Consider the following 115,092-nt stretch of genomic DNA (forward strand, 5'->3'; position numbering starts at 1 on the left):
GGTCGGCCTTGCCGGTGACGGTCAGATCCGCACCTGTCGAACTCCTCAGCGAGACGGCGCCGCCAGCAACGGTCGAGGCGGTCTGGCCGACGCTCGTGGCGATCGTCGCAGCACCGGAACTGATCGCAACTGTCTTGACGCCGCTGGCGAGATCGATTGCGGTGAACAGATCGTCGACGGTCGCAAGCGTTGCCGGCGTGCCGGTGCTACCGAGATAGACGGTGGTGTTGCCGCTGCCGTCGGTGACGAGATGGCCGCTGACGCCAGAACCGGAGGGAACGCCNGTTGACGCCGGCGCGAGGCCGGCACGGAAGGTGATGGTCTTGCCGTTCACGGTCAGGGTGTCGCCGTCGGCGGGCTGGGCGTTGCCGGCCAGGCCGCTGGCGCTCGTGCCGTTGGTGGCGATCAGGGTGATGGTGCCTTCCAGGGTCGTGGTACCGCCGGCGCCGGTCGTTGCGCCAGTGCTCGCGAAGACGCCGATGCTGGCGCCGAGCGTCGTGGTGCCGGTCGCCGCCGTCGTGCCGCCCGCCGCGCCGCTATAGAGCACGTTGCTGGATGCGGTCGCGCTGGCGAAGCTGGTCGTGCCGCGCAGGTCGGCCGCCGTCGCACCGGAGATCGTGGCGGAGACGTTGGACTTGGTGGAATAACCGACGGTGGTCTGCAGCGCCTGGTTGGCGATCGACTTGGCGCTGTCGATCAGCTTCTGCAGCGAGGTGATGCCGGTGTTGGCAGCCTGCAGCACCTGCACGCCGTTGGCGATGCCGTCGAGCAGATTGTTGATGTCGCTGGCGCGGTTGTCGAGCGACTGTGCGGTGAAGAAGTTGGTGGGATTGTCCAGGGCCGAATTGACGCTCTTGCCGGTCGACAGACGGTTCTGCGTGGTGGCGAGAAGATCAGCGGTGGACTGGAGGGAGAGGAGGTTCTGGCGAACCGACGCGGAGAGGACGATGCCTGACATAACTCTGTTACCTTTCTGGTAAACGACGCAACTGTTACTCGTCTGCTCGGATCGAGAGTGACCCAGCGACCGCCGGACCGTGGCGCCGAGACCTCTAACGAAACATGAAATGAAACCCGCGCCTTTGCCGGGTCTCGCGTGATTCGGCCTGGGACGCCGCGCAGATCGTCGCGCAGCCGGCATGGATACAACCTTGAAAATATTGCGGTTTCTCGCGTGAACGGCGGGAATTTACAGGTCGTTAACTAATTCCGAGCGAGAATCACGTCTTCATAGGCCGCAACGAGCGCTCGGTTACGAAAGCGTTGATGGAGAACAGGCATGGCTCTCAAAGTCGAGCTCAGACCGCACGAACGCATCATCGTCGGTAACTGCGTGATTACCAACACGGACCAGCGCGCCCGCCTCCTGATCGACGGCGACAACGTGCCGATCCTGCGCGAGCGCGACATCCTCACGCCCGAGACCGCGGATTCGCCGGCGAAGCTCGTCTATCTGGCGGTCCAGCTCATGTACATCTCGCCGGATCCGCAGAGCCAGCACGGCACCTATTTCAACCTGGTGCGGGATATCGTCACCGCGGTGCCGAGCGCCTGGCCGATCATCGAAGGCATCAACAACAACATCCTGAACGGCGACCTCTACCGGGCGCTGAAGGATGCCCGCAAGCTGATCGCCTATGAAGAGAAGCTGCGGAGCCAATTCGAGGCCACCCATCCCTCGACGGAAGCGGCCAAGGACGTGAGCTCCGCCGCCTGACCATCGACGTTCACCTCCGCAAACGACAACGGCCCCGGATCATCTCCGGGGCCGTTGTCGTTTCAGCCATGCACCAGTGCTATTGCGCTGCGAGCGGCGGTGCCTCGACCTCGATCATTCCGTCGCCGCACCGCCGGCCGCCGAACTCCAGCACGGCTCCGACCAGCGCATCGATGTCCGCCTCCTCGGTGCGGTGATTGACGATCGCGGCGCGGATCGCAAATCTGCCGCCCAGCGTCGTGCTCGAGGGCGCTGCGACCCCGGACTCCTGGATGTCGGCGACAATCTCGCGATTGACCGCATCATCGGCACGATAGCGGAAGCAGACGATGTTGAGGTTGACCGGCGCCAGCAATTCCAGCCGCGGTTCGGCCATTACGCGGGCCTCGAGATATTTCGCCAGCGCGCAGCTTCTCGTGATCGTCGCACCCAGCCGATCGGTGCCGAATGTCTTCAGCGTGAACCACGTCTTCAGCGCACGGAAACCGCGCGACAGATCGGGGCCGAGATCGCATGGCCAGACCGCGCCCGCCGCAAGCCCCCTCGCCTCGCGGCGCAGATAGGCCGCGGGCTGCGCGAAGGCCTGTCGATGCTGCTCGCCATCGCGCACCAGCAGGAAGCCGGCATCGTAGGGTACCTGTCCCCATTTGTGGAAGTCGAGCGCAATGGAATCTGCGAGCTCGATGCCGCCGAGCAGCGGCGCGAGCTCGGGCGAGAAGATCGCGAGCGCGCCGAAGGCACCGTCGACGTGAAACCAGATTCCCTCCTCGCGGCACAGCTCCGCGATCGCCTTGAGGTCGTCGATCGCACCAATGTCCACCGTGCCGGCAGACGCGACGACCAGGAACGGCTTGAAGCCGACCTCGCGATCGACAGTGATTTGCGCACGCAGAGCGGCTACGTCGATGCGATGATCGGCATCGACGCCGACCTTGCGCAACGCATCGGTGCCGAGCCCGGCGATGTCCATCGCCCTTGAGACGCAGCCATGCGCGGCCTGCGACGTATAGGCCGTCAGCACCGCACCGTCATTGCCGATGCCGTATTGCCGCGCCAGCGTGCCGAGCGCAGCGTTACGCGCCACCAGCACCGCCATCAGATTGGCCATCGACGTCCCCGTGACGAAGATGCCGCTCGCACTGTCCGGAAACGCGAACAGGCGGCGCATCCAGTCGACGATCTGGCGTTCGACCTCGATCGGCATGTGGTCGCGTCCGCCGAGATTGGCGTTGAGGCCGGCGGCGAGCATGTCCGCGACCATGCCGACCGCGGTGCCCCCGCCATGCACCCAGCCCATGAAGCCTGGATGGACGTTGCCGGTGGCATACGGCGCGACGTGCTCGGCGAATTCGCTATAGACCTCGGCAAGGTCGCTCGCCTCTCGTGGCACATCGGCCCTGAAGGCCGCGCGGGTCGCATCGGGAATCGGCTGCCAGACGGGGCGCGCCCGAACGTTGGCGATGCCGTCGATCGCATCGTCGAGCATGCGATGGGCGAGCGCGCGAAATTCGCTCCAGTCCTGCGGATCGAGCGAGGCGTGCGCGACGGAGGTTTGCGCGCTGCGGATGATCTCGTTCATGCTGCACTCCCCTCGCCTGCTCTTGCATGCCGCGACAGCATCGCCGAGAACGCCGCAAAGATCTTGCGCATCTGCGGCGGCTTGTAAGGAAACACGACCGGCGAATCCATGTTGTGCACGACGGCGGTGTTGTCGGCCTCGAACACCAGCAGCTCGCCGTCCTGGTTCTCGGCGCAATCGACGATGAAATAATCGAGGCCGACGCGCCTGCTCATCTCGCCGAGCGCGTGTTCGTGGCGCGCGGCGAAGGCGTGGTCGAAGTCGCGCATGAAGATCGCTTCTTCTGCCCGCTTCTCCTCGCTGAACGCCATGTAGGCGTTGAGATACCAGATGTCCCAGCGGTCGGCGATCGCCATGTGGCAGGCGTAGGGCTTGCCGTCGACCATCGCGAGACGATATTTGCGGTAGAGCCCGTCGGGGTTCACATAGTCGACGAAACGCGCGACGAAGAAATCCTGCTCATCACGCTCGGCAAGATAGGCTGCGAGCGCGGCCGCATCGTCGAGCCTCGCGAGTCCGACGCCGGCATGCGAGCCGCGCGGCCGCGCGATCATCGGAAAGCGCAATTCAGCCGCGATGTCCCGGCACGTGATCTGCCCTCGCGAAAGATCTGACAATTGCGCGCGCGTCGCGTGGATCGTCGCGGGAATATCGAGACCCGGCACGCCGGCCAGCAGCCGATGCAGCTTGTCGCGATCGAGGTTGCCGATGCGATCGGGACGATTGAGCAGCGGCCGCGGCCAGTGCGGCGCGACCTGTTCGATCAAGGCGAGCGCCTCGCGGCATTCCTCGGAATCGGAGGCGACCACGATGGCAACGTCGTGCTCGGGCAAATTCTCAGGCAGACCGACGCCCTTGACAACGTAGAGCGTCAACAGCTCGATGTCGGAGCCTTCGAGCAGAAAATCGATCGGCGTGTTGCCGCCCATGTCGATGTCGGCTGCTAGCGCGAGCACGCGCAGGCCCGGCTTCGGAGCAGCGCTCGGCGTGCGAAACAATTGGTGGAAGCTCAGCACCTCCGACTGGATCGCAAGTCCGCGATCCTTGTCGCCGAGAAGCTGGGTGATCAACGACAGATCCAGCCCTTCGCCCGCCAGTGCGGTCCCCGCCGCGATCCGCGCCAGCAGCTGGTCGCGCAACGGATGCAGGTCGACACCTTCGAAGGCCTGGCGCGTCAGCTGCGCAAAGCCGATGCGATCGGCGTAGTTCGCCGCGGTCATGCGAAGCGGTGCGGAAACCGGATGCTGCATCTCACACCTCGAACGCGGAGTTTACCGGCGCGGCCGCGACCGCGCCACGGTCAAGCAGCAGCTCGATCTTTACCAGGACATGGGCGATGCGATCGAGAATTTGCTGCACGTTGCGTTGCGCCTGCGCCGTGTCGGGCGACCAGGCTTCGGTCACGAGCCGTGCGCCGACACAGAGGCGCAGCACCGCCTGCGGCGCCTCGTCCTGCCGCTCCAGCCGGACCGGCTGGCCGATCAGGCAGCGCTGCACGGCGACCTGCCGGTCCGCCGCACTGCCGCCGATCGCCTCGTTCATGTCGCGCGCCAATGCCCGATGAACGGCGGCGGTCTCGGCGATCGAGACCGGCTTGCCGTCGCGCAGCAGGATGAACGGAAAGATCGTGGTTTGTGCAAATTCCTCATCATCCGCGCCGGCAGTCCCGATCGCGGATGGAACGGGGCGAAGCGACGGCGACAGCGCGATCATGCTGTCGATGCCGGCGGCGAGCTCAGCGAGCATCTCGGCGCGGAAAGCCCCTGATACGGCGTAGTAGCGGCCGATCTCGGCCAGCGCCGCTTCCCAGCGCAGCCATTGACCGAAATTCGGACGGCGCTCGAAGCGCGAACGCAGCGCCGTCCAGGCCACCGGCCAATCGCAACGGCCGGCATAGTCGAAGATACCAGGCGCGATCCCCTCGACCCGGTCGAGCGACCGCGAAAGGCCCTTCGGCACCAGCACCGCGCCGCTGAAGGCAGGTCCACCGAAGAATTTCGAGCCCGTCATCAGCACCATATAGCCGCGGTCGAGATAGGAGCGCAGCCGGCGGCGGCCGAGCCGGGCCTGGCAGGCATCGACGACGATCTGGACCTTGCGCGGCCAGCGCCGCGCGATCTCGTCGAGACAGGCCGCGCTCGGTGCGCGCCAGCCGAGCTTGGATGCATCCATGATCTGGAGCAGCACGGGCGCGCCTTGCGCGATCGTGGCCTCGACCGCACGCAGCACCGCGGCATCCGTGTCCGCGCGCATCGCAATCCCGGGCGCAGTCGCGAGCAGCGGCAATGCGAGACCGGCGCCGGCGAGCCCGGCAACCGCACCGTCCTTGCGAACCGCAAGGCCGCTCGCCGTCATGGAGCTGAAATGGTGCCCGCGGGCGGTATGGATCGTCCCGCTTCCGGTCTGGTCGGCGCCGACCACGATCGTCACCGGCGGCGCCCCGAGCACCGCGCGCGCCAGGAACAGGGCGTGGAGCTGGGAGTCGGTGCCGGAGGGCGAGAACACGACGTCGACGCGCGGCGAGAGCTGGAGATGGCCGCGCAGCTCGTCCCGCATGTCCTCGCAGCGCGCATCGAAGGCGATCTCGACCTCGTCGAACAGGCACTTGCGCATCAGCTCTTCGCGCGCCAGCGCGGCACGGTCGTAAGCCACTTGCGAGATCGTCGATGCGGTCGAGGAGGCGAAATTCCAGATCTCCGGCTCCGGCGAAGCCGCGCAGCCATAGCCGTTGACGCGATCCCTGGCGTCGAGCGCCAGCCGCGGATCGCCGCCGGAGACCAGCAGCGTGTCCAGTGGCGTGAAGAGATCGCGCAGGCGATAACGCGAGCCGCCGTCGGGGGCGCGCTCCTGACCTGACAGACGGGATGCGCCGGCGCTCATCCCGGAAGGCTCACGCCGCATCGGCCGCAGCCGCCGGCGCGAATTGCGAGGCAATATCGCCGTGGAACACCGACGGCCCGACGTGATCGAGCGAGCTCTGGATGTCGGCCCAGATCTCGCCGCCGATATCGGTCCAGCGCTTGCAGAAGGCGAAGTCCTCGGACAGATACGTGCCGGTCGCCGGATCGATCATGCATTCGAACAGCGCAAACCGGTTCTGGCTCGCCGCCAGCGTGTCGTGCGAATGCTCACGGAAGAACTGCAACGCCGCATAGTCGGGATGGCGGCACATCGCCTCCAGCGCCTGGCGCCGGATCATCAGGAAGCCGGTGCCGGCATAGCGCACCCGGGTGAAACCGTTGACCACGACGATGCGGTCTGGATCCTCGATCTCGAGCACGTAGTCGAGCGAGGCGGCCGGCACGTCGGTGCGGCCCGACTGGATCGCCCGCGCGGCCTTGTCCCAATTGACCCGCTTGATCGGATAGCAGCCGGCGACGACATCCGCGCCGCATTCGATCAGCCGAAACACCTGCTCCGGCTTGAAGCCGATATCGGCGTCGATGAACAGGAAATGCGTCGCCCTGGGATCGTCCAGGAACATCGCGACCAGATTGGCCCGCGCGCGGGTGATCAGCGCATCGCCGTCGCGCAGCAGCACCTTGAGCTCGAGATTGGACATGCCGTGCACGGCCCGCTGCAGCGCGAAGATCGAGCTCGCATAGATGCTCGACACCTGCCCGCCGAAGCACGGCGTAGCCACCACCAGTTGCATCCTGTCCGACATCGGCAGCTCCGCCCCGCTCCAATCCTCACCAAGAGGTAAAGAGGCATGGTTAACGGCGCCTTAACGCATCCTTACAGGAACTTGACGAGCGAGAGCTGCGCCAGGTTCGAGGTCACCTGATAGGACGCCTGGAGCGCGTTCTGCAGCGCCAGCAGCTGGCTCGCGACCTCGTCCGGCGAGGCCGATTCCGCCTGGTCGATGATGGTCTGGAGCTGCGCCTTGGCCTGGGTCTGGCGCGTGCTCGCGTCCTTCATCGTGTTCTGGGCCATCGCGATGTCGGTCTGGATGTCCTCGATGCGCTGCTGGCCGGGCTGCTGGGTCAGCGCCTGGGTCGTGCGCAGGCTCAGCGCAGCGACCTGCCCGCCCGAATACTGCCCGGTCGGCGAGGTCGAGAAGGTCCCGAACACCGCGATCGCCTGCAACTGCCGGCGGATCGCGTCCTCGTTCGCCTGGGCGCCGTACTGCACCGTGACGGAATCGTCAACGCGCGCCATCGCGGTCGAGCGCGCCGAGCCGGGCCCGTCATTGCCAAGATACCATTCCACGGTGGTGGCCGAGCCGTTGACCAGCGTCGTCGCCGAGCTCGCGGGCGAGGATCCGACCCGCAGCGGCGGCTGGGTGGCGGTCACCGGCGTCGCGCTGAAACCGAGCGAGCCCAGCGCGCCGGTATTCGAGCTCGTGATGTTCAGGCTCGCCGCATCGTCGGTGTTGATCGTGATCGAACCGCCATGGACCGTCGAGGGCTTCGACGTCCCCGTGATCTGGTCGATCTTGCCGAGCAGATTCTGGATGCTGTCGGTGAGGTTGAGCTGGTTGCCGGTCGCGCCCGAACTGACGAAGGTCAGCGTGGTGCCGTTGACGGTGATGGTGTCGCCGGCGACGAAGCCCGGCGAGATCGAATCCGAGGGGCTCGCCCCGGACAGCGCGGTCGCGCCGGTCACGGGCGCCGGCGGCGCCGCCTGGTTGCTGACGGGCGTGCCGATCGCCGAGCTTGCGGTGTTGAAGAAATTGTCGCCGGCGACGATCGCGGATGCCGCCACCAGCGAGGTGTTGGCGAGCTTCGTGATCGCGGTGTTCAGCGCGGCGTTGAGGTTGTTCGCGGTGTTGGTCGGGTTGACGGGGGTGCTGGCGTCGATCGCGAAGCTGCCGAGCGGCGTTGGCGTCGCCGTCGACGCGGTCAGATCGATCTGCTCGGTCGAGCCGTCCGGCAGCGTGAACTGCACGCTCAGCTTGTCGCCATTGTTCGGGTTGACGCCGTTGAGATCGACCGCGAACGACACCGGCGAGCCACTCGGGCCGGTGATGGTCGCGCCCGTCAGGGTCGAGGATACCGCCTTGAGCTTCAGCCCGAACGGCGATCCGGCGGCGTCTTCCGACACCTGGATCGAGCTCGGCGTCGGCTGCGTCTGCACCAGGCGGCCCATGCCGTTGGCGCCGAGGTCGGCGGCCTGGCGCTCCGCCATCACGGTCTTGAACCCCGCCTGCGTGGTGGTGCCGTTGATGATGTCGCCGGCATTCGCAACCGACGGCGCGCTGATGGCGGTTCCGGAGAACAGATAGCGGTTGCCCGTCTGCGTGTTGAGCACGCCGACCATCGAGCCGAACTGGGCGGCGGCGGTGTTCTGCGCAATGGTCTGGCCGTTGACGTTGAGATCCTGCGCGGTGTTGGCAGCGCCCGTCTGCACCGTGCTGCGGATCTTGGTCAGCGACTGCAGCGCCGTGTTGGCGAGGTTGATGCTGACATTGACGTTGGTGATCGTGTCGGTATAGGCGGCGATGTTGGAGAGCTGCGCGCGCCCGGCGATCGCAAAGCCCTCGTTGGTGCCCATCCCGGAATAGTTCTGCGACAGCTTGCCGGTCGAGAGCTGCGTCGACAGGTCGGTGAGCTGCTGATTAATGTTGCGGATCTGCGAGCCGAGAATCGACGAAGAGTAGTTGATGCTGCTGATCGACATGTTTCAGAGCCCTGTTACTTGTTACACTTGAGCCTGGAGCAACGTATTCATCATGCTCTGCACCACCGACATGACGTGGGCGTTGGCGGCATAGGCATTCTGGAGCTGGATCAGGTTCGACATCTCCGAGTCCAGATTGACCTTGGAGGTCGAGTCGAACTTGGCCTGCAGCGTCGAGACCACGACACTCTGGCCCTGCTGCAGCTGGGTGGCCTGGGTCGCGGAATTGGCCTGGACGCTCAGGAACTGCTGCAGATAATTCGAAACGCTGCCGGTGAAGGGCTGGCTCGCCGAGCCGAGACCGCTCGCTGGCGAATAGGAGAACACCGCCGAGGTGAGCTGCGAGTAGAGATAGTCCGAACGCGCGGTGTCACCCGAAGGCGTCACCGGCGAGGTGTTGTACACCGACATCCGGGTCGGGTCGGAGACCAGCTGCGTGTTCACGGCGATGCGTCCGGCAAGGCCGGTCATCTGCGAGCCCGAGGCGGTGATCGCGCCGGTGTAGAGCGCCTGTCCGCCGTCGGTGAACAGCGGCAGTTGCGGATTGCCCGAGGTCAGCGACGAGATCGTCTTGGTGATCGAGGATGAATTGACCTTGGCGAGGCCGCTGTTGTCGTCCGTGATCCGCAGCGTCGTGGCGGTCGCCGGCGACGGCGCGGCCGAGAACGTCAAATGCGAGGTGGAAAGCGCCGTGTTGAGTGCCGAAGCGATCGCGCCCATGCCGCCGGAGAAGTTCACGCCGATCTGCATCGGGTTGGCGTTGGCCGCGTTCTGCAGCGGCAGCGCCGCCGGGTCGGTGACGTTGACAAGGGTGACCTGGCGCTTCGTGTTGGTCGCCGTGTCGGTGTAGGTGAAGGTGGCGGTGTTGCCCGGCAGCGCACCGGCAAGGTCGATGTCGAAGCCGGCCGGCGGGCCCGACACCGTGGTGCCTGCGGTGGTCTTGTCCGACAGCGCGCTCGACATCGTGGCGGCGAGCTGGTCGATCTGGTTCTGCGCCTGCACCAGCGTCTCGTCGCGCAGCTTCAGATCGGCCGCGATCTGGCCCGAGGAGACCACGTTGTTGGCGACGACGTCGACCTTCGAGCCGTTCGGCAGCACGATGTTGAGCGCGCCGACGCCGGACTTGGCCGGATCGATGTTGTAGAGCGAGGTCGCCGACAGCGCGCCGGCGGAAGCAAAGGTGAATTGCGAGGCGAGCCCGGCGCCGACGAGCTGGATGCCCGTCGTGGTGTAGATGTTGGCCTGGTTCGAACCGTCGGTGGTGACGCGCACGTCGACATATTTCGACAGCGTGTTGATGGCCTGGTCGCGCTGGTCCATCAGCGTCGCGGCCGAGGGGTCGTTGGCCGACAGGCCCTGCAGCTTGGTGTTGATGTCGGCGATCTGCTGCATTGCGACGTTGGCCGCTTGCGCCGAATTGCCGAGATCCTGCTCGACGTTGGAGCGCAGCGACTGGATGCCCTTGGTGGTGACGTTGAGCTGCGTGGCCAGCGCCTGCGCCGCGCCGAGCGCAACGGTTTGCGCCGATGAGGCGCCCGAGCTGGTCGACAGCGCTTGCAGCGCCGTGGTGAACTTGTTCAGCGCGGTTTCGAGCGTGCCGCTGTTGCCGGGCGTGCCATAGACATTCTGAAGCTGCTTCAGGATGTTGGCCATCTGATTGGCGTAGCCGCTGCCGCCGGTCTCGGTGCGCAGCTGATTCAGCACATAGGTGTCGAGCTCCCGGCTGACGCCGGTGGTCATCGCCGTCGAGCCGAAATCGCCGGTGGTGACCTCGATCTGGTTCGGGGTCTGGACGACGTAACCCGGCGTCTGCGCATTGGCGACGTTCGAGGAGACGATCGAGAGCGCGGCCTGGTTGGCACGCAGACCGCTCATCGCACTGGCGAGGGCTGAACTCAAACCCATGTTACTTGCCGCCTTTGGTTACGTTACGCGCCGATCAGCGCAACACGTTCAAGAGGTCCTGCACCATCGAATTCGCGGTCGTGATCACCTTGGTGTTGGCCGAATAGGCCTGCTGGGTCACGATCAGCTTGGTGAATTCGTCGGCGATGTCGGTGTTGGATCCCTCCAGCGAGGAGCCGCTGATGGTGCCTGAAGCGCCGTCGATCGCATCACCCGACTGCTCGGTCGCGGCATAGGCGCCGCCGTCCATCGCCTTCAGATAATTGGTGCCGTTGAAGTGCGACAGCTGAACCTGAGCGAGGTTGAGGTTCTGGCCGTTGGAGAAGGTGCCGACCACGATGCCGTTGTTGTTGACGGCAACCGAGCGAAGCTGACCGGCGGCATAGCCGTTCTGCGTGATGGTGTTGATGGTCACCGCGCCGCTGGTGCTGGCATATTGCGTCAGTCCGCCCGAGGAGATGTTGAAGGCGACCGAGCCGAGCGACTGACCGCTGACGCTGACGTTGTTGATGGTGATGCCCGAGCCGCTCGGCGAGGTCAGCGAGCCGTCGCTGGCAAAGGTGAAAGTCTGGCCGGTATTGACCCAGCCGACGGTCGTGCCGGTCGCGTTCGGATCGGTCTGGTAGAACAGGTTCCAGCTATCCGAATGACCCGCACCCAGCGAGGCGCTGTCGGTCTTGGCCCAACGCAATTGCAGGTTCACCGGCGTGCCGGCGGCGTTGTAGGCGGTCACCGCGCCGCCGCTGATCGATTCCTTGGTGAAGGTCGCGATGTCGTTGCCGATCACGCCACCGGTGCCGGCGGTGCCGCCGCCGTCGCGATTCTTGGTGATGGTCGAGGTGAAGCCGAGCGCCGAGAAGGCAGCGCTGTTGGAGCTGGACACCGAGAGGTTGGAGACGGTGCCGGTGTTCAGCGTGATGACGCCGCCGCTGCTGACCGTCGATCCCGAGGCGCCGGAGAGCGCGTCGATCTTGCCGAGCAGAGTCGTGACGTTGTCGGTGGTGAGGATCTGAGAGGCGCTGGGAACCGTAGGCGGCGAGACGAAGGTCAGTGTCTGGCCGTTGACGGTGATGGTATCGCCGGCGGCGAAGCCGGACGAGAGCACCTGGGCGCCACCGGCGGTCGCGCTGCCGCTCAGCACCGTTGCCCCCGAGATCGCGGGCGAGGACAGTACGTTGCCGCCGCGGGTCACGCTGCTGATGCCGAGGGCGGTGGCGGCGGTGCCGCTGCCGACCGCCACATCGGTGCCGGTGCCGGTGGAGATCACGATGTTGCCGCTCGCGGAGAGCGAGGCCGTGACGCCGGCGCCGCCCGCGGTCTGGATTCCGTTCAGGATGTCCGCGACCGTCGCCGTCGTGCCCGCGCCGAGACCGATGGTGGTGTTGTTGCCGACGGTCGAGACCGTCGTGCCGCCGTTGAACGTGATGGTGTTGCCATTGATCGTCAGCGTCTGGCCGCTCAAGGCGGTGAGGATGCTGGAGGCGAGATGCGTGCCGACCGTGTTGTCGAGCGATGTGGTGGTCGAGGCCACCGCCGCCGAATTGTTCTGGAGTGCGACCGTGCCCGTGCCCGTCGTCGACGAATAGGCCGAACGGATGTTGCCGGTTGCAGCCGCGCCGGACACCATTGCGTTGGCGTAGGGCGCGGGAGGTGTGCCGACCGGCAGCGGGTTGGCGGCGAAATCGGACGGGTTCAGGCCGCCCGCCGCCAGCAGCGTGCCGCTCGACGCGGTCGTTTTCGCCACCGTGTTCGGCTGGGTCGGCAGGTTCGCAGCGTACTGGATCGAGGTGGTCGCCTGCGCCGGAATGAAGTTGTTCTGGAATTGCAGCACGTTGGCCACGCTGCCGGTCGGGTTACCGGTCTTCGGATCGACCGTGACGCCCATCAGGTAATAACCGGCGCCGTTGACCAGATTGCCGTTGGCATTGAGCTGGAAGTCGCCGCGCCGCGTGTAGTACGTGACCCCGGTGAAGACAGGCACGTTGTCGACGACGCCGCTCGCCTTCTGGATCGAGAAGAAGCCGTCGCCGGTGATCGCCATGTTGGTGGCGACGGTGGAGCCCGAGATCGTGCCCTGCGTGGTGATGGTGGCCTTGGCGTTGGCCGTCACGCCGCCCGCGACCTGCTTGCTCGGGACCGAGGAGTCGGGGATGAGATCGACGAAGCTGGTGCCGATGCCCTTGTAACCGGTGGTGGATGAGTTCGCGATGTTGCCGGAGATGTTCTGCAGCGCGTAGGACTGCGCCTGCAGGCCACCCACCGAGGTGTTCATTGCATCGAAGATACCCATAACTTTGTCTCCAAATCCGATCTCGGCGGCGGGTCGACATGGCCGCAGTCGGAGGAGACAGTCGCAAGGGCTATGCCAATGCGGGTATTCTCAGGAAATCAATGATTTAATGAAAAAGCCCCGGCCTGACGACCGGGGCACATTTGCCGGGACCGGCAACAATTGCCGGGACACATCGTCGTTCCGGGGGGGATGCGAAGCATCGAGCCCTGGTGCGCATTGCGCACCTGAGAACCTCGAGATTCCGGACTCGATGCTCACGCATCGCTCCGGAATGATCCCCGCGAAACCTACGTCGCCGAGGCCGCCGCCGGATGGAACACCAGCCCGAAACCGTCGATGCAATAGCGCAATCCGGTCGGCTTCGGACCGTCGTCGAAGACGTGGCCGAGATGGCCGCCGCAGCGCCGGCAATGCACCTCGGTGCGCACCATGCCGTAGGCGCGGTCCTCGGTCTTGCCGACATTGCCCTCGATCGGCTGGTAGAAGCTCGGCCAACCGGTGCCGCTCTCGAACTTGGTCTCGGAGGCGAACAGCGGCAGGTCGCAGCCGGCGCAGGCGAAGATGCCTTTGCGGTGCTCCTTCAGCAGCGGGCTGGAGCCGGGCCGCTCGGTGCCATGGTTGCGCAGGATCTCATATTGCTGCGGCGTGAGCTGGGCGCGCCATTCAGCCTCCGTCTTCGTGATCTCGAACTTTTCCACGGCTTTCTCGCCAGCCTTGGCGGGCGTTCCTCTCAGCCAGCGGAAGGCCCCGAGGCCGAACAGGCCGGCGGCAGTCGTTAACAGGATGCGGCGATCAAACATCTCATTCTCCGTGCGCGGGCAATCCACGCCCTGAGATACGGGCTTCTGTCGGCCAAAGTTACACGTCCGGGCGGAATTTCTCTCAACTTATTGGGAGGCGGCGCCATCATGCGAGACCGGTTCCACGGCATGCTCTGCCTCCCGGACCGCGCGTATCGGCGGCGGGGCCGGTCGCGGCCTGACGCCGGGCGGTGGGCGGCGCGGGCCAGTGCCGGCGGCCCGATTGGCTTCGGCAAGGCGCGCCTCGCGCTCCCTGTCCTTGACCCTGGCGCGTTCGCGGTAGCGGGCGAGCGAGCCCGCGGCGGCAGAACTCGCCCTGCCCCAGATCCCGACCAGCTGGCCCGCGACCCGCCCCGTGGCGCCGCCCGCCCAGACCAGCTCGAACGGCGAGAACAGCTTCCACCGCTCATCGCCCCACAGGATGCTGCGCGCGATCATCTGCCCGGCCATGGCCGAAATGTTCATGCCCTGGCGGCCGAACCCGCTCGCCACCCAGAGGCCTTTGCGCAACTGGCCGATCTGCGGCATGCCGTGCACGGTCTGGCCGGTGGCGCCGCCGAACATTTCGCTGATCTCGACATTGCCGAGCTCCGGAAAGATCGTGCGGATCCGCCGCCTGACGCTGCCTGCAAAGCGCTGCGGACGCGCGGCCCAGGTGGTCTCCGGGCTCTCCCACATCAGCCGGTCGCCATCGACGATGCGGAAATGGTCGACCCCGTCGGAATCCATCACCGCTCCCTTGAAGGCGATGATCTCGTGCACGCGCTCGCCGAGCGGCGCGGTGATGCCGGCGTAGCGCCAGACCGGCAGCAGCGTCTCCGACAGCCGCCGCAGGGGCGCGCCGAGATGGATGTTGCCCGCGAGCACGATGTGGGTGGCGCGCAGCCGCGCCGACGGCGTGACGATGCGCTTGCGGATGCCGGAATGATCGATGCTGACGACCGGCGTGTCCTCGAAGATGCGGGCGCCGGCTCGCCGCGCCAGCGCCGCAAGGCCGTGCACATATTTGCGGCCGTCGACCTGGAATGCTTTGGGATAATACACGCCGTGGAAATAGCGATCGGTCTTGAGCACCTCGCGGACGCGATCGACCTGCCAACCCTCGGCCTCGGTGTCGAAATCCTCGTTCAGCATCTGCAACCGGCTAATCAGACGGTCGCCGGCATCGACGTTGGAGACCTCGAGCACGCCGTTGCTCGGGGCAATCCCCGGCATGTTCTCTTCCGTGGCGTTGGCCCGGACGAACTCGGCCCCCTCCTTCGACAGCGTCCACAATTCACGCGCGTCCTCAAAGCCGATGCGCTCGATCAGGTCGGTGAGCGGCAGCGCAAAGCCCGGCATCACGGTGCCGAGCTGGTTGCCGGAGGCGTTCCAGCCGATATGACGGCCCTCGAGCACCGCGACACTGGCCCCGAGCCGGGCTGCCTCCAGCGCGATGGAGAGCCCGGCAAGCCCGGCACCGATGACGCAGATGTCGGCGTCGAGATCGAACGACAGCCGCACACGGTCGCGAAAGCCGGCTTCTTCCTGGGACACGCTTGTGAAAGTCTCGCTCATGTCGTTTTCTTAGAGCATGATCCGGAAAACTGTGCAGCGGTTTTCCGAACAGATCATGCTCGAAATAACAACCTTAAGCACGATGACGATTCGTTCTAGTCTCATCGCGCTTTACACCTGCCAGGCGCTTGTCACCTTGTCCCCGCCCGCGTCTGTACATTATCCGCGACCGTAACGATTCGAGAATGCCATGCGCCGTTTGATGCTGCTGCGTCACGCCAAGACCGAGACCGACGCGCCGAGCGGCCGTGACCAGGACCGACGGCTCGACGATCGCGGCCACAAGGATGCCGCCCGGATGGGCGATTGGATCGCCGCCCATCCGCCCTTCCCCGAGACCGTGCTGGTGTCGCACGCCGTCCGGGCCCGGCAGACCTGGGACATCGCCTGGGAGGCGATGAAGCACCGCGTCCCGACGCCGCAGGTCGAGATCCTGCCGGAACTCTACGGCGCCGATCCCGCGCAGATCCTGGACTCCATTCGCACCGCAACCGCCCCGGCCAACCCGAAGCAATTGCTGCTGGTCGCCCACAATCCCGGCATGCACGAGGCCGCCTTGATGCTGATGGGCGGCGGCGATCATGATGGCGCCAGGGCGCTCAGCCACAATCTGCCCACCGCGGGACTTGCGATCTTTGACTTTGACGTCAAGGATTGGGGTGACGTGGCCTACCGCCGCGGCAAGCTGGTGCTTTTCACCAGCCCCAAGCTGCTTCGATCGGGATGATCGCGACGGCCGGGAAAACGTGCTGACTGGAAGATTTGGAGGCGCAGATGTTCAAGTCCATCCTCGTGCCCATCGACCTCGCCGACACCGACCTCGCCAAGCCGGCGATCGCGACCGCCGCAACGCTGTCGCAGACCTGGAGCGGCCAGGTGCGCCTGCTCAACGTGCTGCCGATGACGCCGGTGATGCTGGCCGAATACGTGCCGGCCGACTTCGACGAGCAGCAGCGCCAGACCTCGGAAGAAGCCCTCGCCATCGTCGCGCGCGAATCCGGCATCGAGGCTTCCCGCATCTCCAGCGTGGTACGCCAGGGCGGCATCTATCACGAGATCCTCGAAGAAGCCGTGCACATGAAGGCCGATCTGATCGTGATGACCTCGCACCGGCCGGCGATGCGCACCTATTTCCTCGGCTCCAACGCGGGGCATGTGGTGCGCTACGCGAAGTGCTCGGTGCTGGTGGTGAGGCATTAAGGATCGTCATAGCCCGGTCTCGTAGGGTGGGTTAGCCGTGCGGACTGCGCGAAGCGCTGACCGCTCGGCGTAACCCACCACTTTAATATCCGCGGCGGCAGAGAGGTGGGTTACGCCTGGGGACTGCGCTTCGCGCAGCCCGGGGCTAACCCACCCTACTCGTCTACAATCCCTTGCGTTTCTACAATCCCTTGCGTTGCCCGACGGGCAAAACACCCAATTGGTCGGTCAATCCGCGCCGTCGAAAATATTCCACTTTACCGAAATTCGGAAATCGCGTATGTGTCGCCTCAACCCGGCCCAAGGAAGAGGGGCGTATCGCGATCGTCACGAACGCGGGCCGGGCGGCGGTGGACGCAGGTGACATCGGCGCGAAGGGTTTTGCCGGGCGGGCAACCGTGAGCGAAGACCTCGCGCATACGACCGGTGTGATTCTAGCGTACGGCAAAATCGTGTGGTCCTGACGCCCGGGGTCTGTGCGTCAAGTGTTGCGGTGATGGGTGTCGTCCAACCGGACGCATCCGCCAGCCATCCGCAAGGCGACGGGGGCAATAGTGCAACGCTCCCCGGGGAGAGCACGACATAAGCCGTAAAACCACTGCGCAGGGAGTGGTCCAGGACGAAATCGTCAATGAAATCAATGCGATTTGGTGATTGTGTTCACCGTTGTGTCGCGATCCGCGATCCGGAAAAATTTTGCATCCATAGGACCTCACCGCACGATCCGGTACCGCTTCGCCGGATTCCGCCTCGGCCCCGCTGCGGCCTTCCCGGCATTCAGTGCCCGCATGATCCCGATCCGCGCGAACATGACCGGCCCGCCGCGCTCGGCCACAGCAGGCGGGCATGGAGGCCGAGGGCGGTTTTTAACATGCTCCCGGAACGGTGCACTCTTGTCCTCATTTAACGGTTGAAAACGCCAGCCGCCGCCCCCGAGCACCTAGGTAGCAGCCTCGAATCATGCCTATTCCCGGTAGTGAATGGGAATGGGGCTAACTGACGTGGAACAGAAGCACGCTACTATCCGCATAAAACTCGGCGCGCTTGAGGTCGAGTATGAAGGCGAATCCTCATTCTTGCAGGATCATTTGGTTCAAACGATTAGGGAATTGCTTGAGCTTCAGAAGGAAATTCCTGCGCCAGCCGAATCAGGAAGCTCAACGCCCGCCGCCGCTGCGGTAACGAATCCAAACGATGTCATCGATCTCTCCACAAGTACAATCGCCTCGCTGCTTAAGGTGGACAGCGGACCAGCCTTGGTCGTGTCCGCTGCTGCCCACATGCACTTTGCAAAAGCCAGTTCAACGTTTACGCGCAAAGAACTCATCATCGCCATGCGCGCAGCGCCGTCATACTTCAAGGAATCGTATGTCAGTAATTTAAGCGTGAGCTTGAAGCGACTCGTGGTCGACGAGACTTTGCGCGAAATAGGAACTGACACATTCGCCCTGTCCGCAAAAACGATCAGCGATCTAGAGCCCAAGCTGCGTGCTGCTTAAACCCTCAGAGCTAAAGAACTGGCTGCACCGCGACCTGTCGAGAATCGACAAGGTGCTCTTGGCGCTCGCCGCAAATGAGACGACGTCGCAGGTTGCGATGATCAAGACTTGCGCAGAAGATGCAGGACTCAGGGAAATTAAGAAGTGGAACGTCTCGCAAATTTTGTTAGGTGCCAAAGCGAAGGGGTTGGCTATTCCAACACCGACAGGCTGGGAGCTTACTGAGACGGGCAAACAGCATTTAAAGGCCCTAGGGCTCACAAAAATTAGTCCGGCGGCCGTGAACGTCGCCACCGACCTGCGCAATTTGCTGGTGACGGTCAAAGATAGCGATACGCGAGCTTTCGTTGAAGAGGCGGTGGCATGTTACGAGCTTGAATTCTTTCGATCCGCAGTAGTCATGTCGTGGCTAGCCGCTGTCCACGTGCTGAGGCGGGAAGTGATTCAGCATCACCTGAAAGCGTTTAATGTGGAAGCTGCGCGCGTGGACAACAAATGGAAGCCAGCCAAGACGGCAGACGATCTCGGTCGAATGCAGGAAGCGGACTTCTTGGACAGGCTGGCTGCCATTTCCGCGATCGGGAAGAACGTCAAAGAAGAGCTGCAGAAGTGCCTTAAACTCCGAAACGGCTGCGGTCATCCCAACACATTGAAGATCGCGACCAACACGGTAGCGAGCCACATCGAGATTCTATTGCTCAACGTCTTTCAGCCATTTGCAAAGTAAATGTAACGGTAGTCTCACGTCGCGTTAGGAAACTGCGTATTCAATTCCGGACAGCGGATCACTTCACCGTCACCCTTTCAGCACATCTCGCAGCCGCTCACTGGTCGCGCTCCACACCGTTAACGCGTCAACCTGCAACCGATGCTCCGGCGTGTACACACTATTCCACTCAATGCAGCCGCTGGTGACGAGGATGAACCTCACTCATCTGCTCCAATCGCAGCTCCAGCCGCTCATTCAGCATCAGCGCTCTGAGCGCACTGCGCCAATCACCGTTAGGCGCATCCGTTCGACGATCCTTTCTGGTTGTGGACGGTCACTCTGTCGCTGCCCGGTCCACCGTCCGGTGCGGCTGCGAGCCTCGAAGACGCCAAGGCGGCGTTCAAGGCAGCTTGGACGACTTGGAAAGCGAAGCAGGCACCGGAGCGGTTGGCGAAGGCCTATGAGCAAATCGGAGACGGTTAGGGCGGTGATCGGACTGAGCGGATTGCTCAGCCTCCCTGGTCCCAAACGATTATACAGGCGCGGCGCTATTGCCCTCCGGCGCTTTGCGAATGCGCGGCCACTACCTTCTGCGCCTCTTGCTCGATAATTTTCACCGCAGCATCAACGGCCCGCTCGTGATCATCGTCGAGAGATTTGTCCCTCATCCAAGAATATAAGTAGACCGTCAACGCATCCTGCAGTGTCATGGCAGGCTCCTCCAACAACAGCGTTCTGTACCCCCGCTCGGAATGATCCTACTTTCCGGACACCGTCGCAATCGGATGATGTCTTTAAGTCAAGGTTAAGCTTGATAGCTGCAATGCAGTTCAAATCTGCGCGGCTGGCGTGGCGCGGACGTGCGGCCGAAATTCTGAGGGCAATCCCTGATATCCACAGGCGGCTCCGTAGTCCTCCGGCTCCTTACTACCCTGCATTGTGCCATCGTCGTGTCTCCCGATTCGTCAGCAGAGGACACGCGCATGGCACTGAACGACGGTGAGATCGCAATTGTTAAGGGCATGCTGCTTCGCGGAGACCGGCAGCACGATATCGCGGCATACTTCGGCATCAATGGTGGTCGCATTGCCGAGATCAGCACAGGACAAACCGGCAGCAGCATCGCTGCTGCATCAGCAGAAGACCTGCCGCCAGCAGGCCCGTACATGGCTGGTCGCTCAGCACTCCGTGCTCGCGATACGCTGACTGCGCTACGCGATCTCATTCAAGACGCAATCACCGACATCGACCTGTACGAGAAGCCAAGAGACTGACGAGCATTTGCTGATGGCAGATACTTCACTGTGGCCAGTTATTGTTGGCGGCTTGCTGACAATGTGCGGTGTCGCCGTTTCCGGCGGCGTAACTATTGCACTCAATCGAGCTCAGGCCCGCGACGAGCAAAAGAAAAGGCGCGCTGAAAAGTTCGAGCAACTTGTGAGCGCGGTATACGAATTTGACCTCTGGCTCGACATGAAGGAAGACGTGCTTGCGCGACTCGAAAAGATAAAGCTGGAGATTTCGCCGCTCGCAAAGCTCGAAGCCATATCGGCCGTGCACTTTCCGCAATTCCTGCCAAAGATTGACGAGCTGCACCGAGCGTCCTTGGGGTACATAGGCTGGATGACACAAGCCGGAGCCAAACGAGCTAGCGGCGACTTCGCGCTGCACGACGGCTTGAACGAACTGTACGGCAATTATGCGCAGAAACGCCGCGAGCTGTTGGATCAATTGAAGCAATACGCGGTGGATCACTTCAAGTAGCAGCCGCTCTCTGTTGATGGCACCTCGCCGCTCTCCGTCGGCTGGCTGCTCTCACGCTTGTTGGCATCGATCAATGATCGTCGGCTTGACCCACTCTCATTCCGACGGAGACGTTCAGGCGCTCGCCCGCCTCTTGCACGATAATGGATGGTTGGAGGAAGGATACACCGGCGGGATTGCCCAAATATCTCCTCGAGGATTCATGCACGCGAGCGACTCCCGTGTTTCTGAATCCGTCACCGGCTTCATTGCCATGTGGTTCGACAAATCCATGGACGTGGCCCGCGACCAAGGGCTCGACCCAGCAATTCGGGCGGCCGGTTACACGCCAGTCATCGTGAGCGGCGTTGAGCATATCAACAAGATTGACGATGAAATCGTCTCGCAAATCCGCAAGTCAAAATTTTTGGTGGCGGACTTTACCGGCCATCGCGGAGGCGTCTATTTCGAGGCAGGCTTTGCGATGGGGCTCGGCTTGCCGGTCTTTTGGACGTGTCGAAGAGACGATTTAGCCAACCTCCATTTCGATATTCGTCAGTACAACTGCATTGATTGGGTTGATACTACCGACCTTGCAGCGCGGCTCACACGACACATTGAGGCCATCATCGGCCCAGGTCCTGTAAAGTCCAAGTAGATCAATTCACTCCCAGCTCACACGCAGTCACGGTTGACGCTGATCCAAATGCACCGTTGCCCCAGCGGATCGTCATGGCTATGGACGGCATCAGTTATCACCGCGCGCCAACTTCGCGACAGCTCGACGGAGCTTGATCTCGATGCACCGAGTGCAGATCAGCTCGCCGTCCCCGGCCGGTGGCGCAAGAACGGTCAACTCTTCTGGGGCGAACTCTTCTTCGCAGTGATCGCAGCGGGGGATTTCGTGCATCCGCGTATTTGCTCACGCTCTTGTGGCGGAATTCGGCAAAGGCGCCGGAATGAACCAAGAACCGCTGGTCAGTTGGTGTCTGGTTAACACAAAAAGTCGCGCCGACAGGGATGGGCGCGACTTTTCTCGAATAGCCAAAGACGATCAGAAATGATGCCCTCGACTATTTCTCCTTGATGACAGTCGTGCTGCTACTGCTACCAACTGTCCCTTCCTCGCAGACTTTGGTCTGCTTGATGCGATCTTCGGCTTCCACGCGGCTCTTGAAAGCCAGCGGACCGATCTGCGTTATGACCTCCTTGTCCGCCGGACGTGTCGTGGTAACGGTGCATTGGCGGTTCGGACCCTGCACGACATAGTACTCATCGGCCAGTGCCGGGGCGGCGCATCCGATGATTAATGCGCCAGCAAGCAGAAGTGGTGCTTTCATTGTCGCCTCTCCTTTCAAGTGCTGCCGAACAAAGGACAAGCGCGATCAAGAGAGATGCCGCGTGCTACTGCGCACACGCTTATCCTTCAATCCTCTCGGCGGCTCTGTAACTCGCCCGAGACTTCAGAGTTCCCCGATTTTCAGTGCATGCAAAGCTGCATCAAAACCTGCTGAGAGGTTGGTTGCGGCAGCACCCGCCGTGGGACGAGGCGAAGGCGCTGCAACGGTGAGGCGCTTAAGGCCGTAGTGCGTGGGAGAAGGAACACAAAGCCGCTGCATAGGGCGCGCGCTCTCGCCGGAGGCGCAAACAAACGGCGAGTGCTAATCTCTGCTTATGAGCGAACTCACTTCTTCATGGCGTCTGCTGCGTCCCTCGCCGCATCCTTAAACATCACCAGCGGCGTTGTGCACGGCGCCCTTGGCATCAGCCTTGCCTTCCCTTTGCAGGTCCTTATCGCCAAATCGTGCCCCTGGCCTTGTCAGCGACACCCTTCACGTGCTCGCGATCCATAGCTCGCTCCTTTAGTCTTGGTTGACGAACAGCGCATGAGACCGCTCCAGTGAGCACTTGTGCCGGTGTGCTTCGGCCCCATATTCGACGTATGCAACTCACCGATATCCACGACCAAGCAATCCAAGCCCGCATGGCGCTCGTCGTCGGCGCAAGGACGTTTGACCGGCTGTTCGCAGGCGTACGGTTCGATGAAGTCGATGGGGATATCCTGTTCGTCTACGCCAAGGATGAGGACACCGCCGCGAAGATCGAGGATGAATTCGCGGTGCACATATCTTCTATTGCCTCAAAGATATTGGAGCGGGAGATCAACATCGTGATGGTGTTGCCCAGACAGCTCGTCAGTCGAGCTTACGAGAGGCCGGGGATCGGCGGTGGTCAATGTCCGGTCTTCTGCGGACAGCCGACATGGAATTCGGCTGGTGCATGTTCGGCTCGGGGCCAGGAACGGACCAGCACTCAGTGTTTTACGAGGGCCACCTGCGAGACAACCTGCCGAACTGCAGTCATTGCGCGGGCGCAGGTATCGGCAGGATGCTCGACACTTTCCAGCCGCTTGGCGTCTTCACTAACAGCTGATTCATCAGGAATCTCGTCTGTTGCGGCGATTGGCCGGTGGCTCCGATCGTGAATATGATCGGGACATAGATTTGGGCAACGCTGTCTCCGGTCATGATGACCTTCAGGTTCGCCACGTCAGGCTCGAGTTTCCAGGTTCCCTCGTACAGCGCGGTAAAACGTTTGAGCGCAGCATCGGCGCCCCACACGGGGGTGCCGCGAGTGATCCAGAGAAAATCGGGTGAGGCTAGCAACAGGGACTCGACCGCCTTGACGTCGTGCGCATTTTGAGCGGCCACGAAGCGATCGAACGTCGTCCGCACCTCATCTTCAGGCGCCGCAACGGCGGGCTCTATCATCACGACAACAAAAATGAGCAGCACGCGCGCGATCAAACGACGCGTGACGCGACTGCGGTACAGATCGACGATCTTCATGTTCCGCACTCCTTCTACGGTTTCGCTCACTTGGCTTCCGGTCGGCGGTGACCACCCAATTGGCCATCCGAGTAGCGGGTGGCGGCGGCGTCCACATGGCGCCTCCGGAAGAAGCGCATCAGCCAACCCCTCAAATCTAGCACTTTGCGAACGGGTCGTCAGTGAGCGCGTAGCTTCGCCCGGCTCAGGTTAGTTCTGCTCTGGGTCACAAGCGGCGGTCGCGGCAAGCGCAGCCCTACGCCCGGTTTACGGCCGATAGCCGACAATCACAATGACGGCTGACAAGCTGACGTTGGTGGGGGCCGAACCATAAAGGCGCTACAGCCCAAAGGCACCTTGCTCGTATCGAAATTGCCGTTCAACGGCGGGCCGGCCTCAGACAGGAAGCCCATCCGTAAATTTCCCAAGTGTCGTGAAAACACCGAAGCCAAAGCAATGGGCCGACCAAGAGGTCCGACGATTGATCACGCTAGCCCGGCAGGGAGCTGGTACATCGAGGATAGCCGTCGAACTGGGCCGCCACGCCGGATCGGTTAGGCGAATGGCGCGAACGATGGGAATATTGTTGAAGAAGTAGCCATCGTCCGAAGGCGCGCAACGGTCTGCCTGATGCCCCACACCTTCCGAGGCCGCCATAAGATGGTACCCGGCATCCGTGCTGCACTGCGAACTTCGTTGCGGCTACGTGGCGCCCGTAATTTTACGGCCGTTGCACATCCGCGATCTTTGGCATCTACTTCAGATAGATTTTATGACGATCCATTTTCCAATGAGGACGCATGAGCGTCAAAGCCGTGATGGCCGCTATCCTCAAAGACCAGATGATAGCGCGCGGCGTGAACTCCCTATCGCCCTCCGACTATGAACAGATCGTAGAACTGCTGATCGAACAGCTCAGAGAGCTGGAGCTTAGCTTGGCTGTGCGAGAGATAACTGAGAAGCACGAGCCGCAATAGATGATCAGCAATCGAAGGTGACGCTTGAGAGATGACCAAAACGCATAATCGCCCAGCGTCGCGACGAGATAGCAAAGCTTGCCTACCCTTATTCCGGCTGCTGCCAATTCAAACGGAGGTCAACCATGCGTAACACTCTGCTCGGCGCCCTTGTCGTTGCCGTTCTTTCCATCGCATCAGCACAGGCTCAGCCGCCTGAAGAGCTGAACATCGACCACACCATCACCATGCAGGCCGGTGAAACCCGCATCTATCAATTCGAACAAGCCGTCAACCAAGTCGATCTTGTCCAGCCGATTGCGGAGGTCAAGCCGCAGACTGATCGCACCTTCACCATTCGCGCAATCGGCGCGGGGTCAACCATCTTGACTGCTTACAACGGCGAAGCAAAAGGTCAGACCGTGGTCTTTCGCGCGCGCCTCGTTGTTGAAGGCCATCTCGTCAAGATTTACGGCCAAGGGGGACAGCGAGAGGTCGGCGGCTATACGCCGTATCTCTGCACGTCCACCGGATGTGGACGCGCAAACCCGGATGTCGTGCGCGGGCCTGATCGCGTGACGATCACCGAAGACGCGAAGGGCAATGTGCAAGCAGTCGAGAAGGAATACCGGTGATACCAGCCATCGAACGCACAGGTCATCTCACCGAGCTGATCTTGGGCGGTGACGACCTCCGCATGCTTCCGCTGTCGATGCGGAAGACGAACTTGGAACGCCTGCTGTCGCGGCGTCCTGAAGGCGTCTTTATCAATCCCTTCGAACGTGGCGAGCTTGGACCTGATCTGTTTCGCGCTGCCTGCAAGCTAGGACTTGAAGGGCTGGTGTCGAAACGGCGAGACCGGCCCTATCAGGCGGGGCGGTCCAAGCACTGGGTGAAGGTGAAGAACCGGAAGCACCCAGCGATGGATCGGGGTGGCATGTTTTGACGCCTCTTACCCTAGCACTTCCCTCGGGAGGGGAAGATCGCAGAGGTTTTACATCGACGCAAAATCACCTCGTAGGACTGCGACGTTGAGCCGCGTAGTGGATAGGTCTCGTCGGCTTATGCTCGAAATTCTGGGAGAGCTGCCTATCCCCGGGTGTTAGCCCGACATAATCGGCCCGTGTGCCGCAATTTACACCTATGGGCAGTGTTGTGCCTTCAGCGAGCACGCTTTTGGTGCCCGCATCAATGACCCTTCCTTGCAGAGAGCTAAGGCAGGCTTTTGCGGATGCGTCCGAGCTGACAAAGGACCGCCAACACGAACTGGCGTTGCCCCCGCTCAACTGCACTCGAAGTCCCCTTGGTGTAACTGAAACTGAGACATTTCGGATTTTCGCGGAGAGCGACGAATGAAGGAAACTCCTGCCCGGCTATTTTCGGGCTGACAGAAGGAGGAACTACGAATGACGAGCTATTCGTATAGCACCCTCAACGATCCCGACGCAGCAGGCGACAGCGTCGCCGCTGGGATCAACGACAATGGCCAGATCGTCGGGTACTATGTTGACGCCAATGGCAACCAACAGGGTTTTCTCTATAGTGGCGGCAACTACACCACGCTCGACGAGCCCTCGTCCCCGTACAGCACCTACGCCGAGGAGATCAACGACGATGGGCAGATTGTCGGTTTTTACACTGACCAAATCGGTGCCCACGGCTTCCTCTATAGCGACGGTATGTACACCACGCTCGAAGACCCCTCGACCACACCTGGCAACACTCTTGCCATGGGGATCAACGACAATGGCCAGATTGTCGGTTATTATGGCGACGGTAATGGCGTCCACGGCTTCGTTTATAGCGCCGGCACCTACATTACGCTTGACGATCCCTCTGCCGGTCCCATCGGCACGGTCGCGACGGGGATCAACGACAATGGGCAGATCGTCGGTTACTACTACGACGCCAACAACTTGGGTCACGGGTTCCTTTATAGCGGCGGCACCTACACCACGCTCGACTATCCTTTTGCCACAAGTGACACAATTCTCGAGGGGATCAACGACGATGGGCAGATCGTCGGATACTATAGCGACGCCAGCGGTTTGCATGGGTTCCTTTATAGTGGCAGCTACACGACGATAGACGACCCCTTGGGCAGTCAAAGTCAAGCATTGGGCATCAACAGCACAGGTCAGATCGTCGGCGCTTATTGGGATAACACCGGCGGCCACGGCTTTCTGGCGACGCCCGTGCCCGGTTCGCCCCCGGTGGCGAAAGACGACATCGCCGGAGTAACAAAGGGGAAGGTAGTGACCGCCAGTGCCGCTCAAGGCGTGCTGGCCAACGACACCGATCCGGACGCCGACACCTTGCAAGTTAGCGCGGTCAACGGCGCTTCGTCGAATGTCGGCCACGCACTTGTCGGTGCTTACGGCACGCTTACCTTGAACGCGAACGGCAGCTACAGCTACGCCGCGGCAAAGGGCGGCAGCGCATCTCAGACACTGCCGCAGGACACGTTCACGTATACAGTCGATGACGGTCACGGCGGCACCAGCACGGCCACGCTAACCGTATCGGTCGTGGGAACCGGCCAGACTTATGTGAAGGGAACCGACAGCAACGACACGCTGAAGGCAGGCGCGAGCCGAACCGTGCTTGATGGAGGAAACGGCAACGACACCCTCATCGGCGGCAACAGCGCCGATGCGCTAATCGGCGGACGAGACAATGATACCCTTACCGGTGGCAAGGACGCTGACACGTTCGTGTTCAATCCTAGTTTCGACAAGGACGTTATCACCGACTTCAAGCCAAATGCGGATCACATCCAGATAGATGACACGCTGTTCGCAAATTTTGCCGAAGTGCAGGCTCATGCAGCCAATGACGGACACGGCAACACCGTGATCACGTATGACGCGAACGACACGATCACGCTGACGGGCGTGGCTCTCTCGCAACTACATGCGAATGATTTCTTGTTCGTGTGACGGCTCAGCGACAGCACCGACCAGAACAGTGGCCCCGACGATATCTCACGTCGGGGCCGTTCAGATCATCGGGCCGGTTACATCCGCCGTGCCTTACGATCCTTAATGTCGTCGACTACCGCACATGATCTGGTGCAGAACGTGGTACGGCTGAGGCATAAAGGGCTCGGCCGCCAGCTCGCCCGTGTGAGGCTCGTAACAGCAGACTAACGGCGCTCCGAACTCCTCGATGCGCTTAGAGCCATGATCGGCCAGTTAGTGGAGCGTCGCGGATGGCCGCTCCGTCATCGCCTCGACAAATTGCCGCAAGCGATCCATAGCTTTGCGGCGCCACGCCTCCAGCTCGCCGGCGTATTTCGCCAGGTCCGCACGAAACTGTTCGCCGTGAATGTCGGCACCGCGCGCAAGGAGTTGCTGCGCATAGGCCGTGAGCGCAAGATCGCGATGGCGGCACAACTCGGCGTTTGCCTCGTCCAATACTTTCATTTTGAACCCCGCTTCACAGCCAATTTCCAAATACTTCCGCCTTCACCCGGCCGGACGCCGGTGTTTTCCGTCTCGGCATGCCAAACTGAACCCCCATGCGTGATGAAGGACCCCCGCGGATACGTCCGCGATGCATCCCAAATGCCCAAGTAGCGCAGTGTCGGACGGGATTCGAGTTCCTTGATCCGCTCTTTCAGCGGCGTGATTGCGGCCAGCACGAAATCGCCGATCACCGGTGCCAGCGATTTGACGAGGCCTTCGATCTCGGCTCGCTGCTGTGGCGAAACCTTAGCTTCGATCGCACGGCGCTCTTCCGGAGTTGGGACGTTCATGGCATGTGCCTCGTGTCTGCTGGCCGGCCATGCCGCGCTTCGTAGGCAAGCTGCAACCGCGCCTGTTCTCGAACCAGTGTGCGCGCAGCCAAAACGTTCTCGGCCTTGTCGCGATGCCACAACAGTTCGCGGATGCGCTTTTCCAGCCGAGCAATCGGAATCAGATCGTCGATTTCGGGCGAAAGCCGAACCACCCGGCACCCTGCCTTTATTGCGGCGATCCGCCGCCCATATTCCAAATCGCTCGCTTTCAACCTGACCACCATGTGTGTCTGCCCTCAACTTTGAAGTTGATCTCTACAATAGCAGATCGGCCAACCCCCCTCCTAGGAATTTAATCCCATTGCGTACGGACCAGCCGGTGCGGTAATCGGGGCTTTGCAAGCCGGTTCGAGTGCACCCCCCCGGAGGTCAAAGAACCTAGCGATGACTGCGGGCAGTGAAGGAAGTGAAGGAAGTGGTTTTCCATTGTACCTCTCTTCCTTTTCCTCCTTCGTTCTTCTCAGAGCCGCAAAAAGAAGAAGGGAAGAATGGAGAGGGAGTACAATGGAAAACCACTTCCTTCACTTCCTTCACTGCCCGACCGAGCAATTGGCTCGGTCGACGCCTCGCGGTCTTCGTCTCCACTTCAGTCATCACGGGTGATCCAGACCAGCCCGTCGAGGCAGGCGATCCAGTTCGCCGTCTGCAAGCCGTCCTTGGCCTGCCAGAACAATCGATCTCGCTCCTCCTTCACCGGCACCGACGACAAATGACCGCGCTCGCACATGGAGCGCCACTCCTCCAGCGCGACAACTCGAATGAGCGGTGGGAACTCGCTGGCCTTGGAAGTCGGCGGAGACCGGCCGTGATCATTGACGCACCGGGTCAGCAGCTCCAGGGCGCGGCGTTGAACGTCGCTTAGCGCTCGCTTGGCCTCGGCGTTGGCCCGCGCTCGCGCCTTGATCTTGATCTCGGTCCGCAGGCGCGCCTTGGCTTCCTCCTCGGCCTCGGCCTGCCGCCGCGCGTTGGTCTCCTTCTGCGCTCGCGAGGTGGCCTCCGCCTCCGACTTGGCCTTCGCGTCGGCATCGGCCTTCTTGATCAGATCGCCGACCGCCTTGATCTGGTCGTGGACGGACAGCTCTTTCTGCGCGTAGACGACCTGCTTGGCGCCCAGAATCTTCCAGAGGCCGGTCTTATCGCCGGCATTGCGGACCGGCAGATACCCGGCCTGGGCCATCCGGTGCGGAATGGCGCGCCGGCTCTTGCGGTCGATGATCCAGCCAGCCAGGTCCTGCAGGTGCGGCACCGCGTCGGCTTCATCGGCGAGCTGCTTGATGGTGATCGCTTTCGGATTGCCGAGCCGATCCAGCGTCTCGACCAACTCAACCTCTTCCGGCGCCGCGTTTGCATTGGCGATGCTGAAGAAGGCTTCGGTTTTCTTCGGCGACGCCTTGGCGTTGAAGCCCGACAGGTCGTGCCCGGCAAGATAAGCGGCGACGTGGCGGTCGCCTCCGTCCTCGTACCAAGCCCAGAGCTGGTCGAAGTAGCCGTCCTTGAAGTCGCCCTGGGTACAGTCGCTCCACGCGACATAATGCCGGCGATCGTCCGGCGGCAGATAGACGCCGTTGGTGAGATAGTTCGAGGTGATGATGATGCCGTTGACGTTCGGGATGTAGTATTCCGGGCGATGCTTCTCGTTGATGCGATGCACGTCGGGCGGCGCCGCAATGATCGTCTTCATCATCTCATAGAATGCAAAGCGATCGAAGTCGCCGAGGTCGCGGCACTCGCTGATGCGCAGCACCGTTGACTTCAGATAGTCGGTGAAATTCGACTTGATGATATGCTGCGGAGACACCTCGACGAAATTCCACGGCCCGACCGCGCGCTTCACCGGTTCGAGCAGGCTGTCCTTGCCGACGCCCGGCCCGCCGCCGAGAAACAGCGCGTGATTGATCTTGGCCTCCGGGTGCTGCACCTTGTACGCACACCAGCGGATGATGTGGTCGGCATCGTTCGGATAGACCTTGCGGACGTGATCGATCCACAGGGTCGCCATGCTGGCATCGCCCGGAATGATCGCCGGCGGCCGGAAGAGGTTGAGCATGCTGGCGCCGGGGTGCTCAAACCATCCACCCAGCGCCACCAACCGATTCTTGATCATCATCGGCTCGCCGGGCGCCCACGTCACCGCCTCGATGGGACGGTTCTTGTCCAGCCATTCGCTGGCCGGCATCTTCTTGGGCTTCTTCTTGCTGTCCAGCACCGGACGGCCGTCCACGTCCAGCACCGCGACCGGGCGGATGCGCGCGTTGACGCTCGGAGACGGCCACGGCTTCCGCGTTGGCAAGTAGATATAACTGTGCGTTTCCATATCGGCGACGAAGTGATCGAGCGTCACCGGCAAGGTCTCGGTGAACTTCTTGATTGCGGACTGGATGATGCCGTTGAGATACTTGTCGCCCTTGTAACGCTTGATGCTCTCCACCCGCTCGGGCGCGTCCTTCTTTGGCGCGTTATCGATGGCGTCGCGCAGGAGCTTCTTCAGCTTCTTATCATCAAGACATTCGAAGTAAACGGCGACGTAGCTCGCAGCCGCGCGCGTCAGCGGACCGTTGAAGCCGTGCCGGCCGTCGCCGTCACCGATCTCGCCGAGAATGGCATCGAAGCCTTGGGCGCCACCATCGCCCTGTGCGCTGCCGGGAGTGGTTTTGCTGGTTGCGGCCTTGTCGGCGCCTTCGACTTTTGCGCCGGCAGCTTCGTACTGGGTGAGATCGTTGCGATGGTCGATGAAGCTGCCGTAGGTGACCTCGGCGCGATGGTCGAGACCCGGCTTGTTCATGACATAGCCGTAGTAGTAGGCTTGAGAGAGCGTGAAGCTCTCTCTTGCGGCAACCTGATCGACGCCAAGCTCGGCCTTCATGAAGCCGTCGAGCCGCGCGACCAGTTTGGCGCGCATCTCGGGCGGGAGCGGCTGCGAGGTCGGTGCCAGAATACGCCAGCGCGGCGCGCCAGGTGTATGCGAGGGCGACGTGTAGCCCAGCGCGTAGATGCCCATTGCCGTGAGGGCCTTCACGGCGTCATCGAAGGCGATCTTCCTGCCGTCGTAGTCAATCTCGATGCCGCTGATCTGCGTCACGTTGACGTCGTGGCGCAAGCTACCCTTGTCGGTGCGCTTGTCGCCAAACTTCGCCAGCTTCAGCCAGGGCAGGACCTCTTTCTTGCGCCTCGCTGTCGACAGCACAAGTTCCTGCATTTCGACCAGGGTGAGTTTGTCGGTCGTGTGGGTCTTGGCCGCGAAATCCTTGAAGAACGTGACATGGATTTTTGCAAGTCGCGGCGGCGGCTCCTCGCACGGCTCGAAGAGCGGCGCGCGTTCGATGGTCTCGGCGAAATCATCATAGAATTTTGCAAAGGCATCGAATTGTGTGCTATCAAACATAGGTGGATTTCCCAAAAGTTCACATGAAGATGAACCAAGCGCTCACTTGGTTTTACGGAAACTAAAGGCCCCGCCGCTGAACGCGGCGGGCCTTCGCGTTTTCGGATCAGGCCGCCCGCTCGCGCTTGTGGCGCCACGCGGCCGCCGCTTCCTTGCTGATCAGGACGCGCGTGCCGACATTGATCGTGCGCGGCATCTGCTTGCGGTTCTTGTAGAAGAGCTGCACGGAGATGCGGTGGCGCGCGCAGAATTCCTTCACTGTAAACGCATCTGCGTCGTCCGCGACGTCGCGCGGTGCGGTCTTCCGGCCGGTGACTTCAGGGCGGGCCATAGGTTTGTCTGCTCCTACTCGTGTGGTGGCGTGTAGGAGGCAATAGAGCGCAGTCTATCTGCTTCGTAGAGTGCTACGATGGATGTTAGTTCAGGATTGATAGGGGAAGTCGCCAATAGCGCAGCGGCTCCAGGCTCTTGTCGCACGATGCGACGCTCGCCCTCGGCCCCCGTCGCGGCAGACTCCGCCAGCCATCAGGATTTCTCGGTGATTCGCACATGCATCGCGTACATGAGCCAGGGATTATATCCCTGGCGTTGTCCTCGATGGCGGACGATCATTTTAGCAACGCCAGATGGCGTGAACTCCTTACCGAGGATGGCCTTGAGCGTGAGCGTTAGAAAATCGACAACAGGAGCATAGGGCGTGCCGGCATCGTCCTTCTTCCTCGACCAGCGCAGCGTCCCGCCAGACTTCTTCCACAGGTCCATCAATCGCGTTTCCAGTTCTGCCTTGATAGGGTCATTCTTGCCGGCGAACGGCTGAACCCACAAATCGTAATCGGAAAGCCACGCATCAAGTCGGTTCTCCGGCGTCTCGAAATCGGGGTGGACAAAGTCATCATCCAGCAGGCCGTCCGCCAGCACTCCCGCCAACGCCTTCTGGGACTGGCGCACTGACATCAATGCCTTATAGATTTTTTCCCGCTGCTTTGCCGGTTTTTTCCCGTGCAATTTTTTAATCCACATCTCCCTGGTGGCCCGCGCCGCCCAAAAAGCTTGACCGATCTTGTCGATCTCTCTGCGCAAATCGATGCCCTGGGACGTATGAGTGCAAGTCGAACGAATTGCCCGCCATTCTGCTTCGGAGAGAGCAGTAAATGGCACGACGCTTTTCGCGCGAGTGGGACGGTGGCGTCCTGAAGCAAGCTTCGATGCTCCGTGTCGTGGCCGGCGACCGGCCGATGCGTTGTCACTCTTAGGCATAACTGGCGCTGACGCTTCCGAATTTGCTGGCTCAATAACGCAGAGAGCCGCAGCGCGTTGCCACGCGGCTCATGAAACTTCGGTGATCAAATTGGCGCAAGTCGACCCACAGTCCGGCGTCGCCGGCTAGAGGCGCCAACAACTATTGTTTGGTACCAGCCGACGTTAGTGGGTAGCTGTTGGAGGGCAACCGTTGGAGAACACGTTCGAGGACAACGTTATTCATCAACCGACGAAAAAGCTCGCCCGTCAACTCGCCAGCGCAACGATATTGTTGCTGCTTGCCGGCTCACTTTGGAGCAGCGCCTTGCGAGAGATGTCATCGCCGTGCTCGGTGATGAACTTCGAGTAGGTTCGCTCGATCATCGCGACGCTGGTGTTATGCAGCGATGCGACCAGTCTGATCGGAATGTTCTGCAAGAGCATTCGCACGATGCTCGAATGTCTCAGGGCGTAGATCGTCACAACGGCAGGGTCGAGTCCGATCGCTGTGACGATCTTGTCGATCTGGCGGTGATAGGTCTGGCCAGGATTATCGCCCCAGGGGCTTCCGTCGCTCTGTAACAGCAGCGGCGCATCGCCATCGCGACCTTTCGCCGTCTCTTTCAGCTTGGTCGCGAGCTGCGCCGTGATGGGCACGCTGTAGCGCTCGACTTTCTTCTTGGCACGATTGCGTCCGCCGCCCTTGGCTGATTTCGGCATCGACAGTTTCGGCCGCACTGGATGGGCGTGCAGATCGGCAACGCGCAGGCGCACAGCTTGGCTTGGCCGCGCGCCTGTGATCGCCAACATATCAGTCAGCAGCCCCAACTTGTCATCCAGCCCATAGGCGGTGACGACGAATTCCCGCACTTTCTGATCAGAGAGGACGACGTTGCGGGCTTCCTGTGCATCCGGCAGGCCGGCGAGACCAACGTCCCACGCGCGCTTATTCTGAATGCGCTGGTCGTGCTGTGCAGCCACCTCCAGCGCCGCGCACAGGCAGCCGCAGAGCCGATTGATTGTCGAAGGCGCGATCTTGGTCAGCAGGCCGTCGCGCCATTTCTGCAACTCGTTCGAAGTGAGCAGTGCGACAGGCTTGGCGAGCAGGACGGATGTGAGGTGCACTCGTGGCCATTGTGCGTTGTAGGGGTTGGCGCTGCGCGCTTTGAGATCGGCTTCATAGGCCGTCAGAGCGCCGTCCACGGTGACGGGTGCATTATCGCCGGTCCCATGATCGCCGCACGCCAAACGTTTCGCGGCGTCCTGCGCCTGGAAGAACGTCATGACGTCTTTGCCGTCAGAGTCAGCGAAGTCGTCGGCATCGGCGATGCGCTTGGTCCAGTAGGCACCATGACCGTTGCTCGATTTCACCACCCATGCGCCATTGGTGCGATTACGCCGATAGAGCAGCGAGACGCCTCGGGCAAGCGATGGGCCGGGATACGGCTTGCGACGAACCTGCATTTTCAAACGAGCGCTGCGGCTTTCGAGGGCGCTGTTGCGGACCTTGCGTGCCATGTGTGTCCCCGGTTTTGTCCCAATGGTGTGTGGTAATGCGGAGGGAAGCCTATGGCACAATATGGCAGGAAGTTTTGTCGGATCAACGGGTTGGCTATTCCACACCGGTCTCTACGATTCCATACGGAGATTTATTTTCCTCTGCGCAGGGAAGGCCGGGATGTCCTGGCTACACCTGTATGCCGCTGTGCAGCTTCTTGTTACGCAGATTTCGCACAGTGGACCGCGGGTGCCAGCCGGCGCCCGGTCTTCCCTGCGCCCTCTTTCAATTGAGGGCGAAGCGATGAAGCACAGCTCGGGCGAAATGAGCCGCGAGGATGCGAAGCTGTGTCTGTTGTTCGAAAATGAATCGATACATGCCGCGACTACCAAGCCATCCCCGTCACCCCCGCGCAACGGCGAAGCCGTTGTCGCTGGAGGTGCGCGCACTGCGGCGCGACAGCGTCGCAGTGCAAGCCTCGAAGGGCGACGGCCCGGCTGCATCTCGGCCACTCATCCTTCGAGGCTCAGCATGCGATGCGTTCGCATCGCATGCCTCGCACCTCAGGATGACGGGACAGATAGTGTCGATGCGGAAAGAGTCGGGATGGCTTGAGTTAGAACTGTTCGCCAAACACCGCTCTCGTGCCCCGGACGCAGCGCAGCGCAGCTTCGACGGTGCGCTGCAGAGCCGGGGCCCATGTATCAGCGACTGCGCGGCTTCCTGGGTCCCGGCTCCGCGCAGCAACGCTTGCGCGTTGCGGCCCGTCCGGGACACGAGAGGCTTACAGATACCGCGTCAGCTCGGCCTTGACCTGCCCGTAGACGGCGTCCTCGATCTGGCTGCGCGTGATCCCGATGTCGCGCAGGGCACGGTCATCGAGCTCGTTCAAGGTCTTGACCGCGGAGCGGCGCTCGAGGCGGTTGAACAGCGCATAGGCGCCTTGGGCGAGCGTTGCAAAAAATCCGCCCGTCGAGGATGGGCGTAAACTCCGCCCTGCAGTTTGCGAGATCGTGGTCATGTTTCTTCTCCGGCCTGGTGTCCCGCGCGGCGAAGCAGGTGCCGTTGGCGCCGACGCATTCAGCGCCTGCACCTCATTTGCCGTCGGATTGCTCTCGCTCTCCTCGGCTCAATCGTGGAACTTGATGGAACTTAAATGCTCCAGTACACTGCTCGGAGCAAGTAAAACATTGCTCTCGGTGCAATAATGTCCAAGTTCGAGTACGTGAAGCTTGCCGATGCCATTGCCTCGGATATCTCTAACGGCACGTTAAGGCCCGGCGATCGGCTGCCGCCCCAGCGCAATTTTGCCTATGACCGCGGCATTGCGGTCTCGACCGCGAGCCGGGTTTATACGGAGTTGCTCCGCCGCGGGCTCGTCGTCGGCGAGGTCGGCCGCGGCACCTTCATCTCCGGCGACATCAGGCGCGAGGTCGAGGCGTTGAGCGAGCCGCGCGATGCGCGGATCGATTTCGAGGTCAATTATCCGCTATTGCCGCAGCAATGGGCGATGATCGCCAAGAGCCTCGCAGGGCTGGAGCGCGTCGACGCGCTCGAATCCGCGCTGCGCGTCTCGACGAGCACCGGCACCAAGAGCGCGCGCAACGCGGCCGCCGCCTATCTCGCGCGCAAGGATTTCGCGCCGCAGGCCGAGCAGATCGTCTTCACCGCCAACGGCAAGCAATCGCTCGCAGCCGCGCTCGCGGCGCTGGTGCCCACCGGCGGCCGCTGCGGTGTCGAGGCGCTGACCTACCCTTACGTCAAGAGCATCGCGGCGCGGCTCGGCATCACGCTGGTCCCGATTCCCATGGACGAATTCGGCGTACGTCCCGATGCGATCCAGAAGGCGCATCGCGAAGCGCACCTGTCGGCGCTGTATCTGCAGCCCATCATCCAGAACCCGCTCGGCGTCACCATGAACGCGACGCGCCGCGCCGACATCATGCGCGTCGCCGAAAAGCTCGACCTCACCATCATCGAGGACGCCGTCTACGGCTTCCTCGCCGACGACACGCCGCTCGCCGCGCTCGGGCCGGACCGCTGCATCGTGCTCGACAGTCTGTCCAAGAAGGTCGCGCCGGGCCTTGCGCTCGGCATCCTCGTGGCACCGCCGCACTTGCGCGAAAGCGTGATGAGCGCGGTGCGCACCGGCGGCTGGATCGCATCGGGCCATGCGCTGGCGGCCGGGCAACGGCTGATGGCCGACGGCACCGTCGCGGAATTGACGCGGCTGAAACGCATCGATGCGGCGCGCCGGCAGCAGACCGCGGCAAGGCTGCTCGCGGGCTACCAGCACGCCGCCGATCCGCGCTCCTACCATCTCTGGCTGACGCTGCCGCCACACTGGCGCTCGCAGACCTTCGTCGCGGCCGCGGCCCGGCGCGGCATCGCGCTGACGCCGTCCTCCACCTTCGCGATCGCCCACGGCCATGCACCGAACGCGGTGCGCCTCGCGCTCGCGCCGCCCACCTTCGAGCAGCTCGATTCCGGCCTGCGCACGATCGTCTCGCTGCTCGGCACCAAGGAAGAGGATTTCGACTCGACTGAGTAGCGATTGGTCGTAGCCCTCGGTCTAGGGCAGCAAGGCCTTCGGCACCTGATCGAAGCTGTATCGCTGCGGCTGGTTGCGCCGGACGAAGCCGCCGACCTGCCAGGCGAACAGCGCGGCAAAGCCGAGGATGAAAAGCGCGCCGGCGAACTCGCCGCTCACGAGGGCGCGGATCAACAGGCCCGCCATCGCCACCGTCAGCACCGCCAGGAATGCCAGCACCGCGGCATAGGCGGTGCGGCCGAGCCCTGCCGTCAGCACCGCGCGGCTGCCCGCCTTCGCCATCCGCGCGTGCAGCGCGAGGATGAACGCGCGAAAGCCGTTGTCCTGCGGCGCCATCAGCGCCGCGGTCTGCCAGCTCGTCGACAGGATCGCGATGCGGCGGCCGCTGTTGTGAGTGACATCGGCGCGAAAGCGGTGCTGCTGCATCGACACCGGGCGGAATGACAGCCGGATCGCGCTGATCTCGTCGTAAGGCCAGAGCGAGGTGCGGCCGCCGATGTGCCAGGACAGCCCCTGCTCCGTCAGCTCGAAGCGATGCGCCGAGCCGATCAGCGACGCCTTGTAAGCATAGCTCGTGACCGGCGTGGCCTCAGCTTCCGACCCCTGCATCCCCTCAATCAATCCTGTCCGCCCCATCCCGGCCGCGATCCGCTTGCGCGATCGCCCTCGCCCATCCTACAAGCGAGGCATGGCTGAGACGACCTTTTTTCCGCGCCGCCTGATTCTCGGCGCCGCCGTGATATCAGGCGTGCTGCTCGCGCTCGCGGTGCACATGCTGGGGGCGCGCTATGGGCTCGACCTCGGCGGTCTCTGGCGCTCCGATACGCATGAGTTCATCCCGGCAGGCGCGGCGATCGCGTGGTGGCTGATCGCGACCGTCGGCTTCTCCGGCGGCTATTTCACGGCAACGTTGATGCAGAGCGCGGTCTCCGGCCAGATCCCGCAACGGATGCGGCAGTTCCTGATCGCGGTCGGCGTGCTGCTGCTCGCGGGTGCCGGCCAGGTGGCCTCGGCGCCGAGCCCGATCCCGACCGTCGCGGGCGTGCTGGCCGGGCTCGCCGCGCTGTGCCTCGGCGCCGTCATGGCATTTTGCGGCGCGCATTTCGCATTGCGCCGAGGCTAGAGCATGATCCAGAAAAGTGCGAAGCGGTTTTCCGAATAGATCATGCTCAAACAATAGTCTCCCTCAAGCCGAGGCCAGCAGCCGCGGGCGGTTGAGCATCGCCGCCACGTCGGAGGCGGGCCGCGGCTTGCTGAACAGATAGCCCTGCGCCTGGGTGCAGCCCTCGCCTGAGCAGCTCGAGCTGCGTGTCGTTCTCGACGCCTTCCGCGGTGGTGACGATGCCGAGGCTGCGGCCGAGCCCGGTCACGGCGCGGATGATCGCCATGGAATCCTCGCGCGTCGCCAGCTCAGACACGAAGGAGCGGTCGATCTTGATCTTGTCGAACGGAAAGCTGCGCAGATAGCTCAGCGACGAATAGCCGGTGCCGAAATCGTCGAGCGAGATGCGCACGCCCATGGCGCGCAGTTCGTGCAACGTGGTCAGCGTCGCCTCGCTGTTCTGCAGCAGCACGGATTCGGTGATCTCGAGCTCGAGACGGCGCGCGTCGAGTCCCGAGGCAGCCAGGGCCGCGATCACGGATGCGATCAGGTTCGGATTCTTGAACTGCACCGGCGACAGGTTGACGGCGAGGTCGACATCATCAGGCCAGCTCGCCGCATCGATGCAGGCCGAGCGCAGCACGAATTCGCCGAGCTGGACGATCAGTCCGGTCTCCTCGGCCAGCGGGATGAAGTCGATGGGTGCGATCAGGCCACGCTGCGGATGGTTCCAGCGCAGCAGCGCCTCGAAGGCGACGACGCGGCCGCTGGCGACGTCGCGGATCGGCTGGTAATACACCTCGAACTCGTCGCGCTGTACCGCCGCGCGCAGGTCCATTTCCAGGAGGCGCCGCGCCTGCGCGCGCGCATCCATGCCGGTCTCGAAGAAGCGATAGGTGCCGCGGCCATCCGCCTTGGCGCGGTAGAGCGCGAGGTCGGCGTTCTTCAACAATTCGCTCGGATCGCTGCCGTCCTGCGGCGACAGCGAGATGCCGATCGAGACGCCGATCACGATCTGATGGTCGTCGATCTCGTAGGGCGCCGAGATGACCTCGACGAGGCGGCCGGCAAGCGATCTCGCAGCGGTTTCCTCGGAACGACCGATCTGGACCACGGCGAACTCGTCGCCGCCCAGTCGCGCCACCGTGTCGCTCTCGCCGACGGCGGCCGTCAGCCTGCGGCCGACCTCCCTCAGCAACGCATCGCCGATGGGATGACCGAGCGAGTCGTTGATGTCCTTGAAGTGATCGAGATCGAGACAAAGCACCGCGAGCTGATCGCCCGACCTGGTGCGCCGCAGTCCCTGCTCGAGCTGCTCGTGGAACAGCACGCGGTTCGGCAGGCTGGTCAGCGCGTCATGGCGCGCCATGTGCGAGATCTTGGCCTGCGCCTCGAGCCATTCGGTGATGTCCTCGAAGGTCGCGACCCAGCCGCCGCCCTGCATCGGCTGGTTGACCACCCGGATGGAGCGGCCGAACCGGCCGACGATGTCGGTCGTGGTGCGCCCCTCGCGCGCGTCGGCGACGAGGCGGGCGAAGAATTGATCCGCATCGCCCTGCCACTGGCCCTTGGCCTGCTCCTCCCTGAGCACGTCGACCAGCAGGCGGCCGGTCAGCGCGATGTCGGTGCGACGGAGCATGGCGGCATAGCGCTCGTTGAACAGCATGATCTTGCCGTCTGCATCGAACATGCACAGACCCTGCGACATGTTCTCGAGCGCCGTATCCAGCACCATTTGCTGGGCGCCCAGTTCGCCCTTGGCGCGGCGGTCGAGCAGCGCAGCCACCAGCGCGATCGCGATGATCGCGACCGCGGCGCTGGCCGTGAGGAAGGACAGCGAGGCCGGCGGGATCGACAGGCCGCCGATCGCGAGCGTCGGATCAGGCGTCAGCAGCACCGCACCCATGGCGGTGAAATGATGCGCGACGATGGCGACGGTCAGCAGGACCGTCGCGGTCAGCGCATGGAACAGGTCGTCGCGCCGCGCGGCCACGAACAGTGCAAGTGCCGCAAAGACGATTCCTGACAGCACCGAAACGGCGACCGTGCTTCCGATCCAGTCCACGCGCGCCGGTAGCTCCAGCGCCGCCATGCCGGTGTAATGCATCGCCGCGACCCCGGTGCCGACGATGGCACCGCCGAGGACGATCCACACCGCCCGCGAGGACGATACGGCGATGCTCAGCCCCACGAAGGTCACGGAGATCGCAAAGATCAACGACAGGATCGTCACCGGGATGTTGTAGGCGCCGGCGCCGCCCGGCCCGTAGGCGAGCATCGCGATGAAATGCGTCGCCCAGATGCCGCAGCCGCTGACGGCGGCGTCGAGGCCGAGCCAGGCCAGGCGTCCGACACCGTTGGTCGCGCGCGCCCGGTGGAACAGGCTGATCGCCGCCGCGCTGGCGAGCAGACACACCGCGCCGCCTAGCGCGACGAGCCGCCAATCGTGCTCTTCGGTGAGACAGTAGAGAACTTGATACATCGCGGGCCCCTATGGACCCGCAGTTGAACCAACAGAGGTGGACAGGTGGTAACTGGCTACGAGCCTGTTGCGGCAATGGTGAACGGAAGATGTGCCCATTCACTCGGATTGTTCATCCTCGCGCCGGCGCACCCAGGCCGATCGCGATGGCAGCGAGCAGCAGGACGGATGCGGACACGACCAGCGACAGATGCAGCCCCGCCATGAACGCCCCCTCGGCGGCCACCAGCGAGCCGAACAGCGCGACGCCGAGGACGCTGCCGGTTTGCCGCGTCGCGTTCAGGACGCCGGCCGCGATGCCGGAGCGCGCCTTGTCGACACCGCCCAGCAAGGTCGAGGTCAGCGGCGGAACCAGCAGCCCAAGTCCGCCGCTGATCGCGATCATCTGCGCGCAGATCATCCAATAGCTCGTATCAGCCGCGATCCACAGCAAACCGAGACAGCCGAGCGCCGACACGCTGGCACCGACCACGATGGTCGGGCACGGGCCGATGCGCTCGGCGAGGTGCGGCGCCAGCAGATTGACCGGCAGCACCGCCGCCATCATCGGCACGAAGGCGAGCCCGGTCCACCACGCCGACAGCCCATTGATCCGCTGGAAGTACAGGCTGAGCACGAAGATGAGGCCGTAGATCGCGATATTGACGAGCAGGCCGACGAGCGAGGTCAGCGCGAACAGCCTCTGGCCGAACAGCGACAGCGGCAGCATCGGCTGCGCCGCGCGGCTCTCGCGCCAGATGAAGAGCGCGGCGAGACCTGCGCCACCGACAAAGGCTGCAATCACCGCCGGATGATCCCACCCGAGCGCACCGCCTTCGATGATCGCGCCGGCCAGCGCCCCCAATGCGCCGATCGCTGCAAGCTGGCCGGGCAGATCGATCTCGCGCGAGCGGGCCTGCGTGGTTTCGCTGGCGTAGCGCCAGCTCAGCCACAGGCCGGCGAGCCCAATCGGCAGATTGACCAGGAAGATCGCACGCCAGCCGACCAGCGTGATCAGCGCGCCGCCGACAAAGGGGCCCGCGGTGAGCGCAAGGCTCGCGCCGGCAGCCCAGACCGCGACGGCACGGCCGCGCGCTCGCTCGTCCGGATAGGCATGATTGAGCAGCGCGAGGGAATTCGGCACCAGGATCGCCGCCGCCAGCCCCTGCACCAGCCGCGCTGCGATCAGCACGGCGGCATTGGGCGACAGCGCGCAGGCGAGCGAAGCCGCGGTGAAGATGGCGAACCCCGCCATGAAGACGCGCTTGGCGCCGATGCGGTCGCCCAGCGCGCCTGCCGTCAGGATGAAGGCGGCAAACGCGATGGTGTAGGCGCTGACCACCCATTGCAGTTCGGCGACACCGCCGCCGAGCGTCCGGCCCATCGCATCGAGCGCGGTGTTGACGATGGTGACGTCGAGCTGCACCACGCCGTAGCCAAGGCTCATCGCGGCCAGCGTGAGCGAGGTCGCAAGAGGCGAACCGGCGCGCGACGCGCCGGTCCTGTCCTGAAAGATTTCATGCTTGATGGCGGTGGCTCGCATGCTGCACCTCGATTGCAGCCCCATGCGAAATATATGCTCTCATTGCGCAGGCATGTTTCGATAATGGACGAAGGATGGATGCTGCGGGCACTCGCCTTACAAGCGGTGTCGTGCCCGGCGCATGCGGGGATTCCAGTACGCCGCGTCTTCTCCGTATCCCATTATTGTCCTGGAATACTGGATCGCCCGCCCCTGTGCGCAATCGCGCACTAGGCGGGCGATGACAGAGCATATGTGGCGAGAGCGCCGCACGGATAGCCGCGCGGCGCGCCCGTCGCTTTACCTTCATCAGCTCGCCGCGCGCAGATTGACCTTGCTCTCGGCGAGCGTGGTCAGCTTTTTGTCGGTCGCCTTCTCCTCCTCAAGTGTCTTGGCGAGCACGGTCGCGCAGTCATTGCGGCCGAGCTGCTTGGCCCAGGCGATCAGGCTGCCGTAGCGTACGATCTCGTAATGTTCGGCGGCCTGCGCCGCGTTGATCAGGGCGGCATCGAGCACCGCCTTGTCGGCGACCTCGCTGGCGGTCTCGTCGGCCTCCTCGATGATGCCGTCGATCGCCGGACAATCGACCGCCTTCACGGGGACGCCGTGCATCTTGAACACTTCTTCGAGCCGCGCGACGTGCTGCTTGGTTTCTTCAAGGTGCGTCAAAAAGCCCTGCTTCAGCTGCGGATCGGTGGCCTTACTGGCCATCTTCGGCAGCGCCTTGGTCAGCTGCTGCTCGGCGTAATAGATGTCCTGGAGCTGGTGCACGAACAGGTCGTTCATGGTCTTGATGTCTTTTGTGAACAGTCCCATCGTTCCGTCCTCTTCGGTTTTGTGGAACACGAAGGCAGCGGCTTGCACGAAAAGCCGCTTATTCCGCCATGTTCGGTTGCTGATGGGGCCCAACGGACACGCGGCATCGACGTTCCAAAAAGACCAAGATGGCTTGCGCTGGAACAATGCGGACGGCACCGGCATCTGAAATGGTGTCGGCATACGAAACGCGCGGGGCCGAACCGGTTTCACGACTCATATGCTTAACGCGCCGCCGATGTGAACCGCGTATGACAAAAGTGACCGGTCCGACGCAGAACCAATTGTTGTCAAGGGCTGCACAAGCCGGTGTTTTTGCCTTAAATGAGCTGGATCATGCCCCGCGATCGATGCCTGCTTTTGGCCGTGATCGTACCCGACTGGCCAATGTCTGGCCTGGTCGGTCTTGCCCCCCGCCGGGAGGATGAATGCACGGACTGCTGCCCGCGCTGCAACGCGGCTTCAAGAGATGGATCGGCTGGCGACGGCTCGGAGTAGCCGCGAGCGTCTTCATCATCGCCTTCGCGATCACCTCGCTGGTGCGAACCCTCAAGGGCATCGATACCGGGGTCATCCTGACCGCGTTAACCGAGATTCCCCGCGGGAGCATCGGGCTGGCGGCGATCTGCGTGTTCTTTGCGTTCTGTACGCTGACCTTCTACGATTTTTTTGCACTGCGAACGATCGGCAAGAAGCACGTGCCGTACCGCATTGCGGCGCTCTCCAGCTTCACGTCCTATTCGATCGGCCACAACATCGGCGCCACGGTCTTCACCGGCGGCGCGATCCGCTTCCGGATCTATTCGGACTACGGGCTGAACGCGATCGACGTCGCCAAGATCTGCTTCCTGTCGGGCCTGACCTTCTGGCTCGGTAACATCTTCGTGCTCTCGATCGGCATGGCGATCCATCCGGATGCGGCGTCCTCGATGGATCAGCTCCCCTCCTCGATCAATCGGCTGATCGCGCTCGGCGGCCTCGCCTCGATCGGTGCCTATCTGGTCTGGCTCTGCATGGGCGAGAAGCGGCGCGAGCTCGGCCAGAAGGGCTGGAAGGTGGTGCTGCCGTCGGCGCCGCTGACGCTGGTCCAGATCCTGATCGGGGTGGTCGATCTCGGCTTCTGCGCCACAGCGATGTACCTGCTGATGCCGGCCAATCCGCCGATCGACTTCATGTCGCTGGCGGTGGTGTTCATCCTGGCGACGCTGCTCGGCTTCGCCAGCCATGCCCCCGGCTCGATCGGCGTGTTCGATGCCGCCATGCTGCTGGCGCTGCCCGAATTCGGCCGCGAGCAACTTCTGGCGACGCTGCTGGTGTTCCGCCTTCTCTATTTCGTGATCCCGTTCGGCCTTGCCATCTCGATCATGGGCACGCGCGAGCTCTGGATGAACGTGGTCGAGCCCTGGCAGGAGCGGCGGCGGCTGGCGGAGGCCTGCGCGCAGGCCAATCTGCCCAAGCAGGTGACGCCGATGGAGCGCGAGCGGATACTGCGCCAGGCCAACAAGCGGTAGGCCACGATCTGGACCCGGCGGGGTTGCGGGCGGCGGAGCAATGCTCTCTTATTTCCGCCTCAACTTTGCCGTTGAAGACGCGGGCCATGATCCCTGTATTCCTTCGTACCCTTTCCGCAGGCGCCCTGTTGCTTGCCGGGATTCTGACGGCCATGCCGCCCGAGCGCGCTAGCGCTCAGGACACCGGCGCCCTGCAGATCAATTGGGAGGTGCGTAACCGCTTCCGGCTGTTCCGCGAGGAGCGCGACTTCCTGCTCCATGTCGAGAACGCCCGCAACCGCAGCATCCTAGCCGCCGAGCAATCGCTGGAGCTCCAGAGCGAAGGCCGCGGCTGGGCCCGCAACATGGTCAACCGGCTCTGCATCGACCTCCAGGGCCGGGTCAACCAGCCCTGCACCCGCGACAACACCAAGGAAAACTACCTCACCCCGATCGATCACCCCGTCACCGTCCGCCTCGTTGGCGCGGTGCCGGTCGGCGCCACCTGCGCCTGGTCGTTCGACGACGGCGACGGGCCGCAACAATCGACCTTCGACTGCGCCGAGCCGATCAATTTGCGCGTCCGCTACGGCAAGCAGACGGTCGCGACCGTCGACGTCTCCTCCGGCTCCGATCCCACCCAGCGCGTCCAGACCGAGATCCAGGTCCGCGACATCTTCGTCGCCGGCCTCGGGGACAGCATCGCCTCCGGCGAAGGCAATCCGGACCGGCCGCTGGCGCTGTCGGACGAAGGGTTTTGCTTCCGCTCCTATCTGGGCACCGCCGGCGCGCAGTACTACCGGCCGAGCCGCCACGGCTTCAAAGGCGGCCGCGCCTGCGAGGCGCCGGACACGCTGGCCAACTGGCAGCGCTACAGCGCGCTCTGGTTCAACTCGCCCTGCCACCGCTCGCTCTACAGCTACCAGACGCGCACCGCCCTCGCACTCGCGGTGCGCTACACCCACATCGCAGTGACCTACCTGCCGCTCGCCTGCACCGGTGCCAGCATCGGCGACGGCCTGCTCGGCTCGCAGCGCGCCCGCGAATGCCCGCCCGGCAAGACCGGTGTCTGCAACACCAGCGTGAACGCGCAAGTCGCCGAGTTGCGCGAGGCGCTCACCGCGGCGAAGAAACGCCAGCCCGACCGCACGCTCGACCTCGTGCTGCTCTCTGTCGGCGCCAACGACGTCTATTTCTCCGGTCTCGTTGCCGACGTGATCGTCGAGACCGCGACCGAGCGCGCGCTGTTCCGCCGCTCCGGCGTGATGGCGAGCGTCGACGATTCCCGCGATGCGCTGGCGCGCGAACTGCCGCAGAACTTCGTCAAGCTGCGCGAGGCGCTCAAGCCGCTGGTCGGCGGCGACCTCTCGCATGTCGTCTATGTCTCCTACGCCAACCCCGCGCTCGCCGACGGCGGCGTGCCCTGCCGCGGCGGCCGGGCCGGCTTCGACATCCATCCGGCCTTCAACGCCGATCCGCAGCGTCTTGCCCGCGTCTCGACCTTCGTCGACACCGAGTTCTTGCCGCAGCTGAAGGGGCTCGCCACCTGCACCCGCGGCGCGCTGTGCCGCGATCCCGAAGCCGACCGCATGACCTTCGTCGATGCGCATCAGGCGGCGTTCGCCGATCACGGCTTCTGCGCCCATTCCGGCAACGACCCCGAATTCGACCGCAGCTGCTTTGCCGAGAACGGCCAGAGCTTCAATCCAGACATCGTGAGCGCGGCGAGCCAGCCGATGCTGTGCGGCCGCGGCGCCTCGGAATACCGCGCCTATTTGCCCCGCGCGCGCTGGATCCGTGACGCCAATGACAGCTATTTTGCCGCGATGACCTATCCGCAGGGATTGCCGGCGGCGAGCCAGCCGACTGACATCCACGACGCCACCTGGGGCGTGCTCTCCGCCGTTTATGGCGGCGCGGTGCATCCGAGCGCGGAAGGGCATGCGGCGATGGCGGATGCGGCGCTGCCGGCCGCGAGCGCCGTGCTCGGGCTCGATGCCGTGCCGCCGGGCGTCACGCGCGGATTTCTGCCGCAGCTGTTGCCGAGCGCAAAGCAGTAGCGCGCGCGAAGACTCCTTTTGCGAGTCGTAGCCCGGATGAGCGCAGCGACATCCGGAGCCATCTCCCGCATATCGCTTCGCTCATGCGGGCTACGCGCAACGTCCTCGCACCTCGGTGTCGCAGCCCGGCTTGACCGGGCGATCCAGTACGCCGCGACGGCAGTCTTGAATCGAGGCTGCGGCGTACTGGATCCCCCGCTTTCGCGCGGAACGACAGCGGAGTGCTTGGTGCTCGCACATCGCCATCGCTCGCACATTCACTCCGCGCCAGCATCGTTCCCCGCTACCTACCGTTTCATCAATCCAAAAACGGTATCGATCGATACCCCCTTGAGCTTGGACACTTTGCCGCGCGCGCCTCTAGGAGTCGGATCGAGGAAACATTTCGACTTGAGGAGGCGCCTGATGAGCGCAGTGGTGTCCGCAGCGGACGTGAGAAGGTCTCGCGTCAGGCTGTTCATCGTGACCATGTTGTTCCTGGTCACCACCGTCAATTATGCCGACCGCGCCACGCTGTCGATCGCAGGCCCCGCGCTGTCCAAGGAGCTGCATCTCGATCCCGTCGCCATGGGCTGGATCTTCTCGGCGTTCGGCTGGTCCTATGTCGCGGCGCAGGTCCCGGGCGGCTGGCTGCTCGACCGCTATGGCTCGCGCCTCGTCTATGCCTTCAGCATCATCGTCTGGTCGCTGTTCACGCTGATGCAGGGCTGGGTTGGCTTCCTCAGCGCCGGCACGGCTGTTGTCGTGCTGTTCGCGCTCCGCCTCCTTGTCGGCGTCGCGGAAGCGCCCTCCTTCCCCGCCAACGCCCGCATCGTCGCGGCGTGGTTTCCGGGCAACGAGCGCGGCACCGCGTCGGCCTTCTTCAACTCGGGACAGTATTTCGCCACCGTGATCTTCGCGCCGCTGATGGGCTGGATCGCGCATGCCTATGGCTGGCGCTTCGTGTTCTTCGTGATGGGCGCGCTCGGCATCGTCATGGGCTTCGTCTGGCTCAAGACCATTTACGGCCCGAAGGAGCATCCTTCGATCAACGATGCCGAGTTCGACTACATCAAGGAAGGCGGCGCGCTGGTCGATCTCGACGCGCCCAAGAACGATCAGTTGCGCGAGCGTGCGCAAGAGGCCGGCTCCGGCTGGGACCACATCCGCCAGCTGCTCTCCAACCGCATGATGCTCGGCGTCTATCTCGGCCAGTATTGCATCAACACGCTGACCTATTTCTTCCTGACCTGGTTCCCGGTCTACCTGGTCAAGGAGCGCGGCCTGTCGATCCTGCAAGCCGGCTTCGTCGCGACGCTGCCGGCGCTGTGCGGCTTCATCGGCGGCGTGCTCGGCGGCATCATTTCCGATGCGATCCTGCGCCGGACCGGCTCGCTGACCATGGCGCGCAAGATCCCGATCGTCGGCGGCATGCTGCTGTCGATGTCGATCATCGCCTGCAACTATGTCGACGGACAGGCGCTGGTGGTCGGCTTCATGGCGCTCGCCTTCTTCGGCAAGGGCATCGGTGCGCTCGGCTGGGCGGTCGTCTCCGACACCTCGCCAAAGGAAGCCGGCGGCGTCTCCGGCGGCCTGTTCAACACCTTCGGCAATTTGTCCTCGATCACCACGCCGATCGTGATCGGCTACATCCTCGCCGCGACCGGCTCGTTCAACGGCGCGCTGGTGTTCGTGGGCCTCAACGCGCTGGTGGCGGCGTTCGCCTATCTCGTCATCGTCGGCAAGATCGAGCGGGTGACGCTCAAACGTTCCTCCTGAGGGCTCCCGATGGGAGCTTGACCAGGCAACTCAACGGCGGCCCAAAAAGCCGCCGTCTTTGTTTTGGGGATGATCGATGCTAGAAGTACCGGGGAAACGCCTTATCCATCTAAGGCATGTATCGATGTTCGACCTCAACCAGCTCCGCTGTTTCGTCACGGTGGCGGAGGAACTGCATTTTGGCCGCGCCGCGACGCGGCTGAACATGACCCAGCCGCCACTGTCCCGGCAGATCCAGGTGCTCGAGCACATCATCGATGCGCCGCTGCTCGAGCGCACCAGCCGCTCGGTGCGCCTGACGCCGGCCGGGCGTAGCTTCCTGCCGGAGGCGCGGCGCATCCTCAAGCTCGCCGAAAGCGCCTCGCAAGTCGCCCGCCGCATCGCGCTCGGCAAGACCGGCTCGCTGAAGATCGGCTTCACCGCGGCAGCGGCCTATGGCTTCCTGCCCGAACTGGTCGCGGCCTGCCGCGCCAAACTGCCCGAGGTGGATTTCTCGCTGAAGGAGATGGTGTCGGGCGACCAGTTCGAGGCGCTGACGTCGGGCCAGATCGACGCCGGCCTGCTCAGGCCGCCGATCGCGCGGCCCGAGCTCACCAGCCGCCGTGTCGTCGCCGAGCCCCTGCTCGCCGCGATCCCGAAGAAGCATCCGCTGGCCAATGCCGACAGCATCACCATCAAGGATTTCGACGACCAGCCCTTCGTGATGTACTCGCCCTATGAGAGCCGCTACTTCCACGATCTCCTGGTGGCGCTGTTCACCCGCGCGGACGTGCTGCCGCGCTACGTCCAGCATCTCAGCCAGATCCACTCGATCCTCGCCATGGTGCGCGCCGGCCTCGGTCTTGCCATCGTGCCGGCGGCGGCAGCCAGCCTGAAGATTTCCGACGTGCGCCTGCGCCCGCTGAAGCTGCGCACGCGCGTCCCCGTCGAGCTGTTCATGGTCTGGCGCCGCGACGACGAGAATCCGCTGCTGTCGGCGCTGGTCAAAATCGCCGGCGAACTGGCCTCTGCGGAGCCCGCGGAAGATTGATGCTGATTTCGCATCGGTCGATATAGGCTTTGGCTTGGACCCGCATCGAACGGTCTCCTAAACCACGGCGCATGGACGCGCAGCCTTCTGCTTGCGTCCTCCACAACACGCAATGAGGGAGCCGCGCCCATGAGCAAGATGACCCCGCAGGAAATGGCCCAGAAGATCGGATCTGGCCTCCTGTCTTTCCCCGTCACGCCCTTCAAGGCTGACTACTCCTTCGACGAGGCGACCTATCGCGCCAACATGGACTGGCTGTGCGGCTATGATGTCGCAGGCCTGTTCGCCGCCGGCGGCACCGGCGAATTCTTCTCGCTGACGCCGACCGAGGTCCCTGAAGTCGTCAAGGTCGCCGTCGACGAGACCAAGGGCCGCGTGCCCGTGCTCGCCGGCACCGGCTATGGCACCGCGATCGCCCGCGAGATCGCAATCGGCGCGGAGAAGGCCGGCGCGGACGGCCTGCTGCTGCTGCCGCCCTACCTCACCCACTCCGAGCAGGAGGGCCTTGCCGCCCATGTCGAGGCGGTCTGCGCCGCCGTGAAGATCGGCGTCATCGTCTACAACCGCGACAACGCGATCCTGCAGCCCGACACGCTCGCGCGCCTTGCCGAGCGCTGCCCGAACCTCGTCGGCTACAAGGACGGCATCGGCGACATCGAGCTGATGACCCGCGTCTACACCAAGCTCGGCGATCGTCTCACCTATGTCGGCGGCCTGCCGACCGCCGAGACCTTCGCGCTGCCCTATCTCGACATGGGCGTGACGACCTATTCCTCGGCCGTGTTCAATTTTGTGCCGGAATTCGCCACCAACTTCTACGCCGCGGTGCGCAAGCGTGACCACGCCACGATCCAGGCCGGGCTGAAGGACTTCATCCTGCCGCTGATCGCGATCCGCAACCGCAAGAAGGGCTATGCCGTCTCGATCATCAAGGCCGGCATGAAGGTGATCGGCCGCGATTCCGGCCCGGTCCGCCCGCCGCTCACCGACCTCACCGAGCAGGAGATCGCGGAAGTGACCGCGCTGGTGAAGAATCTGCCCGCCATCCGATCGACACAACAGGCGGCAGAATAGGACAACAACAGCGAGGAGCGAGCGATGGCCCAGATTGAAATCTCCGGTGCGCCTGTCGTCACGGCGATGCAGGTGATCCCGGTCGCGGGCCGCGACAGCATGCTCCTCAACCTGAGCGGCGCACATGCGCCGTTCTTTACCCGCAACATCGTCATCCTCACCGACAATGCCGGCCACACCGGCGTCGGCGAGGTGCCGGGCGGGCAGAAGATCTGGCAGACGCTCCAGGATGCCCGCAATCTCGTGATCGGCAAGACCGTCGGCGCGCTCAACAACATCCTCGCCGACGTCCGCACCGCCTTCGCCGACCGCGACGCCGGCGGCCGCGGCAAGCAGACTTTCGATCTTCGCGTCATGATCCACGCGGTCACCGCGATCGAATCCGCGCTGCTCGATCTGCTTGGCCAGCATCTCAACTTGCCCGTCGCCGCGCTGCTCGGCGAAGGCCAGCAACGCAAGAGCGTCGAGACGCTCGGCTATCTCTTCTTCGTCGGCGATCGCCGCAAGTCCAGGCTCGACTACGTCAGCGGCGAAACCGGCAAGCCCGAATGGTTCGACCTTCGCCATCAGGAAGCGATGACGCCGGAGACCGTGGTGCGGCTCGCGGAAGCCACCCACGACCATTACGGCTTCGCCGACTTCAAGCTGAAAGGTGGCGTGCTGCGCGGCGAGCAGGAGATCGAGGCCGTCACCGCGATCGCAAAGCGTTTTCCGAACGCGCGCGTGACGCTCGATCCCAACGGCGCCTGGTCGCTCGACGAGGCGATCAGCCTCTGCAAGGACATGCACGGCATCCTCGCCTATGCCGAGGACCCCTGCGGCGCGGAAGGCGGCTTTTCCGGCCGCGAGATCATGGCCGAGTTCCGCCGCGCCACCGGCTTGCCGACCGCGACCAACATGATCGCCACCGACTGGCGGCAGCTCTCCCATGCGCTGCGCCTGGGCGCGGTGGACATTCCGCTGGCCGATCCCCATTTCTGGACCATGCAGGGCTCGGTGCGGGTGGCCCAAACCTGCCGTGACAACGGCCTGACCTGGGGCTCGCATTCCAACAACCATTTTGACATTTCGCTGGCCATGTTCACCCATGTCGGCGCCGCCGCCCCCGGCAAGGTCACCGCGATCGATACCCATTGGATCTGGCAGGACGGCCAGGCGCTCACCAGGGAGCCGCTCCGGATCAAGGGCGGCAAGATTGCCGTCCCTGATAGCCCGGGCCTGGGTATCGAAATCGACAGGGCCGCTATCGACGCGGCGCATGACCTCTACAAGCAGCATGGACTCGGTGCCCGCGATGACGCTATTGCCATGCAGGACCTGATCCCCGGCTGGACCTTTGACGACAAGCGTCCGTGCCTCGTGCGTTAAAATACTTCCTCGGAGGAAAAGATGACTGCGATCCTGAAGAACTTCATCGGCGGCGAATGGGTCGATGGCTCCGGCGTCACCAAGAACATCAACCCCTCCAACACCAACGACGTCGTCGGCGAATACGCCAAGGCCGACAAGGCGCAGACCGAGAAGGCGATCGCCGCCGCCAAGGCCGCCTTCCCCGCCTGGGCGCAGTCGACGCCGCAGGCGCGCTTCGACGCGCTGAACAAGATTTCCCTCGAGATCCTCGCCCGCAAGGAAGAGCTCGGCCGCCTGCTCGCGCGCGAGGAAGGCAAGACGCTGCCTGAGGGCATCGGCGAGGTCGCGCGTGCCGGCCAGATCTTTGCGTTCTTCGCCGGCGAGGCGCTGCGCCTGATCGGCGAAAAGGGCGCCTCCGTGCGTCCCGGCCTCGACGTCGAGCTCACCCGTGAGCCGGTCGGCGTCGTCGGCATGATCACGCCCTGGAATTTCCCGATCGCGATCCCGGCCTGGAAGATCGCGCCTGCGCTCTGCTACGGCAACACCGTGGTGTTCAAGCCGGCCGAGCTGGTGCCGGGCTCGGGTCACGCGCTGGCCGAAATCATCACCCGCTCCGGCATTCCCGCCGGCGTGTTCAACCTCGTGGTTGGCTCCGGCTCCGTCGTCGGCCAGACCCTGCTCGACCACCCCGATGTGGCCGCGATCTCCTTCACCGGCTCGGTGCAAACCGGACGCAAGATCGCGCAGGCCTGCGTGCTCTCGAACCCGATGAAGAAGTTCCAGCTCGAGATGGGCGGCAAGAATCCGCTGGTCGTTCTCGACGACGCCGACCTCAAGACCGCCGTCGAAGTCGCCGTCAACGGCGCCTATTTCTCGACCGGCCAGCGCTGCACCGCCTCTTCCCGCCTGATCGTCACCGAAGGCATCCATGACCGCTTCGTCGCGGCGGTGGCCGAGCGCCTGAACGGGCTGTCGGTCGACGACGCGCTCAAGGCCGGCGTGCATATCGGCCCTGTCGTGGACCAGAGCCAGCTCGACCAGGACCTGCGCTACATCAAGATCGGCCAGGACGAGGGTGCCAAGCTGTCCTTCGGCGGCGAGCTGCTCAAGCGCGAGACGCCCGGCCACTACCTGCAGCCGGCGCTGTTCACCGAGGCCAACAACAACATGCGCATCGCGCGTGAGGAGATTTTTGGCCCGGTCGCCGCCGTCATCCGCGCCAAGAACTACGAGGAAGCGCTGGCGATCTCCAACGACACCGAGTTCGGCCTCGCCTCGGGCATCTGCACCACCAGCCTGAAATACGCCTCGCACTACAAGCGCAACAGCGAGTCCGGCATTGTGATGGTCAATCTGCCGACCGCCGGCGTCGACTATCACGTGCCGTTCGGCGGCCGGAAGGGCTCGAGCTACGGCGCCCGCGAGCAGGGCTCCTACGCGCGCGAGTTCTACACCACGGTGAAGACGGCTTATACGTTCCCGGGCTGATGCACGATCGTAGGGCGGGTTAGCAAAGCGTAACCCGCCTCCTATCTTCAGCATCGAAAGAAGTGGCGGGTTTCGCCTTCGGCTAACCCGCCCTACAAGACGGAGTCCTCCCATGGACCAGGACGTCGCAGCGAAAGAGCAGCCCCGCTACATCAAGCTCAACGAGCGCGACAATGTCGCAATCGTGGTCAATGATTTCGGGCTTCCCGCCGGCTCCCGCTTTGCCAGCGGCCTGACGCTGCGCGCCTTCGTGCCGCAGGGGCACAAGACGGCGCTGGTCGACATCGCGCAAGATCAGCCGATCGTCCGGTATGGCGAGGTGATCGGCTACGCGCTCTCGCCGATCCTGGCCGGCGAATGGGTCGACGAGGCGCGCATTCGCATGCCGGATGCCCCCGACCTCGACAAGCTCGAAATCTCGACCGCCGTCCCCGCGCCGCTGCCCCCGCTCGAAGGCTTTACGTTCGAAGGTTATCGCAATCCGGACGGATCGGTCGGCACCAAGAACATCCTCGGCATCTCCTCCTCCGTGCAATGCGTCAAGGGCACGATGGAATACGCGGTGAAGCGCATCCGCGCCGAGCTGCTGCCGAAATACCCCAACGTCGACGACGTCGTGCCGCTGACGCACGCCTATGGCTGCGGCGTCGCGATCACCGCACCCGACGCGGTGGTACCGATCCGCACGCTGCAGAACATCGCGCTGAACCCGAATTTCGGCGGCGAGATCCTGGTCGTCGGCCTTGGCTGCGAGAAGCTCGCACCGGAGCGGCTGGTGCCGGAAGGCGTCAGCGATGCCATCGTGCGGATGCAGGACGAAGCCTTCGACGGCTTTGGCGCAATCGTCGACGCGATCATGACCCAGGCGGAGGCGCGGCTGAAAATCCTCAACACGCGCACCCGCGAGACCTGCCCGGCGTCCGATCTGGTGATCGGCCTGCAATGCGGCGGCAGCGACGCCTTCTCTGGCGTCACCGCCAATCCTGCCGTCGGCTTCGCCGCGGACCTCCTGGTGCGCGCCGGCGCCACCGTGATGTTCTCGGAAGTGACCGAGGTGCGCGATGCCATCCAGCTGCTCACCCGCCGTGCCATCAACGCGGACGTCGGCCGCGCGCTGGTGCGCGAGATGGCCTGGTACGATTCCTATCTCGCGCGAGGCGGTGCCGATCGCAGCGCCAACACCACGCCCGGCAACAAGAAGGGCGGCCTCGCCAACATCGTCGAGAAGTCACTCGGCTCGATCGTCAAGTCCGGATCAAGCGCCATCACCGGCGTGCTCTCGCCCGGCGAGAAGGCGACGCAGAAGGGCATGCTGTTCGCGGCAACCCCCGCCTCCGATTTCATCTGCGGCACGCTCCAGCTCGCCTCCGGCATGACGCTGCAGGTGTTCACCACCGGCCGCGGCACGCCCTACGGCCTTGCGGCCGCACCCGTGATCAAGGTCGCGACCCGCAGCGAGCTTGCCCGCCGCTGGAAAGACCTGATCGACTTCGACGCAGGCCGCATCGCCACCGGCGAGAAGACCATCGAGGAGACCGGCTGGGACCTGTTCCGTCTCATCCTCGACGTCGCCTCCGGCCGCACCAAGCCATGGTCGGACCGCTGGGGCATCCACAACGATCTGACGCTGTTCAACCCCGCGCCGGTGACCTGAGGCCGCCAGCCGGCTTCACTGACCACCGATCAGGTGCATGTCATCCAGCGTGACAGGCAGGCTGCGCGTGATGAGATCCGCAATCGCCGCGCGCAGCCGTTCGCTCGAAGCCGGACCGTCAATTGTCCCGTCGATCGGCCCGCTGGGGCCTGCGATCCTCAGGGTCCCGGTGTTGTCGAGCGGCGCGGCCGCCCGCTTTTCGATCACGTCGAACGTCTTGCCGTCGATGACGCGGACCTCGTACAGCGCGTGGATCAGGCCGTAGTCCGCAAGCAGCGTCCGGTATTCGGCGATCCCGACACCCTCGATGTTGCGGCCATTTCCGAGTTTCGATCTCGCGCGGGTAATGACGATGTACGCATCGAGTCCCTGGGGCGTGACATCGGTGCGAACCAGCTCCTTGAACGGATCGCTCCGCAGCAGATTGACGGGCGTAACCGCCGAATCTCGGATCGCGGCGAACGCGGCGCGGGTGTAGTTGACGGCCTGAACGCGATAGCGTGCGCCCAGCAGCCTGGTCGCCTGCTGGACGATCAGCTCGTCCAGTCCCCATGCACTGATCGAGGCGCTTTGCCCGGTGGAGCCGAGCTTCGTAAGGCCTGCCTGTGAAAGGCTCATCTCCTCGCCGATGGCGGAGACGATGCCGACCGTCTTGATCGCCTGAATCCGGCTCGCGCGGGTCTCGAACGCAGCGGCGGCGCCGAGGGCGACGCAAGCGGCTGCAAGGCCGAGCCATAGAAAAGCAATGCGGCGCATGGCGGCTCATCGAATCCTGAAATCGAACGAGTAGGACGCTCCGATGCCGACGGTGGTTTGGTTCGACGATCCCCGCAGCTTCACCAGCGGACTGTCCGCGGCGTCGCCGAGCAGCTTCTCGTATTCGACATAGGCATGGACCTCCCACTGCGGATTGATGCGATAAGAGACCTGGCTGCCGAAGCCGACCGAGTGAGCGCCGCCTTTGGCGTTGTAGGTCGGCAATCCCGACGCCAGCGCCTGCGCGGCGTCGACGCCGAAATAGGGAGCGGTCGCGTTGGTGCTCTTCCAGGTGAAGCGCGGGCCGGCCGAGATCGTCAGCCTTTGAATCAGCGGCACGATGACGTCCGCGGAGATGTCGGCGACGGTGCCGGTATGGCCACCCATGCCCTGGCGCAATTCGCTGCGCAGGCGGAGCCAGTCGACCGGATAATATTCGACGAAGCCGCCAAGCTCGTAGGCGGCCTTGACGTCGCCAAGGCCGGTCAGCTCGGCATATTTGTCGGCCTTGCGCGAGGTGACGTATTTGAACGCAGGCCCTGCGCGAAAATTGCCGACGTCGAGCAGCGCGATGCTGGCGCTGTCGCGCGGGCCCCGAAACTGGTCGATCGATCCGGCGCGGCGGATGGAGAAGATCGGGATCGGCATGAGCTTGCCGTTCTTCGATCCGACGAAATCCGGTGTGTACTCACCACCGATTCCGACCATGACCGTCCAATTGCCGGAGGGCGAAGGCAGCATCGGCAGCTCGAACGGCGGCGCCGGCAGCGTGAACGCGGTCTGCGCCGATGCGGATTGAGGGATCGCCATGATCGCGCCGAGTGCGGCGAGCAAGGTGGTCGTGAGCCGCACATTCACCGTGAGGCGAAGAGCGGCGTCGTCAAAATGCTTCATTACGGGGCCCCGGACCGGCCTTCCTGGCCTGGTCGACTCGTGTGGTTGGAGCTCCAGCATGTGGTCCGGCAAAATTGCCCCAAGATTGCAAGGCGACAACCACCGCCCCAAGATGCTCCCGGCGCGCACAAGGCGTGCGCCATCGAACCAACATTGCCCGAACATTGCCGGAAGGCACTCACGCGCCCAAACTTTGGCCGGCACTGCCGGTCACCCCACTCGCATCTGCCTTTTATTCGCCAAGCTCGCTGCCTTTATGGGAACCCTGCGCAGGAGCCGAAACGCCAGACTTCGGCCAGGGAGCGTCACGCTCGGGGATTTGTTGCCCAGCAGAGTCAAGGACGACCCGCGTGCGTTCCCTCGTAATCGAAGACGAACCGCAGATCGGCGCCTATGTCAGCCGCCTGCTCGGGCAATTGCACGGAATCGTCGACCTCGTTGGCTCGATTGCCGATGCCCGCCAGGCGCTCGACAATTTCAAATATGATCTCGCCATCATCGACCGCATGCTGCCCGACGGTGATGCGCTCCAGGTGGTCACGGCCCTGAGCCAATCCCCCGACCGGCCCGCGATCATCATGCTGACGTCCAAGGACGCCAAGGAAGACGTCGTCGAGGGTCTCAACGGCGGCGCCGACGACTATCTCGGAAAACCGTTCGAGCCGCAGGAATTGATTGCGCGCGTACGCGCGGTGCTGCGGCGGCCCCGGCTGCTCGCCCCTTCGGTGCTGTCGCTCGGCAATGTGGAGCTGCATCTCGGAAGCAACGAGGCGGTGGTCGCCGACACCAGGATCCTGTTGCGGCGGCGCGAGGCGCTGATCCTGGGAGCGTTGCTGATGCGGCGCGACCGCGTCATCACCCGCGCCGCCCTGATCGAGGAGATCTACGGCTTCGACGACGAAATCGAATCCAACACGCTCGAAGCGCAGGTCTCGCGCCTGAGGAAGAAATTGCTCGAGCTCGGCGGCGACGTCGAGATCCGCAGCATGCGGGGCATCGGCTACATCCTGCGGCTGGCAACGCCGCGATGAGGTCGATCGCCCAGACGTTTGCGTTTTCGCTCGGCATCGCCGCGACGACCATCTTCCTGATCATGGTCGCGATCTTCGTCTCGAGGTACCCGATGGAGGAGCGCGAGTCAGGGCGTGCCGGGTCGTGGCCGCCGTTCTCGATCGCGCCACTGTTGTCGATGGGCAAAACCTGGTGGTGCGCCCCACTCCCGCGCTCGAGGAGCTGAAGGCGGACAGTCCAAACCTCTGGTTCGTCGTCTCCGTGGGCGATCTTGTCAGCGAGTACGGCAGCGAGCACCGGCCACAGCTACCCTTCGCCTTTCCCTATCGCGGGCCTGTCGGCTTGTCCGTCTTCAGCACACCCGACCAGAACAGCACGTTCTGTCTTGCCGTTGCGCAACGGGGCGCCTTGCGGCTCACGACGATGGTCGGCGAGCCTCAGGTCCGCTTCGGCCGGCTCGCAAGAAGCTTCCTCGCCCGCAGCTTCTTTTCGATCCTCGTGGTAGCACTGGCCTTTGCGGCCACCGTCGCGATCGGGTCGGCGCTTGCTGCGCGTTTCGTCTCACGCGGCATCGAGCGGGTCGCACGTCGCGCCCTCGCGATCGATCCATCGGCCCCGCAGGGCCTGATCTCGCTGTCCGAGGTCCCGCGCGAGCTGAAGCCGCTGGTCGAGGCGCTAAACCGCGCCTTCGGCGAGATCGATGCCTATATCAGGATGCAACGCCGCTTCCTCGGCAATGCCGCCCATCAGCTCCGCACGCCGCTGACGCTGCTGCGCGCGAAGGTCGAGGACGTACCCGAGCCTGCCCTGAAGGCCGAACTGGTGCGCGATATCAGGCGCCTGACGTCGCTGGTCTCCGCGATGCTCGATCTGGCGCGGCTGCAAAACCATGCGATCGAAAAACGGCCGATCGATCTCGCCCAGATCACGCTGGACGTGCTCGCCGATTTCGGCCCGTCGGCACTGGACGCCGGCATCGAGCTCGCGCTGGAACAGGCCGAGAAAGGTCCGCTCCTGGTGCAGGGCGTGGACGCCGCGATTCGCAGCGCGCTCGCCAATCTCGTCGGCAACGCACTCATCCACGCCCATGGCGCACGACGCATCGTCGCCACGCTCGGCCGCGACGGCATCTCGATTGACGACGACGGCGCAGGCCTGCCGGACGGCGTGGAGCACGGGCTGACCGAGCCGTTTCAGACCGGCAACACTGCCGGCGATGGCGCGGGCCTCGGCCTGTCGATCGTCCGCGAGATCATGGCCGCGCACGGTGGCGAGCTGGTCATCTCCTCCACGCCTGGCCGCGGCACGAGCATGAGGCTGCGCTTTCCCGTCGCCGCCGCACCGACCAGATCTCCGCATTTGGATCTGCAAGCGGGCTGACCGCGAGCTGCGCCGGTCAATCCGCGAAACCGTCCGGAAACACTGGCGCGAAAAACTTCTTTCTCGTTTCGTCGTTGCGCATCAAGCAATCAATATGTTCGCCGACGGCCACGGGAATGTTCTCGCACAAGCGAACCTGTTCCGGCATCGAGACGACCAAACCTCCGATTGACATCTTCAACGGAGATTTTCCAATGCGTGTTCTCACAATGATTGCCGTCGCCAGCGCCGTGATTGCGAGCTCGACCGTTGCTTTCGCCAGCGAACTTCCGACTTACGAAGTGAAATCGTTGCCGATCTCGGCGACGCAGGTGCAGGTGCTCGGCGGCGCCGGCGTCGAGGAGCAGTCGGCCGCGCCCTCGATGATCGTCGCCGGCATGCCCGCCTCGCCGGCGCAGGTTTCGGTGCTGTCGCCGCGCGTCAAGCAGCTCGCGAGCGCAGGTTCGGGCAGCGAAGCGCGCTGAGCCTTTCGCGTCGCTTGCGGCGCCTGCATCCGATGCGGGCGCCGTCAGCGTTTTCAGGTCATGCTGCCCGGCATGAAGCAGCGCACGCGCGGATGGCCGTCGATATAGTGCTTCCACACCATGGTGCGGCCGATCTTGTTCGGCACGGTGATCACGGCACCGTCAGGCACCACGACCCATTCGTCGTCGATGCGGACGCGGAAGCGGCCGCGATCGGACTCCCAATCGACGTCGGCAATGATGTAGCCGTCGGCGTCGGTGCAGCACTGGCCGAATTCGCTGTGCAGGCTTTCGAACCAGGGTTTTAGCGGCGAGTTGGCGTAGCGTCCGTCGTCGCGCGCCAGCGCGGAATTGGTGAGCAGAACCGTCAGCCCCAGCAGCACGGCGGCACACTGTCTTGCAGGTCTCATGTCGCCTCCGCGGTCGAAGTGATCGCCGCGAGGCAAACGCTGCCGTCTGCCCGCAGCACCGCGCACGGCAGGCATGGAGACGGCGACTCGCTCCCCAGCAGCTTTGCGGACAGCTATGCAAATCCGGCGCCAGCGCGCATTCCGGGGAACTACTGGAGCAAGCGGGGCACGCATTCGCCTTTCGGCGAACGTCGCCGCGAAGACCGTCTGCTCGTGCGGGGAATGACCGTGACCGGAAGCTACCGCCGATCAGGCAGCACGGAACTCGAGCCTACTGCTTGGGCGCCGGCGCCATCATCGTTCCGCCGCCCTTCTTCGTCGGTGCCGGCGGCTTGGTGGCCGCGGCTTGCGCAGGCAGATACTTCGCGACGATGGCAGGATCGACCTGGGCGATGTTGGTGTCAGGCAGGCGCGTCCAGGCCTCGTCCTTGCCGAGCAGCGCGATGCCGAGATAGCCGCGCAGGGTCAGGGTCTGACCGTCGGGACTGACCTTCATGTTGGCCTTCCAGATCTGGCCGTCGCGCGGATTGAGCACGTTGCCGCCTTCGTACTTCAATCCGTCGCGCTTCATGTTGCGGACGAAGGAGATGCCGAGCACCGGCGCATTCTTGCGATCGTCGGTGCACTTGCTGCAGATCTCGTTCGGATCGTCGCCGGGCCGCGGGAAGGTCTTTGCGATCACGCCTTCGAAGATGCCGTTGTGGTCGATGAAGAGAAACCATCCGACCGTCTTGCCGTCCTCGACCTTCTGCCAGAGGCCCGCCGCCGTGGGCTCGGCGATTTGTGCCGCAGACGGCGTCACCGTCGCGAGCGACAATGCGAGCGCGAGGAAGGGGAACAGCCGAGAGCTGGTAAAAATCCGCATTAGATCACCTTGTTATTCCACGACCGGAATGGCCGCAGACTACGGCGATTTCGCGAACGGTTCCAGCGCCAGAAACATGGGGCATCCCCTCCCCACCCTGCCGCCGTCAGTTGACACCGAGCTTCTTTTGCAGGCTGGAGGACGAGGTCGTGTACTGGAACACGAGCCGCTTCTCCGGATAGACGTAGCGATGGGCTTTTTGCGACATCAGCGCGCCCTCGTGGAAGCCGCACAGGATCAGCTTGATCTTGCCGGGATACGTATTGATGTCGCCGATCGCGAAGATGCCGGGAACATTGGTCTCGAACGCGGACGTCTCGACCGGCACCAGATTGTTCTCCAGCGCGATGCCCCAGTTCGCGACCGGGCCGAGCTTCATGGTCAGCCCGAAGAACGGCAGCATGGTGTCGCAGGCAATGTCCGTGACGCTGTTGTCGTTGCCCTTGATGGTGGCGCCGGTGAGCAGGCCCTCTGCGCCGGAGAGCGCCGTGACCTGGCCGAGCCGGAGATCCATCTTGCCGCCGGCAACCAGCGCGCGCATCTGCTCGACGCTGTGGGGCGCGGCGCGAAACTCGTCGCGCCGGTGCAACAGCGTGATGCGCTTCGCAATCGGATGCAGATTGAGGGTCCAGTCGAGCGCGGAATCGCCGCCGCCGACGACCAGCACGTTCTTGTCGCGGAACGTCTCCATCTTGCGCACGGCGTAATGGACTGAAGTGCCTTCGTAGGCCTCGATGCCCGGCACCGGCGGGCGCTTGGGCTGGAACGAGCCGCCGCCGGCCGCGATCACCAGCACCTTGCATTCGAACACCTTGCCGGCGTCGGTGGTGCAGCGGAAGGCGGGATCGCCGATCTTCTCCACCGTCTCGACCATCTCGCCGAGATGGAAGGTCGGATGGAACGGCTTGATCTGCTCCATCAACGCGTCGGTGAGGCCCTGCCCCGAAACCTGCGGAATGCCGGGAATGTCGTAGATCGGCTTTTCCGGATAGAGCTCGGCGCACTGGCCGCCGATCTTGTCGAGGATGTCGACGAAATGCGCCTTCATGTCGAGAAGGCCAAGCTCGAAAGCGGCGAACAGACCGCAGGGGCCGGCGCCAATAATCAGCACATCGGTTTTGATCACATCGCTCATGTCGTCTCTTTATCGGTCGTTATCGGTTGGACGCGCCCGGCGGGCAGAGGTGACCCTGCCTGTCTAGCCAACGGGGATGGATCAGGGAAGGCATAAAAGCGGGAGCGCCCCGCAGCCGCGCCCACTTGCCGGGGCAAAATAACTGGGCTGTAACGAGGAAAGATATGACGGAGATCAATCGGTGAACGCACCAAGCCGCCTCGATACGACGCCGCGCCTGGAGGACTATCCCTACCGCCTCAGCGACAACGTCCGCTTCGGCGATCTCGATCCCAACCAGCACGTCAACAACGCGGTCTACGCCACCTATTTCGAGACCGGCCGCGTCACGCTGATGAAGCTGCCGGAGTACGGACTGACGCCGCCAGGGCTCGCCTGGATCATGGTGCGGCTCGACATCCACTTCCGCGCCGAGCTGCACTGGCCGAACACGATCGAGCTCGGCCTAGGCGTAGTGAAGCTCGGACGGACGTCAGTGACCTTCGAGCAGGTCGTGTTCTCGCAAGGAAAGTGCATCGCCTCGGCGATGTCGGTCGGGGTCATGCTCGACGAGGCGACGCGGCGGCCAGCGCCGCTCAGCGCGGAGATCGTCGAGAAGCTCAGACCCTGGCACAAGCGCGGCATCGAGGTCGCGACGCCGAACATATAGTTCAGTTCAGAAGGGGCAGGCTTGTAAGGATCAGGCTTGTCAGGATCAGGCCTGTCAGAATCAGGCCTGGCGTTCCGGCGTTGTCACGACGAGACCGTCGAGATCGTCGGAGACCTTGATCTGGCAGGACAGGCGCGAATTCGGGCGCACGTCGAAACCGAAGTCGAGCATGTCCTCTTCCATCGGCGTCGGGCTGCCGACCTTCTCGCGCCAGGCTTCGTCGACATAGACATGGCAGGTCGCGCAGGCGCAGGCGCCGCCGCATTCGGCCTCGACGCCGGGAATGCTGTTGCGGATCGCGGCTTCCATCACGGTTGCGCCGTTCTCGATTTCCACCGTGCGGGTTTCGCCCTTGTGGTCGACAAAGTGAATCTTGGCCATGTGTGCTCGTGCTGCCGCGGTGCTGGGAATGAAGGAGGGTCCGGGCTGTCCTATAACGGGTCGATCAGCCGGGCGCCATAGGGTTTTCAGCCGAAGTGAATCCCGCTTTGCGGGAAGAAAACGCGTCAAAACAAGAGACTAGAGTCCGGCTCGGCCGCGTGGCCTCAAGGCTTCAGCATCGCCTCGATGGCGGCGCGAGCCTCGGTCACCGCCTCTTTCAGCGCGGCGAAAGCGTGGCGCTGGTCATGGCCGGTCTGGACCGCAATCTCCAGGCTTGCGGCCGCATCCGCCACCGCAAAAGCGCCGATCCCGCGCGCCGAGCCCTTGAGCTTGTGGGCCAGCACGCCCGCCTCGGCCGGCAGCGTCGCCATCGCCGCGATCAGGCGGACCGCCTGCTCGGCGAACATGGCCAGCACTTCCCGTTCCAGCTCGGCGTCGCCGAGCGTCATCCGGGAGAGGTGATCGAGGTCGAGCGGGCTGTCGATGGGTGCAAGCGGGGGCGACGGCATCCAGTCCATCCGTTGCAGTTCAGGCGTCATGGCGCAGGCCCCGGCATCGCGCGGCGGTTCCGCCGGTCCGGCGGTGAATTGACCTCACCCAAGCATGGAAATGGTTAACGAAATGTTCGGGGTCAGAGACGCAGTTCCGCCGGTTTATTGACGAAAAGTTGCCGCAATCGGCCGAGTCCAGTGGAGAATTGCATTTATTGCTAAGGCGTTACGGCCCGATCCTGTTAACGATGATTAAGAATGTCTTAATCGCGGGCATTTCATTCGCGACGCTCTGCCAATAGGATGTTGCGGAAATTGGCGGACAAGCCGTCCGGGTGGGGACGGCTCGGAGATCCGCGCAAGCGGCATGATCCGGTCTGTGGGCTTGCGCACGCAGCGCGCAGGGCTCGCGGGGGGACGCGTACAAGTAACGAGGGCTCGGACTGAACATGGCGAACACTCCGAAAAAGGTCAAAGACCCCACAGAAGTTGCGCTTTCTGCGATCCAGGAAGCCCTGAACATCAGCGACACGGCTGCCGACACCAGCCGCAACGCCGCGATGCGCAACGAAACCGCGCCTTCGGTGGCGCCGCCGCCCCCGATCTTCGACGAGCCGAGCTTCGAGCCGCGCCCCGCCGCCAACGAACGTTCGACCGTGTTCGACCCGGTCGAGGAGCCGCGCTCTTCGCGCCGCGCCGCCAATGACGACCGCGAGACCATTGGCCAGCTGCTCCAGGCCCTGCAGAAGGGCCGCCCTGCCCGCAACGTCTACACCTTCGCCACCATCTTCGCCGGCGTCTGGCTCGCGGCCTGCGCCGCGCTGACCTTCGGCTTCCTGCCCTCGATCCAGGCCGCCATGGGCCAGAGCGGCGGCGTGCTCGTGATCGCCGGCCTGGTTGCGATGTTCTTCGCGCCGATCATGCTGTTCTACTTCCTTGCGAGCCTGGTCTGGCGCGGCCAGGAAATGCGCATGATCGCGCAGGCGATGGCGCAGGTTGCGATCCGCTTCTCCGAGCCCGAGGGCTCGGCCTCCGATTCCATGGTCACCGTCGGCCAGGCCATCCGCCGCGAGGTCGCGGCGATGGGCGACGGCATCGAGCGCGCCATCGCGCGCGCCGGCGAGCTCGAGACGCTGGTTGCCAACGAGGTTGCCGCGCTCGAACGCGCCTATTCCGACAACGAAGTCCGCATCCGCGCCCTGCTGCAGGACATCGCGCATCAGCGCGACAATCTGGTCGGCCAGGCCGAGCAGGTCCGCAGCGCCATCTCCGGCGTGCAGATCGATTTGCGCCACGACATCGCGCTGATCTCTGATGCGATCGCCTCGCGCGTCGACGAGGTCGCCAAGTCCATCACCGGCGCGCTGGAAGAGCGCGGCGCCCACATCACCAGCGCGCTGAGCAATGCCGGCGACAACATGATCCTGGCGCTCGGCGAGCGCGGCGGCGACCTGCTCGACCGCCTCGAGGAAGCCAGCAACGAGACCACGCGCGCCGTGCTCGATGCCAGCGAGCGGCTGACCACCAGCCTCAACTTCAAGACCGGCCACGTCCACGACGAGTTCGTCGACCTCGCCGACCGCGTCCACGAGATGCTCAACGAGCGCATCGACCGCATCACCGGCGAGTTCGAGCAGCGCTCCGCCGCGATCGTCGACGGCATCTCCGAGCGCACCGAGCAGGTGCACGACAGCCTGAAGAATTCCTCGGATTCGCTGCTGCTCGAGCTCGAGCTGCGCTCCAACGACCTCTCCGCCAAGATCGACGACGCCGGCAACCGCCTCGCCGGCCAGATCCTGACGAGCGGCGACAAGGCGAGCGAGGCGCTCGACGCCACCGTCAACACCCTCGTCGCCAAGGTCGTCAGCCAGACCGAGACCGCGCACGACTCGCTGTCGCTGCAGATGAGCGCGTTCGACGAGCTGGTGAGGAACCAGGGCACCGAGCTGGTCGAGAAATTCGCCCGCGACAGCGGGACGCTGGGTGCGCTGATCACGCGCCACATCTCCGAGTTCGACCGCACCGTGAAGACCTTCGGCGGCGAGATCGTCGAGCGCATGGGCCAGCGCACGCAGGACATCCACGAGTCGCTGAAGACCTATGTCGAGAATTTCGACACCCGCTTCACCGCCAATGGCGGCGAGATCACCGCCGTGCTCGACCAGCGCCTGGTGCAGTTCGAGACAACGGTCGGCGAGCGCGTCAACCACCTCGACGCCTCGCTGAACAGCAAGATCGCCAGCCTCGACGGCACGATCGATGGTCACATCAAGACCTTCGACGAGCAGCTCGTCGGCCGCGTCGCCGCGCTCGAACAGTCGTTCGACACCCGCGCGCAATCCATGACCGAGACCATCGACGGGCGCATCAACACGCTGGCGACCTCGCTGACCGACGGCGCCGCGCAGGCGATCCAGTCGATCGACTCCCGGCTCACCCACCTCACGACGTCGCTGACCGGCGGTGCTTCGCAGGCCATCGAAACCATCGATGCGCGCCTCAACCATCTCACGAGCTCGCTGACCGGCGGCGCCTCGCAGGCCATCGAGACCATCGATGCGCGCCTCAACAACCTCACCACCACGCTGACCGATGGCGCCTCGCAGACCATCCAGTCGATCGATACCCGCCTGACGCACCTCACGACGACGCTGACCGGCAATGCGACGCAGGCGCTCGAGTCGATCGACTCCCGCCTCACCTACCTGACCACCGCGGTCACGAACGGCGCCTCGCAGGCCGTGCAGTCGATCGACACGCGCCTGACCCTCTTGACCTCAACCCTCACGGACGGCACCGCGCAGGCGATCGAGGCGGTCGACCGCCGCATCACCGGCGTCACCGAGATCATCGACGGCCGCAGCACGCACCTGACCGACACGGTCACGGCGCGCTTCCAGGAAATCCACCAGGTCATCGAGACCCGGGTCGGCTCGGTCGCCAGCGACATCGACGTGCGCGTGGCACAGTTCGAAGACCTGCTCGGCTCGCGTGTCGAGGCCGTCGCAGGCCGCATCGAAAGCAGCGGCCGCCAGGCCAGCGAGGACATGATGTCCCGCGCCGAGATGATCTCGACCGCGATCCGCTCGCATGTCGAGGACGCCGAGCGCTCGCTCACCAACCTCGTCGTCAACACCAGCGAGACGATCCAGACCGGTGCGCGCACCGCCCAGCAATCGCTGATGACGGTCTCCTCCGACGTCAACGCCCAGCTCAAGATGACCTCTGCCGAGGTCGAGCGCGCGCTGACCGCGGTCGGCACCGGTTCGGCGAACTCGATCCTGAGCAGCGCCCGCGAGGCGCAGTCGACGCTGGTCGCAGCCTCGGGCGAAGCCTCCAACCAGATCAAGGGGCTCGCGGCCGACGTCGAGCGTACGCTGTCGGCGGCAGGCTCCGCCACCGCAGCCTCGATCCTGGCCGGCGCCCGCGAGGTGCAGACCACCCTCGTCACGGCGTCCTCGGACGCGGCCAACCACGTCAAGACGCTCACCGCCGACGTGCAGCGTTCGCTGTCGCTGGCCGGCTCCACCACGGCGGAATCGATCACCGCCGGCGCCCGCGATGCGCAGAGCGCGCTGATCGCGGCCTCGGCCGAGACCGCCAACCAGATCAAGGCGCTGTCCTCGGACGTGCAGCGCTCGCTGACGATGGCCGGCACCTCGACCGCCGAGACCATCATGAGCGGCGCCCGCGAAGCCCAGAGCACGCTGGTTACGGCCTCCTCGGATGCGGCGAGCCAGGTCAAGTCGCTCGCGGCCGAAGTGCATCGTTCGCTCTCGCAGGTCGGCCAGTCGACCGCGGAGACGATCACCACCAGCGCCCGCGACGCCCAGAGCACCCTGCTCTCCGTCTCGGCCGAGCAGACCAGCCAGGTCCGTTCGCTCGCGGCCGAGATGCAGCGCGCGCTGGCGACCGCCGGCGGCGCCACCATCGAGGCGCTCACCAGCGGCGTGCGCGAGGCCCAGGGCTCGCTGATCTCCGCCTCGACCGACGCGGCCAGCCAGATCAAGTCGCTGACCACGGACATCGAGCGCACGCTGACCGCAGTCGGCGCCGACACCGCCTCGACCATCCTCAACAGCGCGCGTGAGGCCCAGACCTCGCTGACCTCGACCTCGGCGGACGCCGCGAGCCAGATCCGCACGATCTCGACCGAGATCGAGCGGACGCTGAGCGCGGCCACCGCGAACGCGACCAACGACATCCAGACCAGCGCGCTCAACGCCCAGAACGCGCTGATATCGGCCTCCAACGAGGCGAGCTCGCGGGTCAAGTCGAGTTCGTCCGACGTCGAGCGTTCGGTGCTCGCCGCCAGCTCGAGCTTCGGCCAGGCCATGACCGGCAAGACCGACGAGATCGTCACCTACGTGCAGCAGCAGGCCGACCGCCTGTCGAACATGATCGACGCCAAGCGCGGCGCCCTGGTCGACGCGATCGGCTCCAAGACCAGCCAGCTCACGCTCGACATCGACCGCGTCACCTCGGACGCGCTGAAGTCGATCGAGACGCGCGGCCAGGCCTTCTCGCAGACCATGATGGGCAACGGCTCGGAAGTCGCCCGCACCATCAACGCGGCGAGCGAGATCGCCACCGGCGCGGTTGGCAAGTCGCTGAAGGACCTCGAGCAGGCCTCGCGCGCGGCGATCGACCAGTCGCGCCAGGTCTCGATCGCGGCCGTCACCGAGATGCAGGAGACCAGCAAGATCCTGCGTACCGACACCGTGGCGCTGTTCGAGCGCCTGCGCGAAGGCAACATCCTGCTTCAGGAGGTGCTGACCGGTGCGCACGACAACCTCAACTCGCTCGAGCGGGCGCTGGTGACGCGCGTCGCCGACTTCGTCTCGGCGATGAACGACGTCACCTCGCGCAACGGCGCGGCGACGCAAAACCTGGAAGAGCAGCTCAACGTCTTCAACAGCAAGACCACGAAGGCGCTGCAGGATCTCGGCGAGCTGTCGACCCAGTTCGACGCGCACGGCAAGGCCCTGGTCGACGCGGCGCAGGTCGTCGAGCAGAGCAACAAGAACACCACCGCCTCGCTCGCCGAGCGCAAGCAGGCGCTGGAATCGCTCGTCACCACGATCGATCTGCGCACCGCCGATCTCGACCAGCGCCTGTCGCGCTTCACCGGCCTGCTCGATGAATCGCTGGCGGCCGCCGAAGAGCGCGCCCGCGACATCGCCCGCGTCGTCGCCGAGACCGCCGGCGCAGGCTCGGCCGCGATCACCCGCCAGTTCGAGGCGGTGCGCGCGGCCTCCGAAGAGGAGCACCGCCAGACCATCGAGGCGATGCACGACATCTACCGCCAGACCACGGACGAGGCGGATACGATGTTCAAGCAGTCGACCGAGAAGTTCACCAACCTCGTCTCCAGCATGAAGCAGATGGCGTTCGAGATGCACAACGAGCTCGAAGCCACCCGCAACGAGCTGCGCCGCGGCGTGCTCGAGATGCCGCAGGAGGCCGCCGAGAGCACTGCGCAGATGCGCAAGGTGATCGTCGACCAGATCGAGGCCCTCGCCGAGCTCAACCGCATCGTGGCCCAGCATGGCCGCGGCCTCGACGTCACCACGACGGGCCGCGCCTCCGTCGCCGTCCAGCGCCAGGAGGAGCCGATCATGGCGGCTGCGGGCGGACGTAGCGCCGAGACCCGCATGCGCGACACCGGCAGCGCTTCCACGCTGCCGCCGCCGGACCTCGGCATGCCGGCCGCGCGCCGCACCGACGCACCGCCGGTCGCGCCCGCCGGTAACGACCAGGGCCGTGACGGCTGGCTGTCGGACCTCCTCAACCGCACGGACGCCAATCAGGGCGCCCCGACCGGCCGTGAGGCTCCGCGTGGCCGCGCCGCACCCGCGCCGCAGCCGCAGGCGCCGCAGGCAAGCAGCAATCCGCTGGAATCGCTGTCGCTCGACATCGGCCGGCTGATGGACCGCAACCTCGCTGCCGAGATGTGGGACCGCTACCAGCGCGGCGAGAACAAGGCCTTCACCAAGCGCCTCTACACGCCCGCCGGCCAGAAGGCCTTCGACGAGGTCGCCCGCAAGTACCGCGCCGACCGCAACTTCAAGGGCACGGTCGACCGTTATGTCGCCGAGTTCGAGCGCCTGCTCGACGAGGTCGCGCGCGACGGCCGCGGTCCGCAGGAGCTGCGCAGCCACCTGACCTCGGAGACGGGCCTGGTGTACACGCTGCTGGCGCATGCAGCGGGACGGCTGGGGTAAGCGGCTCGCAGCGACAACGAACAGCGAATGAAACGGAGGCCTCACGGCCTCCGTTTTTGTTTGGATGTTCTGAAGCTCAATTGCCGCCGGGCTGACCGAACGACAGCCGCTCGGCGAGCACGGCCGCCTGGGTGCGCGACCCCACGCCGAGCTTGCGCAGGATGGTCGAGACGTGGCCCTTCACCGTCTGCTCGGCGATATCGAGCTCGCCCGCGATCTGCTTGTTGAGCTTGCCTTCCACGATCATCGCGAGAATTCGCAGCTGCTGCGCCGAGAGGGTGGCCATGCGCGCGGCGAGCTCGATGTCGGCGCTCTGGATCGAGCCGCGGCCGCCGACATTTGGCGGCATCCAGATCTCGCCGGCGAGGATCTTTGTGATCGCATCAGCCATCTCGGGCAGGCTGAGCGATTTCGGGATGTAACCGGATGCGCCATAGGCGATGGCGCGACGGATGGTGGCGGCGTCCTGCCGGGCCGAGATGATCGCGACCGGCACCGTCGGGAATTGCGCCGACAGGATGAACAGCGCAGCAAAGCCCTGGATGCCCGGCATCGTCAGATCCCAGAGGATCAGGTCGATCTCGTCGGACTGGGCCGCGAGCGCATTCAGCGCCTCGTCCAGCGACTGGCAGGCGACGATGTCGAGATCGGGCAGCACGGTCGACAACGCGCTACGGAGCGCGGCCTGCACCAGCGGGTGGTCGTCGCCGATCAGGATGCGCATCGTCAGGGAGTCTCCGGTTTCGTGCCGAACTGCCGGCTCAGGGCTTCGCCGCCGAGAAAGCGCCGCAGGGCCGCCGGCTTGACCGGCTTCGACAGGATCTCGCAGCCGCGCGCCCTCGCCGCCTGGCGCACCGCCTCGCTGCGATCGCCGGTGACGACCAGCGCACCGACCTCGCGTCCCGACTTCTGCCTGAGATTGTCGAGAAAGTCCAAGCCGTTGCAGCCGCCGTCGAGGTGGTAATCGAGCAGCACGACGTCCGGCAGGACGGCGGCTGCCGCTTGCATCGCCGCGGCGGCGTCGGCTGCGACCAGCACGCGATGGCCCCAGCCGCCGAGCAGCGCAGAGAGCCCATCGAGGATGGTCGCGTCATTGTCGAGGCACAGGATGGTCAGCGCGCGCTCCGCCGGTGCCGGCACGGCCACCGCAGGGGTGCGCCGAAGCGGCCGGCCTGGTCCGCGCGCGAGCGGCACCGTGACGGCAAAGCACGAACCTTGTCCGGGGCGCGAACGCAGGTCGACGGCATGGTCCAGCAGCCGGGACACGCGCTCGACGATGGCGAGCCCGAGGCCCAATCCCTTCTCCGCCCCCGGCGCGAGGCGCTGGAACTCCTCGAAGATGCGCTTCTGGTCTGCCGCCGCGATTCCGACGCCGGTGTCCCAGACCTCGATGCGCAGCGCCTCTCCGCGCCGCCGGCAGCCGAGCAGGATGCGTCCCTTGGGCGTGTAGCGAAGCGCATTCGACAGCAGGTTCTGCAGGATCCGGCGCAGCAGATGCGGATCGCTGCGCACCGCAAAGCCGCAATCGACGACGCGGAAGGCGATCCCGCGCTCGCGCGCCATCGCCGAGAATTCGACGTTCAACTGCACGAAGAGATCGGCGATCGGAAAGTCGGATATCTCGGCGCGCACGGCGCCGGCATCATAGGAGGAGATGTCGAGCAGCCGGTCGAGCACGTGCTCGGTCGATCGTAGCGCCGTAACCGCGCTGCTCGCCAGGGTGCGCTCCTTGTCGGCGTCGCCAGCGCGCGACGGAGCGCTCAGGCTCTCGTCGAGCGCGGACAGAAACAGACGGGCCGCATTCAGCGGCTGCAGCAAATCGTGGCTGGCCGCGGCCAAAAAGCGCGTCTTGCCGAGATTGGCCTGCTCGGCTTCGGCCTTCGCCTGCTCGAGCGCCTCGGTGCGCTCGCGGACGCGCATCTCGAGCCCCTCATTGGCGCGTCGCAAGGCCTCGGCGGCACGGTGACGCTCGGTGACGTCGGTATAGGTCGAGACGTAGCCACCCTCGGCGACGCGGTCGTAGACGATCTCCAGCACCGTGCCGTCCGGCCGCTTGCGCTCGTAGAGATAAGGCCAGCGCTGCGTGGCGACGTCACGGTTGACCAGAAGCGCGGCGAATTCGGATGCGGCATATTCGCCGCGCTCGACATTGAAGGCGATGAGATCCGCCAGCGGAAGCCCCACGCGCACGAAGTCCGGCGGCAGATCGAGCAGCGCGATGAACCGACCGTTCCAGGCTGTGATGTTGAAATCGGCGTCGAAGGCGCAGATGCCCTGCGGTACGCTTTCGAGCGTAGACTGCAATAGGCTGCGGTTGAAGCGCAGCGCTTCCGAGGCCTCGTCGAGCATCGCCATCGCCTCCCGCCGCGACAGCGAGTGGCCTTCCAGCGACGCCGCGATCACGACGCGCGCCGATGCCGCGCCGATCGCGCCGGCCAGCAAATTCTCGGTAAACCGAATCGAGTCGAGATCGACCAGTCCCGACGGATCGAGACGCGGCCCCGTCCCTGCGATGCGGGCCGCCAGATAAGCGTCGAAGGCCGCCGCGCCGCGCTCGGCGCCGACGAAACGCAGCGCCAGCGCGCGGAGATCATCGAGCCGCACCACCACGCGCGACGACAGCTTGGGGATGGATTCGCGGACGACGCCGTCGGCGAACGCGGCCGCCTGATTACGCTCGACTGTCGATTGCCGGCCCAGCGCCGAGACCATCAGGAAGCAGACGAGATTGGCGCCAAGGCTCCACAGCGTGGCGTGCGAGATCGGATCGATCCCTTCGAGGCCCAGCAGCGCATTCGGCTTGAGCCAGGCGAGTTGCCAGGGACCTTGACGAACGATTTCCTCGATCCCCGGCCAGAGCGGCGCGGCCGAGGGCAGCAGCAGCGTGTAGGCCCAGACGAAGAAGCCGACCGCGATCCCGAGCGAGGCGCCGGCCTTGTTGGCCCGCGGCCAGAACAGCCCGCCGACGAACGCCGGACCGAATTGTGCGACCGCGACGAACGACAACAGGCCGATCACGGTGAGCGGATAGGACTGGTTGACGAGGCGGTGCATCAGATAGGCGAGCAGCAGGATGCTGAGGATCGAGAGCCGGCGCACCGTCACCAGCACCGACGTCATCGGCCGGCTCTGTGCGTGCAGGCCGAAGACGCGCGAGCGCAGCAGCAGCGGCATGATGACGTCGTTGCAGAGCATGGTGCTGAGCGCAACGGATGTCATGATAACCATGCCGGTGGCGGCCGACAGCCCGCCCAGAAACGCGATCAGGCTGATGGTGCCCGCATCGGCTGCGATCGGCAGCGAGATGACGTAGGTGTCGGGGTCCATCATCCCGCCGAAGCGGGTGAGCCCGGCCGCAGCGATCGGCAGGATCAAGAGGCTGAACAGCGCAAGATAAGCCGGATAGAGCCAGGCCGCGGTGCGCGTATGGCTTGGGCTCTCATTCTCGACGACGGCGACATGGAAGGCCTGCGGCAGGCAGAGGAAAGCAATCGCCGAGATGATGATCGTTGCAGGCCACACCGGCTGCGCCGGGTCGAAGCTCAGGATGCCGCCCAATTGCGGATCCGATTGAAACTGCGACAGCAGAGCGGCCGGCCCGCCGGAGGGTCCGAACAGCACGAACAGCGCGACGATCAGGAATGCGAGCAGCTTGACGACGCTCTCGAAGGCGATCGCGAGCATCAGGCCGCGATGATGCTCACTGGCATGGACGTGCCGGACACCGAACACGATCGCGAACAGCGCCATCGATGCAGCGACGCCGAACGCCGAGTCTTGCCAGAACCGCAGCGCCTCGCCGCCGGCCCGCTCGGGCTGGAGGATCAGATAATCAAAACTCTTGCCGACGGCCTTGAGCTGGAGCGCGATATAGGGAAGCACGCCGAGCAGCGATGCGAGCGTCACGAAGGCCGCAAGCACCTGGCTCTTGCCGTAGCGCGCGGCGATGAAGTCCGCGATGGAGGTGACGTTCTGTGCCTTGGCGATCGCAATCACCTTGGACAGGAGCCGCTGGCCGAACAGCAGCACCAGGGTCGGGCCGATATAGATCGTGGCGAAGTCCAGCCCGCTGGTGGCGGTCCGTCCGACCGAGCCGTAGAAGCTCCACGAGGTGTTGTAGACCGCAAGCGTCAGGCAATAGCTGATCGCGGCCGCCCAGGAGCTTGGCGACACCAGCGGCCCGCCGGCGCTTCGCCGGTCGCCCCACCAGGCCACCAGGAACAGCGTGGTCACATAGCCGGCAGCGACCGCAAGAACGAACCACGCCTGCAAGACATCCTCACCCGAAACAGTCTGATGCGCTCGCGACGAGCGGCCGGGCGCGGGCGGATACTAGAGCGTTTTCAATCGCATGGAAGGCCGTTTCAGTCCGCAGACAAGCGGCGGCCGAAGGGATTTCCCCGGCCGCCGCCCGCAATCGCTCAGGCCGCCTCGCGGGACAGCCGTTGCTGCGGCATGCGCTTGAGCGCCAGGTTGACCACGACGGCCACCACGATGTTGAGCGCGAGCGCCAACAGACCGGTGTAGATCGCGACCTTCCCGGCGCCGAAGTCGATGCTGTGCAGCGGCTTCAATCCGTCCGACCAGGCGAGCCACGATCCGCCGGCCAGGCCGACGGCCCAGCCAGCCAGCAGCGCCGGGCTCGAGAACCAGTTCAGATAGAGACCGAACACGAGCGCCGGCAGCGTCTGCAGGATCCAGAGGCCCCCGAGCAGTTGCAGGTCGAGCGCGAACTGCGTCGGCATCAGGAGGATGGCGAGCAGCGCGCCGACCTTCACCAGCATGGAGGTGATCTTGGCGACCTTCGCCTCACCTGCCGGCGTCACCTTCGGATCGACCCACACCTTCCAGAAGTTGCGGGTGAACAGATTGGCGGCGCCGATGCTCATGACGGCGGCCGGCACCAGCGCTCCGATCGCAATCGCGGCGAAGGCAAAGCCTGCGAACCAGCTCGGGAACAGCGTCTTGAACAGCTCGGGCACGACGTCGTTGTTGCTGGCGAGCTTGAGGCCCGCCGCATGGCCCATGTAACCGAGCAGCGCAAGCAGGCCGAGCAGCAGCGTGTAGGCCGGCAGCATCATCGCATTCTTGCGGATGGTGTTGCCGCCCGAGGACGCGAAGATGCCGGTCAGCGTGTGCGGATACATGAAGGCGGCGAGCGCCGAGCCCAGCGCCAGCGAGGCATAGGGCACGATCTGCGCCGGGGACAGCAGGATGCCGCCTGCGCCTTTCGCTGCGAATGCCGCATCCGCCGCGGTGAAGATCGCTCCGTAGCCGCCAAGCTTCGAGGGCACGATCGCAATCGCGGCGATCACCACGATGTAGATCATGATGTCCTTGACGAAGGCGATCAGCGCCGGCGCGCGCAGGCCCGACGAATAAGTGTAGAGCGCCAGCACCAGGAAGGCGAGAACGAGCGGCACCTCGCCGTGCAGGCCGAGCGCCTTGATCGCCACCTCCATGCCGATCAGCTGGAGCGCGATGTAAGGCATCGTCGCCAGCACGCCGGTGGCCGCGACCGCAAGCTCGAGCCCGCGCGATCCGTAGGCGCCGCGCACCACGTCGCCCGCGGTGACGTAGCCGCGCTCCTTGGCGACCTTCCACAGCACCGGCATCACCGCGAACACGAACGGATAGACGATGATGGTGTAGGGCAGCGCGAAGAAGCCGTAGGCGCCGACCGCGTAGACCAGCGCAGGAACGGCGATCACGGTGTAGGCGGTGTAGAAGTCGCCGCCGACCAGGAACCAGGTGATCCAGGTCCCGAACTTGCGGCCGCCAAGGCCCCACTCGTCGAGATGGGCGAGCGTCTCCGGCTTGCGCCAGCGCGAGGCGACGAAGCCCATGCCGGTGACGAGAATGAACAGTGCGAGGAATACGGCGAACGCCGCGCTATCGACATTAGTCAGCACGGCGCACGCTCCTGTAGACGATGTAGGTGAGCAGCGAGGTCAGCGGCACCCAGGCAAGCTGATACCAGTAGAAGAACGGGAAGCCGAACAGATGCGGCTCCCTGATATTGTAGAACGGCACAATCATCAGGCCGATGAACGGCAACAACAGCAGCAGACGTACCACGCGCTCTCTCCTCCCCTGTGAGTGAAGTCGACGCGCCTTGTCGTGGGCACGCCTTGAGCGCGATATAGCGGACAATACCGGCCTACCCCTCCCCCTACCTTGGCTCGGCTAGACCCCCATACTTTCGTATCGCGGGGGGTGAAGAACGCCGCGATGGTCTCCGCAAGCCGTCATTGCGAGGAACGAAGCGCACGCTGCAGCGCGTCCGGGACACGAGACCTACGATGACGAAGTGCGCGAACTTGCGCTCGCCTAGCGCCTGCCGCTCGCGGTGGGGGCCGGCCTCGGCGGCTCGGGCGGCGGAGCGGGCTGCGATGAGTTGCTGGCGCCGAACAGCACGCGGGTCGGGTTGCGGTCGAAATTGTTCACGGCGCGGCTGATGTCACCGAGGGTACGACGGCCATCGCTCATCAACGCACCGGAGCGCTTGTCGAAATCGTCGGCGAGCTCGCGGATCGACTTCACCGCCTGGAACAGCTCGCCGCCGTCCTTGCCGCCGGCGAGCGTGTTGAGTCCGAGCATGAGGTTGTCGGCCTTGAGCATGACGCCGTCGACCTTGGCCATCACGCCGTCGATCTTCTCGGAATTGCGCGCGAGCGAGTTGGTGAAGGTCTCCAAATTCTTCAGCGAGTTCTTCACCGATTCCTGATTGTCGGCGACGATCTTGTTGATGTTCTGCAGCGTGCCGCGGATCGCCTCGGTGACGTCCTGGAGCTTGTTGGGGTCGGCCGTCAGCGTCGGGATGCCGTCCTGGTCGAGCGGCGGCGGGGCCGCGGCCTCGTCCCCGCCCTTGAGCGAGATGGCGGCGACGCCGGTGAGGCCCTGGAATTCGAGGCCGACCAGGGTGTCCTTGCGGATCGGGGCGTTGTTCTCGATCATGGCGAGTGCGACAACCCGCCGCGGGTTGTCGAGCTTCACCGAGACCACCTCGCCCACCCTGATACCGTTGAAATTGACACTGCCGCCGTTGCGCAGGCCCGCCGCCGGGCCCTCGAACACGACGCGCAGCGGACTGCGCTGCTTGGTGGTGTGCAGCGACTGGAACCAGAGCACGAAGCCGATCGCCGCGGCGATCACCGCCAGCGTGAACGACCCGATCAAGACGTAGTTTGCCCGCGTTTCCATCAGGTGCTCCGGCTACTCATCACAGCTATTCAACCCAGCCACTCAACCCATGACCGCGCGGGCGCGCTTGCCATGGAAATATTGCCTCAGCCAGGGATGCTGCGAGGCCTGCATGTCGGCGATCGACCCTGCCGCTATGATCTTACCGTTCCCTAAAACGGCGATGCGGTCACACGCTGTGTAAAGGCTGTCGAGGTCGTGGGTTACCATGAAAACGGTCAGCCCCAAAGTGCGCTGGAGCGTCCTGACCAGCTCGTCGAAATCGCCGGCGCCGATCGGATCGAGGCCCGAGGTCGGCTCGTCCAGGAAGACGAGATCCGGATCGAGCGACAGCGCGCGCGCCAGCGCCACGCGCTTGATCATGCCGCCGGAGAGCTCGGACGGGAAGCGCTCGGCAACCTCGGGCTTGAGGCCGACCATGGTCAGCTTGGCCATGGTGATCTCGTCCATCAGGCGCTGCGAGACCCGAAGATATTCGCGCATCGGAAACTGGATGTTCTGCCGCACGGTCAGCGAGGAGAACAGCGCGCCCTGCTGAAACAAGACGCCCCAGCGCCGCTCCACGTTGCGGCGCTGCGAGGTGCTCGAGGAATCCAGATCGACGCCGAACACCTCGATGGAGCCCGCAACCTTCGGCACGAGACCGATGATGGTGCGCGTCAGCACCGACTTGCCGGCACCGGAAGGACCGACGAAACCCAAGATCTCGCCGCGCTTGACGTCGAGGTTGAGGCCGTCGAGCACGCGTGTGCTACCGAACTGCACGGTGATGTCGCGCACGCGGATGATCGGATTTTGGATCTCGCCAGCCATCGTCACATCCCGATCGAGGCGAAGAAGATGGCGAACACGCCGTCCATGACGATGACGAAGAAGATGCCCTTCACCACCGAGGCCGTGGTGTGCTGGCCCAGCGATTCCGCGCTGCCCTGCACGGCAAGGCCTTCGACGCAGGCGACGATGCCGATCACGGCGGCCATGACCGGCGCCTTGACGATGCCGACGATGAAATGGTCGATCGAGATGGCGTCGCGCAAGCGCAGCAGGAAGGCTTCGGGCTCGACCCCGCCATAGAGCCAGGCAACGAGACCGCCGCCATAGAGCGCCGCCATCGCGCCGAGGAAAGCCAGGATCGGCAGCGCCAGCACCAGCGCCATCATGCGCGGCAGCACCAGCACCTCGATCGGATCGAAGCCCATGGTGCGCAGCGCGTCGATCTCCTCGCGCATCTTCATCGAGCCGAGCTCGGCGGTGTAGGCGCTGCCCGAGCGGCCCGCGACCATGATCGCGACCAGCAGCACGCCGATCTCGCGCAGCACCAGCACGCCCAGCATGTCGACCACGAAGATGTCGGCGCCGAACCTTCGGAAATGGAAGATGCCTTGTTGGGCGATGATGCATCCGATCAGGAAGGTGATCAGCACGATGATCGGCACCGCGCGCCAGCAGACCTGCTCCATGTGATGCACGGTCGAGGTCAGGCGGAACGAGCGCGGATGGATCAGGACGCGAAACCATGCCGCGAGCACGGCGCCGAGCATGTCGACGAGGCCTGCGACCGTGCCGCCGATACCGGCCACGGTCCGGCCGATCTGCTCCAGCATGCCTGTGATGGTCACCGTGCCGCCGTCGACCACGGCCGTCGCCCTGACCCGCCGCACCTCGTCCACGAGGCTGGAATAATTGGCGGAGAGACCCGCGATCTGCGCCTCGACGGATTCTTTCGTCAGGCTGCGGCGCAGCCGCTCGATCAGCCAGGCGCCGAACGTGTCGAGCTTGGCGACCTCGGAGACGTCGATGAAGATGCTTTGCTGGCCGCCGGCGAGCTTCTCGGCGTCGGCCACCATGCGCTCCAGGACCGGCGCGAAGCTCGCGGTCCATGTCCCGGTGGCGCAGAGTGCCAGCGCGTTGCCCTTGGCAATCCGCTCCAGCTTCGGATCGCTGCTCAAGATGTCCGCTCCCGTGCCGGGGCGGAGAAAATCAGATAGTTGCGCACGCGCCTTACCCAGAGAAGGTATCCCCAAGTGGTTAATGTTAGTTGCTAGAGGTAACTAGCAGGTTCAGATTTCGCCAGAGTTCAAAATGACTTCCATGAAATTTGCTGCCCTGGCGGCGCGAATCGAGCGCTTCCCGATCGCGGGCAGCTTTACCATCAGCCGGGGGGCCAAGACCGAGGCCGTGACGGTCGTGGCGGAGGTCGGCCGGGACGGGCTGACCGGCCGCGGCGAATGCGTGCCCTATCCCCGCTATGGCGAGACGCCCGAGGCGACGCTGGCGGCGATCCAGGCCATGCAGCAGGCCTTGGCGGACGGGCTGACGCGGCAAGCCCTCCAGACCGCCATGGCGCCCGGTGCGGCCCGCAATGCCCTGGACTGCGCCCTGATCGACCTGGAGGCCAAGGCGGCGGGCCAGCGGGCCTGGAACCTGATGGGTCGCCCGGTGCCGGGCGAGCGCACTACGGCGTACACGATCTCGTTAGGGACCCCCGTGGCCATGGCGGCCGCCACCGCCAAGGCGGCGCACCGGCCGCTGCTCAAGATCAAGCTCGGCGGCGACGGCGATCCGGAGCGGATCGCGGCGGTGCGCAAGGCCGCTCCCGAATCCGAGCTGATCGTCGATGCCAACGAGGCCTGGACCGAGGCCAATTTGGCGCACAATCTCGCCGCCTGCGATGCCGCCGGCGTCATCCTGGTTGAGCAGCCACTGCCCGCGGGCAAAGACGAGGCGCTGGCGCGGATCAAGCGCCCGCTCGCGGTCTGCGCCGACGAGAGCGTGCATGACCGCTCCTCGCTTGCCCCGTTGCGCGACCGCTACGACGCCGTGAACATCAAGCTTGACAAGACCGGCGGCCTCACCGAGGCCCTTGCGATGGCGGACGCCGCGCAGGCGCTCGGCTTCGAAATCATGATCGGCTGCATGGTCGCAACCTCGCTGTCGATGGCCCCCGCGATGCTGGTGACGCCGCAGGCGCGCTTCGTCGATCTCGATGGGCCCTTGCTGCTGGCGCGCGACCGCGACCATGGCCTGCGTTATGACAGCAGCCTGGTCTACCCGCCGGACGCTTCGCTCTGGGGCTGAGGCTTGAGCCGGTGCTGCGCCGACCAGATCAGAAGCCCGCCGGCCGCAGCCATCGCGGCCATCACGTAATACAAACCATCGCCGATACGGGCGTAGATCGCACCTGAGGCGATCGAGGTCGCAGCGCCCAGAAGCCCGTTGCACGCGGCGTAATAGCCCTGCCCCCGCGCGATCTGATGCGAAGGCACGCGCTGCACCAGGAGATTCATCGTGCCGACGATGGTCATGCCGAAGCTGAGACCGTGGCCGAGCTGGACGATCGCCAGCAGCGCGAGCGCCGGCTCGCTCGCGGTGACGATCCAGCGCAGCACGGCGCTGAGCCCTCCGATCGCGATCATGGTGGACGGATGCAGCGAGAAGCGCGGCGACAGCGCGAACACCACGATCTCCGCGATCACGCCCAGCGTCCACAGGCCTGCGATAGTCAGCCCACTGATCCCATGGAGCTGCCAGTTGATGGCCGAGAAGGTGTAGTAGGCGACGTGGCTGCCCTGAATCAGCGCCGCCGAGACGATGACGGCCCAGAAGCCGGCATCGCGCAGCAGCGGCTTGCCGGCATGCCTCTCCGTCGTCTTGCGCCTGACATCGTCGAGCGGCTGAAGCAGCAGGCCGGCTGCGACCGCAACGACGGCCCATGCGACGATGACCCAGATCAGATCGCGCGCGGCGATGTGGTCTACGAGATAGCCGCAGGCGAGCGAGCCGGCGGCGAAGGCCGCTGAGCCCCACAGCCGCAAGGGTCCGTAATCGAGCCCGTAACGGGCGACGCCGCGTAGCGCATAAGCATCGGTCAGCGGCATCGTCGGCGTCCACATCATGCAGGTCAGCGCGTAGATCAGGAACAGCGCCAGCGGCTGCTGCTGCAAGCCGACCGCGGTGAAGCCAATCGCGGTCGCCAGCACCGACACCATCATGCCGGCGCGAATGGCATGTCGCTTCTCGGCGAAGGCGGTCACTTGCGGCAGCGTGGTGAAGCGCGTGATCGCCGGCAGCGCGTTGATGAGCCCGATCCAGGCCGCGTCGACGCCGATCGCCTTCAGCCATACCGGGAAGAACGGCAGATGCGTGCCCGAGACCGCGAAGACGGCCGAATAGAACAGGGCGAGGCTGACGGCGAATCGCCGTTTCGCGGATGCTGGCGTGGGGATTTGTGATTCGGGTGCCATCAAACCAATTGCGATTCGGACGATATCGTGGTGATCGTTACTGTAACGCGCGGTGATTTGCGCGACGAGATCGCAATGGCCAACGAAGCATTCGCCCTTTCGCCCATGTCTGCCCGCGCGGCCGAGCCGAACGAGCAGGATTACGACGCGATCCGCGAAGCCTTCATGGAGACGGCGCGCGGCCGCTGGTTCCTCGGCGAATACGCCAAGCGCAACCGCAATGCCGACACGCGCATGGTGCTCGACGCGGTCGCGAAAATCGAAGAAACCCTTGCGGCGCAGCGACAACCCGTCGTCGAAGATCGCCTGCCCGAAGCGCTGGTCGAGATCCGCCGCGCGATCCGCGAGGCCGAGACGATCGCCATCGCCGCCGTCGACCCCGCCGCGATAGAGACGAGCCTCGCCGCGATCCCGCGCGGCGTGCGCATCATCAAGGAGATCTCCTGGCGCTGGCGCGAGATCGGCGCCGACGGACGAATCTGCGACCTCATTGATTCGCAACTCGCCTCTATCGAGGCCGCCTGCGGACAGATTTCGACCATCGACCCCCGCGTCGAGCTCAAAGCCGCATTCGATCTCTTGAGGGATCGGGTGGAGCAGACCGACGGCGGCGCATCGCCGCAGGCGGCGCCGTCCACGTCGGCTCCGATGCAGCAGGCGCCATCATCCGCCGCCGACGCTCCGCCCGTCGCGGCCGCGCCCGCGGCGATGGCGAGCGAAGCATCCGTGGCTTTTACGGAGTCACAGCGGGACGTCGCCGCGGCTGCCGAGCCCGAAGCGACCGTCGCCGGCGAAGCGATCGCCGAGGCGGAACAGGCAATGGACGCGGCCATCGCGCCGGAGATTGCGGCCGAGAGCCAGATCGCCGTCGAGAGCACAGCGCTCGACCAAGTCGCGCCAGAAGACGTCGCGCCCGAAGCCGTCCCGTTGGAAGAGCCGGCCACGGACACCGCCGCCTTCGCGGAAGCCGCTGACGCGTTCGCGCTCGACGCGGCTGCGCAAGCCGAGGACGAGGCCATCCTCGAGGCGATCGCGCTGGAGATGGCCGCGCCCGATCCGGAGTTCGACGAGATCATCGCGCCGGTCGAAATGGAAGCGGCCGTTCCGGAGCCGATGGTGGCGGAGGCTGCAGCGCCCATTGCTGCGGAGCTTCCGGAACCGATCGCGCCTCAGCCTGTCGTCGCTCCCATGGTGGAAGAGCCCGCCGCCGACGCGCCGATCGCAATGGACTCGCTCGCGCGCCTCACCGAAGCCATCGCGGAGGCCGCCGCCGAAGTGATGGAGCAGCAGGCCCCGGCGATGGCAGCCACCGCATCGCTCGCCGCAGCACCGGCCGCAACGCCTCCGATGCCCACGCCGCTCCCCGAGCCCTCGCTCGGCGCCACCATCCTCGCCAGCGGCATCCTGCAAAAACCCCGCGCGCCCGCCAACGACCCGCTCGCGCCAATCCGCCGCATGACCCAGGCCGAGAAGATCGCGTTCTTCTCGTAAAGGGGGGCGCTCTCTCCGCGTCATTGCGAGCAACGAAGCGACAGCGAGACTGCCAACTCCGTCATCCTGAGGCGCGAGACGCACGATGCTCAGCATCGTGCGGGGAGCCTCGAAGGATGAACGGCCGAGATGCAGCCAGGCCGTCGCCCTTCGAGGCTCGCCGAAGAGGCGAGCGCCTCAGGGTGACGGTGATGGACGGGTGCTCGCGGCTCAATCTCGTGGCCGGGCTGCCAAGTGCTGTTGCCCATCTGGCCGTAGGTGTATGTACGAGCTCGAACCTAGTCCTCTCAACAGATGTCCGTGGCCGAAGACACCCTCACCCTCTGGCGCCCCGTCGGCCCGAAAGAACTGGAACTGATCCAGCAATCCGGCATGCGCGCGTTTCCGCCGCGCCTGCCGGACCAGCCGATCTTCTATCCGGTGCTGACGGAAGACTACGCCATCAAGATCGCGCGCGACTGGAATGTCCCGGCGAGCGGCTCCGGCTTCGTGACGCGCTTTGCGGTCAAGCGCGACTTCATCGCGAAGTATGACGTGCAGGAAGCTGGCGGACGGTCGCATCTGGAATACTGGATTCCGGCCGAAAACCTCGATGCCTTCAATGAAGCGATCGTCGGACCGATCGAGGTCGTCCGCAGCTTTCCCGAGCCGTCGCGCGCCCGATCATCCGCAATTCCACACCGCCCCGATCGGCGTGCGCGTCCAGCACGGGCCAAAACTGCCGCCGTTGTAGCGGCCGCCGTTGAAACCGGGGCGGCCGAAATAGTGCCACTCGCCGTCCCAGCGATAATATTGTGGAACCGGATCGATGTACCAGTGGCGGCGGTCGTTGCGCGCGAGCCGACGCATCGCGTCCTTCTGCTTGTAGAGCGGAATGCTGTTGCTCAGCGGCTGACGATAGCCCGGCAGGAAGCCGTAGCCCTTCCAGACGGGCTTGGGACGCTTTTGAACGGGCTCAGCGGACGCCACAGTCGGCAGCAGCGAGAGGATAATGGCAACAGACAGACACATAAAGCGGGACATGGTGAAACCATAGACAGTCAGTTCCCGCCGCGCCATTCAAATTCGAGTGCGGGACGTTTCGCCGCTTCTGCCGAGCGGCCACTCTCGATAAGCTCAGCTCGCAACGCGTAGCGTGAACGCGGCGCGGACCGCTTGCATGTGCCGGAGTGACCGAATGCCTGAGAGCCCGCGCGTCGGCGCCTTTGCGATCGTTCCCAGCAACGATCTTCCCGCCGCAATTCCATTCTGGGAACGGCTCGGCTTTGCGCGCATCGGCGGCGATGCCGGCTATGTCATCATGAGCGGCTGGGGATGCGAGGTGCATCTCACGCAAGCCGGCGATGGCCCGTGGCGCGTGCCGGAGCACAATCCCTTTGGCATTTTCATTCGCACGCCCGAGGTCGAGGCCATTGCCGCGCGCGTGGACGATCTCATCATCCGGCCCGGCGGCGTGCTGCGCCACCGCGAATGGGGCATGTATGAAGTCGGCATCAACGGCCCCGATGGCCTTCTCGTCCGGATTGGCTGGCCCTCGGCGCTGATGCGCCAATCCGGCTAGCTGATCACGCCCTTCCTGATCAGGAAGCAGCCGTACCCCCTGCTGTCGCCGACCTGCACGACACCAAACCCCGCCGCGGCCGCGCGATAAAAATCCGCCCGCGAGAGCTTGCCGGGAACAACGGCGCGTCCGACCGCGCGCTCGATCTCAGCCAGCACGGCGCGCTGCACGTCGGGCACGCGGTCGGGATCGTCGACCGGCGCCATCACCCGCACCGGGTCGGGATCGAAATCGTCGAGCGGGTAGAGCGTCATGATGGCGCGAACGGCCGTCTCCATCGTCATGCCCGGCAGCTGGATCAGGCGCTGCGACGATGTCGAGCGGGCGATGTGCGTGGCCGGGTGGTTGGCGTCGACGACGACGAGATCGTCGCCGTGGCCCATGGAGGCCAGCAGCCAGAGCAGGTCGGGCGTGAGGATCGGATCGATCGATTTCAGCATGTGACGGCAGTTCCCATTATCGATCGCTAACCATAGCAGGTTCCGAGCGTGATTCAGATCACGCAAGGCCACCATGGTGAGGGGGATCACGGACCTCAAGCTCGAACGCGGCGAGGCTCCCCGGCAACCAATCTCGCATCGAGACCAGTGCCAAAGGAGCACGCCATGTTCCGCCTAAAGCCTTTCCTGATGACAGCAAGCCTTGTGGGGAGCCTGTTCGGCTTCGCCTGCGGCCCTGTTTCCGCGCAAGTTGCCCCGGTCGAGCCGGCCCCCACCGCGCTGCAGGGCCCGGAGCAGCGGGTGGCGCTGGTGATCGGCAATTCGAACTATAAGAACGCGCCGCAGCTCGCCAATCCCGACAATGACGCCGAGTCGATGGCGAAGTTCCTGAACTCGGCCGGCTTCGAGGTGGTTGCCGCGACCGACCTGACCCAGAACGACATGCTCCGCGTGGTGCAGGACTTCTCCGCCAAGGTGTCCGCGCGCGGTCCGAACACCGTGGCGATGGTCTATTACGCCGGTCACGGCGTGCAGCTCGCCGGCGAGAACTATCTCGTTCCCGTCGACGCCAAGGTGTCGAACCAGACCGAGCTCGTCAACAATTCGGTGCGCCTGGTCGACGTGATGTCGACGCTGGAGACGATCCCGAGCCGCATGCGCATCGTCATCCTCGATGCCTGCCGCAACAACCCGTTCCCTGATGTCAATGACGCCGGCCGCGGCCTTGCCATCGTCGATGCGCCGAACGGCTCGATCGTCGGTTACTCGACCGCACCGGGCGCTGAAGCGCTCGACGGCACCGGCGGTCACAGCCCCTACACGCAGGCCTTCCTGAACGTCGCACGTGAACCCAACGTGCCGATCGAGCAGCTGTTCAAGCGCGTTCGCCTGCAAGTGAACCAGTCCACCAGCGGTGCGCAGATCCCGTGGGAGAGCTCCTCGCTGACTTCGGACTTCACCTTCTTCGGCGACACCGCGGTTGCCGCCAATCGCGCGCCGGTCAGGGCACCGGTGGTGCAGATGGCCTCCAACCTGCCGAGCCGCTCGACTCGTCAGGCCTATGACTATGTCGTGTCGGAGGGCCGGCCGGAATATTATCAGGAGTTCATCCGGATGTACCCGCACGACCCGCTGTGCGACCACGTCCGCTGGCTGCTCAACAACATCCTGCTCTCGCAGGCCTGGCACAAGGCGGTGCTCGTGAATTCGCCGGTTGCCTACAAGACCTTCTATGACAGCTACGGCACCAGCCCCTACGCGCAAATGGCGCTGAAGCTGCAGATGCAGCCGAAGCAGATCCCCTTGATGCAGGCGACCAAGTTCCTGGCTCCGCAGAACATTGCTCCGACCTTCAAGATCGGCAATCTCGGCCAGCCGAAGTACATGCCGCTGCAGCAGGGTAATGGCGGCCAGATCAACGGTAATCTGCCGGTCGTGCAGAAGCCGGTCGACGGCAATGTCATCGGCAAGCTCGGCAATGGTGGCCAGATCGGCAACCTGCCCTCGGGCAACAACCAGCCGAACGGCACGTCGTCACAGACCCCGGGCAAGATCGTCACCCTGCCTGCGCCGACCAACACGACCACCAGCAATGGCGGCATCGGCAAGATCGTCACCCTGCCGGCGACCAACAACAAGCCGGACGCTGGCAATGCCAATGGCAAGCCGGGCAAGATCGTGAGCATGCCGGTGAATGTCGGCAAGGGCGGCTCGACTGTCGACGTGAAGCCCGTTCAGACGCAGAACCACCCGATCCGCGTCAACAACGGCAACACCGGCATCGTGAAGCTCAACAACAATCCGGTGAACAAGGTGCAGGTGCAGAACAACGTCCAGAACAACCGCCCGCAGCTCAACACGATGCCGAGCCGCATGGTCAACAGCAACAACAACTTCCGGCAGTCGATGAACCAGGCGCCGAGCATGAATGGCGGCGGCAACCGTCGCGGCGGCTTCATGCACTGATTGTGCAAGGAGAAGGTGCGCTCCCTCCCCCGCTTGCGGGGGAGGGTTGGGGAGAGGGTTTCTCCGCAACGGGACAATCCCCAAGAGGAAAGAGCCCCACCCGGCGCTTCGCGCCGACCTCCCCCGCAAGCGGGAGAGGTTTCACCGAGCAAGCGGTTAGTTCGATCCACAAGATCGACAAACACAGCAGAGCGGCAAAGCTCTGCCCCTTCTTCATAAACCCTTAGACGTGGTCATTCCGGGATGCGCCGAGAGGCGCAGGCCCGGAATGACGGCTAGGCCACCAGCTCGGCGAACAGATCCGCGTCGACATTGCCGCCGGAGAGCACGATGACGACGTTCTTGCCGGCGACGTCGAGCCGGCCCGCCAGCAGCGCGGCGAGGCCGACAGCGCCGCCGGGCTCCACCACGAGCTTCAGCTCGCGATAGGCGAAGGCGACGGCGGCGCCGACTTCCTTGTCCGACGCGGTGACGCCGCGCGCGAGCAGCTTGCTGTTGATCGCGAAGGTCATCTCGCCGGGGATCAGGGCCATCAGCGCATCGCAGATGGTGCGGCCCGCGGGTGGATGCGGCTCGCGATGTCCTGCGCTCAGCGAGATGCCGTGATCGTCGAACGCCTCGGGCTCGGCCACCACGATCTCGGCGCGCGGATAGCGTGCCTTCACGGCGGTCGCGACGCCCGCGATCAGGCCGCCGCCGGAGGCCGGTGCCACCACGATGTCGGGGCTAAGGCCGAGGCCCGCCAAGTCTTCCGCGATCTCGCGGCCGGCGGTGCCCTGCCCCGCGATCACGAAGGGATCGTCATAGGGCCTCACCAGCGTCGCGCCGCGCTTTTCGGCGATGCCCCGCGAGATCGCCTCGCGGTCGTCCTTGTCGCGATCATAGAGCACGACCTCGGCGCCATAGGATTTGGTGCGCTCGCGCTTCGACAACGGCGCATCCGCAGGCATCACGATGGTCGCCTGCATGTCGAGGATTTTTGCCGCGGCCGCCACGCCCTGGGCGTGGTTGCCGGAGGAGAACGCCACGACGCCGCCGGCGCGCTTGTCCTGCGGGATCGAGAACACCTTGTTGAAGGCGCCGCGGAACTTGAACGAGCCGGTGCGCTGGAGCATCTCCGGTTTCAAGAACACCTTCGCGCCGACGCGCTCGTTGAGCACGGGAAAGGACAACAGCGGAGTGCGGATGGCGTAGGGCGCGATCACACGCGCTGCGGCGTCGATATCGGCGGGGCCGATCGGGAGGAGCTGTTCGGTCATGGCCGAATGTTATCGCGGCCGATGAGGCCCGGGCAAGACACCTCCGCGCGAGGATTTTCCCCATAGCGTTTTCGAGCGAAGTGGAAACCGGTTCGCGTGAAGAAAACGCGTCAAAACAAGAATCTAGAGCTATTTCGATCCATCGGATCGAGATAGCTCTAGGCCACGAAGCGCGGCTGTTCCGCGCCGTTCCGGCCAGGCAGCACCGCGCCGACCGCCTCAATGCTGGCCACAAAGGCCCTCGCCGAGGCTTCCCAGGTGTAATTGGCCGCGAACGCGACGCAGTCCTGCCGGGAGATATCCAATGCCGCGAAGCAGGCGCTGCGCAAGTCGTGATCGAGCGCGCCGACCGGGGCATCACCGATGACGTCGCGGGGGCCCTTCACCGGGAAAGCGGCCACCGGCAGGCCGCTTGCGAGCGCTTCGAGCAGCACCAGGCCGAACGTGTCGGTCTTGCTCGGAAACACGAAGACGTCGGCGGCCGCATAGATATCCGCCAGTTCCTCGCCGTGCTTCTCGCCGAGGAAGATCGCATCGGGATAGGCCTCTTCGAGCGAGGCGCGCGCGGGGCCGTCGCCGACGATGACCTTGGTGCCGGGCAGATCGAGGTCGAGGAAGCCCTCGAGATTCTTCTCCACGGCGACGCGGCCGACCGACAGGAACACCGGCGCCGGCAGGCAGAGATCGATGGCGCGGGGGTGGAACAGCTGGGTGTCGACGCCGCGCGGCCACAGCACGACATTGTCGAAGCCGCGCTCGGTCAGCTCGCGGGCGAGCGCAGGCGTTGCAGCCATCACGGCGCGGCTGGCGCTGTGGAAGCGGCGCAGCGCCCGCCAGATCAGCGAGCCCGGCACCGGCACGCGGGCGCGGACATATTCGGGAAAGCGGGTGTGGAAGCTGGTCGTGAACGGCAGTCTGCGCTGGCGGCAGTAGCGGCGGACCATCAGGCCGATCGGCCCTTCGGTCGCGATGTGGATGCTGTCGGGGCGCGCCTCCGCGATCAGCTTAGCAATGCGCGCCGGACGCGGCATCGCCAGACGCACGTCGCGATAGCTCGGCATCGCAAAGGTGCGGAACGATTGCGGCGTCAGGAATGTGAATTCGACGCCGAGGCTTTTGCCGGCGTCGGCGAGCTTGGTCAGCGTCCGAACCACACCGTTGACTTGCGGGTGCCAGGCGTCGGTCGCGACCAGGATGCGCATCAGGCGGCCTCTGTTATGCAGCTCTGGCTGCGACCTGCGGGACTTGTGCCGGCTTCTGCAAATGATCCGCCCAGGTGATGATCTCGAAATGGCCGTCGTCGTGCTCGACCAGGGCCGTGCAGCTCTCGACCCAGTCGCCGCAATTCATGTAGCGGATGCCGCCCTCGTCGCGGATCACGGCGTAGTGGATGTGGCCGCAGATCACGCCGTCGGCGTCGTGGCGCCGCGCCTCGGCGGCAAGCGCCTGCTCGAACGCGCCGATATAGTTGACGGCGTTCTTGACCTTCTGCTTGGCCCATTGCGACAGCGACCAATAGGGCACGCCGAACAGGCGGCGGAAGAAGTTGACGAAGCGATTCATCTGGATCGCGAAGTCGTAGGCCTTGTCGCCGAGATGGGCGAGCCAGCGCGCGTTCTGCACCACGAGATCGAAGATGTCGCCGTGGATGACGAGATAACGCTTGCCGTCCACGCCGGTGTGGACGGTGTTCTCGACGACGTCGATGCCGCCGAAATGCGTGCCGTAATAGTTGCGCAGGAACTCGTCGTGATTGCCGGGGATGTAGACGACCTTGGCGCCCTTGCGCGCCTTGCGCAGCAGCTTCTGCACGAGGTCGTTGTGGGATTGCGGCCAGTTCCAGCTCGATTTCAGCGCCCAGCCGTCGACGATGTCGCCGACCAGATAGATCGTGTCGGCATCATGGTAACGCAGGAAGTCGAGCAGAAGATCGGCTTGAGAACCGCGGGCTCCGAGATGAACGTCGGAGATGAACAACGTGCGAAAGCGCCGCTCCGGGCTCTCGTCACTCACATCGTAACTTCCCATGCGCCAGCCTGTAACAATGTCCCGTGACAGGGGGATGACCGATTGAACTTTTGAGGCACCTTCAGATACGAATCACGCCTTGCCTCGCCCTCTCCGCGAATATCAGTCGCATGCGACAATCAGGCGACATGGCGCCGCAGGGGGCGCCGCAGCAATCCTACCCTCCCCCTCCAGGGGAGGGTGAACTACCCACACGAGCAGCGCTGAACAGACGAACGCCTGCGCTCCCGCTGGCCGCTCGCCTCAGTAGAACTTGTGGAAATGATGGACCGGGCCGTGGCCGTGCCCGACGCTGAAGCGGTCAGCGGCTGCGATGGCCGCGCTGATCCAGGTCTTGGCGTTGCGCACGGCAAGCTCCAGACCTTCGCCCTTGGCGAGCCCCGCCGCGACCGCCGAGGACAGCGAGCAGCCGGTGCCATGGGTGTTGCGTGTGGCAACGCGCGGCGCTGCAAGCGCGATCGTGCTTTCGGACGTGACGAGATAGTCGGTGCTCTCGGCGCCCTCGCCGTGTCCGCCCTTGATCAGGACCGCACCGCAGCCGAGCGCCAGCAGGCGATGCCCCTGGGTTTCGATCTCGGCCTCGCTTGCCGCGACCGGCTCGTCGAGCAGAGCCGCGGCCTCCGGCAGATTGGGCGTGATCACCGACGCCAGCGGTATCAGTTTTGTGCGGAGCGCGTCGACGGCCTCGGATGCCAGCAGGCGGTCGCCGGAGGTCGCCACCATCACGGGATCGAGCACGACGTGCCCCGGCGCCCAGCGCGACAGCGCGGCCGCGATCGCATCGATACTGGCGACCTGGGCCACCATGCCGATCTTCACCGCGCCAATGTCGAGATCGGAAAACACCGCATCGATCTGCGCGGTGACGAACTCGGCCGGCACCGCATGAATGCCGGTAACGCCGCGCGTGTTCTGCGCGGTCAAGGCCGTAATGACGGACGCGCCGTAGACGCCGAGCGCCGCAAACGTCTTCAGGTCGGCCTGGATGCCGGCGCCGCCGCTCGAATCGGAGCCCGCGATGGTGAGTGCGACCGGGGTCGTCATCGCCGGACACCTTTGCTGGATACAGACACCGCCATGGCCTGTCCTAGCGCGGCCGTGGAACACCGGCAAGCGCGCCGAGCCGTGTCCGATAGTGATTCGCGACGCCGTGCATTCCCTGCGAATCAGGCAAACAGCGGGCCGGCTCGCCCCGCAATCGTGCGGACTTGAAAATGCAACCGCGCCGGACCCTTGGTATAGTCTCGAACCTCACCTGCTTCGCCGAAGAGCGCGAGGTGAGAGTGGAACTGTCCAGCGACACCCATGTTGCGGGCTCACGGCCCGCAAGCCGCCTGGAACGGAATCTTGGGGTGGGAATGATGTGGGCCTTTTTTGAACGTCTCCTCGACTCGTCCATGCTGTCGCCGCACGGCATCTGCCTGTTGTGGGAGCCTGAGCTGATCTGGCTTCACGTCGTTTCCGACGCCTGCATCGCCGCCGCCTATTTTTCGATTCCGTTTGCTCTTGCGATCCTGGTCACCAAGCGGCGCGACCTCAAGTTCGGCTGGGTCTATTGGGCCTTCGCGATTTTCATCATGGCGTGCGGCCTCACCCATGTGCTGTCGATCTACACGCTCTGGGTCCCGGTCTATGGCATCGAGGGCATGGTCAAGGCGGCGACCGCGGTGGCATCCGTGGTCACGGCGGGCGCGCTCTGGCCGCTGCTGCCGAAGATCCTGACGATCCCCTCGCCGTTCGAGCTGCGGCAGGTCCAGGCCGCGCTCGAGGAGGAGGAGATCAAGAGCCGGGACGCGACGCTGCTGCTCAAGCAGGTCAGCGACGCCCAGCGCGCGATGCGCGAGAGCGTGGCGCGCCTCACCGCGATCGTCGAGACTGCGGTCGACGGGGTCATCCTGCTCGACGCGCAGGACCATATTCTGCTGTTCAATCCAGCCTGCGAGCGCTTGTTCGGCTACTCTGCCGACGAGGTCATGGGCCGGAACGTCAGGATGCTGATGCCCGAGGCGGGCACCGCGCCCGACAGCCACGCAAGGCATTTCGCGACCGCCGGCGAGGCCATCGGCCTGCGCAAGGACGGTTCGACCTTTCCGATGGACGTGTCGGTCGGCCGGACCCGGCAGGACGGCGAATTGATCTTCGTCGGCATCGTCCACGACCTGACCGCGCGCAAGCTGACCGAGCAGCAGCTCCAGCAGGCGCAGAAGATGGAGACGGTCGGTCAGCTCTCCGGCGGCATCGCCCACGACTTCAACAACCTGCTCACCGTCATCATCGGCAACGCCGAGCATCTGAGCGAGCAGCTCAAGGCGAGGCCCGACCTGCGCCGCTTTTCCGAGGACATCTGCCAGTCGGGCGAGCGGGGCGCCGAGCTGACGCAGCGCCTGCTCGCGTTCAGTCGCCGCCAGTTGCTGCAGCCCCAGACGATCGATTGCCGCGGCCTGCTCGAGTCCATGTTCAAGCTGCTCAAGCGCACCTTGCGCGAGGACATCGAGATCAGGACGGCCTCCAGGCCCGGCACGATCGTGGCCTTCGCGGATCGGGCCCAGCTCGAATCCGCCGTGCTCAACCTTGCGCTCAATGCGCAGGATGCCATGCCGGCCGGTGGTCATCTGACCCTGAGCACGGAGTTGACGACACTCGACGACGACTATCGCGCCCTTCACCCCGAAGTCGCATCCGGCAGCTATGTGTTGATCTCGATCACCGACGACGGCGAAGGCATGACGCCGGACGTCACCCGGCGCGTGTTCGAGCCGTTCTTCACCACCAAGGAGGTCGGCAAGGGCTCGGGCCTCGGCCTCAGCATGGTCTATGGTTTCGCCAAGCAATCCAATGGCCATGTCACGATCTACAGCGAGCCGGGCCTTGGGACGACGGTCCGGATCTATTTGCCGCGCGCGGACATTGGATCATCGCACGCCGAGCTTTCCGATGGCGAGGACGCGGCGCCCCGAGGATACGAGACGATCCTGATCGCCGAGGACGATCCGTTCGTTCGCTCCTCCGCCATTCGCAGGGTGGAAGCTCTCGGATATCGCGTCATTGCCGCGGTCAACGGCAAGGAGGCCTTGCAGCAGCTGCGTACCGAGCCCGGTATCGACATGCTGTTCACCGACATCGTGATGCCCGGCGGCATGAGCGGCTGGGAGCTCGCCGACCAGGCGCGGCAGATTCGCCCCGGTCTGCCGGTCCTGTTCACCTCGGGCTACGCGCTGGAGACCCTGGTCGAGGAGGGCCACGCGCATGCGCAGGCGATCGTGCTGACCAAGCCCTACCGCAAGGTCGAGCTCGCCCAGCGGCTCAGAGACGCATTCGCCGCGGCCGTGGTGACGTCCTAAACGAGGGACCGGCATCTGGCGGCCGGCAAGTCCGCTTGCTAAATCGGGCCGGGTTTGGCCTATTAGCCGCCAGATACGCTTTCGGAGTGCCCGCGATGGTTCCTTTCTTCGTCCAGATCAAATGCAAGCTCGGTCAGTCCTATACGGTCGCCAATGCGCTTGCCGAAGCCGAGATCGCGTCCGAGATCTACTCCACGGCCGGCCAATATGACCTCCTGGTGAAATTCTACGTCGACAAGGACACCGACATCGGCCATTTCGTCAACGAGAAGGTGCAGGTGCTGCCGGGCATCCAGGACACCCTCACCATCATCACCTTCAAGGCGTTCGGCGCCAGCTGAGCTAACCAGCTTCCTTGCGCTTGGGCCGCGGCGGACCGTCGACCGGCGGCAGCGATTTGAGATAGTCCGCCATCGCCGCAATATCCGCGTCGGACAATTGCGAGGTGTTCTTGATCACCCGCCTCATCGCGCCGCCGACGCTGTCGCCGTCGGGCAAGTCGCCGGTCTTAAGCAAATCGGCGATATCCTTGGCGCTCCACTCGCCGAGGCGCTTCTGGGTGATGTTGGGGACCCACCCCTCGCCTTCCGGATTGGGCCCGCCGGCAAAGCGCTCGCCCGAGATGATGCCGCCAAGCGCGTTGCGCGGGCTGTGGCATTCGGCGCAATGGCCAAAACTGTTGACGAGATAGGCGCCGCGATTGAATTGCGGCGACTTGGTGCCGTCAGCGACGAAGCGCTTGCCGTCCATGAACAGCAATTTCCAGATGCCGACATTGCGCCGGATATTGAACGGAAAGCCGACATCGTGGTCACGCACCTTGCCGGCAACAGACGGCAGCGTCTTCAGATAGGCCAAGAGATCGAGCACGTCCTCGCGCCTTGCGTGCTGATAGGACGTATAGGGAAAGGCAGGAAAATAATGCTGTCCGCCTGGCGAAACCCCGTGCATCACCGCGTTGACGAAGTCGGCGTCGGTCCATTTGCCGATGCCGTCGTTCGGATCGGGAGAGATGTTCGGCGCGTAGAACGTTCCGAACGGCGACTTGATCGCGAGGCCGCCACCGAGCTTGACACGGTCGGGCTGGTCCGGAGTGGCATGGCAGGACGCGCAGCCCCCGGCGTTGAACATGGCCTCGCCGTTGGCAAGGTTTGCCACGTGGGCCGGCGCATTGCCCGCGGCCGCCACCACTGGCGCGCTGAGCCACCAATAGACCACGGCAGCAGTGACCGCGGCGAGCAGCCCCACGAGAATTGTTCGTTGCAACATGCGGATCCATCACTCGTCGCGGAGAATCTAAGACTGATGCCGTCGCAACTCCAACCACGAAGAATTTAGCCAGCCCCGGCCGGAAACGGGAATAAACTGAAACGCCGGCTGTTGAAAGTTTGGCAGCCCGAACGGGCTCAGCAGGGAGAATGTCATGAACAAGACCGTCATTGCCGCCTTAGCGCTCGGTGCCGTTGCTTTTGCCGGCCCGGCCAGCGCCGAAAAGCTGAAAGCAACGCTCGACGGCAAGTCCGAGGTGCCGGCAACGACCACCAGCGGCACCGGAACCGCCGATCTGGACTATGATGCCGCCAGCAAGAAGCTGTCGTGGACCGTCACTTATTCCGGGCTCTCCGGCCCCGCCACCGCCGCGCATTTCCACGGCCCGGCCGAGGCCGGCAAGAACGCAGGCGTGGCCGTTGCGATCCCGAATGCGGCCGCGAGCCCGGTCAAGGGCGAAGCGACGCTCACCGACGCGCAGGCCGCCGATCTGCTCGGCGGCAAGCTCTACATCAACATCCACACCGCGGCGAACCCGGGCGGCGAGATCCGCGGCCAGGTGACGAAGTAAGCCGCGACGCTGCTTCGTTGCGTGAGGGCCGGGCGCAGGAGGGGCGTCCGGCCTTTTCGATTCCGGCCGCGCCTTAAGCCGCGTTCAGCGCCTGCGTGAGGTCGGCAATCAGGTCGGAGGGATTCTCGATGCCGATCGACAGCCGGATCGTGGAATCGAGCACGCCGATTTTCCGGCGGATGTCGGCGGGGACGCCGGAATGGGTCATGGTCGCAGGCAGGCTGGCGAGCGATTCCGTGCCGCCGAGACTGACCGCCAGCTTGAGGATCTGCAGCGCGTTGAGGAATTTCACCGCAGCACCCTTGCCGCCGACGATGTCGAACGAGAAGGTGGATCCCGCCCCCAGGCATTGCCGCGCGAACACACGCCCGGCCGGCGAGGCCTCCTCGTGATGACCGAGATAGTGGACCTTGGCCACCTTGGGGTGATCGCGCAAATAATCCGCCACGAGGCGCGCATTCGCATCGGCTTTTTCCATGCGCAGGCTCAGAGTCTCGAGCGAGCGGTTGATCATCCAGCAGGAATGCGGATCGAGCTGGGTGCCGATGGCGCCGCGGAGCGCCTTGATGCCTTTCATCAGCGCCTTCGAACCGAGCGCGGCGCCCGCGATCAGGTCGGAATGACCACCGACGTACTTCGTGAGCGAGTAGAGGGAAATGTCGGCGCCGTGCTCGATCGGCCGCTGAAACACCGGTCCGAGCAGCGTGTTGTCGCAGGCGATGATCGGCGTGTGTCCCTGGGCCTTGCCGATAGCGTCGGCGATGCGGCGGATCATGGCGACATCGACCAGGCCGTTGGTCGGGTTGGCCGGGGTCTCGATCAGGATCATCGAAACGCGGCCCTTGGCCATGGCCTCCTCCGAGGCCTGCTTGACGGCGGCTTCGTCGATCCCGTCGGCAAAGCCGACGGCGCCGATCGACAGGCGGGCCAGCGTGTTCGTCAGCAGCGTTTCCGTCCCGCCATAGAGCGGCTGCGAGTGCAGGATGACGTCGCCCGGGCGAACGAAAGCCAGGATCGTGGTGGCGATGGCCGCCATGCCGGACGAGAACAGCGCGCAGCTCTCGGTGCGCTCGTAGATCGAGAGCCTGTCCTCGACGATCTCGCTGTTGGGATGGTTGAAGCGCGAATAGACCAGACCCGCACCCATGCCTTCCGGCGGCTCGCGCCGACCGGCGACGAAATCGAAAAAGTCCTGCCCGTCATCGGCCGTCCTAAACACGAAGGTAGAGGTCAGGAACACCGGCGGCTTGATGGCGCCTTCCGACAGTTGCGGATCATAGCCATAGGTCAGCATCAGCGTTTCAGGGTGCAGCATGTGATTGCCGATGTGGATCTTCGACGGAAACGGTTTTGCCATGGCCTGTCTCGCTGTTGATTGGGGTCTTCGCCGCGCGTTGGAACTCCTGATGTAATGAGGCAGTCGGGAAAGAGGTGCGCCTCGTCGCATCAACGCCACGGCCGTCGGCTCGAAGATAGCTGCTCCGGCAGCGATCCGTCAGACCTTGCGCACAGAAAAAAGGGCGGTCGCTTTCGCAACCACCCTTCATAATTCCAATGCAGTATGTAGCCCGGACGAGCGAAGCGACATCCGGGACAGACCATCAACTCGGCTGGACTCCCCGGATATCGCTTCGCTCATCCGGGCAAGGGACTCTGTAACCCGCTATTTCAACTTCACCCGATAGGTCTCGTGGCAATCGTTGCAGCGATCATTGATCGCGGTATAGGCCGCTTTCAGGCTCGCGACGTCGGTAATCTTGCCTTTGACGTCGGCGATCGCCTTCTGCACTGGCGGAATCTTGGAGTCGAAATCGGCCTTGTTCTGCCAGACCTTTTGCGAGGCACCGTACGTCGCGTTCACCACGTCCTGCTTGGGATTGACCTCGAAGGTCTTGGCGATCTTGGCGACGTCGGCCTCGATGCTGGCAATGGCCTGATCGGCAGCCTTCCGGTCGAAGGGGATATCGCCCTTCGTCATCTTCTGGATGACGCCATACTGGTTCTTGGCGATCGAGCGCATCAGATTGTCCTGCTGGACGGCAATCTCCTGTTGCGCCATCACGGCGCCGGCCCCCAGCAAAAGGGTGCCCACGACAATCATCGTTCTTTTCATTGGCTAACGTCTCCGGCTCGCAGAGGTGAGGATGGGCCCATCCATGGATAGAACCCCGCAGCGGGCATTTATTCCCGCCGCGGAAGAATCCCGCCTAGAGGCTGTGGCGGCGATGGTGCTCGCTGATGGCGATCCACACCCGCTCGGGGGTCGCGGGCATGTCGATGTGGTCGATCTTGTACTCGCGCCAGAGGGCGTCGACGATGGCGTTGACGACGGCCGGACAGGAGCCGATCGCGCCGGCCTCGCCCGCCCCCTTCACGCCCAGCGGATTGGTCTTGCAGGGCACGTTGGCGGTCTCGAACACGAAAGCCGGCCCGTCCGCCGCGCGCGGCAGCGCGTAGTCCATGAAGGTCGCGGTGATGAGCTGGCCGTCATTGGGCCCATAGACCACCTGCTCCATCAGCGCCTGGCCGATGCCCTGCATGGCGCCGCCATGCACCTGGCCGGCCAGCAGCAGCGGGTTGAGCGTCTTGCCGAAATCGTCGACGATCACGTAGTTGACGATTCTGATGATGCCGGTGGCCGGATCGATCTCGACCTCAGCCAGATGCGTCCCGTTCGGGTAAGTGCCGTCGGCACTGGCGAAGGTCGCGCTGCCGTTCAGCTTCGACGGATCGGCGCCGGGCCGCTTGGCAAGGTCGGCGAAGGAGATCGAGCGGTCAGTGCCGGCGATCCGGATCACGCCATCGGTGATCTCGAGGTCGCCCGCACTTGCTTCCAGCGCTTGCGCGGCGATCTCCTTCAGCTTCTTGCCGAGATCGCCCGCAGCACGCTCCACGCAGACGCCGCCGGTGGGAATCGATGCCGAGCCGCCAGTGCCGAGGCCGGTCGCGATCTCGTCGGTGTCGCCCTGGCGGATATGCACGCGCTCCGGCGGCAGGCCGAACTGCTCTGCGACGATCTGCGCATAGGCGGTCTGGTGGCCCTGCCCGCTCGATTGCGTGCCGATCAGCACGGTGACGTCGCCACTGGGATCGAGACGGACGTTGGCCGTCTCCTCACCCATCACGCCGCAAATCTCGACATAGCTCGCTAGCCCGATGCCGCGGATCAGCCCGTTCTTCTTGGCCGCCTTGGCGCGCTTGCCAAATTCCTTCCACTCGGCGATCTCCATCGCGCGCTTGAGATGCGCGGCGAAATCGCCGGAATCATAGACCTTGCCCGTCGCGGTCTTGTAAGGCAGCGCCTTCGGCGGAATGAAATTCTTGCGACGGATGGCATCGGGCGTCATGTCGAGCTTTCGCGCGCAGGCGTCGACGAGACGTTCGATCACGTAGGCCGCCTCCGGCCGCCCGGCGCCGCGATAGGCATCGACCGGCACGCTGTGCGTGAAGATGGTGCGCACCCGGCAGTGGAAGGCCTGGATGTCGTAGAGGCCCGGCAGCATGCCCGCGCCGCCATGCGGGATGTAGGGGCCGAAGGTCGACAGATACGCGCCCATGTCGCCCATCAGGTCGCAGTCCATCGCGAGGAACTTGCCGTCCTCGGCCAGCGCCATCTTCGCAGTGGTGACGTTGTCGCGGCCCTGCGCATCGCCCAGGAAATGCTCGGAGCGATCTGCCGCCCACTTCACCGCCTTCTTCAGTTTTCGCGCGGCGACCGCCATCAGGGCGTATTCCCGGTACGGAAACAGCTTCGTGCCGAAGCCGCCGCCGACATCGGGGCAGATCACCCGCATCTTGTCGGTGGGGATGTTGAGCACGTTCTGGCAGAGGATGTCGCGCAGGCGATGGCTGCCCTGGCTGCCGATCGTCAGTGTCAGATGGTCGCGCTTGGCGTCATATTCGCAGACCGCTGCGCGCGTTTCCAGGAAGCTGGCAACCACGCGCGGATTGACGATGGCAATCTCGGCGACCGCATGCGCCTTGGCGAAAGCAGCTTCCGTCGCCGCCTTGTCGCCGATCGAGACGTCGAACAGCACGTTGCCGGCCTTGTCCGGCCAGACTTGCGGCGCGCCCTTCTTGACGGCGTTGACGACGCCGGTCACCGCCGGGAGCGGGCTCCATTTGACGTCGATCGCCTCGATTGCATCGCGCGCCTGGTCGATGGTCTCGGCGACGACGAAGGCGACGGCATCGCCGACGTGGCGCACCTCGTCCTTGGCCAGGATCGGGTATGGCGGGCCGGTGAACGGATCGGTCTCGAGGTTGAACAGGCAGGGCAGATTGCCGAGATCCTTGACGTCATCGGCGGTCAGGATCAGCGCGACCCCGGGCAAGCCGCGGGCGCGGCTCACATCGATGGTGTATTTGGCATGCGCGTGCGGCGAGCGCAGCATCAGGCAGCGGAGCGCAGCCTGCGGCGCGTAATCGTCGGTATAGCGGCCCTTGCCGCGGATGAGCGCGTCATCCTCCTTGCGCAGCACGCTTTGGCCAACGCCGAACTTGATGGGAGCCGCCATTTTATCTTCCCGTTCTCATGGTTGTTTTGCCGGCATATTGCCGTGGAAAAACTGGCAAGGCAAACGGCTTTAGGCGGGCACGAGCCGCGAAGAACCGCCTCGTCGGTCAGAGCGGGGCGGGGCCGGCAGGCCGCAGTCCGGTCATTTCCGTGTGAAGATTGATGGTCCCTCGGGCGGCCTCGGCGCACATGGTCCCGGCCAGGCGGCACGACGGCAGGATCGTTACCGAACTTGCACCACAAACGCGCGCCCGAAAACAAGCAGTGGTGCTTACCGCCGCTTGTTCGCAAAGCGCGTGTCCACGTCGCGTGGTTGATCATTTACATCCCGCCGCGGCCCCACAGAGTCCTCGTGCTATCTCTCAGTCTGTCAATGGCGCGTTCAGGCGCGATGCGGTCGATCTCGCCGCGCGTCAAGCCGATATCCATCAGCTCCCTGTCGCTGAGGTCCTGCAAGGCGACCCCTGCGCGCGGCCGCAAATCCTGAAACGCCCGCCAGTATCGCCTGAGCAGGCTCTGGACGATGGAGAGGTCGAGGCCACGCCTTGCGGCGTCGACCTCCGTCGCGGCTGTGATGTTGGTCTGTTGTGGTGGCATCGGATGCTCCTGCTGTTGAGCCGGCAGGGAGCGTGGCCAAACAAAAGGCCCCATCCGATGCCGGCGGGGCCTGGTGGAAAAGATGTCGTCGTCGAATTGCTAGCGCACGACTCCTTCCACGGCCCAGCCGAAGCGGGTCATGTGGTTGCGGTTGACGGTGCGCGAGCATTTAATCATGCAGCGTGTTTAGCACGCCAATCGCGCAAAATCAAGAGATGTGCCGATGTCCGTTGCACCCTGGGGGCGAGCACCTGCTTGCCTAGCCGCGCACGAGCGAGACAAGCCAGCTGCGGCCAACAGGATGAGATCGCGAGAGCATGGACAATCGTGCCGCCGACGGCGAGCAGGACGAGTGTCAACCCATCATGGAAATGCATCGAGGCGAAAGCTGAACCGCTGAGGCGCGCAATTAGCCAGAACGATGCGGCGAGGATGATCCCGGTCAGCAGGAATTTTGCGAGCGACATCCGCCAGGCGCGGTCAAGCACGAGAAAGCCGCGCCGCGCGGCAAAGAAGAGCACCAGCAGCAGAATGGTCCAGCTTCCCGGCGTACACTCAGACGCCGTGCTTGGGCGATGTCATGGCGAGCTAACGGTTCTTCCGAGTGTTTCAGCATGTTGCCACTTTTAGGAGGACTTGTCGGGTGGGTTCAGATCGGCAACACTGCTTGGATTTCCAGTAATTGCTTTGATGGGTGTCCTCATGCCCGAAACATTGGAAATCCTGTTGTGGTGTGCCGCGCTCGCGACGTGGCTGATGCTTTCCTTCAGGATAATAAGCGAGCGCCTGAAGCCGCTCTCAGATCTCGTCAGCCATCTGCTCGAAGTTGCTTTCAGGCACAAGGCGAAGTGACGTAGTAACGGCCGCAAAGGCACGGCTTGGCAGCTGCCGAGCTGGCAGAGCTGCGCCTCGCGTTGATGGCGTCAAGACGAACGGACCAAGCGGCACATCGTGCGGCTGCAACCTCTCGCAACCCTACTGGGACCGACGATGCTCACTCGAAGCAAGTTATTGGCTATCAGGCTGAGGAAACGGCTGAAACGAACAACGCTGCTTAGCCTGCCGGCCTCCGATCGAGGGAGAACCGGCCTCCTCCGGTGACCAGGATCAACAGAGCGCCTCCTGATATCGAGATGTTCTTCAGGAAATTATTGTACTGCCCGATCTGTTGCGGACCGGCGGGATATTCCCAGTAACGATGTGCGATTGCAGTCGCCGACAATACAAACAGAAAGATCAAAATTGCGCAGTAGCGCGTACCAATGCCGAGTATCAAACCAACCGATATCAGTATTTCCAGGATGACGGTGGTCGTCGTGAACAGCTGCGGCACTGGAAGGTTGAGCGATCGAAAATAACCCACTGAGCCACTGAAGTTGGAAAGTGCTCCATACACGCTTCCAACAAACACCCATGCAAGCAGGATGCGGCCGATCAGGATCAGCAGGTCGGCATTGCTGGTGGCGAACTGGTCGATCCAAGATGTGGACCAGGGAGAGCGAAATGACATGGTCACTGCCTCATCGCGTTGCTACCTGAGGACGGTACCTGAATATCGTATCACGATTGGCGAACCGCATGAAGGCCGCCCCGCGAGGCATGACGCACTGTAGACCCCTGGTGCATCCGAGGCCCAACAAACGGTCCATCCGCTCACGGCGTTGGCCGCGTTCAAAGCGATTCTTCGGCGCGGTGACGGCGGGCTGGGCGTGTTGGCTCTCGGCACACGCCTAGCCGCGCACCAGCGAGACCAGCCAGCTGCGGCCGAACAGGATGAGGATCGCAAGCGCGTAGACGATCGTGCCACCGACGGCCAGTAGGACCAGTGTCAACTCGTCGTGGAAGCGCATCGAGGCGAGAGCTGAAGCGCTGAAGTGCGCGATCAGCCAGAAGGCGGCGGCGAGAATGATCCCTGTCAGCAGGAATTTGGCCAGCGACATCAGCCAGGCGCGGTCGAGCACGAGAAAGCCGCGCCGCACGGCGAAGAACAGCACCAGCAACAGATTGGTCCAGACGCCAATGGCGGTCGCAAGCGCAAGGCCGATCTGGGCCAGCGATCCCATCAAAGCAACCTTCAGCGCGACGTTGACGGCGATGCCGGTCAGCGACGCCCGCACCGGCGTCGCCGTATCCTTGCGCGCATAGAAGGTCGCAACCGCGCTGCGGATCAGCACGAACGGGATCAGGCCGATGGCGTAGGCCGCGAGCGTGCCGCCGGCGGCGACCGCGTCGGCCTTGGAGAACGCGCCGCGCGCGAACAGCGCGCGCATGATCTCGTCGGGCACGGTGAGGAACGCGGCCACGAACGGGATCGAGAACAGCAGCGTGAAATCGAAAGCGCGGCGTTGCGCCTTCATCGCGCCGTCATGGTCGTTGGCGGTGATCCGCCGCGACATCTCCGGCAGCAGCACGGTGCCGATGGCGATGCCGATCACGCCAATCGGAAGCTGGTTGAGCCGATCGGCGTAATAGAGCGCCGACAGCGCGCCGGCCGGCAGGAAGGTCGCGATGATGGTGTCGGCGAACAGCGCCACCTGCGTGCCCATCGAGCCCAGCGTCGCGGGGCCGAGTGCCTTGAAGAAGCCGCGGACGTCCTCGTCGAGCTTGAGCGGCGCAAATCGCGGCAGGCCGCCATGGCGAGCGAGATCGCCGGCGAGCAGGAAATATTGCAGGAAGCCGGAGATCAGGACGCCCCAGGCGGCCGCATGGCCCGCGCTCGGAAACCAGACGGCGACCGCCAGCGTCATCATCATCGAAACGTTCAGGAAGATCGAGGCCGCCGCGGCGCTGGCAAAGCGCTGCATCACGTTGAGCATGCCGCCGTAGAGCGTCACCAGCGTGATCAGCAGGAGATAGGGAAAGGTGATCCGGGTCAGCTCGATCGCGAGCTTGCGCTGCTCGGCGTCCTCAGAAAAGCCCGGCGCCAGGATGCTCATGGCCTGCGGCATGAACAGCCAGGCGACGATCAACAGCACCACCTGCGAGGCCAGCAGCAGCGTGAAGATGCGGTCGGCGAACAGGCGCGCCGCCGCCGCGCCCTTCTCGCCATGGACATGCGCATAGGCCGGCACCCAGGCGGCGTTGAAGGCGCCCTCGGCGAAGATCGCGCGAAAATGATTGGGCAGCCGCAGCGCGACGAAAAAGGCATCGGCCACGGGGCCGGCGCCGAGGATCGCCGCGAGCATGATGTCGCGGGCAAACCCCGTCAGCCGCGAGAGCAGCGTGTATCCGCCGACTGTGAAGATGCGTCCGAGCATGCGTCTGTTTTAGAGACTAATCAGCCTAACGATAAGGCTTTGAAGTTTGACGTGATCAAAAAAGACGGGCGCTCGGCCTGCGATGCGCATTGCCGTGCCCTCTCCCCTTGTGGGAGAGGGCAGCGAGGCTGGTAGATGCAAACTCAATCGGGTGAGGGGTATCTCTCAGCGCATACCGCGTGGAGAGAGACCCCTCACCCGTCTCGCCGCTATGCGGCGAGCCACCCTCTCCCACAGGGGGAGAGGGTAAGCGATCAGCCCGCAATCGCGCCGCGGACGGCGGCGATGATTCGCTCCTGATCGGCTTCGGTCAGATAGGCGTGCATCGGCAGGCTAATGACGTCCTGCGACAGGCTCTCGCAACCGGGCAGGCCGCCCTCGGCGACCGGATATTGCTTGTAGGCGGTCTGCTGATGCATCGACTTGCCGTAATAGATCGCGGTCGGCACGCCCTGGGCTTTCAGCGCGGCAGCGAAGCCGTCGCGGTCGGTGCCCTCAGGGAGGCGGATCGTGTACTGCGCCCAGACCGAGGTGTTGCCGGGTGCCAGGCGCGGCACGGTCACGACGTTGCTCAGGCCCCGCGCGTAGCGCTCGGCGACCTTGTTGCGGGCGGCGATCTCGTCGTCGAAGATCTTCAGCTTCTCGATCAGGATCGCGGCCTGCATGGTGTCGAGCCGGCCGGTCAGGCCGAGGCGGACGTTGTCGTATTTGTCGACGCCCTGCCCGTGCACGCGGATGCTGCGCAAGGTGGCCGCGAGATCGTCGTCATCGGTGAAGATCGCGCCGCCGTCGCCGAAGCAGCCGAGCGGCTTTGCGGGGAAGAAGCTGGTCGTGGTGGCGAGCCCGAAGGTGCCGAGCTTGCGGCCCCTGTAGCTCGCACCGAACCCTTGCGCGGCGTCGTCGATCACGAACAGGCCTTCGGCCCTGGCGATCTCGGCGATGGCATCGTGGTCGGCGGGCTGGCCGAACAGATCGACCGGAATGACCGCAACCGGCTTCAGGCCGGCCTTGCGGGCGATTGCGATGCCGCGCTTGAGCGACTCCGGGCTCATGTTGAAGGTCGTCTCGTCGACATCGACGTAGACAGGGGTCGCGCCCATCCGTGCCGCCGGCGACGCGGTCGCGATGAAGGTGAAGGACGGACACAGTACGGCATCGCCGGGGCCGACGTTCTTTGCCATCAGCACCATGAGAAGCGCGTCGGTGCCGCTGGCGCAGCCGATCACGTGCTTGGCACCGCTATAAGTCGCGAGCTGCTTCTCGAGCTCGGCGACTTCAGGGCCATTGACGAACTGGCAGTGGTCGAGAACGCGCTTGACCGCGGCATCCAGCGAAGCGCCGAGCCGGCGGCGCTGCGAGGCGACGTCGATGAAGGGAATGGGTTCGGAACGCAGATGCTGGTTCATGACCTGGCTCTTGGCGCCTTCTTGAATGGTCGACATGGATGAAGGGTTCAGCCGGCGACGCGGCGCGGGCCCTTGAGGGCGGGCGATTTGGCCGCGGGCCGCGACGGCGTCTCCAGGCACTGCGTCGCGATCTCGAGGCTGGCGACGCCTTCGTCGCCGGTGACCGCCGGCGTCTCGCCGTTGCGCACCGCCTTGAGGAACGCGATCAGCTCCGCGCGCAGCGGCTCGTCATGTCCGACCGGCAGATGCCGCATCGAGTAGCTGCCGTCAGGCTTGAAGCCGAAGCACTCGGTGACCTGGCGCGTGAGCAGATCGCCCATCACGTATTTGCCGCGCGTCGCGACCGTGACGCTGCGCGCCTTGAACGGCGTCAGCCAGTTGGTGTTGATGTGGGCGAGCACGCCGCTCTCGGTGCGGAACTGCAGCAGCGCGATGTCCTCGCGCTCGGCGACCGCGCTCGACAATTGCGGCTGCACCTCGACGATGTCGGATTCGGTGAACCAGCGGATCAGGTCGATGTCGTGCACGGCGAGGTCGATGACGACGCCGACATTGGACATGCGCGGCGGAAACGGGCCGACGCGCGTGATCGCGATGGAAAGAATGTCTTCGCCCGCGATCGCCTGCTTGACGGCGGCAACCGCCGGATTGAAGCGCTCAACATGGCCGACCATCAGCGTGACGCCGGCCTTTTGCGCGGCAGCGACGATCTCGCGGCCCTCCTCCACCGTGGATGCGATCGGCTTCTCGACCAGAACATGAATGTTCCTGGCGATGCAGGCGAGCGCGACCTCGTGATGCAGATGGGTGGGAGCTGCGATGGTGACGGCGTCGACGCCTTCGGCGAAGAGCTGGTCGAGCGTCTCGAAGCTTGCGCAATTGGCAAGTTCCGTCGCGCGTGTGCGATGTGCCGGCGAAGGATCGACGACGCCGACGAGGCTGACGCCGGGAAGACCCGCAAGCACGCGCGCGTGGTTGCTCCCCATCACGCCGGCGCCAATGACGCCGACGCGCAAGCCGGCCTTTGCCGGTGCAGACCCTTTGGAACTCATCTGAGTAAACCCCGATTCAACGCAAATCCCCGGCGCGCTTCTAGCACGGACGCCACATTTGTGGCGAATGCCGCCTTGGCGGCCCGGACACGATTTGATTCAAAAAGTTACACGTTCCCCGGGCCTTAAGCCGAAAAATATCGCGTCTTTGGCCCGGGTCACGTGATTCGGAGTTTGCTGGTTACGACCTTTGATAGTCGTCTTCAATCCGGATGATGTCGTCTTCCCCGAGATAGCTTCCAGTCTGGACCTCGATCAGTTCCAGCATGATTTTACCGGGGTTCTCCATCCGATGGACGGCGCCCATCGGGATGTAGATCGACTCGTTCTCGTGCACGGTCTTCACGGCCTCGTTGACGGTGACGCGGGCGGCGCCGCGGACCACGATCCAGTGCTCGGCGCGATGATGGTGCTTCTGCAGCGACAGCCGCCCGCCCGGCTTCACCACGATGCGCTTGACCTGGTGGCGCTCGCCATTGTCGACGGACTGATAGCTGCCCCAGGGCCGATGCACCTTGAGATGCTCCTCGGTGACCTTCGGCGCGACCGCCTTCAACTTCGTGACGAGACGCTTCAGGCCGTTGGCATCCTTCTGGCGCGAGACCAGCACCGCATCCGCGGTCGCGACCACGACGAGATCGTCGACGCCCTCGAGCGCGACCAGCGCCTGGTCGGTGGTGACGTTGCAGTTGCGGGAGTCTTCGAACACCGCCGCGCCGTGCGAGGCATTGCCCTGCGCGTCCTTGTCGGAGAGCTCCCACACCGCGTGCCAGGAGCCGACATCGGACCAGCCGCATGACACCGGCACCACGGCTGCGCGCGAGGTCTTCTCCATCACGGCATAGTCGATCGAGATCGCCTTGGCCGCGCCGAACGCCTCGGGCTCCAGCGTGACGAAGCCGAGATCGCGGCCGGCATTGTTGACCGCGTTGGTGACGGCCTCGACGCTTCCTGCATCGACCCTGCGATACTCATCGAGCAGCACGCTGGCCGGGAACATGAAGTTGCCGCTGTTCCAGAGATAGCCCGAATTGACGTAGTCGGAGGCCTTCACCGCGTCCGGCTTCTCGACGAAGCGCGCGACCGCATGCACCTCGCCGGAGATCACCTCGCCCGGGTTGATATAGCCGTATTCGGTCGCCGGCCGCTCCGGCTTGACGCCGAAGGTGACGATGCGGCCGGTGCTCGCGGCGTTACGGCCCTCGCGGCAGGCGGCAACGAAAGCGGCATTGTCCTGCACGACGTGATCGGCGGCGAGCGCGAGCACGATGGCTTCACTGGCGCGGTTCTGCGCGAACACGGCGCCGGCCGCGATCGCAGGTGCGGAATCGCGCCGCATCGGCTCGAGGATCACGTCGGCCTCGATGCCGATCTCGGCGAGCTGCTCCAGCACCATGAAGCGATAGGACGCATTGGTGATGACGATCGGCCGGTCGAACAGGGAGGGATCGGAAACGCGCAGCAGCGTGTCCTGGAAAGTCGAGCGCGTGCCGAACAGCGGCAGGAACTGTTTTGGCCGCACCTCGCGCGAAGCCGGCCACAGCCGCGTGCCGGCACCGCCGCACATGATCAGGGGGATAATGCGTTTGTCCATCGTCATCTCAAACCTTGAAGTAGTCCCGATACCAGGTGACAAAATTATGGACCCCATGCTCGATCGGCGTTGACGGTGCAAAGCCGGTGTCGCGCATCAGATCCTCGACATCCGCGAACGTTTCCAGCACATCTCCCGGCTGCATCGGCAGCAATTCTTTGATCGCCGTCCGGCCCAGCTCCCGCTCCAGAAGACCGACGACGTGCATCAGTTCCTCCGGATGGTGATTGCCGACATTGTAGAGCTTAAACGGCGCATTTGCGGCAGCCGGATCGTCCGCAGGCACAAGATCGATCAGCTTGGATACTACACGTGTGACATCATCAACATAGGTGAAGTCGCGACGCATTCGGCCATGGTTAAACAGCCGGATCGGCTTGCCCGCCATGATGGCGTTTACGAACAGAAACATGGCCATGTCGGGCCGTCCCCATGGCCCGTAAATGGTAAAGAAGCGCAGGCCCGTGACCGGCAGGCGATAGAGATGGCTGTAGGACTGCGCCATCACCTCGTTCGCCTTCTTGGTCGCGGCGTAGAAGCTCACGGGATGGTCGGTCCGGTCCGCAACCGCAAATGGCAATTTTGTGTTGGCGCCATAAACGGAGGATGACGAGGCGTAAACGAGATGACGACAGCCGCTGTTGCGGCAGCCTTCGAGCACGTTGAGAAAGCCCACCAGATTGGAATCGGCATAAGCGTGCGGCTGCTCGATCGAGTAGCGCACGCCGGCCTGCGCCGCCATATGCACGACCTCCGTAAAACGATGTTGCGCAAACAGCGCCGCCATCGTCTCGCGGTCGGCAAGATCGGCCTCGACGAAGGAGAAGCGGGGCTCGTTCTGCAATAGCGTGAGGCGCGCCCGCTTCAGTGCCGGATCGTAATAGGCGTTGAGATTGTCGAGCCCGACGACGGTGCGGCCTTCGCCCAGGAGCTGCCGGGCGACGTGAAAGCCGATGAAGCCGGCGGCCCCGGTGACCAAAATCGCCTGATCCGTCATCCTGTTCCCTGGGGATCCCTAGCCCGATCCTGTTTAGCCGTCACCTCAAGGTGATCGCAATAGGCCCGCTGTATGCGCTCCATAATGCCCCCCACGAGGGCTCACGAGAGCCTCACGAGGGCTATTGCAAGATCGGCGCCAAAACCATACCAAAGCGGCCGAATTCGGCGCTCGCGTCGGGTTGCCTCAAATCTTCGCAAACCCTGTTCATGCGGGCGAGATGCGCCGAATCCTGCTGTCGACGGCCAAAATCGTGATTTCCGCGGCGCTGCTCTATCTGGCGCTGCGAAAGGTCGATCTGTCCGAATTGTTTTCGCGCTTCACCGTGACCAGCCTGTTCTGGATCGGCGCCGCGATCGCGGTCACCTTCCTGCAGATCTTCGTCGGCGTGCTGCGCTGGCGCGAGATTAGCGCCGTCTGCGGCGCGCCGCTCGAGCTCGGCCGCGCCATGCGCTACAACGTGATCGGCTCCTTCTTCAACCAGACCCTGCCGTCGGCGATCGGCGGCGACGCGGTCCGGCTCTGGCTGGTGGCGCGCGCCGGCGCCGGCTGGCGTGCGGCAACCTATTCGATCTTCGTCGACCGCGCGATCGGCTTGATCGCGCTCGCGATTCTCATCGTCGCGAGCCTGCCCTGGAGCTACACCCTCATCACCGATCCGCACGGGCGCTCGGCGCTGCTGCTCATCGATTTCCTGGCGCTCGCCGGCGGCCTCGGCTTCCTGGTTTTCGGCGCGCTGAAATGGCGCTGGCTGAAGACCTGGTGGGCCACGCATCACATTCACGCCTGTGCCGTGATCGCGAACCGCGTGATCTTCAGCCGCAGCCGCGGACCGATCATCGCAATCCTGTCGGTGCTCGTTCACGTGCTCGCCGTCGTCATCGCCTGGTGCGTCGTGCAGTCGATTGCGGCCCCGGTTCGCTTCAGCGACGTCTTCCTGCTGGTGCCGCCCGTGATGCTGATCACGATGATGCCGATCTCGATTGCCGGTTGGGGCGTGCGTGAAGCCACGATGGGCCTGGCGTTCGGCTTCGCCGGACTTGCCGCCAACGAGGGCGTCAACGTCTCGCTGCTGTTCGGCGCCGTGTCCTTCATCGTCGGTGCGTTCGGCGGCCTGGTCTGGATCCTCAGCGCGGAGAAAGCCGCGCAGGGGTCGAAGCCGATCGGAGTACCGGAGTGACGACCCTCGTCGCGGGTCCGGACCTTGCGGCCGGGCTGGTGCTGTTCGCGCTTGCGCCGGCCGTGCTGGCTGCACTGATCTCGGCCTGCGTCACCTGGCAGAGCATGCCGCTGCTGCAGCGTTATGCACTGGCGCGTCCGAACGCACGCTCGTCGCACAAGATACCAACCCCGCAGGGTGCGGGCATCGCGGTTGTCGCGGCCACGCTGCTGGTGGCTGCGTCCTGGGCGGCCTGGACCTACGGCGCGATTCCCTTGCCTCTGATCGGCTCCGCCGTCGTGATCGCGATGGTCGGGCTCGTCGACGACATCAGGCCCCTGCCCGTGCTGCTCCGCCTCGTGCTGCAGGCGGGAGCCGTGGCCGCCGTCGTCTTCACGACACCGGAGACCGCGCGCATCGTGCCGGCGCTGCCGCTCGCGCTCGAGCGCGGCCTCGTCCTGCTCGCCGGCATCTGGTTCGTGAACCTCGTCAATTTCATGGACGGGCTCGACCTGATGACCGTGGCGGAGGTGGTGCCTGTCACGGCCGCGCTGGGATTGCTCGGATGGTATGGCGACCTCTCGCCGTCCGCGGCGCTGCTCGCCACCGCGCTGTGCGGAGCCATGCTCGGCTTTGCGCCGTTCAACCGTCCCGCCGCAAAGGTCTTCCTGGGCGATGTCGGCAGCCTGCCGATCGGCCTCTTGCTCGGCTGGTGCCTGCTGGAGCTCGCCTGGCACGGACAGCCCGCCGCGGCGCTACTGCTGCCCGCCTATTATCTTGCGGATTCCACCATCACGCTGTTTCGCCGCATCATCAGGCGCGAACCATTCTGGTCGGCACACCGCACGCACTTCTATCAGCGCGCCACCGACAATGGCTTCACGGTCAAGCAGGTGATCGGCGAGGTGTTCGCACTCAATCTCGTGCTGGCATTGCTTGCCATCGTCAGCGTTCGCGCCGGCTCGACGACCGTCACGATCGTCTCCGTGATCGCAGGCGCGCTCGGGGTCGCCTTCGTGCTGCGACGCTTTTCCCGCCCTCAGGCATCCTGAGCCGACAGCGCCAGCCGCAACCCCTCGTCGAGGGAGACCTGCGGCTGCCAACCGGTCGCGAGCGCCTTCGAGATGTTGAGCTCGAGCGAGCCGATCAGGCTGTCATGCGTATCCTGCCGGCCCATGACATTGAGCAGCGTGCTGAGCAGGCCCGGCGGCACACCGAACAGTCGCAGGTTCTTGCCGGACGCTTCGGCCAGACGGGTGATGAATTCGGGCGTCGAGACCTGCTCCCTGTCGGCGACGAGGAAGATCTCGAAATTGCTGGTGGGATCGGGATGGCCGAGCCGGCGCAGGATAAACGAGGACAGGTTCTGCACGGCAAGGAAGGCGCGGTGATTGCGGATCGCGGCAACGGGCAGCGGCAGCCCGAGCTGGACCGCGCGCGTCAGCAGCGCAAAATTGCCCTTGGCGCCGGCGCCATAGACCAGCGGCGGCCGGATCACCGAGATCTTCATGTCGTTGTCGCGCGCCAGCGTCCTCAAGCCCGCTTCGGCCGCAGCCTTGGACATGCCGTAGAGGCCGCGCGGCGTCAGGATGTCGCTCTCGCTGAACGGGGCGCGGCCCTCGTTGCTGCGGCCGTGCACGAGCACGGTGCTGATGAATACGAACTGGCGCACGCCGGCCGTCGCCGCACAGCGCGCCAGATGCAGCGTGCCGGCGATGTTGACGTTGCGGTAGAGCTGGACCGCATGCTCCTCGTGCTTGTGGTGCACGCGCGCGGCGAGATGAACGACGGCGTTGACGCCTTCCAGCGCGGCCTGCCAATCGGTCTCGGGACCGATCGTTTCGATCACGACCTCGTCGTCGGCACCTTCCGCGCGGCGAACCGCGCGGCGGACCGACCATCCCTCGCGCTGGAGCGCCGGCACGACATGACGGCCGACGAAGCCGCTCGCTCCCGTCACCAGCACCACCGGTTTCTTCTCGCTCATCGTTGCTCCGAAAGGTTCGGGGTGTGCAACAATTCGTCGATCACACCGGCATAGGCGTTCATCGCCGTCGTCCGGTCGAATCGCAATGCCGTCCTCACCGCGCGCTCCGTCATCGCATCGTCGGTGGACGGGACGCCGCGCGGATCGCAGCGGCGAGCTGGTCCGGCCGGCCCGGCGTCACGACCCAGCCGAGCCCGTTCTCCACCACCGTCAAGGCGGCCTCGGCCTCCGGCTCGGACACCAGCACCACGGGACGGCCGACAGCCAGCAGATTGTAGAACCGGCTCGGCACCGACACCCCCGCAACGTCCTTCCTGTATGGAATGATCCAGAGATCGGCGGACGCCAGGAACGCCTCGAGCTCGGCATCCTCGACCCGCCCGACAAAGGAGACATTGGGCAGGTTCGCCGCCGCCTGCAACTGCTTCAGCCGTTCGAAGCCGATGCCCCAGCCGGACAGCAGGAAGCGAATGTCGGTCTCGTCCTTCAAAAGCCGCGCCGCCTCGAACACGATCTCCGGATCATGGGTGAACCCGAGATTGCCCGACAGGCCGACAATGAAGCGCGCCGAAAGCGCCTTGCGGAACGGGTTGTCCGAACTGACCGGCCGCGACGCGGGCACGAGCGTCGCCCAGTTCGGGATGAAACGGATCTTGTTCCCCGTCATGCCGGCATAGCTCAGCAGCGGCCGCTCAGCGTCGCGGCCGATGGTGATGACGGCATTGAGGGCGCGGAACATCAGGCTGTTGGCGGCGCGCATCGTCCGCGTCACGAACGAGCCCGGTTTCAGCAGGCCCGCCATCACCAGCACGTCGGGAAAGAGGTCGTGCATGATCAGCGCCGAGCGCGCGCTCTTGAACCTGGCTGCCGCCGCCACCGCGTAAGGCAGCATGAACGGGGCGGTGACCGTGAGCACAACGTCCCCTGCCTTAAGCTCGCGCAGCAAGGCAAAGAACGTGCGCGCCGCGAACAGCAGCTCCGAGACCCCGCGCCGCACCAGCGCCGCCTTGCCCGCCATGCGGTTCTTGATTGCGATGACACGCGGCTTGCCCGGGCCGGTCTGCAAGGCTGGCAATGCGCCCGGCCAGCCCGAGAGCACGACGACCTCGCGCTCGGCGGCGAGACGGCAGGCGATGTCGGCCATGATCGCCGCCGTCGTGCTCGTATCCGGCGGATAATGCTGGCTCGCGACGACGATCTTGCCCCGAGGCTGCATGGTCAGGCCGCGGTCGACCCGAATTCGGGCACCGCATCCTTCAGGATGGTCCTGATTGTGGCGCGATCGTCGCGTGCGATCGCCTGCTCCAGCGCCGCGATCCATTTGCGCAACGTCTGCATCGGCGGCTCGTTCGGCTGCGCGGCCATGATGCCGGCAACGCCGATCTCGCGGGTCGGCTCCTCGGTGGCGAACAGGATCTCGTGCAGGCGCTCGCCCGGCCGCATGCCCGTGAACACGATCTCGATATCGTAGCCGGGCTGCAGCCCGGAAAGGCGGATCATGCGCTCGGCGAGATCGACGATCTTCACCGGCTGGCCCATGTTGAGCACGTAGACGGAGACGTCAGGACGGTGCGTTCCGAGCGCATGCGTGGCCGCGGTGATGACGAGATCGCAGGCCTCGCGGATGGTCATGAAGTAGCGGACCATGTCGGGATGCGTCACCGTCACCGGGCCGCCGGCCTCGATCTGGGCCTTGAATTTCGGAACCACCGAGCCGTTCGAAGCCAGCACGTTGCCGAACCGGACCGAGATCAGCCGCATCGGCGGCTTGGCGCCGTGCGCCCCGGCTGCGAGGTCGTGATCCAGCGCCTGGCAGTACATCTCCGCAAAACGCTTGGTCAGGCCGAGCATCGACACCGGCTCGATCGCTTTGTCGGTCGAAATCATCACCATGGCTTCGGCGCCGGCGGCAACGGCGGCATCCGCAACGTTGATCGAGCCGAAGATGTTGGTCTTGACGCCCTCGCTCCAGTCGCGTTCGAGGATCGGCACGTGCTTGAGCGCGGCGGCGTGGAACACGATGTCCGGCTTGAACCCGGCCATCAGGCGCATGATGCGCTCGCGGTCGCGGATGTCGGCGATCCGCCCTTCGACTTCGGCAGCCGCCCCTCGCGCGGCGAGCGCTTCGGTGATGGCGTAGAGCGCAGGCTCGGAGTTTTCCACGATCAGGAGCCGCGCGGCGCCGAAGGCGACGACACGCTCGCAGATCTCCGACCCGATCGAGCCGCCGCCGCCGGTGACGATCACCGCCTTGCCGTTGATCAGCGCTTCCAGGCGCGCATAGTCGATCGTCTCGCTCGGCCGCAGCAGGAGGTCCTCGACCGCGACGGCCGTGAGCCTCGGCGTATCGCCGCTCTCGAGCGAGGGCATCCGGTTGACGATCACACCCAGCTTGCGCGCCCGCATCAGGATCGATTCCGGACGCGCTTCCGGCTCGAATGCCGAGGGCGTCATGACGAGGCGCGCGATCGGCTTATTGCGCTTGGCGAAGTCGGCGACGACGTCCTCGACGTCATCGATGCCGCCCAGCACCGGCACGTTGCGGATGAACTGGCCCCGATCCGAGCTCGACGGCGACAGCACGCCGACCGGCCAGATGCGCTTGATCGCCCCGCTCTCGATGCCGCGCAGGAGTACCTCCGCATCCGCGGCGCGGCCGATTAGCAGCGTCGGCGCGGCCTCCTCGCCCCTGGCGTGACGCCGCACCCGCGTATAGCGGAAGTAACGATAGGTCATGCGCAGCGCGCTGAGGAACGAGATCTCGAGGAACCAGTAGAGGACGATCGTCACCTTGCCGAGGAAGAAGGCACCGCGGACGTTGGGGGCGACGAAGATGTAGTCGAGCACCAGCAGGGCGACCGTCAGCACGGACGAGACGCGAATGATGTTCAGCGCATCAGGCAGCGAGATGAAGCGCCATTTCGTCGTGGTCAGGTTGAAGATGAAGAACACGACCACGCTGAAGGCGAGGAAGTAGGGCAGGATCTGAAACAGCAGCGGCAGGCGCTCGAAGAAGCCGTCGCCACCCTCGAATCGCAGATAGAAGGCGGCAAAAAGCGCCGCCGCGGTCGCCAGCAGGTCGTGGAGCGCGATTAGGAAATTGCGCAAGGTGAGATGCGAAAGACGCGTCATCCGCCGACCGATGAAAACCCAGTTAGATGCAACCTGACCGCGCTGATAGCCCATCTGGACAGGACTTGCCAGCCGCGCGGCCTTTCAGGAACCGGCTTCCCCCGTCTTCGCCTTGGCCTGTTGCGCCCGGATCACCATGCCGCCGGCAACGCCGACGCCGATGACGTACATCCAGCCCTCGTGGAAGTCGAACAGATGGGAGTTGAACAGCGAGGTGAAGACGTTCTGCACCACCACCAGGAGCCCGATCCAGTTGGCCAGCCCGTCGCCGCGAAACAAGCGTAGATGCAATATCCAGATCGCGTAGAGAACGGCGATGCCGATCACGCCCCATTGCACGGCAACGTTCAGTGTCTGGTTATGCGGGTTGCCGATCACCTCGGCGGACGCCTGGTACTGACCGGCGGGCGTCGCAACGCGTTCGAACAATCCGCGCGTCGAGCCGGTGCCGTGTCCCATGATCGGCGCCTCGGCGAAGAAGCCGAGCGACTTCCGCCAGAATTCGAGCCGCAGCCCCGCCGAGGTCGGCTCGCCCTTTTCCATGTAACGCGTGTAGTCGTCGGAAAACCTCTCGGCGGTATGGCGCAAATATGGCGAGGCCTGCCAGGCGAGAACAGCGGCGACAAGCAATGTGGCGGAGATGAGCGCGATGCTGCGCCATTTGAGATGAAGCAGCGCGAA

Annotated in this window: 101 protein-coding genes and 3 pseudogenes (1 of these 104 only partly in view); 40 read left to right on the forward strand and 64 right to left on the reverse strand. The window is 64.6% G+C overall.

Annotation, left to right across the window (positions count from 1 at the left end):
• Positions 1-958 (reverse strand): DUF1522 domain-containing protein (locus A3AS_RS0109130; protein ID WP_018317292.1); only part of this gene is annotated, 958 nt, incomplete at its 3' end.
• Positions 959-1,279: 321 nt separating this feature from the next.
• Here A3AS_RS0109130 and flbT point away from each other — a divergent pair.
• A complete protein-coding gene (gene flbT, locus A3AS_RS0109135; RefSeq protein ID WP_018317293.1) occupies positions 1,280-1,717 on the forward strand; it encodes a flagellar biosynthesis repressor FlbT in 438 nt (145 codons plus the stop codon).
• 79 nt (positions 1,718-1,796) lie between these two features.
• Here flbT and A3AS_RS0109140 read toward each other — a convergent pair whose 3' ends face one another.
• The 9 genes from A3AS_RS0109140 to A3AS_RS0109180 all read right to left on the reverse strand — a co-directional run bounded on the left by A3AS_RS0109140 (position 1,797) and on the right by A3AS_RS0109180 (position 15,473).
• Positions 1,797-3,296, reverse strand: a complete 1,500-nt coding sequence (locus A3AS_RS0109140; protein WP_018317294.1) for an aspartate aminotransferase family protein — start codon at positions 3,294-3,296, stop codon at positions 1,797-1,799.
• Complete coding sequence (locus A3AS_RS0109145; protein WP_018317295.1) at positions 3,293-4,546, reverse strand: hypothetical protein; 1,254 nt, start codon at positions 4,544-4,546, stop codon at positions 3,293-3,295. The genes A3AS_RS0109140 and A3AS_RS0109145 overlap by 4 nt, the downstream gene beginning before the upstream one ends.
• Position 4,547: 1 nt before the next feature.
• On the reverse strand, positions 4,548-6,197 hold the full coding sequence (locus tag A3AS_RS0109150) for a hypothetical protein (RefSeq protein WP_018317296.1): 1,650 nt from the start codon (positions 6,195-6,197) through the stop codon (positions 4,548-4,550).
• On the reverse strand, positions 6,187-6,963 hold the full coding sequence (locus tag A3AS_RS0109155; RefSeq protein ID WP_018317297.1) for a hypothetical protein: 777 nt from the start codon (positions 6,961-6,963) through the stop codon (positions 6,187-6,189). Before A3AS_RS0109155 ends, A3AS_RS0109150 begins: the two co-directional genes overlap by 11 nt.
• A 71-nt stretch (positions 6,964-7,034) precedes the next feature.
• Entirely contained in the window at positions 7,035-8,918 is a 1,884-nt protein-coding gene (locus A3AS_RS0109160) for a flagellar protein (protein ID WP_018317298.1), read from the reverse strand.
• Between the two features lie 21 nt (positions 8,919-8,939).
• On the reverse strand, positions 8,940-10,823 hold the full coding sequence (flgK, locus tag A3AS_RS0109165) for a flagellar hook-associated protein FlgK (protein WP_018317299.1): 1,884 nt from the start codon (positions 10,821-10,823) through the stop codon (positions 8,940-8,942).
• Between the two features lie 34 nt (positions 10,824-10,857).
• Positions 10,858-13,113 carry a flagellar hook-basal body complex protein gene (locus A3AS_RS0109170; RefSeq protein WP_018317300.1) on the reverse strand — a complete coding sequence of 752 codons (2,256 nt, stop codon included), beginning with the start codon at positions 13,111-13,113 and terminating at the stop codon, positions 10,858-10,860.
• A 290-nt stretch (positions 13,114-13,403) separates the two neighbouring features.
• Positions 13,404-13,916, reverse strand: coding sequence for a peptide-methionine (R)-S-oxide reductase MsrB (gene msrB, locus A3AS_RS0109175; RefSeq protein ID WP_018317301.1), 513 nt, complete (start codon positions 13,914-13,916; stop codon positions 13,404-13,406).
• Positions 13,917-14,003: 87 nt separating this feature from the next.
• Positions 14,004-15,473 (reverse strand): FAD-binding oxidoreductase, encoded by a 1,470-nt coding sequence (locus A3AS_RS0109180; RefSeq protein WP_018317302.1) that lies wholly within the window; start codon positions 15,471-15,473, stop codon positions 14,004-14,006.
• A gap of 190 nt (positions 15,474-15,663) precedes the next feature.
• On the opposite strand from A3AS_RS0109180, the gene A3AS_RS0109185 reads away from it, so the two are divergent.
• The 5 genes from A3AS_RS0109185 (at position 15,664) to A3AS_RS0109200 (ending at position 18,899) form a co-directional block, all read left to right on the forward strand.
• Entirely contained in the window at positions 15,664-16,200 is a 537-nt protein-coding gene (locus A3AS_RS0109185; protein WP_018317303.1) for a histidine phosphatase family protein, read from the forward strand.
• Between the two features lie 47 nt (positions 16,201-16,247).
• On the forward strand, positions 16,248-16,673 hold the full coding sequence (locus tag A3AS_RS0109190; protein ID WP_026201824.1) for a universal stress protein: 426 nt from the start codon (positions 16,248-16,250) through the stop codon (positions 16,671-16,673).
• Positions 16,674-16,846: 173 nt separating this feature from the next.
• Positions 16,847-17,137: a hypothetical protein gene (locus tag A3AS_RS48945; RefSeq protein ID WP_245283173.1), complete on the forward strand. Its 291-nt coding sequence runs from the start codon at positions 16,847-16,849 to the stop codon at positions 17,135-17,137.
• Positions 17,138-17,674: 537 nt separating this feature from the next.
• Positions 17,675-18,172, forward strand: coding sequence for a hypothetical protein (locus A3AS_RS0109195; protein WP_157644243.1), 498 nt, complete (start codon positions 17,675-17,677; stop codon positions 18,170-18,172).
• Positions 18,162-18,899 (forward strand): hypothetical protein, encoded by a 738-nt coding sequence (locus A3AS_RS0109200; RefSeq protein WP_018317306.1) that lies wholly within the window; start codon positions 18,162-18,164, stop codon positions 18,897-18,899. The genes A3AS_RS0109195 and A3AS_RS0109200 overlap by 11 nt, the downstream gene beginning before the upstream one ends.
• 530 nt (positions 18,900-19,429) lie before the next feature.
• Here A3AS_RS0109200 and A3AS_RS0109210 read toward each other — a convergent pair.
• Positions 19,430-19,591 carry a hypothetical protein gene (locus A3AS_RS0109210; RefSeq protein ID WP_157644244.1) on the reverse strand — a complete coding sequence of 54 codons (162 nt, stop codon included), beginning with the start codon at positions 19,589-19,591 and terminating at the stop codon, positions 19,430-19,432.
• Positions 19,592-19,864: 273 nt separating this feature from the next.
• On the opposite strand from A3AS_RS0109210, the gene A3AS_RS0109215 reads away from it, so the two are divergent.
• The 3 genes from A3AS_RS0109215 to A3AS_RS43340 all read left to right on the forward strand — a co-directional run bounded on the left by A3AS_RS0109215 (position 19,865) and on the right by A3AS_RS43340 (position 21,282).
• On the forward strand, positions 19,865-20,155 hold the full coding sequence (locus tag A3AS_RS0109215) for a hypothetical protein (RefSeq protein ID WP_018317309.1): 291 nt from the start codon (positions 19,865-19,867) through the stop codon (positions 20,153-20,155).
• Positions 20,156-20,168: 13 nt separating this feature from the next.
• Positions 20,169-20,645 carry a hypothetical protein gene (locus tag A3AS_RS0109220; RefSeq protein ID WP_018317310.1) on the forward strand — a complete coding sequence of 159 codons (477 nt, stop codon included), beginning with the start codon at positions 20,169-20,171 and terminating at the stop codon, positions 20,643-20,645.
• Positions 20,646-20,718: 73 nt separating this feature from the next.
• The gene (locus A3AS_RS43340) at positions 20,719-21,282 is read left to right on the forward strand and encodes a hypothetical protein (RefSeq protein WP_018317311.1); all 564 of its coding nucleotides are present in this window, start codon (positions 20,719-20,721) and stop codon (positions 21,280-21,282) included.
• 415 nt (positions 21,283-21,697) lie between these two features.
• On the opposite strand, the gene A3AS_RS0109235 is transcribed toward A3AS_RS43340, so the two are convergent.
• From A3AS_RS0109235 to A3AS_RS0109240, 3 genes are all read right to left on the reverse strand, one after another.
• Positions 21,698-21,964, reverse strand: a complete 267-nt coding sequence (locus tag A3AS_RS0109235; RefSeq protein WP_026201825.1) for a hypothetical protein — start codon at positions 21,962-21,964, stop codon at positions 21,698-21,700.
• Between the two features lie 479 nt (positions 21,965-22,443).
• Complete coding sequence (locus A3AS_RS47105) at positions 22,444-22,749, reverse strand: hypothetical protein (protein WP_157644245.1); 306 nt, start codon at positions 22,747-22,749, stop codon at positions 22,444-22,446.
• Positions 22,750-22,984: 235 nt separating this feature from the next.
• On the reverse strand, positions 22,985-23,473 hold the full coding sequence (locus A3AS_RS0109240) for a DUF4440 domain-containing protein (RefSeq protein WP_018317315.1): 489 nt from the start codon (positions 23,471-23,473) through the stop codon (positions 22,985-22,987).
• Positions 23,474-24,252: 779 nt separating this feature from the next.
• On the opposite strand from A3AS_RS0109240, the gene A3AS_RS48215 reads away from it, so the two are divergent.
• The 4 genes from A3AS_RS48215 (at position 24,253) to A3AS_RS0109260 (ending at position 27,347) form a co-directional block, all read left to right on the forward strand.
• Positions 24,253-24,429 (forward strand): hypothetical protein, encoded by a 177-nt coding sequence (locus A3AS_RS48215; RefSeq protein ID WP_018317316.1) that lies wholly within the window; start codon positions 24,253-24,255, stop codon positions 24,427-24,429.
• Positions 24,430-24,554: 125 nt separating this feature from the next.
• Entirely contained in the window at positions 24,555-25,043 is a 489-nt protein-coding gene (locus A3AS_RS0109250; protein ID WP_018317317.1) for a pilus assembly protein N-terminal domain-containing protein, read from the forward strand.
• Positions 25,040-25,354 carry a DNA ligase gene (locus A3AS_RS43345; RefSeq protein WP_018317318.1) on the forward strand — a complete coding sequence of 105 codons (315 nt, stop codon included), beginning with the start codon at positions 25,040-25,042 and terminating at the stop codon, positions 25,352-25,354. The genes A3AS_RS0109250 and A3AS_RS43345 overlap by 4 nt, the downstream gene beginning before the upstream one ends.
• 460 nt (positions 25,355-25,814) lie before the next feature.
• Positions 25,815-27,347: an Ig-like domain-containing protein gene (locus A3AS_RS0109260; protein WP_018317319.1), complete on the forward strand. Its 1,533-nt coding sequence runs from the start codon at positions 25,815-25,817 to the stop codon at positions 27,345-27,347.
• A 255-nt stretch (positions 27,348-27,602) separates the two neighbouring features.
• On the opposite strand, the gene A3AS_RS0109265 is transcribed toward A3AS_RS0109260, so the two are convergent.
• From A3AS_RS0109265 to A3AS_RS0109300, 8 genes are all read right to left on the reverse strand, one after another.
• Positions 27,603-27,863 (reverse strand): hypothetical protein, encoded by a 261-nt coding sequence (locus A3AS_RS0109265; RefSeq protein ID WP_245283174.1) that lies wholly within the window; start codon positions 27,861-27,863, stop codon positions 27,603-27,605.
• Positions 27,830-28,165: a hypothetical protein gene (locus A3AS_RS0109270; RefSeq protein WP_018317321.1), complete on the reverse strand. Its 336-nt coding sequence runs from the start codon at positions 28,163-28,165 to the stop codon at positions 27,830-27,832. Before A3AS_RS0109270 ends, A3AS_RS0109265 begins: the two co-directional genes overlap by 34 nt.
• Entirely contained in the window at positions 28,162-28,431 is a 270-nt protein-coding gene (locus A3AS_RS0109275; RefSeq protein ID WP_018317322.1) for a hypothetical protein, read from the reverse strand. Before A3AS_RS0109275 ends, A3AS_RS0109270 begins: the two co-directional genes overlap by 4 nt.
• Positions 28,432-28,793: 362 nt before the next feature.
• A complete protein-coding gene (locus A3AS_RS0109280; protein WP_020508651.1) occupies positions 28,794-31,589 on the reverse strand; it encodes a primase-helicase family protein in 2,796 nt (931 codons plus the stop codon).
• Positions 31,590-31,695: 106 nt separating this feature from the next.
• Entirely contained in the window at positions 31,696-31,920 is a 225-nt protein-coding gene (locus A3AS_RS0109285; protein WP_018317323.1) for a hypothetical protein, read from the reverse strand.
• A gap of 194 nt (positions 31,921-32,114) precedes the next feature.
• Complete coding sequence (locus tag A3AS_RS0109290; RefSeq protein ID WP_157644246.1) at positions 32,115-32,747, reverse strand: hypothetical protein; 633 nt, start codon at positions 32,745-32,747, stop codon at positions 32,115-32,117.
• Between the two features lie 348 nt (positions 32,748-33,095).
• The gene (locus A3AS_RS0109295) at positions 33,096-34,346 is read right to left on the reverse strand and encodes a site-specific integrase (protein ID WP_018317325.1); all 1,251 of its coding nucleotides are present in this window, start codon (positions 34,344-34,346) and stop codon (positions 33,096-33,098) included.
• 764 nt (positions 34,347-35,110) lie between these two features.
• Positions 35,111-35,347 (reverse strand): DUF1127 domain-containing protein, encoded by a 237-nt coding sequence (locus A3AS_RS0109300; protein ID WP_026201826.1) that lies wholly within the window; start codon positions 35,345-35,347, stop codon positions 35,111-35,113.
• Between the two features lie 186 nt (positions 35,348-35,533).
• On the opposite strand from A3AS_RS0109300, the gene A3AS_RS0109305 reads away from it, so the two are divergent.
• On the forward strand, positions 35,534-36,877 hold the full coding sequence (locus A3AS_RS0109305; RefSeq protein WP_018317326.1) for a PLP-dependent aminotransferase family protein: 1,344 nt from the start codon (positions 35,534-35,536) through the stop codon (positions 36,875-36,877).
• Between the two features lie 21 nt (positions 36,878-36,898).
• On the opposite strand, the gene A3AS_RS0109310 is transcribed toward A3AS_RS0109305, so the two are convergent.
• Positions 36,899-37,486, reverse strand: a complete 588-nt coding sequence (locus tag A3AS_RS0109310; RefSeq protein WP_018317327.1) for a hypothetical protein — start codon at positions 37,484-37,486, stop codon at positions 36,899-36,901.
• Between the two features lie 79 nt (positions 37,487-37,565).
• Between A3AS_RS0109310 and A3AS_RS0109315 the strand changes: the two genes are divergently transcribed.
• Positions 37,566-38,000, forward strand: coding sequence for a hypothetical protein (locus A3AS_RS0109315; RefSeq protein WP_018317328.1), 435 nt, complete (start codon positions 37,566-37,568; stop codon positions 37,998-38,000).
• A 63-nt stretch (positions 38,001-38,063) separates the two neighbouring features.
• Here the strand turns inward: A3AS_RS0109315 and A3AS_RS0109320 are convergent.
• The 3 genes and pseudogenes from A3AS_RS0109320 to A3AS_RS0109330 all read right to left on the reverse strand — a co-directional run bounded on the left by A3AS_RS0109320 (position 38,064) and on the right by A3AS_RS0109330 (position 42,778).
• Positions 38,064-40,461 (reverse strand): annotated as a pseudogene (locus A3AS_RS0109320) (EAL domain-containing protein).
• A gap of 112 nt (positions 40,462-40,573) precedes the next feature.
• Positions 40,574-41,983 (reverse strand): MFS transporter, encoded by a 1,410-nt coding sequence (locus tag A3AS_RS0109325; protein WP_018317329.1) that lies wholly within the window; start codon positions 41,981-41,983, stop codon positions 40,574-40,576.
• A 288-nt stretch (positions 41,984-42,271) separates the two neighbouring features.
• Entirely contained in the window at positions 42,272-42,778 is a 507-nt protein-coding gene (locus A3AS_RS0109330; RefSeq protein ID WP_026201827.1) for a ferritin-like domain-containing protein, read from the reverse strand.
• Between the two features lie 428 nt (positions 42,779-43,206).
• On the opposite strand from A3AS_RS0109330, the gene A3AS_RS0109335 reads away from it, so the two are divergent.
• From A3AS_RS0109335 to garD, 8 genes are all read left to right on the forward strand, one after another.
• Positions 43,207-44,289 carry a YbhN family protein gene (locus A3AS_RS0109335; protein ID WP_018317331.1) on the forward strand — a complete coding sequence of 361 codons (1,083 nt, stop codon included), beginning with the start codon at positions 43,207-43,209 and terminating at the stop codon, positions 44,287-44,289.
• A gap of 86 nt (positions 44,290-44,375) precedes the next feature.
• Positions 44,376-46,328 carry a hypothetical protein gene (locus tag A3AS_RS0109340; protein WP_018317332.1) on the forward strand — a complete coding sequence of 651 codons (1,953 nt, stop codon included), beginning with the start codon at positions 44,376-44,378 and terminating at the stop codon, positions 46,326-46,328.
• 405 nt (positions 46,329-46,733) lie between these two features.
• Positions 46,734-48,086, forward strand: a complete 1,353-nt coding sequence (locus A3AS_RS0109345; RefSeq protein ID WP_018317333.1) for an MFS transporter — start codon at positions 46,734-46,736, stop codon at positions 48,084-48,086.
• Positions 48,087-48,210: 124 nt separating this feature from the next.
• Positions 48,211-49,116 (forward strand): LysR substrate-binding domain-containing protein, encoded by a 906-nt coding sequence (locus A3AS_RS0109350; RefSeq protein WP_018317334.1) that lies wholly within the window; start codon positions 48,211-48,213, stop codon positions 49,114-49,116.
• A 129-nt stretch (positions 49,117-49,245) separates the two neighbouring features.
• Complete coding sequence (kdgD, locus tag A3AS_RS0109355; RefSeq protein ID WP_018317335.1) at positions 49,246-50,190, forward strand: 5-dehydro-4-deoxyglucarate dehydratase; 945 nt, start codon at positions 49,246-49,248, stop codon at positions 50,188-50,190.
• 24 nt (positions 50,191-50,214) lie between these two features.
• Positions 50,215-51,558, forward strand: coding sequence for a glucarate dehydratase (gene gudD / locus A3AS_RS0109360; RefSeq protein WP_018317336.1), 1,344 nt, complete (start codon positions 50,215-50,217; stop codon positions 51,556-51,558).
• Between the two features lie 21 nt (positions 51,559-51,579).
• On the forward strand, positions 51,580-53,028 hold the full coding sequence (locus tag A3AS_RS0109365; RefSeq protein ID WP_018317337.1) for an aldehyde dehydrogenase family protein: 1,449 nt from the start codon (positions 51,580-51,582) through the stop codon (positions 53,026-53,028).
• 112 nt (positions 53,029-53,140) lie between these two features.
• Positions 53,141-54,682, forward strand: a complete 1,542-nt coding sequence (garD, locus tag A3AS_RS0109370) for a galactarate dehydratase (protein WP_018317338.1) — start codon at positions 53,141-53,143, stop codon at positions 54,680-54,682.
• Positions 54,683-54,697: 15 nt separating this feature from the next.
• Here garD and A3AS_RS0109375 read toward each other — a convergent pair whose 3' ends face one another.
• Positions 54,698-55,438 carry a hypothetical protein gene (locus tag A3AS_RS0109375; protein WP_018317339.1) on the reverse strand — a complete coding sequence of 247 codons (741 nt, stop codon included), beginning with the start codon at positions 55,436-55,438 and terminating at the stop codon, positions 54,698-54,700.
• Between the two features lie 6 nt (positions 55,439-55,444).
• Positions 55,445-56,332, reverse strand: a complete 888-nt coding sequence (locus A3AS_RS0109380) for a MipA/OmpV family protein (RefSeq protein WP_026201828.1) — start codon at positions 56,330-56,332, stop codon at positions 55,445-55,447.
• A gap of 350 nt (positions 56,333-56,682) precedes the next feature.
• On the opposite strand from A3AS_RS0109380, the gene A3AS_RS0109385 reads away from it, so the two are divergent.
• Genes A3AS_RS0109385 through A3AS_RS0109390 form a run of 3 tightly spaced genes read left to right on the forward strand, consistent with a single transcriptional unit; the run spans position 56,683 to position 58,723 of the window.
• A complete protein-coding gene (locus tag A3AS_RS0109385; protein ID WP_018317340.1) occupies positions 56,683-57,363 on the forward strand; it encodes a response regulator transcription factor in 681 nt (226 codons plus the stop codon).
• Entirely contained in the window at positions 57,360-57,569 is a 210-nt protein-coding gene (locus A3AS_RS48950) for a hypothetical protein (RefSeq protein WP_245283175.1), read from the forward strand. The genes A3AS_RS0109385 and A3AS_RS48950 overlap by 4 nt, the downstream gene beginning before the upstream one ends.
• Complete coding sequence (locus tag A3AS_RS0109390; protein ID WP_245283176.1) at positions 57,536-58,723, forward strand: cell wall metabolism sensor histidine kinase WalK; 1,188 nt, start codon at positions 57,536-57,538, stop codon at positions 58,721-58,723. Before A3AS_RS48950 ends, A3AS_RS0109390 begins: the two co-directional genes overlap by 34 nt.
• Positions 58,724-58,739: 16 nt before the next feature.
• Here the strand turns inward: A3AS_RS0109390 and A3AS_RS48220 are convergent, their stop codons facing one another.
• Positions 58,740-58,904: a hypothetical protein gene (locus A3AS_RS48220; RefSeq protein WP_177237353.1), complete on the reverse strand. Its 165-nt coding sequence runs from the start codon at positions 58,902-58,904 to the stop codon at positions 58,740-58,742.
• 13 nt (positions 58,905-58,917) lie between these two features.
• On the opposite strand from A3AS_RS48220, the gene A3AS_RS0109400 reads away from it, so the two are divergent.
• Positions 58,918-59,187, forward strand: coding sequence for a hypothetical protein (locus tag A3AS_RS0109400; RefSeq protein WP_026201829.1), 270 nt, complete (start codon positions 58,918-58,920; stop codon positions 59,185-59,187).
• Positions 59,188-59,240: 53 nt separating this feature from the next.
• On the opposite strand, the gene A3AS_RS0109405 is transcribed toward A3AS_RS0109400, so the two are convergent.
• The 3 genes from A3AS_RS0109405 to A3AS_RS0109415 form a co-directional block, all read right to left on the reverse strand.
• Positions 59,241-59,597, reverse strand: coding sequence for a hypothetical protein (locus A3AS_RS0109405; protein ID WP_018317343.1), 357 nt, complete (start codon positions 59,595-59,597; stop codon positions 59,241-59,243).
• A 271-nt stretch (positions 59,598-59,868) separates the two neighbouring features.
• Positions 59,869-60,462 carry a DUF2147 domain-containing protein gene (locus tag A3AS_RS0109410; protein ID WP_018317344.1) on the reverse strand — a complete coding sequence of 198 codons (594 nt, stop codon included), beginning with the start codon at positions 60,460-60,462 and terminating at the stop codon, positions 59,869-59,871.
• Positions 60,463-60,568: 106 nt separating this feature from the next.
• Complete coding sequence (locus A3AS_RS0109415; protein ID WP_018317345.1) at positions 60,569-61,597, reverse strand: NAD(P)/FAD-dependent oxidoreductase; 1,029 nt, start codon at positions 61,595-61,597, stop codon at positions 60,569-60,571.
• Between the two features lie 181 nt (positions 61,598-61,778).
• Between A3AS_RS0109415 and A3AS_RS0109420 the strand changes: the two genes are divergently transcribed.
• The gene (locus A3AS_RS0109420; protein WP_018317346.1) at positions 61,779-62,246 is read left to right on the forward strand and encodes a thioesterase family protein; all 468 of its coding nucleotides are present in this window, start codon (positions 61,779-61,781) and stop codon (positions 62,244-62,246) included.
• A gap of 60 nt (positions 62,247-62,306) precedes the next feature.
• Here A3AS_RS0109420 and A3AS_RS0109425 read toward each other — a convergent pair whose 3' ends face one another.
• Together A3AS_RS0109425 and A3AS_RS0109430 are read right to left on the reverse strand one after the other, a co-directional pair.
• Positions 62,307-62,627 (reverse strand): 2Fe-2S iron-sulfur cluster-binding protein, encoded by a 321-nt coding sequence (locus tag A3AS_RS0109425; protein WP_018317347.1) that lies wholly within the window; start codon positions 62,625-62,627, stop codon positions 62,307-62,309.
• A gap of 164 nt (positions 62,628-62,791) precedes the next feature.
• Positions 62,792-63,166: an Hpt domain-containing protein gene (locus A3AS_RS0109430; protein ID WP_018317348.1), complete on the reverse strand. Its 375-nt coding sequence runs from the start codon at positions 63,164-63,166 to the stop codon at positions 62,792-62,794.
• A 401-nt stretch (positions 63,167-63,567) separates the two neighbouring features.
• On the opposite strand from A3AS_RS0109430, the gene A3AS_RS0109435 reads away from it, so the two are divergent.
• Complete coding sequence (locus A3AS_RS0109435) at positions 63,568-69,342, forward strand: negative regulator of septation ring formation (protein WP_018317349.1); 5,775 nt, start codon at positions 63,568-63,570, stop codon at positions 69,340-69,342.
• Positions 69,343-69,418: 76 nt separating this feature from the next.
• Here A3AS_RS0109435 and A3AS_RS0109440 read toward each other — a convergent pair whose 3' ends face one another.
• The 7 genes from A3AS_RS0109440 to A3AS_RS0109470 all read right to left on the reverse strand — a co-directional run bounded on the left by A3AS_RS0109440 (position 69,419) and on the right by A3AS_RS0109470 (position 78,494).
• The gene (locus tag A3AS_RS0109440) at positions 69,419-70,072 is read right to left on the reverse strand and encodes a response regulator transcription factor (RefSeq protein ID WP_026201830.1); all 654 of its coding nucleotides are present in this window, start codon (positions 70,070-70,072) and stop codon (positions 69,419-69,421) included.
• Positions 70,069-73,614, reverse strand: a complete 3,546-nt coding sequence (locus A3AS_RS0109445; protein ID WP_018317351.1) for a NahK/ErcS family hybrid sensor histidine kinase/response regulator — start codon at positions 73,612-73,614, stop codon at positions 70,069-70,071. Before A3AS_RS0109445 ends, A3AS_RS0109440 begins: the two co-directional genes overlap by 4 nt.
• Before the next feature lie 149 nt (positions 73,615-73,763).
• On the reverse strand, positions 73,764-75,254 hold the full coding sequence (gene mctP, locus A3AS_RS0109450; RefSeq protein WP_018317352.1) for a monocarboxylate uptake permease MctP: 1,491 nt from the start codon (positions 75,252-75,254) through the stop codon (positions 73,764-73,766).
• Positions 75,244-75,420, reverse strand: coding sequence for a DUF3311 domain-containing protein (locus A3AS_RS44915; RefSeq protein WP_018317353.1), 177 nt, complete (start codon positions 75,418-75,420; stop codon positions 75,244-75,246). Before A3AS_RS44915 ends, mctP begins: the two co-directional genes overlap by 11 nt.
• Before the next feature lie 252 nt (positions 75,421-75,672).
• On the reverse strand, positions 75,673-76,545 hold the full coding sequence (locus A3AS_RS0109460; RefSeq protein WP_018317354.1) for an MlaD family protein: 873 nt from the start codon (positions 76,543-76,545) through the stop codon (positions 75,673-75,675).
• Positions 76,546-76,587: 42 nt separating this feature from the next.
• Positions 76,588-77,358, reverse strand: coding sequence for an ABC transporter ATP-binding protein (locus A3AS_RS0109465; protein ID WP_018317355.1), 771 nt, complete (start codon positions 77,356-77,358; stop codon positions 76,588-76,590).
• Positions 77,359-77,360: 2 nt separating this feature from the next.
• Positions 77,361-78,494, reverse strand: coding sequence for an ABC transporter permease (locus A3AS_RS0109470; RefSeq protein WP_018317356.1), 1,134 nt, complete (start codon positions 78,492-78,494; stop codon positions 77,361-77,363).
• 133 nt (positions 78,495-78,627) lie between these two features.
• Here A3AS_RS0109470 and dgcA point away from each other — a divergent pair, with 133 nt between their 5' ends.
• On the forward strand, positions 78,628-79,623 hold the full coding sequence (gene dgcA / locus A3AS_RS0109475; protein ID WP_018317357.1) for an N-acetyl-D-Glu racemase DgcA: 996 nt from the start codon (positions 78,628-78,630) through the stop codon (positions 79,621-79,623).
• On the opposite strand, the gene A3AS_RS0109480 is transcribed toward dgcA, so the two are convergent.
• The gene (locus tag A3AS_RS0109480; RefSeq protein WP_018317358.1) at positions 79,593-80,789 is read right to left on the reverse strand and encodes a major facilitator superfamily domain-containing protein 6; all 1,197 of its coding nucleotides are present in this window, start codon (positions 80,787-80,789) and stop codon (positions 79,593-79,595) included. The two genes, dgcA and A3AS_RS0109480, sit on opposite strands and share 31 nt — an antisense overlap.
• 75 nt (positions 80,790-80,864) lie before the next feature.
• On the opposite strand from A3AS_RS0109480, the gene A3AS_RS0109485 reads away from it, so the two are divergent.
• On the forward strand, positions 80,865-82,280 hold the full coding sequence (locus tag A3AS_RS0109485; RefSeq protein ID WP_026201831.1) for a hypothetical protein: 1,416 nt from the start codon (positions 80,865-80,867) through the stop codon (positions 82,278-82,280).
• Positions 82,281-82,574: 294 nt separating this feature from the next.
• A pseudogene (locus A3AS_RS44920) lies at positions 82,575-82,925 on the forward strand (ADP-ribosylation/crystallin J1); the annotation flags it as partial.
• A gap of 18 nt (positions 82,926-82,943) precedes the next feature.
• Here A3AS_RS44920 and A3AS_RS48955 read toward each other — a convergent pair.
• A complete protein-coding gene (locus A3AS_RS48955; RefSeq protein ID WP_049814839.1) occupies positions 82,944-83,303 on the reverse strand; it encodes a hypothetical protein in 360 nt (119 codons plus the stop codon).
• Positions 83,304-83,457: 154 nt separating this feature from the next.
• Between A3AS_RS48955 and A3AS_RS0109500 the strand changes: the two genes are divergently transcribed.
• Entirely contained in the window at positions 83,458-83,841 is a 384-nt protein-coding gene (locus A3AS_RS0109500) for a glyoxalase (RefSeq protein ID WP_018317361.1), read from the forward strand.
• On the opposite strand, the gene A3AS_RS0109505 is transcribed toward A3AS_RS0109500, so the two are convergent.
• Complete coding sequence (locus A3AS_RS0109505; RefSeq protein ID WP_018317362.1) at positions 83,838-84,281, reverse strand: RbsD/FucU family protein; 444 nt, start codon at positions 84,279-84,281, stop codon at positions 83,838-83,840. The genes A3AS_RS0109500 and A3AS_RS0109505 overlap by 4 nt on opposite strands.
• A 165-nt stretch (positions 84,282-84,446) precedes the next feature.
• Here A3AS_RS0109505 and A3AS_RS0109510 point away from each other — a divergent pair, with 165 nt between their 5' ends.
• Positions 84,447-86,246: a caspase family protein gene (locus A3AS_RS0109510; protein WP_026201832.1), complete on the forward strand. Its 1,800-nt coding sequence runs from the start codon at positions 84,447-84,449 to the stop codon at positions 86,244-86,246.
• Between the two features lie 275 nt (positions 86,247-86,521).
• Here A3AS_RS0109510 and A3AS_RS0109515 read toward each other — a convergent pair whose 3' ends face one another.
• From A3AS_RS0109515 to thiD, 4 genes are all read right to left on the reverse strand, one after another.
• Complete coding sequence (locus A3AS_RS0109515; RefSeq protein ID WP_018317364.1) at positions 86,522-87,505, reverse strand: threonine/serine dehydratase; 984 nt, start codon at positions 87,503-87,505, stop codon at positions 86,522-86,524.
• Positions 87,506-87,663: 158 nt separating this feature from the next.
• Complete coding sequence (locus A3AS_RS0109520; RefSeq protein WP_018317365.1) at positions 87,664-88,707, reverse strand: glycosyltransferase family 1 protein; 1,044 nt, start codon at positions 88,705-88,707, stop codon at positions 87,664-87,666.
• 13 nt (positions 88,708-88,720) lie between these two features.
• Positions 88,721-89,533 carry a UDP-2,3-diacylglucosamine diphosphatase gene (locus tag A3AS_RS0109525; protein WP_018317366.1) on the reverse strand — a complete coding sequence of 271 codons (813 nt, stop codon included), beginning with the start codon at positions 89,531-89,533 and terminating at the stop codon, positions 88,721-88,723.
• A 243-nt stretch (positions 89,534-89,776) separates the two neighbouring features.
• Entirely contained in the window at positions 89,777-90,577 is an 801-nt protein-coding gene (gene thiD, locus A3AS_RS0109530; RefSeq protein WP_018317367.1) for a bifunctional hydroxymethylpyrimidine kinase/phosphomethylpyrimidine kinase, read from the reverse strand.
• Positions 90,578-90,930: 353 nt separating this feature from the next.
• Here thiD and A3AS_RS0109535 point away from each other — a divergent pair, with 353 nt between their 5' ends.
• Both A3AS_RS0109535 and A3AS_RS0109540 read left to right on the forward strand, forming a co-directional pair.
• Positions 90,931-92,874, forward strand: coding sequence for a PAS domain S-box protein (locus A3AS_RS0109535; protein ID WP_245283178.1), 1,944 nt, complete (start codon positions 90,931-90,933; stop codon positions 92,872-92,874).
• A gap of 95 nt (positions 92,875-92,969) precedes the next feature.
• A complete protein-coding gene (locus A3AS_RS0109540) occupies positions 92,970-93,215 on the forward strand; it encodes an Lrp/AsnC family transcriptional regulator (protein ID WP_018317369.1) in 246 nt (81 codons plus the stop codon).
• Position 93,216: 1 nt separating this feature from the next.
• Here A3AS_RS0109540 and A3AS_RS0109545 read toward each other — a convergent pair whose 3' ends face one another.
• Complete coding sequence (locus A3AS_RS0109545) at positions 93,217-94,143, reverse strand: cytochrome c (protein WP_026201834.1); 927 nt, start codon at positions 94,141-94,143, stop codon at positions 93,217-93,219.
• Positions 94,144-94,297: 154 nt separating this feature from the next.
• On the opposite strand from A3AS_RS0109545, the gene A3AS_RS0109550 reads away from it, so the two are divergent.
• Positions 94,298-94,714, forward strand: coding sequence for a CHRD domain-containing protein (locus A3AS_RS0109550; RefSeq protein ID WP_018317371.1), 417 nt, complete (start codon positions 94,298-94,300; stop codon positions 94,712-94,714).
• Between the two features lie 73 nt (positions 94,715-94,787).
• Here the strand turns inward: A3AS_RS0109550 and A3AS_RS0109555 are convergent, their stop codons facing one another.
• The 5 genes from A3AS_RS0109555 to A3AS_RS0109575 form a co-directional block, all read right to left on the reverse strand.
• Positions 94,788-96,071 (reverse strand): cystathionine gamma-synthase family protein, encoded by a 1,284-nt coding sequence (locus tag A3AS_RS0109555; RefSeq protein ID WP_018317372.1) that lies wholly within the window; start codon positions 96,069-96,071, stop codon positions 94,788-94,790.
• A 306-nt stretch (positions 96,072-96,377) separates the two neighbouring features.
• Positions 96,378-96,827 carry a cytochrome c gene (locus tag A3AS_RS0109560; RefSeq protein WP_018317373.1) on the reverse strand — a complete coding sequence of 150 codons (450 nt, stop codon included), beginning with the start codon at positions 96,825-96,827 and terminating at the stop codon, positions 96,378-96,380.
• Between the two features lie 94 nt (positions 96,828-96,921).
• Positions 96,922-99,231, reverse strand: coding sequence for a xanthine dehydrogenase family protein molybdopterin-binding subunit (locus A3AS_RS0109565; protein WP_018317374.1), 2,310 nt, complete (start codon positions 99,229-99,231; stop codon positions 96,922-96,924).
• Between the two features lie 320 nt (positions 99,232-99,551).
• The gene (locus tag A3AS_RS0109570) at positions 99,552-99,827 is read right to left on the reverse strand and encodes a DUF1127 domain-containing protein (protein ID WP_026201835.1); all 276 of its coding nucleotides are present in this window, start codon (positions 99,825-99,827) and stop codon (positions 99,552-99,554) included.
• A gap of 173 nt (positions 99,828-100,000) precedes the next feature.
• Positions 100,001-100,348 carry a hypothetical protein gene (locus A3AS_RS0109575; protein ID WP_026201836.1) on the reverse strand — a complete coding sequence of 116 codons (348 nt, stop codon included), beginning with the start codon at positions 100,346-100,348 and terminating at the stop codon, positions 100,001-100,003.
• Between the two features lie 181 nt (positions 100,349-100,529).
• On the opposite strand from A3AS_RS0109575, the gene A3AS_RS48225 reads away from it, so the two are divergent.
• Positions 100,530-100,679 carry a hypothetical protein gene (locus tag A3AS_RS48225; protein WP_183235447.1) on the forward strand — a complete coding sequence of 50 codons (150 nt, stop codon included), beginning with the start codon at positions 100,530-100,532 and terminating at the stop codon, positions 100,677-100,679.
• A gap of 202 nt (positions 100,680-100,881) precedes the next feature.
• Here A3AS_RS48225 and A3AS_RS0109585 read toward each other — a convergent pair whose 3' ends face one another.
• The 6 genes from A3AS_RS0109585 to A3AS_RS0109610 form a co-directional block, all read right to left on the reverse strand.
• Complete coding sequence (locus A3AS_RS0109585; protein WP_020508653.1) at positions 100,882-101,337, reverse strand: DoxX family protein; 456 nt, start codon at positions 101,335-101,337, stop codon at positions 100,882-100,884.
• A 220-nt stretch (positions 101,338-101,557) separates the two neighbouring features.
• Positions 101,558-103,084 carry a murein biosynthesis integral membrane protein MurJ gene (murJ, locus tag A3AS_RS0109590; RefSeq protein WP_018317378.1) on the reverse strand — a complete coding sequence of 509 codons (1,527 nt, stop codon included), beginning with the start codon at positions 103,082-103,084 and terminating at the stop codon, positions 101,558-101,560.
• Between the two features lie 254 nt (positions 103,085-103,338).
• Positions 103,339-104,526: an aminotransferase class I/II-fold pyridoxal phosphate-dependent enzyme gene (locus A3AS_RS0109595; protein WP_018317379.1), complete on the reverse strand. Its 1,188-nt coding sequence runs from the start codon at positions 104,524-104,526 to the stop codon at positions 103,339-103,341.
• 11 nt (positions 104,527-104,537) lie between these two features.
• Positions 104,538-105,542, reverse strand: a complete 1,005-nt coding sequence (locus A3AS_RS0109600; RefSeq protein WP_018317380.1) for a Gfo/Idh/MocA family protein — start codon at positions 105,540-105,542, stop codon at positions 104,538-104,540.
• A 181-nt stretch (positions 105,543-105,723) separates the two neighbouring features.
• The gene (locus A3AS_RS0109605; protein ID WP_026201837.1) at positions 105,724-107,136 is read right to left on the reverse strand and encodes a mannose-1-phosphate guanylyltransferase/mannose-6-phosphate isomerase; all 1,413 of its coding nucleotides are present in this window, start codon (positions 107,134-107,136) and stop codon (positions 105,724-105,726) included.
• A gap of 7 nt (positions 107,137-107,143) precedes the next feature.
• Positions 107,144-108,133, reverse strand: coding sequence for an SDR family NAD(P)-dependent oxidoreductase (locus tag A3AS_RS0109610; protein ID WP_018317382.1), 990 nt, complete (start codon positions 108,131-108,133; stop codon positions 107,144-107,146).
• 220 nt (positions 108,134-108,353) lie between these two features.
• On the opposite strand from A3AS_RS0109610, the gene A3AS_RS0109615 reads away from it, so the two are divergent.
• Together A3AS_RS0109615 and A3AS_RS0109620 are read left to right on the forward strand one after the other, a co-directional pair.
• Positions 108,354-109,313 (forward strand): lysylphosphatidylglycerol synthase transmembrane domain-containing protein, encoded by a 960-nt coding sequence (locus A3AS_RS0109615; RefSeq protein ID WP_018317383.1) that lies wholly within the window; start codon positions 108,354-108,356, stop codon positions 109,311-109,313.
• Entirely contained in the window at positions 109,310-110,344 is a 1,035-nt protein-coding gene (locus A3AS_RS0109620) for a glycosyl transferase (protein ID WP_018317384.1), read from the forward strand. Before A3AS_RS0109615 ends, A3AS_RS0109620 begins: the two co-directional genes overlap by 4 nt.
• Here the strand turns inward: A3AS_RS0109620 and A3AS_RS0109625 are convergent.
• The 4 genes and pseudogenes from A3AS_RS0109625 to A3AS_RS0109640 all read right to left on the reverse strand — a co-directional run.
• A complete protein-coding gene (locus A3AS_RS0109625) occupies positions 110,332-111,279 on the reverse strand; it encodes an NAD-dependent epimerase/dehydratase family protein (RefSeq protein ID WP_018317385.1) in 948 nt (315 codons plus the stop codon). The genes A3AS_RS0109620 and A3AS_RS0109625 overlap by 13 nt on opposite strands.
• A pseudogene (locus A3AS_RS0109630) lies at positions 111,276-112,495 on the reverse strand (glycosyltransferase family 4 protein). Before A3AS_RS0109630 ends, A3AS_RS0109625 begins: the two are co-directional and overlap by 4 nt.
• Positions 112,496-112,497: 2 nt before the next feature.
• Positions 112,498-114,411 carry an SDR family NAD(P)-dependent oxidoreductase gene (locus tag A3AS_RS0109635; RefSeq protein WP_026201839.1) on the reverse strand — a complete coding sequence of 638 codons (1,914 nt, stop codon included), beginning with the start codon at positions 114,409-114,411 and terminating at the stop codon, positions 112,498-112,500.
• Between the two features lie 84 nt (positions 114,412-114,495).
• A protein-coding gene (locus A3AS_RS0109640) for an O-antigen ligase (RefSeq protein ID WP_018317387.1) crosses the window boundary here: on the reverse strand, positions 114,496-115,092 show its 3' portion. It continues 690 nt past the right edge of the window; the window shows 597 of its 1,287 coding nt (coding positions 691-1,287); the start codon falls outside the window, past its right edge — the gene reads right to left on this strand; its stop codon occupies positions 114,496-114,498.

Source organism: Bradyrhizobium sp. WSM2793 (assembly GCF_000379585.1).
GTDB lineage: Bacteria > Pseudomonadota > Alphaproteobacteria > Rhizobiales > Xanthobacteraceae > Bradyrhizobium.

Bases quoted from the DNA above. Each gene is read 5' to 3' on its own strand.
- flbT (WP_018317293.1), top strand. From the start codon at position 1,280: ATGGCTCTCAAAGTCGAGCTCAGACCGCACGAACGCATCATCGTCGGT.
- A3AS_RS0109140 (WP_018317294.1), bottom strand. From the start codon at position 3,296: ATGAACGAGATCATCCGCAGCGCGCAAACCTCCGTCGCGCACGCCTCG.
- A3AS_RS0109145 (WP_018317295.1), bottom strand. From the start codon at position 4,546: ATGCAGCATCCGGTTTCCGCACCGCTTCGCATGACCGCGGCGAACTAC.
- A3AS_RS0109150 (WP_018317296.1), bottom strand. From the start codon at position 6,197: ATGCGGCGTGAGCCTTCCGGGATGAGCGCCGGCGCATCCCGTCTGTCA.
- A3AS_RS0109155 (WP_018317297.1), bottom strand. From the start codon at position 6,963: ATGTCGGACAGGATGCAACTGGTGGTGGCTACGCCGTGCTTCGGCGGG.
- A3AS_RS0109160 (WP_018317298.1), bottom strand. From the start codon at position 8,918: ATGTCGATCAGCAGCATCAACTACTCTTCGTCGATTCTCGGCTCGCAG.
- flgK (WP_018317299.1), bottom strand. From the start codon at position 10,823: ATGGGTTTGAGTTCAGCCCTCGCCAGTGCGATGAGCGGTCTGCGTGCC.
- A3AS_RS0109170 (WP_018317300.1), bottom strand. From the start codon at position 13,113: ATGGGTATCTTCGATGCAATGAACACCTCGGTGGGTGGCCTGCAGGCG.
- msrB (WP_018317301.1), bottom strand. From the start codon at position 13,916: ATGTTTGATCGCCGCATCCTGTTAACGACTGCCGCCGGCCTGTTCGGC.
- A3AS_RS0109180 (WP_018317302.1), bottom strand. From the start codon at position 15,473: ATGAGCGAGACTTTCACAAGCGTGTCCCAGGAAGAAGCCGGCTTTCGC.
- A3AS_RS0109185 (WP_018317303.1), top strand. From the start codon at position 15,664: ATGCGCCGTTTGATGCTGCTGCGTCACGCCAAGACCGAGACCGACGCG.
- A3AS_RS0109190 (WP_026201824.1), top strand. From the start codon at position 16,248: ATGTTCAAGTCCATCCTCGTGCCCATCGACCTCGCCGACACCGACCTC.
- A3AS_RS0109210 (WP_157644244.1), bottom strand. From the start codon at position 19,591: ATGACACTGCAGGATGCGTTGACGGTCTACTTATATTCTTGGATGAGG.
- A3AS_RS0109215 (WP_018317309.1), top strand. From the start codon at position 19,865: ATGGCACTGAACGACGGTGAGATCGCAATTGTTAAGGGCATGCTGCTT.
- A3AS_RS0109220 (WP_018317310.1), top strand. From the start codon at position 20,169: ATGGCAGATACTTCACTGTGGCCAGTTATTGTTGGCGGCTTGCTGACA.
- A3AS_RS43340 (WP_018317311.1), top strand. From the start codon at position 20,719: ATGATCGTCGGCTTGACCCACTCTCATTCCGACGGAGACGTTCAGGCG.
- A3AS_RS0109235 (WP_026201825.1), bottom strand. From the start codon at position 21,964: ATGAAAGCACCACTTCTGCTTGCTGGCGCATTAATCATCGGATGCGCC.
- A3AS_RS0109240 (WP_018317315.1), bottom strand. From the start codon at position 23,473: ATGAAGATCGTCGATCTGTACCGCAGTCGCGTCACGCGTCGTTTGATC.
- A3AS_RS48215 (WP_018317316.1), top strand. From the start codon at position 24,253: ATGAGCGTCAAAGCCGTGATGGCCGCTATCCTCAAAGACCAGATGATA.
- A3AS_RS0109250 (WP_018317317.1), top strand. From the start codon at position 24,555: ATGCGTAACACTCTGCTCGGCGCCCTTGTCGTTGCCGTTCTTTCCATC.
- A3AS_RS0109260 (WP_018317319.1), top strand. From the start codon at position 25,815: ATGACGAGCTATTCGTATAGCACCCTCAACGATCCCGACGCAGCAGGC.
- A3AS_RS0109270 (WP_018317321.1), bottom strand. From the start codon at position 28,165: ATGAACGTCCCAACTCCGGAAGAGCGCCGTGCGATCGAAGCTAAGGTT.
- A3AS_RS0109275 (WP_018317322.1), bottom strand. From the start codon at position 28,431: ATGGTGGTCAGGTTGAAAGCGAGCGATTTGGAATATGGGCGGCGGATC.
- A3AS_RS0109280 (WP_020508651.1), bottom strand. From the start codon at position 31,589: ATGTTTGATAGCACACAATTCGATGCCTTTGCAAAATTCTATGATGAT.
- A3AS_RS0109285 (WP_018317323.1), bottom strand. From the start codon at position 31,920: ATGGCCCGCCCTGAAGTCACCGGCCGGAAGACCGCACCGCGCGACGTC.
- A3AS_RS0109295 (WP_018317325.1), bottom strand. From the start codon at position 34,346: ATGGCACGCAAGGTCCGCAACAGCGCCCTCGAAAGCCGCAGCGCTCGT.
- A3AS_RS0109300 (WP_026201826.1), bottom strand. From the start codon at position 35,347: ATGACCACGATCTCGCAAACTGCAGGGCGGAGTTTACGCCCATCCTCG.
- A3AS_RS0109305 (WP_018317326.1), top strand. From the start codon at position 35,534: ATGTCCAAGTTCGAGTACGTGAAGCTTGCCGATGCCATTGCCTCGGAT.
- A3AS_RS0109310 (WP_018317327.1), bottom strand. From the start codon at position 37,486: ATGCAGGGGTCGGAAGCTGAGGCCACGCCGGTCACGAGCTATGCTTAC.
- A3AS_RS0109315 (WP_018317328.1), top strand. From the start codon at position 37,566: ATGGCTGAGACGACCTTTTTTCCGCGCCGCCTGATTCTCGGCGCCGCC.
- A3AS_RS0109325 (WP_018317329.1), bottom strand. From the start codon at position 41,983: ATGCGAGCCACCGCCATCAAGCATGAAATCTTTCAGGACAGGACCGGC.
- A3AS_RS0109330 (WP_026201827.1), bottom strand. From the start codon at position 42,778: ATGGGACTGTTCACAAAAGACATCAAGACCATGAACGACCTGTTCGTG.
- A3AS_RS0109335 (WP_018317331.1), top strand. From the start codon at position 43,207: ATGCACGGACTGCTGCCCGCGCTGCAACGCGGCTTCAAGAGATGGATC.
- A3AS_RS0109340 (WP_018317332.1), top strand. From the start codon at position 44,376: ATGATCCCTGTATTCCTTCGTACCCTTTCCGCAGGCGCCCTGTTGCTT.
- A3AS_RS0109345 (WP_018317333.1), top strand. From the start codon at position 46,734: ATGAGCGCAGTGGTGTCCGCAGCGGACGTGAGAAGGTCTCGCGTCAGG.
- A3AS_RS0109350 (WP_018317334.1), top strand. From the start codon at position 48,211: ATGTTCGACCTCAACCAGCTCCGCTGTTTCGTCACGGTGGCGGAGGAA.
- kdgD (WP_018317335.1), top strand. From the start codon at position 49,246: ATGAGCAAGATGACCCCGCAGGAAATGGCCCAGAAGATCGGATCTGGC.
- gudD (WP_018317336.1), top strand. From the start codon at position 50,215: ATGGCCCAGATTGAAATCTCCGGTGCGCCTGTCGTCACGGCGATGCAG.
- A3AS_RS0109365 (WP_018317337.1), top strand. From the start codon at position 51,580: ATGACTGCGATCCTGAAGAACTTCATCGGCGGCGAATGGGTCGATGGC.
- garD (WP_018317338.1), top strand. From the start codon at position 53,141: ATGGACCAGGACGTCGCAGCGAAAGAGCAGCCCCGCTACATCAAGCTC.
- A3AS_RS0109375 (WP_018317339.1), bottom strand. From the start codon at position 55,438: ATGCGCCGCATTGCTTTTCTATGGCTCGGCCTTGCAGCCGCTTGCGTC.
- A3AS_RS0109380 (WP_026201828.1), bottom strand. From the start codon at position 56,332: ATGAAGCATTTTGACGACGCCGCTCTTCGCCTCACGGTGAATGTGCGG.
- A3AS_RS48950 (WP_245283175.1), top strand. From the start codon at position 57,360: ATGAGGTCGATCGCCCAGACGTTTGCGTTTTCGCTCGGCATCGCCGCG.
- A3AS_RS0109400 (WP_026201829.1), top strand. From the start codon at position 58,918: ATGCGTGTTCTCACAATGATTGCCGTCGCCAGCGCCGTGATTGCGAGC.
- A3AS_RS0109405 (WP_018317343.1), bottom strand. From the start codon at position 59,597: ATGAGACCTGCAAGACAGTGTGCCGCCGTGCTGCTGGGGCTGACGGTT.
- A3AS_RS0109410 (WP_018317344.1), bottom strand. From the start codon at position 60,462: ATGCGGATTTTTACCAGCTCTCGGCTGTTCCCCTTCCTCGCGCTCGCA.
- A3AS_RS0109415 (WP_018317345.1), bottom strand. From the start codon at position 61,597: ATGAGCGATGTGATCAAAACCGATGTGCTGATTATTGGCGCCGGCCCC.
- A3AS_RS0109425 (WP_018317347.1), bottom strand. From the start codon at position 62,627: ATGGCCAAGATTCACTTTGTCGACCACAAGGGCGAAACCCGCACGGTG.
- A3AS_RS0109430 (WP_018317348.1), bottom strand. From the start codon at position 63,166: ATGACGCCTGAACTGCAACGGATGGACTGGATGCCGTCGCCCCCGCTT.
- A3AS_RS0109435 (WP_018317349.1), top strand. From the start codon at position 63,568: ATGGCGAACACTCCGAAAAAGGTCAAAGACCCCACAGAAGTTGCGCTT.
- A3AS_RS0109460 (WP_018317354.1), bottom strand. From the start codon at position 76,545: ATGGAAACGCGGGCAAACTACGTCTTGATCGGGTCGTTCACGCTGGCG.
- A3AS_RS0109465 (WP_018317355.1), bottom strand. From the start codon at position 77,358: ATGGCTGGCGAGATCCAAAATCCGATCATCCGCGTGCGCGACATCACC.
- dgcA (WP_018317357.1), top strand. From the start codon at position 78,628: ATGACTTCCATGAAATTTGCTGCCCTGGCGGCGCGAATCGAGCGCTTC.
- A3AS_RS0109480 (WP_018317358.1), bottom strand. From the start codon at position 80,789: ATGGCACCCGAATCACAAATCCCCACGCCAGCATCCGCGAAACGGCGA.
- A3AS_RS0109485 (WP_026201831.1), top strand. From the start codon at position 80,865: ATGGCCAACGAAGCATTCGCCCTTTCGCCCATGTCTGCCCGCGCGGCC.
- A3AS_RS48955 (WP_049814839.1), bottom strand. From the start codon at position 83,303: ATGTCCCGCTTTATGTGTCTGTCTGTTGCCATTATCCTCTCGCTGCTG.
- A3AS_RS0109500 (WP_018317361.1), top strand. From the start codon at position 83,458: ATGCCTGAGAGCCCGCGCGTCGGCGCCTTTGCGATCGTTCCCAGCAAC.
- A3AS_RS0109505 (WP_018317362.1), bottom strand. From the start codon at position 84,281: ATGCTGAAATCGATCGATCCGATCCTCACGCCCGACCTGCTCTGGCTG.
- A3AS_RS0109510 (WP_026201832.1), top strand. From the start codon at position 84,447: ATGTTCCGCCTAAAGCCTTTCCTGATGACAGCAAGCCTTGTGGGGAGC.
- A3AS_RS0109515 (WP_018317364.1), bottom strand. From the start codon at position 87,505: ATGACCGAACAGCTCCTCCCGATCGGCCCCGCCGATATCGACGCCGCA.
- A3AS_RS0109520 (WP_018317365.1), bottom strand. From the start codon at position 88,707: ATGCGCATCCTGGTCGCGACCGACGCCTGGCACCCGCAAGTCAACGGT.
- A3AS_RS0109525 (WP_018317366.1), bottom strand. From the start codon at position 89,533: ATGGGAAGTTACGATGTGAGTGACGAGAGCCCGGAGCGGCGCTTTCGC.
- thiD (WP_018317367.1), bottom strand. From the start codon at position 90,577: ATGACGACCCCGGTCGCACTCACCATCGCGGGCTCCGATTCGAGCGGC.
- A3AS_RS0109535 (WP_245283178.1), top strand. From the start codon at position 90,931: ATGCTGTCGCCGCACGGCATCTGCCTGTTGTGGGAGCCTGAGCTGATC.
- A3AS_RS0109540 (WP_018317369.1), top strand. From the start codon at position 92,970: ATGGTTCCTTTCTTCGTCCAGATCAAATGCAAGCTCGGTCAGTCCTAT.
- A3AS_RS0109545 (WP_026201834.1), bottom strand. From the start codon at position 94,143: ATGTTGCAACGAACAATTCTCGTGGGGCTGCTCGCCGCGGTCACTGCT.
- A3AS_RS0109550 (WP_018317371.1), top strand. From the start codon at position 94,298: ATGAACAAGACCGTCATTGCCGCCTTAGCGCTCGGTGCCGTTGCTTTT.
- A3AS_RS0109555 (WP_018317372.1), bottom strand. From the start codon at position 96,071: ATGGCAAAACCGTTTCCGTCGAAGATCCACATCGGCAATCACATGCTG.
- A3AS_RS0109560 (WP_018317373.1), bottom strand. From the start codon at position 96,827: ATGAAAAGAACGATGATTGTCGTGGGCACCCTTTTGCTGGGGGCCGGC.
- A3AS_RS0109565 (WP_018317374.1), bottom strand. From the start codon at position 99,231: ATGGCGGCTCCCATCAAGTTCGGCGTTGGCCAAAGCGTGCTGCGCAAG.
- A3AS_RS0109570 (WP_026201835.1), bottom strand. From the start codon at position 99,827: ATGCCACCACAACAGACCAACATCACAGCCGCGACGGAGGTCGACGCC.
- A3AS_RS48225 (WP_183235447.1), top strand. From the start codon at position 100,530: ATGCCCGAAACATTGGAAATCCTGTTGTGGTGTGCCGCGCTCGCGACG.
- A3AS_RS0109585 (WP_020508653.1), bottom strand. From the start codon at position 101,337: ATGTCATTTCGCTCTCCCTGGTCCACATCTTGGATCGACCAGTTCGCC.
- murJ (WP_018317378.1), bottom strand. From the start codon at position 103,084: ATGCTCGGACGCATCTTCACAGTCGGCGGATACACGCTGCTCTCGCGG.
- A3AS_RS0109595 (WP_018317379.1), bottom strand. From the start codon at position 104,526: ATGTCGACCATTCAAGAAGGCGCCAAGAGCCAGGTCATGAACCAGCAT.
- A3AS_RS0109600 (WP_018317380.1), bottom strand. From the start codon at position 105,542: ATGAGTTCCAAAGGGTCTGCACCGGCAAAGGCCGGCTTGCGCGTCGGC.
- A3AS_RS0109605 (WP_026201837.1), bottom strand. From the start codon at position 107,136: ATGGACAAACGCATTATCCCCCTGATCATGTGCGGCGGTGCCGGCACG.
- A3AS_RS0109610 (WP_018317382.1), bottom strand. From the start codon at position 108,133: ATGACGGATCAGGCGATTTTGGTCACCGGGGCCGCCGGCTTCATCGGC.
- A3AS_RS0109615 (WP_018317383.1), top strand. From the start codon at position 108,354: ATGCGCCGAATCCTGCTGTCGACGGCCAAAATCGTGATTTCCGCGGCG.
- A3AS_RS0109625 (WP_018317385.1), bottom strand. From the start codon at position 111,279: ATGAGCGAGAAGAAACCGGTGGTGCTGGTGACGGGAGCGAGCGGCTTC.
- A3AS_RS0109635 (WP_026201839.1), bottom strand. From the start codon at position 114,411: ATGACGCGTCTTTCGCATCTCACCTTGCGCAATTTCCTAATCGCGCTC.